The organism is Bacteroides acidifaciens (genome assembly GCF_903181435.1).
Taxonomy (GTDB): Bacteria; Bacteroidota; Bacteroidia; order Bacteroidales; family Bacteroidaceae; genus Bacteroides.
Genome location: NZ_CAEUHO010000001.1, coordinates 2479876 through 2595218 on the forward strand (window position 1 = coordinate 2479876; position 115343 = coordinate 2595218).

Below are 115343 nucleotides of genomic sequence, written 5' to 3' on the forward strand. Positions count from 1 at the left end.
TTCTCTGCATCAGGAATCAGCCTTCTCACCTGTTCGGGAGTGCCAGCCAATGCAACGGACACTCTTGGATTAGAAACTTCGCAATACTCTCTATCCTTGCGACGGCTCAAACTTACCAACTCATGATGAAATGCCTTTCGCAACACATCGGAATAATTGCCATAGTCCGACTTCAATGTTTGGCTTAACGTGTCGCCCTCCGACTCAAACAACAGTCCAACTCCGTCATTATCTCCCAGTATCTTCAAGAAAGAGCTTGCGCTGCTATTGGCAGGAATGACAAGCATACGCATGGGCGGCTCGGCTGGCATAGTCATTCCATTATCTTTCTTACCTTTGATATAAGCATTCATCGCTTCTTTATGTTCCTGTTCCAATCGCTTTGAGAGTTCATGTAAATTGCGATTAATGGGTACTACCAGTTCTCTGCATAGGGTTAATGCCCCTTTTCCCATACCTGCATCTGCCACAACGAACAGATAGAGATTCGGATAAACAATGCGCTCATCATACACACCACAAACATTATATAAGCATACCGACAAACACACAATCGCTCCAATCAGTATCGTATCACGGTCATCTACTGAAATGGAGTTATTGACAACCTCATTTAGAAAAGAAGGAAGATGCTCAAATACACATTCAGGAAATGCAGGAAGTTCTTCTTCTGATTTTATCCATTTGCCCGTTTTGCCATTTTGGATATTTGGCAAAATGGATAAATGCCCTTTGTTGGATGGAGCCAATGAGATTCCAGCTTGATTTGCCAAATGGAAGAAAGAACGGATAGTAATGCCTTGCCCTTTGGATTGCAGACAATGCGTATATTGTTTATCTGTTTCTTCCCTTTGATAGGTAGGGTAAAACCTGCTGATGCGATGATAATACTCCCGTCCGTTCTCTCCCAATCCATCAACAAGTGCAAAGCCCAATTCCACCCAATCTTTATAGTTGGGTGCTATATCAATGCCACGTTGTTCTATCTCCCGAACAACACTTTCTACATCGTCTTTTACCTTATTATATATAGGAGCAATATCAGGCGTATGTATTTGCTGTATTTCAGAAGGGACATTCTCCCAATCTTGGGCGGAAAATATTTTCTTCGACATCATCTTTGTATTTAGGGTTAATATATGCTTGTGGGTCGTGGGGTAAAAAGCATGAACGAGCCACATCACTGCCGGACATATCCACTGATGGCAAACCTGTTGCTTTGATACAGTTGGCGACAGCCTTGAAGTATCGGGAATGTTCCCAGCCCTTCAAGTCAACAGGTATTATCCACTTCAATCCACTACCAGATGGGCTGACAAATAACAGTTCCGTATTGAAATACTCATGATTGAGTAATTGCTGTTTTAGCTCCACGATATTCTCCACATGGTCGAAATCCAAACACATCAATCCTGAGTGCATAATCAGTTCCTTCTCATTCCGTTTGCGGAATAATCCCGAAAAAGTACAATAGTCGAAATGAGTGGCTTTGTATCTCTTGGATTCGGGAAAAGATCGCATCGAACGCAGAGACTCGGTTTGTGGTTGCGCATAATGCCCGATGACATAGCGATACACATCCACAATGCCTACCGCCCTTATCGGTTCGATATTTTGAATGGGCTTGCGAAAGAATGAAAAGCAATAATCTGTTTCCATCATCTGATAATCTTTTTAGATTCGACAAATCGTCTGGCTTCTTCCATTAAGTCATCTTGGGTCTTGTGCGATTTGTTTTTCAACCAATCGTCAATCTCCGATTGCAGGAAAGCCAAAGCCTTATTTATTTTATGTACGGGAATCTGTTTGGCTGATACCCATCCATAAACTGTTTGTTTGGCCGGATGTGATGGCAGATAAGCGCAAAGCTCGTCTATATCCATCCACTTAGGTGAGTTACTTGCCTGCTTATGTTGCAAGGCATTTACTTTGGATTGCAGTACTTCTACGGACTCAATCAAGTAGGACAATGCATTCGGCATTTCCTCCAATGAATTTACTTTATAAGCCATTTTCTTCGTATTAAAGTTGATGCCGCAAAAGTATAGGGATGTTTATGAGTGCTAAATAGGTGCTTGAAAGCCACCAATTAGCCACTTATTTGCCACCGATAGATTTAGTTTTCATTAACACAATGATTTGCTGAAAGAGATAATAAAATAGGGATAAACCACTATTAGGACTAATATTCTCTTCACAGAGAACGTCTATACAACAAAATCCCCCTCAAAAAGCCGATGCTTCATGAGGGGGATACGGTGGTAAGTGTGTCGTTGATACTATATAAGTCATTGGTGCTCAATGGTGGAAATCTCCACTATAAAATCAAATTCTCTATATACAGCGTATTGGCGGCTTTCTCTTTTTGTTCATTTACGATATGCGTATAAATCTGCGTAGTTTTGACGTTTGTATGTCCCATCAAAGACTTGATGGTGTATATGTCAACACCGTTTTCCAATAATAGCGAAGCGTAGCTATGCCGCCCGCAATGGAAGGTGATATGTTTCTTGATGCCAGATGCTTCTATCCAGACTTTCAGAGGACGAGAAATCCAAGAGGCATCAGTCAATCCTTCAAAAACGAGAGCTTCGTCATTGCTTGAGCGTTCACCGCATAATTGAAGGGCTTGTTGAATAACTGGCTTGTAATCGGGTCTTTTTGTCTTTTGCTGAATTACGACTGCTTGCCATGTGCCCTTACTTGTTTGCTGAATTTGTTTCCATTTCAAAGTTTGAATATCACTATGCCGCAATCCTGTAAGAATAGAGAACAAGAACGCACGTTTCAAAACATCATCCTTGCAAGGAGTATCAACCAGCATTTGCACTTCATTCATGGTAAGTGCAACACGGGGTTTCTCAATGTTTGTTATTCCCTTTACTTTTGCACTTATATCAACTGTAAGATATTCATCAATAAATGCCTGTTTCAGTCCGGCTTTGAGTATGGAGAAATAGGTTGATGCCGTATTTTGTGAGATAGTACCTTTTTTATTCCCTCCCATTGGAGCACGGAGAAGGAACATCTTTATATCTTCAAGCAGTTTAACTGAAATCGCCTTGAATGGAATTGGTTGCCCTTGCGAATACATTTTCAATAATTCGCCTACACGCCTCCAGTTGACTATAATCGAATCGGAACTATTGGGATGACGTGTGCTTATAATACCATTGAAATACTTGATAAAATCCTGTTCGCTCCGCTCATTCTGTGTAGCGATTTCATTTTCCTTATCAGTGTAAAGGATGGCACTATCGTATTCGTGTTGGCGTAACTTACGGACATTGTCAGCATAGATACAAGCCTCTTGGTCTATCGTTGAACGGCATTGGATAATCCCATTCAAATCACGCTTAGGCTTATAATTGAATGTTCCATCTGGCAAAATACGTGCAATGGACGATTTGTCCCAAACAGGCGTGGATATAGTCCGGTTAATGGATTCCACCACACGGCTTGCACGTTTAGAACCTCGCTTATAAACTGGGTATGATTCTATAATCAGATACCATTCTTCTTTATAATTCGACCTTCTGAGCTTGACGGTCACTTTGGTATGGGGTAATGCTTTCTTCATAACGACTTATATAATTTATCAATTTCAGATTTGGGAACATAAACATAATTACCGATTTGGCGTGTAGGAATAGAATGACGGCGTATGTGCTTAAAGACACTGCTGTCATTGATATGGAACTTTTTAGCAATCTCTCCGATAGTGTAACAGTCTTTGGGTTCAAAGGACAATGCATCCTTTTTTCTTTTTCTACTGCCATCCTTTGTTTTGAAGTGTTCATCCATATACTGCCGACTAAGGCGTGTCAGACGTTGCCCAAAATTGTATGATGGTATCAATCCCTGCCGTATCATACGATAAAGTACATCTTTACTAATGCCGTAAATCAGTACAGACTCTTTAACTGTCAGATACCCCTTACTGGATGGTATTCGCCTGACCAATGCTTGGCGTATTGCCTCTTTTTCTTTTGCGATTTGCCTTTTCTTGTATGCTCTCTTGGAACAGGTTGGACAACAATACTTTGACATCAATGTGGGAGGAGTAAAGATTTTACCGCACTCCTCACAACTTCTTTGAATGGTGTAATTTCCTCTTGGCATATTCTTCTCGTTTTAAATGGTTTATATCAATCTAAGTTGTACCTTATCGCCAAATAAGACGTGTCGCAAACATGTCGCAAATAAGAGATAAAAAAGCCCATAGAAACCGCATAGCAACCATGAACCCCATAAACGCAAAAAGCGTGCAACTCATTGAGCTGCACGCTTTTGCTTATTGTTTATTATCTGTTTCCTTATCGGAATCATTTGACTTCCTCAAAGTCAGCATCCTGAACATTATCTCCGTGCTTGCTAGTATCTTGCTGACCAGCACCACCGTTCATGTCAGGACCAGCCTGTGCGCCACCTTGCGCACCGCTCTGTGCATACATTTCAGCACTTGCAGCCTGGAAGGCAGTATTGATTTCTGCCATAGCAGTATCGATAGCAGCCAAATCCTGTGCCTTATGAGCATCTTTCAATTTCTGCAGAGCAGCTTCAATCGGAGCTTTCTTATCAGCAGGCAGTTTATCGCCTAATTCCTTCAACTGATTTTCAGTCTGGAAGATTACGCTGTCAGCCTGGTTCAGCTTATCAATCTTTTCACGTTCTTTCTTGTCCGCTTCAGCATTAGCTTCAGCCTCAGCTTTCATCTTTTCGATTTCTTCCTTGCTCAAACCGCTGGAAGCTTCGATGCGGATAGCCTGTTCTTTACCGGTAGCCTTATCTTTTGCAGATACTTTCAAGATACCGTTAGCGTCAATATCGAATGTAACCTCAATCTGAGGAACACCACGACGAGCCGGAGCAATACCTGTCAAGTTGAACTGACCGATTGATTTGTTCTGTGCAGCCATCGGACGTTCGCCCTGCAATACATGAATAGTAACTTCCGTCTGGTTGTCGGCAGCAGTAGAGAATGTTTCACTCTTACGAGCCGGAATCGTAGTGTTAGCGTCAATCAACTTAGTCATTACACCACCCAGTGTCTCGATACCCATTGACAACGGAGTAACATCCAACAATACTACACCTTTAATTTCGTCTGTCAAAACAGCACCCTGTACAGCAGCACCAATAGCTACCACTTCATCTGGATTCACACCTTTAGAAGGAGCTTTACCAAAGAAATCTTCTACTAATTTCTGTACAGCTGGGATACGTGAAGAACCACCTACAAGGATTACTTCATCAATATCAGCGTTGTTCAAGCCAGCGTCACTCATTGCTTTCTTACAAGGTTCAAGACAAGCCTGAATCAAACTATGAGCCAAAGATTCGAATTTAGCACGAGTCAAAGTCTTCACCAAGTGCTTGGGCACACCACCTACCGGCATGATATACGGCAAGTTGATTTCTGTACTTGTAGAAGATGAAAGCTCAATCTTAGCTTTTTCAGCAGCTTCTTTCAGACGTTGCAAAGCCATCGGATCCTGAGTCAAGTCAGCACCTTCATCGTTCTTGAATTCCTCTACCAACCAGTTGATGATTACTTGGTCGAAGTCATCACCACCAAGGTGAGTATCACCATTTGTAGAAAGAACTTCAAATACACCACCACCGAATTCAAGGATAGAGATATCGAATGTACCACCACCAAGGTCGAATACAGCAATCTTCATATCTTTGTGAGCCTTATCCAGACCGTAAGCAAGAGCTGCGGCTGTCGGTTCGTTTACAATACGTTTTACTTCCAGACCAGCAATCTGCCCGGCTTCTTTTGTAGCCTGGCGTTGAGAATCTGAGAAATAAGCAGGCACAGTAATGACAGCTTCTGTTACTTCCTGTCCGAGATAGTCTTCAGCAGTTTTCTTCATTTTCTGAAGAATCATTGCAGAGATTTCCTGCGGAGTATACAGACGTCCGTCGATGTCAACACGCGGAGTGTTATTATCACCTTTCACTACTTTATAAGGAACACGAGTCACTTCTTTTTGTACCTGATCCCAAGTTTCACCCATGAAACGTTTGATAGAGAAGATTGTACGTGTAGGGTTCGTAATAGCCTGACGTTTTGCAGGATCACCTATCTTACGTTCGCCACCATCCACAAAAGCAACTACTGAAGGAGTTGTACGTTTACCTTCGCTGTTTGCAATTACTACCGGTTCGTTACCTTCAAATACAGAAACACAAGAGTTTGTTGTTCCTAAGTCAATACCAATAATTTTTCCCATGATCGTTATTTTTTTATTTATTATTATTCAATGATTTCTTTTTGTCCGGTTGTTTCTCTACTCCTTATTATGAGTTTCGTCCCGAACGGACGCTTATTAAAAAGCAAACCGTGTGCCAAAAAGAAATTATACGAATGCATGACATAATATCTGCCAAAAAGACAGTTTTAATAAATAAACACTGCTGACATAGTCACACCCGGACTCAATTAGCAACTGTTTCTTTAAACAAATGCAGGCGGCTCTGGTTCAATCCTGGAAAAAAAATATGCCTATGTCGTCATGCGCGACATAGGCATACCTTATTATATATAAATACTTTTATTTATTTCCTATTTTTCCAAAACAAGAACCAATGCATTGTTTGCATCATACAAACCAATGCCACCACCGGCTAATACATCAAATGACTTCACTTCATTCATTGCTTTCAGAATCTTGCCTTCTGTTTCCATATCCGGACAAGCCATCATTGTGCTTGCCACACCCGGGAAAGAGATTGACTTAGCGTTGCTTGTATTGGTTTCAAAGCCACCATTTATCAAGTTGCATCCGGCATTACCGTGAATCGTCTTTTTCTTCACATCAAAAGCGATGAAAGGTTGCTTCTCCATACCGGAAGGAATTGCTTCACCATTCACTTCCTTTACTTTCCATTCTCCGTTCAATACCGACAATTTCACATCAGCCTCCTTTTTTTCCAAAGCTATAACCGGTCGATTCGACGCATTGCAAAGGTACAGTTTGTCTTTGCCGGCTTTTTTATATCCTTTCACCTGCGCAAGAGCACTCAATACATTTCTCTCAGTCGTCATATCCGGGCACATCATCCGGGTGCTGCCCATTGCACCAAGTTCAAGGCTTCCCGGCTTTGCGTTTACGTCGAAGCTACCCATCATACGGTTGCAACCGCTACTGCCCGACACGCGTCCCGTTGCGGTATCAAAAGCAATAAAGGGCAGGGTTCTGCTTTCGCCTGGAGTTACTTTCGAGCCATTGACTTCTATAATATTCCATTCACCATTGATAGATGACAATGGAGTTGCCTTCTCAACCGAACGGCATGATGACATTGCAAGTGCTGCACCGGCAATGCAAATTGAAACTAATACTTTATTCATATGTTATAACGTTTAAGTTAAATCGTGGGCAAAGATATCAAAAAGATTGGAAAATAACATCCAATGCAATATAAAATATATACATTTGCCATTGAATATACAACAAACGAACAATTTACATAGTTCACAAAAAGTAAATAAATATGAGAATCATCGCTCTCTTTCTGATTTTGTCCTGTTGTGGTACGCTCTATATCACGGCACAGTTTGCTCCATCCTCACAGGACATGTTTCTGCCTACTCTCTCCAAATACGACACAGAAAAGGGAGTGAACACTTGGTTCTATAATGGCAAAACGCTGGAATTTGAGAACGGCACCTTGCGGCGATACAAATAAAAAGGAGGATAGACGAATGATTATCTGAAAATAATCACGTATATTTGCTCCATAAACAATTCTAATATTCATAATTTTAATTCGCAATTTAAAGAAATGGGTAGAGTTCTTATTATTGGTGCAGGCGGTGTTGGCACTGTCGTTGCGCACAAAGTGGCACAAAATGCCGATGTATTTACAGATATCATGATTGCCAGCCGTACAAAAGAGAAATGCGACAAAATCGTCGAGGCAATAGGTAATCCCACGATAAAGACAGCTAAAGTCGACGCAGACAATGTGGAAGAACTGGTAGCCTTATTCAACGATTTCAAACCGGAAATGGTGATTAACGTCGCTCTTCCCTATCAGGACTTGACTATCATGGAAGCTTGCCTGAAAGCCGGAGTGAACTATCTGGACACCGCCAATTATGAGCCGAAAGATGAAGCTCACTTTGAATACAGTTGGCAATGGGCTTACCATGACCGTTTCAAAGAAGCCGGTCTGACAGCTATCCTCGGTTGCGGATTCGACCCGGGAGTCAGTGGTATCTATACAGCTTATGCAGCCAAGCATTATTTTGACGAAATCCAATACCTGGATATTGTAGACTGTAATGCAGGAAATCACCACAAGGCATTCGCAACCAACTTCAATCCCGAAATCAATATCCGCGAAATTACGCAGAACGGACGTTATTATGAGGACGGCAAGTGGGTAACCACCGGACCGTTGGAAATCCATAAAGACCTGACATATCCGAATATCGGACCGCGCGACTCCTATCTTCTTTATCACGAAGAACTGGAATCGTTGGTGAAAAACTTCCCAACTATCAAACGTGCACGCTTCTGGATGACTTTCGGACAGGAATATTTAACTCACTTACGTGTTATTCAGAATATCGGCATGGCGCGTATTGATGAAGTTGACTATAACGGAGTGAAAATTGTACCTCTGCAATTCTTGAAAGCCGTATTGCCTAATCCGCAGGATTTGGGTGAAAATTACGAAGGTGAAACATCAATCGGCTGCCGTATCCGTGGTCTGAAAGATGGGAAAGAACGTACTTACTATGTTTACAATAACTGTAGCCACCAAGAAGCATACAAGGAAACAGGTATGCAGGGAGTAAGCTACACCACCGGAGTTCCGGCAATGATCGGAGCCATGATGTTCTTCAAAGGAGAATGGAAACGTCCGGGGGTAAATAATGTGGAAGAATTCAATCCGGATCCGTTTATGGAGCAACTGAACAAGCAAGGTCTGCCTTGGCATGAAGTAATCGACCAGGATTTAGAATTGTAAGACATTCATTAAAAAGAAAGTTATGATTAACGTTGGAGATAAAGCACCGGAAGTTTTAGGCATCAATGAGAAAGGTGAAGAAATCCGTCTGAGTGCTTACAAAGGAAAAAAGATTGTGTTGTATTTCTATCCGAAAGACAGCACATCGGGTTGTACCGCACAAGCGTGCAATCTGCGCGATAACTATTCCGAACTGCGCAAGGCCGGTTACGAAGTAATCGGTGTCAGCGTAGACAATGAAAAGTCGCATCAGAAATTTATCGAGAAAAACAACCTTCCTTTCACCCTGATTGCCGATACAGACAAGAAGTTGGTAGAAGAGTTTGGGGTATGGGGAGAAAAGAAACTGTACGGACGTGCTTACATGGGTACTTTCCGCACTACTTTCCTGATTAATGAAGAGGGAATCGTAGAACGGATTATCACTCCCAAAGAAGTGAAAACCAAAGAACATGCCTCACAGATTTTAAACCAATAAATCCATTAATTATAGAATAAGGTATGGCAAAAAAAGACGAACTTAATTTTGAAACAGATAATAAAATGGCATCAAGCGAAAAACTAAAAGCCTTACAGGCTGCCATGGAAAAGATAGAAAAGAGCTTCGGTAAAGGTTCTATCATGAAAATGGGTGACGATAGTGTTGAACAGGTAGAAGTGATCCCGACAGGCTCTATTGCCTTGAACGTGGCACTCGGCGTAGGTGGTTACCCAAGAGGTAGAATAATCGAAATATATGGCCCGGAATCTTCCGGTAAAACGACATTGGCCATCCATGCCATTGCCGAAGCACAAAAGGCGGGCGGTATCGCCGCTTTCATTGATGCTGAACATGCTTTCGACCGTTTCTACGCTTCCAAACTTGGCGTAAACATTGACGATTTGTATATCTCCCAACCTGATAACGGCGAGCAGGCATTGGAAATCGCAGAACAACTGATTCGTTCTTCTGCTATCGACATCATCGTTATCGACTCTGTAGCCGCACTGACTCCTAAATCGGAAATCGAAGGCGACATGGGTGACAACAAAGTAGGTCTTCAAGCACGTTTGATGTCGCAGGCTCTTCGTAAGTTGACAGCTGCTGTCAGCAAGACACGTACTACTTGTATTTTCATCAACCAGTTGCGTGAGAAGATCGGTGTAATGTTCGGTAATCCTGAAACAACTACCGGTGGTAATGCACTGAAGTTCTACGCTTCCGTACGTTTGGATATCCGTGGTAGCCAACCGATCAAAGATGGTGAAGAGATTCTCGGTAAACTGACTAAGGTAAAAGTGGTGAAGAATAAAGTAGCGCCTCCTTTCCGCAGAGCAGAATTCGACATCATGTTTGGTGAAGGTATCTCCCATTCCGGAGAAATCATCGACTTGGGTGCCGACTTGGGAATCATCAAGAAGAGTGGTTCATGGTATAGCTACAATGACACTAAGTTAGGACAAGGACGCGATGCAGCAAAACAATGTATCGCTGACAACCCTGAACTTGCTGAGGAACTGGAAGGTCTGATTTTCGAAGCATTGAAGAAAAAAGAATAACAGTCCCTGTCTTTTTAAGACAGAACCATACTCATAAAGAAGTGGGAGAATATTCGTGTAATGCGATATTCTCCCACTTTTCTATATCTACTATTTGTATTTTCTCTTTATACAAAATAAATATAAGCCAACGTACTCAAGCTAATCACTATCCAAAGCAAGACTCCCTGCACCAATGGCTTAATCCCAACTGCCCTTAACACATCCATAGAAAGAGAAGCACCGATAAAGAACATAGTAATCGTCAAGGTCTTACGGGCTATCCCGTTGATTGCAGCCCCCAACTGTGGTACTCCGTCAAGCAAATAAGTATTTACTACCATTGCCAATACAAAGAAGAAGATAAACCAGGGAATACTGATTTTCTGTCCTTTGCTCTTAAAGATAAATGAAGTGGCAAAAGCCATAGGAATTATCCAAAGCGCACGGGTCAGCTTGATAGTGGTAGCCACTTTCAAGGCTTCTTCACCGTACGCAGCACCTGCACCGACAACCGAACTTGTATCATGAATGGCAATCGCTGCCCATGTTCCAAATTGATGTTCAGTCATATCCAATGCATGCCCAATCATCGGGAATATAAAGAGGGCGATTGCGTTCAGGATAAAGATAGTACCCAATGCAACAGACATTTCACTATCTTTCGCCCTCAGCACCGGTCCTACTGCCGCAATGGCACTCCCCCCGCAGATAGCAGTTCCCGAACTGATAAGATAAGAAGTATTACGGTCTATTTTGAACAACTTACGACCGATAAACCAACCAATCACCAACGTACCAATAACAGATATTACAGTAAACTCCATGCCTTCCTTACCGGAAGCCAAAGCCGAATGAAGATTCATTCCAAATCCCAGCCCGACAACTGAATATTGTAATAAATACTTGGAGGTTTTCTTATTAAATTTCGGATGTGCCTGTCCGCAGGTCAATGCAAAAATTAGTCCGAGAAATAAAGCAACCGGTGGAGTCACCCATGCCGACCATGCTTCCAATCCCGGAATATAATCTAAAAAGAGAAAAAAAGTCAAAGTAGAAAGTAACGCGACGTAAATTGTCTTGTTATTCGTCTGCAACGTTTTTGTAGCTGTTGAAATCATATAATTTTATCTTTAATTGTTTTCGGGGTGCAAAGGTACGGGAAACAATCAAGACACACTAATAGTTTCTAATTATGTATTATAACTTTTAGTTATAGATAATCTACTTCAGACTATTATCATACAGTTACAATATCCTTTCCGAAAGGAGACAACGCCAGTGAAGCCAGTTTAAAATGCTGTAAACCAAATGGAATTCCAATAATAGTTATACACAAAATCGCCCCAAAGACCAAATGTGACAAACAAATCCAAATGCCACCCACAAATATCCATATCACATTCATCAGTATATAAAGACAACCGCCGGAACGGCTTCCGCTTCTCACTTCCTTGCCGAAAGGCCACAAAGCAAGTCCTGCCAACTTTAGCGTTTGCATCCCAAAAGGAATGCCGATGATGGTAATCATCATCAATATGCTTGAAATAAGGTATTCTACTGCTGTAAAAATACCACCAAACAACAGCCATAATAAATTCATCAAACAGCCCATAACAGTAATATTTAATTATTTATCCAACATTCTTTTTGTCATCTCATCCGTTTTACCCTGATAATATAGGTCTATCACCTGCTGAAACAAATCATTCGGAGCAACTTCATTGAAAAGCGTCATGCACGAAAGTACCTTCATCGCATCCAACGAACCGAAAACTTCCTCGGCCGTCTTACTTTTCAATTGCAAAAAAGCAGATGTAACTTCACGCAGCCTTTCACCCAAAACCGGATGAGCCAGATATGCTTCAGCCTCTTCCTTGCCACTGATTCCATAATACTGTGAATTATAGCTCATTCCCAACCCTTTCAGTTGAGGAAATATATACCAAATCCAATGAGAATACTTTCGCCCGTTTTTTACTTCTGTGAGGGCACGTTCATAGTCGCCTTGCTGGGCATCAAGAAACCGTTGTAAGTTGTAATTTTCCATATCCGTCAAGTTCTTGTCTTTGATGATAGATAGCAAAGATAAAAAAGAAATATGAGAATCAAAGGCTTTTAAACAATATTCACTGCGGGCATACTTGGTATTGTAATACAGATTCTATATCACTATCAAAATGATGCACCCATACAACTTTTATAATAACCAATATTATATGGTACTTATTTGCTGCAAAACCTATAAAAACTATGGATTTATTGCACGAATGATAAATTTATTTGTACTTTTGTATAATCGTAACCACTGTTACGGTAATGAACATTACGATAACACTTATAGATATGAGATTTTTTATATGAATATGGGAAATTACTTACTAACAGTCATTGAGAAATTAACCGTAGTCCTCATAGCTAACATAATCGCTTCTCCTACCAATGCCACATTTGCTAACAAATAATGCCTATCTTCATTCCACACACATGTGCTACCTGCTATTTCGGCAGTTTTCAGAATTTTCTTTCGTGTGACGGAGTCTCCAAAATAAGTTGCACTTCCTACAGCAAAAGCAGTTCCAGACGGACTTAAGCCAAACAAAATAGGTCCAGCATCTATATCAAACTCCAATATAGGAGAATAGTTGTGATACTCCTTCAATCCGAATACCAGTGATTCTTTTATGAAATACTTTTTTAACAATTCATACTGAGACTCCGCAAATTTATCATTTATAAGTGCCAAATAATAACAATTAAGAGCCGAATAAGCCCCTTTGACATCCATATTCTCTATGATTCCTGTCAGTTCTGACAGACACGACACCAACAATCCGGTATTTTTATCAAGCCATTCCGTTTGAGCTTTATGAATCCACTGATTCACTATTGCTGAATATTTCCCATTATAATACTTCGAATATTCCGACAATGCCACTATCGCAACAAGCATATCCGGAACATATATGTATTCTCCCGGATATGTCGGACAATTCAAAATATCACTTGCTTTTATTCTACGACTCATCGTTTTACACAATGAATGATATAACTCGTCATATTTACCATCACCACCAATCTTTTTATAATTACCAATCATCCAAGCAAGATGACTCAAATAAGAAATATGACTATTATCACCATCTAAATTCTCCAAAGGGTCTTCTCCCCATCTTAACGTATCATACCATCTGATTTCAGGCGAAAGCACTATCGAAATAAGACTATCAATTTGTACAATGACTCCCTCTTTCGTTTCAGAATAAAGCAACGAGATATTAGAGAGTGATTTGGCTAACATAGAACATGAATACAAAGCCCACTCTCCTTGGAATTGATCGCCAATAGCCGTTGGCATTTCATTAATCAATGTTTGTGATTCTGTTACTATTTTTTACTAAATAGTTACATCTTTGAAGAATATCAGTTTTCTCCTTGTCAAAAGATTCTATATCGCTATCAAAATGACGCACCCATGCTACCTTTATAACAACAAATATTATAAACAAGATGCATATATAGATAAAACAACCCGTATTGCTAAATATACGTTTCTTCATCTCTCCGAATTACTAAAACCTTTAATCCTAATCCGTTCTTTCTCCTCTTTTTTGTCCTGGATGTCATTCAAAGCAGAAAAACGTCCTTTCACCTCTTGGTGAACTTCAAAAAAACTATTTAATATTGCAGTGAAAAGTTCCTCCTTATTCGGAGTATTTTTAGTAAAAATCAGTTGATATCTACTATGTACTCCCAACTTATTTTCATTTTCACTAATAGAATACAAAGTAACAGGCATTGCATTCATATTTGTCTGATTAATAGCCTCCTTCAAATTGTCCAACAAAGGATCATCCAAATCCAAAGTTCCCCACCAAGTATCATAAAATGTGATTGTTGTTTCCGCTTCAACTACCACACAAAACTCTTCCCCTTGATACTTAAAATACATGTTTCCGGTTTCTTTATCTATCTCCGGCTGACAACCTAAATTTTTTAATGTACTAATAGTAACTTTTCTTATTTCCATATAAGGATAACTTTTAAAGATTTTTTTTGCTAAATAACAAAACAATTCAACACCCCCAAAAAACAAAACTGCATACGCAAAACTAAATGACCATTCCCCTATACATCTCACTATCAAATAGCATACAACTACAAGAAGATAGCAACTATATTTCAATACAGAAAAATGTTTTTCCTGAACTTTATCCTCTCCCACTTTAAAATCAAATTAACATTTACAACCACTTATAAAAATATTTGTCCCAAAGACAAAGCTGCAAGACCACGCAAGAATCCTCTTTCATAAGAAAGAAGCATACCGTTCATATAAGGTAATCCCGCTTTAAAATCTTGCTCCATTTTAGTCAATTCGTCCATGTGTTGCATCAATGTTTCTTTTTGTGTTTCCAATAGTTTTACAACATCTACTAATCCAGCATTAGAACGAGAACTTATATGAAACTGAATAGTTCGTAAATTATCAGTATACCGGAGTCTCACTTGCCTAAATTTAACTTCCAAAGTACTCTTTATCATTTGCATATTCATACCCTTATAAGACATATCAGGATTCGACATTGCGTCTTCATAACCCTTTGTTTCATAGTCCTCCTTCAAGAATTTGTAAATCAAATCAATAGGCATTCCTGTTCCATAACGAATAATCAACGCATTACCATCGTCATTCGACGTTTTTTTTACAAGATTATCTGGCTGCATATCAACAGCTTGTTCTTGTTCATTCTGCAATACTTCAATTGTAGCAGATTCTTTATTTTTAAATAAATTCCAAAATCCCATTGTTTATTTCATTAATATAATTCAAACATAAGTAGATTGTTATTTCATTTTTCATCGTCTTTTCCTTCCAAAGGTTCTTTAAAACCACGATAAACCCAAACTGTTATTATATAAACAATCAATTCTATAAAAATAGTAAAAAAGAAAGTGTTAACCTTTTCGGGGTATTCATTAACTGTATATACTACAATAAGACAATTTATAACTACCAAAAGTCGATTAATACCTTTTGGAAAAGGGAACCAATAAATGCTATATTTAATCACTTCTTTGTTGATTTGTTTCTTCAAAATTTCATCTATTTTTTCCATATTATATCTATAAACTATACATCAACGTAATGAAATACTATTAAATTTCACATCGTTCCACACAAAATCTTCTATAACATTAATATCAGGTAAAAGATAATCTTCCTTATTGGGATACTTCGCTAAGATCTGTTCATCTGAGACAGATAATCGAGAACGAATTTTCTTGAAATATTTCACTTCGGAATATTCAATTCGGTCATCAGCTTCAATCGTATCAATAGCCAATCCTATAATATTAAGTTGTTCCTCTATAGATAACTCCACATTAGATAATTCGTTTAAGTATTCCTTTAGAAAAAGAGCACCATTTTTGTTTATCTCTGACACATAACTATTTAGCAATTCTTCCATGTTTAGTCCTTCAAACATAGATGTCTCTATAGCCTTTTTTTTCACCATATCAATTTCCTGCAATGCAATATTTCCATCACAAGACATACAACAGAAAATTGTTTTTAAATATAATCCTTGTTTAGTCATAATACATATTTTATTTAAACCCTATACGAGGTCGATTATTATTCAGTTGATTAGGTAACGAACCACTCATCCTTGTTCTAATATCTTCATAGCGTTTTAACTCAACGTCATTTAAAGAAGGCTGAGTATTAGCTATCGCAGTTTTCAATAGCTGCATTGTAATCTTACTATGTAACTTCAATGCAAATCGTGACGCATCGTTAACTATTAACTGTATGTCAGCAGATACATAGTTTTCTGTTAAACACGCTAGCTCTTTATAATCTATTCCAAAATCATAAGGTCGTTTTTCAAGACATAACTTGAAAAGTTCCATACGTGCAGTCATATCCGGTACACCAATATAATATTTCTTATCTAGTCTTCCTGCACGAAGGATAGCAGGATCTATCATATGTGGATAATTTGTCGCACCAATAACGAATACACCGCGTTCTCCTGTTCTATCCATCTGTGCCAACATTTCATTTACTGCACTACGAGACATCTCATGTACATCACTCTCACGATTAGGAACAATCTCGTTCATCTCATCAATAAAAATGATAGTCGGTGCTTTTTCTTCCGCTTCCTTGAACATTTTAGCAATATTTTCTTGTGTGGCATTTACATAACGGCTTTTAAGTGCAGCAGGTGTCACACACACGAAATTGAAACCTACTTCTTCTGCAAAATGCTTGGCAAAGAAAGTCTTTCCACATCCCGGAGGTCCATACAACAACATACCATTAGGAATAGTTACACCATACCGCTCATATTCTTCCGGATTGTGAAGGGGCTCGATAATTTCTTCTCTAAGCTGTTGTTTCAGTTCATCCATCCCTGCAATGGCGGCAAAACCTTGTCCTTTTTCCGACGAAATATTTCGTATCTGCTTCTCGGACTTCTGAATATCGGATGATAATATTTTTTTCTTTGTTGATTGTCGCTCAACAATTGTCTCTCCGCTAATAGCTTTTATAAAATCTTCAGCTGTTTGGAATCTGTCTTCCGCATCAAAGTTTAACGCCTTTGCTATACAGTTTAATAATTGGCAATCCAATTCAAACTTATTTATTTGCGGCAGTTCCAATTCTTTATCACGTTCAGCCAATATTGCTTCGACTTTATCCTCATTTCTTATTCTTGATACGTCCACGAACCAAGGTAGCTTACCATATAGCAGATGATACATCATTGCCCCGACAGAATACAAGTCTGATTGTACGGAACATACTCCAGAGAATCTTTCTGGTGCGAGATAGAACGGATTCATTTCGCCCAAGATGGGTTTTGTAGGTGTTTGATTCAAGAATCGTGCATATCCCAAATCTATAAGTTTCAAATCCTCCAAACTTCCAACGAGATTGAGAAATACATTCTGTATTGTCACTTCATTATGAATAATTGGAATAGACAAGGAATGCAGGAACGACAAGGCAGAAAGTACGGATGTTGCAATGTTTTTTATTTCATACACACTGATGTTATCGTCACGAATTATCCTCTGTAACAAGGTTTCTCCACTCACGAACTCAGTTACAAGCCACGCAAATTGTCTTCCTCCAATCATCAGATTACCTGAATCGATATATTGGCAAAGGTTATGATGTTGAAGTTTCTTAGCAATCTCTACTTCTGTCACTCGACCACTATCATCAACCTGATTACAATTGAGCCTTGAGTAGTTGATGAGTTTTAAAAAGCGAATCTTGCCATTTGCATCTTTCACACGGTAGGTTTCCGCATAAGAACCTTGCTTATGCGGAAACGCTACTGTGTAAGATGCGATTTTATCATTCTTGTTGAATAGCATATTGGCAGCAAATAAAATTATCGAAGCAATCCACCCGCACTAATAGCGTCCTCATCCGGCATTAGGTCAATGAGTCCGCAGGCAATCGGATGAAGTTTTTCTGCTGTGGGGTGGTTATTGATTTCCTCCAATCCACGGTTAACTAATTGACGGGCATGGGAAGCGTCTTTCCAACATATTGAACCAAAGCGTTCATGGCAATTGCGAATCAATCCCATACATTGATAAACCAATGTCAGATGGACAAAGAGACTATTGATTTGTTCCAACGTTTCACGTCCCATACGAACATCCTTATTGCGTATCACTTGGTCTGTCTGTGTACGCATTTGCTCCACAAGTTGTGTAGTTTTTTCATTACCGAGGTCAATCTGTGCCTTTTCAAGTCGTTCGAACTCTTCACGTAGTTCCGCTTCTAATCTTTGCCATTCGGTACTATCATCAAGGTCTTCAATCTTTCGGAGAAGTTCCTTTAGATTGGATTGCGTACGCATCGGGTCATTGCCGTTAGCAACTAATTCTTTAATCACATCAAGTTCTTTATATAGTGCTTCAACAAAAATGCCCGAAGAAGACAATGATTCTATACTGCGTTGAGCCGAACTCAGCTCTTTATTCACCCAAGCCACGACATCTTCTGGAGAATCTCGTTTGCTCAAGTCGAGTACTTTCTTGGCTGTAAAGTCAATCGACGGGAAATAAACTTCCATTTTCATCATCTCCGATGAATCCGCATGAAGTGTTATCTCTACATTTGAATTCTCAGGAATGAATTGTTCAATATCATCACCCGTCACCACAACGTTTGAAATCAAAGTATACAATGCCGCAGTCTTTCCTTCTGCATCTAGTCCTGAAACTTGATATACGGGAATAGACAATATGTCCGTTGAAACACCCGGTCGCAAAGCCTGGGTTATCTTTCTGTCAGGAACAATACCCACTGCAGGTAAAGGCTTGTTTTTCTCCAACCCTTTGGCAGGCAAAAATACACCGCGTTTCTTCACATCATTGTAAACAGCTATGCCTATGTTATAAGGAAGAGGAGCAGCACCGACTTTGATACCTTGTATAATGGTAAATTCGGATGGGAATATCTCAACAGCATTGCCCTGTTGGTTGTAAGCCTTTATCTTGAATGTGTTAGGCTTGCCTTCAAGCAAAAACGCCTCAATGACATTACCTTTTGTATCTACAGATGTCCGGTCGCTTCGCCATGCCCCATCTGCACGTTGAAACTCAACAGAAAGTTCTTTCGGACAATTCTTACCAGTTTTTTTTGTGTCTATGCTGACGCTAACCCATTCAGAAGTTTCAACAGATGTTGACTCATAACCGACTTGTAAAAACACTATTTCCGACGTTGCTTCTTCTTTTATTTTCTCCTCATTGATATTAGCATCAATAATAGAAGCATAAAGAGCTGCCCCACGAGCAACAGCTGTCATAGGATTGATACTAGTATCTACATTTGGTGTAACCTCTTCTTTCAACATGTCACGAATGATTGGCGAATATGTTGGACCACCGACAAGAATAAGTGATGATAAGTCTTTTCCAGTCAGTCCATTTCGCTCCAATAGGTTCTTGCAGATGTTGACGGCTTTTTGATACTGTTCTCCAATAGCATTTATCAGTTGGTCTTTGGTAATGGTTATTTCGAGGTCAATCTCCTCACCGTTGTCATCTTGACCGAGATTCAGATTTCGGTCGTACGTAGAATAATCTGCGCTATCGGTGAACGACAAGGCTATGCGCATTTCCTCGGCAGGCCCCTTCAAAGCATCCGTCAAGGCTTTCTTTTTCCATTCTGTCGTTTCATATGATGAAAGATCATAATCATGACAAAGACTTGGGATGAGAATCTTATTTACCACAGCTTCGTCAAGGTTCTTGCCTCCGAGATAGTTGTCACCTTCTGTGTCGAATACGGTAAGTATGCCGTCTTCAGCTTTCACCAAGGCCGCATCAAACGTACCACCACCAAAGTCGAACACAAGCCATTTTCCTTTTTTCTTTTCGCTTGACAGTCCGTATGCCATACAGGCTGCAATAGGTTCCTGTAACAATTCGCATTGCTGGAATCCTGCAATATGCGCAGCTCGCATGGTTGCATCCTTTTGAATTGCCGTGAACATGGCTGGCACGGTTATTACCACGGAATTGATGGTCTCATCATTGATAAGACTCTTCAACTCTTTCAAAACTTCTGCAGAAAGTTCCTCTGGAGAATAAGTTTCTTTGGGCATGTTTTCATTGGTATATTTCTTATCTGAACCCATTTCCCGTTTAAACTCTAAATAGCCACATTCTTTTGACGGCTCATTTTTGCTCAAAGCCATAATAGCGTCAGAATACACGGAATCTTTTGCTTTCATGCCAATACGCAAGGCTCGTTCGCCCTTCTTATTTTTTGAGAAATATACACAAGAGGGCAATGTGTCCATGAGGTTCTTAGTCTGCTTGATAACAGACTCACCGTTCTCCATTCTAGCAATAGCCGAGTTTGTAGTACCAAGGTCTATTCCATAATCTATTTTGATTCTTACCATAGTGATAGTGTTTTCAATTAAATATTTTGACTTACTACGATTTCTGCCGGTTGTATCATTTCCCCGTTATAGTTCACTTGCATCTTTATCATTCCTGTTATGATACGCTTACCTTCAGGCAAAGTGTCGTCAGGCACAAAACGGGTCTGGAATTGCATTCCATCATTGTACTCATGCCCAAGTAGGCTGATTATTTCATAGCCATTGGCACGCACATTGTTTATCATGCGGTCTTTAGCTTGTAGCAGTTGCTTATAGCCTCTTACAGACTTATCCATCTTTGAAAGATTTGTTTCTATTCTGGCTATTTCGTCAGCCAGTTTCACTACGAGTGAATGGTCGGGCATCCCAGTATTGCCACTTGCTATTGGTCTCTCTTGCAATTGCTGCTGTACAATCTCCAGCAATTGATTGTCTAGTTTGACCGATTCTTCTTGCATTTTATTTTGAGCATTTTGTAATACTTCTTGTACTTTACGGACGTCATCGATGGAGGATGTCCCACGTTTGATACGCTTAATCAGATAATAAGAAATAAGTGACACTGCAAATAAGATGGCAATGGTGATTATCCCACCCCAAAGAGTACGGTTCTTCACAATGGATTGAGTCGAGGATAATGTGTTGTTAGTCTCTTGTATTTTTCCGTTAATAGTAGTACGGTCTGCTGCTTGTGCTTTTTGCAGACTGTCACAAACAGTTTTTAAGCTGTCAATGCTTACACATAAGACCTCATTACGTTGTTCTAATACTTGAATGTCATGCTTGTTTTTAGTTGAAGTTGTTATTAGGAGTCGTAACTTCTTATCAAATTCCGCTTGCTTTGACTGAACGTTATTCAGGCTTCTTGCCATTACGGAAATCTCGTCCGTTCCCGTTTGTGCAATGGCTGTTATAAACGAACAACACACAACGAACACGTTAAATATCACTTTTTTCATAAATAACATATTTAATCTACAATTTTTCCATAAATAATTAATCCTATAACTGCCCCGAATACGGCACAGCCACCGCCCGCTACTACACCACCAATTGCTGCACTAGCAGCAACACACACAATACCTATAATGCAACCTGAATTATCAGAACTTTTTGTTGTCGCATTGCCTGTTTCACTCATTGTAGGAGATGATGTAGCTTGGGTAGTATATGAAGTCAACGTTGGACGTGGTGGTGAAGCTAATGGACGTGGTGGATGTGTAGAGGTGGATATACCCAATTGCTCACACATATTTTTAAGAATGGAACGGTTCTGATTATATCTATTTGTCTTGAAATCAGATTCCATATCAAACGCATCCATAATCTTTGTAGCTTCCCAGGCTGCCTTTAATGCAGATTTCACTTGGATATAAACTAATGAATCTATACGTGGACCAAATCCGGCATCCTGTTGTACTACGTTTACCTCTTCTATAATATTATGTAGAGCATTCCCTACAACTTGTGTTGATAACTTTAAATAAAAAGAGTTGTTTGCTCCTAGTTTTGCTTTTATAGATTGAAGGTGTGGTTTCGCTTTGTTTAGCAAAGTCACAGCATAACAAATTTTATCGGGCAATTGACAGAACTTCCGCAGTTCCTCTTTTATTGCCTTATCTTCAGCAAACACTTCTGCCGGAGGTAGATTGTCTATAATCTTTTGTAGTATATCCACGTTTTCCTTGCAACGATCTTTTGCCATTTTTCCAATGACAACGGACTGTGCATAAGATTGGAGTTTCATTGCTTTACGGGCAGCATCGGCGGCTTCCGAACCATTATAATAATCTATTCCGCATTGAAGAATTTCCAAGCCAAGTTTATCTGCAATCATTTGGTATTGCAAATCCGCTACAGAAAGTAAATCTTTTAATTGAGAAAGTTCTTCTTTTGCTACATTCATCAATTTAGCACCAGCATTATAACGAGCAGTAATACTTTTTCCATTTGAAGCCTTCGCTATATCAATTGCAGACTGTAATGTTTCGATTAAAGGTTTTATTGCCTGACCTCTTACATAATGTTTCCAATCGTTGTCCGCCAAATAAGGCAATAGTTTTTGCGCACCTATAGCAGAACAAAGTACATCCAGAAAATCGTATGCCAACTTTCCCGTATCTATCATTTGATAATCTCCTAAAACGATATGTACAAAATCAGTAGTATACGAAGAATAAAGTTTGTATGCGCAAGCAATAGCTAATGCGTAGTTGTCTGTTACCAACGCACAGACAATTCTATTTTGTAAAGATGAAACATTTTCTTTTTTTTCCCAAACAGATATTGCTCCATTTATATTTTCTACAATCAGGTGGTTTATGGCAACGTCATCTAAAGGAGTAACTTTTATGAACCAAAATTGCGCATACCTGAGTTGTTCGTTTGGTAAAGTCAGCTTCGCTTCTGCATCAGATACTTTCGCTGTAGTACGAGTCATCGTAGAAAATACACCTAATAAATCTAAAGGAAATGAAACTTCTTTCCCCACCTTCAAAAAAGCTTTTAGCCTATTATGGTTTGCCACTCGCTCTTTGATCGGTGAATTTGAATATATACCTAAAAGACGATAAGGATTGTTTTGTATTATATCCAACATTGTCGGCTAATCTGTCTATTTATGCCAGCCGACTCCATTGCTGTCATGGTTTATTCTTAAATTGTATATACATAAAAAAACGTGGAGCCAGTCCTGTTGCCCGTTCCACATTCTAAAGGCTCTCGCATTGCCCTGTTCGTCGAAACGAGCAACGCCGAAAGCCCCACGCCGATGTAAGTATATAATTCACCTTCTGCTTTTAACACCTAATCGGTACCAAAAACAATAAAGATGGCATATAATACACCCTTTGGGGCATTCACCATTGCTTTGTCTCTGACGAACAGTTTGAATTTGCGAGATTCTTAGAATGTCAAAACCAAAGCGTTCAGTAAACGCCTCTTATGTATATGTATACCCACCCTACCAACGCCAACCAGCGCATTCGGCGTGAGAAACATTGCAAAACTATGAAAATAAAATTAAATATCCTACTTTATATCAACATTTTCACTCAGCACCTCTACATTCAAACACCCTCCTTCGCCATCATATCAATTTCTTTCGTACTTTCTTCCGCAGCAACCTACCGACAACTTCACAAGAAGCAGTACTTCACCTCCAGTCTATTAACGAATAACTTCCATTTTATTAATTATAAACTTCCTTTTATCAAATAGAAAACTTATCTTTGTCTAATTATAAACTATAAATGCAAGCTTTGATTATAAAAACGCAAGCTTCATTTTTATAATTGCAAGCTTCATTTATAAAAACAGAACTTGCGATTATAGTTTATGATTAATCAAAAGGAACTTTTGGATTAGGAGAAAAGAAGTTTGCACTTAATGCAGAAGAAGTTTTCTCTTAATAGACAAGAACCAATCTATTAATACTTTAAACCAAAGAATGTATGGCACGTTACATCATGGAAGAGATGCCCGACCTCCAAAAAACAGGCAAAAGAATTACATATCCGAAGTTTGCGCGGATAGATAATGCAAGCATAAAAGAGTTAGCGCAACGGGTGAGCGATGTAAGTGGCTTCAGCGCCGGAGACATAGAAGGCGTACTGCTTCAGACGGCTATCGAAATGGCACACCTGATGGCAGAAGGGCGTTCGGTAAAGATAGACGGGATAGGTACATTCACTCCGTCGCTCACCTTAGGCAGAGGCAAGGAACGGGAAGATGCGGAAGAAGGTGGAAAACACCGCAACGCACAAAGTATTTTTATAGGAGGCGTCAATTTCCGGGTAGACAGGGAAATGGTAAGAAACATCAGCGAAAGATGCCGGTTGGAAAGAGCTCCTTGGAAAAAGCAAAAATCCTCGAATAAATTCACACCGGAACAACGACTGGCATTAGCCCTAAAGTATCTCGATAAACACCCTTTCCTGACCGTTCGGGAATATCAGAAACTAACCGGATTACTACAAACAGCAGCCACCAACGAACTGAGACAATGGGGACACCAACCCGATTCAGGAATAGAAATTGCCGGCAGAGGTGCCCATAGAGTATATATAAAGAAGAAAACAGCCGAAGAAGGTCTATAAAAAGAGAAATAACAGTATGAGAAATGATTCAAAAGGATATGAGAAATAACCTTTTAAAGTGCTGTCTCACCCCGAAAATGATGAGAAATACACTTTACCGAAATCATTTCTCATACAACAAGATACTGATTACAAGACAATTGTCTAAATTTATGAGAATATGAGAAATGTTTTTTTCTCTTATAGAGGTTGAAGCCCCCTGCTGCGATTACAGGTTCTTACTATGATGTCCCGCAAACCTCATAAAGACTTGGGATAATCCTCCCTCCTGCCCTTGCAATTGTACAAAATTAAACTCGCGCTGCATGGACATTCCTTTTATCTCAATCACACGCAGATTACCTGCGACAAGCTCCTTATGTACGGAACGGATTGAAACAATCCCCATACAATCAGCATGTTCGATGAAAAGTTTGATACTCTCTGTACTGCCAAGATACATCATAACATTTAAAGAAGACAGTTTCAGATTATGTTGCGACAAGGCACGTTCAAATACATCCAGCGTGCCGGAGCCTCTTTCACGCAAGACTAATGGAATATTCGGCAAATCTTCCGGAGTTATCTCGTCTTGAATATCCAGCCGGGTATGCGCACGCACCACTGCTACAAGTTCATCTTGCAAAAATGAGGTATATTTCAAGTTAGGCAGACGAAAGATACCTTCCACCAAACCTAAATCTATCCGATGTTCTTGCAAAGCAGTTTCCACTCCCCGGGAATTCCCATTAATCAAAGAAAGGTTGACTTGTGGAAATTTTGCAATGAAACTCCCCAATAAAGGAGGAAGGACATATTGGGCAATCGTAGTACTCGCACCCAGTTTCAATTCACCAATATACTCATTGTGCAGCAAATGCATTTCATATTCCAGTTGCTTATAATCGTCTAAAATCTTATCACTATGCTTCAGCAGCAATTCGCCGGCATCGGTCAACGAGATTTTACTTCCCTGGCGCTCGAATAAGCGAGCTTGATAATAAGTCTCCAATTCCTGGATATGCTTGGTAATAGCAGGTTGACTGACAAACAGTTCTTGCGAAGCCTTTGTAAAACTCAAGTTCTTCGCCACACTCTGAAATACTTTTAAACGAAAATCGGACATGAGGCTAAATTTCAAGTATTAGGTATTAGATAGTAAGTATCGGACAAAGACTATTAAAGTTCATCAGCTTTAATTCCCAATGCCTGCATAATAGGGAAAGCCAGCATATCCCATTTATATGCTAACGGAACATCCGGTTCGTCCATCCGGAACTGAATAACCTCCTTGCCTTTTATCTCTGTCAGTGCATCAGTAACCTTTTTTCCATACTCTTCATTGAATGAAACCACAATCATTCTTTTCACATCAGCCGAATCGGCTACGATGGACAGCAAATCCAGAAACAAGTCTTCTCTTGACACCATTCCTTCTGATGGAACACTTGCAAATGAATACTCGCCATAAGGGCTTTGAAAAGCAACACCATTCAGTTCCTTCTCCAAATCGGAAGGCTGGCAATGCACAAGCCGTCCCGACTCCTTATCGTAAACAAAAAGAAACTGCACTTCATTTTTCCCTTCCGTAATCCCTGCATCCAAGGTCAGATAGGTAGTCAGTATTGAAAGGTCTATTTCTTGTAAAGAACGCTGCAAAATTGCTTCAAAGTATCCTTTCATATCTGTAATTACAAAGTTCAGAAAAGCTGCATCAATCAGCACTACTGTTTCGGACAGTTTTATTTGAGGTTTATCGTTCATACCTTATTCTTTATATTATTACAGCCGATAAAGATACTACAATACTTTTATTTATCACCCTCATTTCGCAGCAAATTCGTCAGTCGTACATAAGAGAAAGAAGTCATTTTGTCCTTTAACTCCTTAATAATCATGCTATTTTGTCATATTTTTCTACTTGGCAAATCTTTTGCGCCCTTTTAGGTGTTATTAAGAACGTGAAATAAGAAAGGAGAACAACGATATGAACTTTAACAATTTTACTATCAAATCCCAAGAAGCGGTACAAGAAGCCGTAAACCTGGTAAAAAGCCGGGGGCAACAGGCTATCGAACCTGCCCATATCATGCAGGGAGTGATGAAAGTAGGCGAGAATGTCACCAACTTCCTCTTCCAAAAGCTTGGTATGAATGGACAACAAGTAGCTCTCGTTGTCGACAAACAAATTGATTCACTACCGAAAGTATCGGGCGGAGAGCCGTATCTGAGCCGCGAATCTAACGAAGTATTACAAAAAGCAACGCAGTATTCCAAAGAAATGGGTGACGAATTCGTTTCATTGGAACATATCATACTGGCATTGTTGACTGTAAAGAGCACCGTATCTACCATCCTAAAGGATGCAGGCATGACGGAAAAGGAGCTGCGCAATGCTATCAGTGAATTGAGGAAAGGAGAAAAAGTAACGTCACAATCGAGCGAAGACACCTACCAGTCACTGGAAAAGTATGCCATCAACCTCAACGAGGCTGCCCGTAGCGGCAAGCTGGATCCTGTAATCGGTCGTGATGAAGAAATACGCCGGGTACTTCAGATATTGAGTCGCCGTACAAAGAATAATCCGATTCTGATTGGTGAACCAGGTACAGGTAAGACAGCCATCGTAGAAGGTCTGGCACATCGTATCCTTCGTGGGGACGTACCCGAAAACCTGAAGAACAAACAAGTATATTCATTGGATATGGGTGCATTGGTGGCAGGTGCGAAGTATAAAGGTGAATTTGAGGAGCGTTTGAAATCCGTAGTCAATGAAGTAAAGAAATCAGAAGGTGATATTATTCTGTTCATTGATGAAATCCACACTCTGGTGGGAGCCGGAAAAGGTGAAGGTGCTATGGACGCAGCCAACATTCTAAAACCTGCTTTAGCCCGCGGAGAACTGCGTTCCATCGGTGCCACAACTCTCGACGAGTATCAAAAATACTTCGAGAAAGATAAAGCATTGGAGCGCCGTTTCCAAATCGTGCAAGTGGACGAACCGGATAATCTAAGTACAATCTCTATCCTTCGCGGATTAAAGGAGCGCTACGAAAATCACCACCATGTACGTATCAAAGACGATGCTATTATTGCTGCCGTGGAATTGAGCAGCCGTTATATCACCGACCGTTTCCTGCCGGACAAGGCTATTGACTTAATGGACGAAGCTGCAGCCAAACTGCGTATGGAAGTAGACTCCGTGCCGGAAGAACTAGATGAGATTTCCCGTAAAATCAAGCAGCTAGAAATTGAGCGCGAGGCTATCAAACGTGAAAATGACAAGCCGAAACTGGAAATCATCGGTAAGGAACTTGCTGAACTAAAAGAACAGGAAAAGTCTTTCAAAGCCAAATGGCAGAGTGAAAAGACGTTGATGGATAAGATTCAGCAGAATAAAGTAGAAATAGAGAACTTGAAGTTCGAGGCTGAAAAGGCTGAACGCGAAGGCGACTACGGCAAAGTGGCCGAAATCCGTTACGGTAAACTTCAGGCTTTGGACAAAGAAATAGAAGACACCCAGCAGAAACTTCGTGGAATGCAGGGCGACAAAGCCATGATAAAAGAGGAAGTAGATGCTGAAGATATCGCGGATGTCGTATCTCGTTGGACAGGTATTCCCGTTAGCAAGATGATGCAGAGCGAGAAAGACAAGTTACTGCACTTGGAAGAAGAACTGCATCAACGGGTTATCGGTCAGGATGAAGCGATTGAAGCAGTCGCGGATGCTGTACGCCGTAGCCGTGCCGGATTACAAGACCCAAAACGCCCGATCGGTTCGTTTATTTTCCTCGGAACTACCGGTGTGGGTAAGACGGAGTTGGCAAAGGCATTGGCTGAGTTCCTGTTTGATGACGAAACGATGATGACCCGTATTGATATGAGCGAGTATCAGGAGAAGCACAGCGTTTCACGTTTGGTCGGAGCGCCTCCGGGATATGTAGGATATGATGAAGGCGGTCAGTTGACAGAAGCAATCCGACGGAAACCTTACTCTGTTGTACTGTTTGACGAAATAGAGAAAGCCCATCCGGACGTTTTCAATATCTTGCTGCAGGTATTGGACGACGGACGATTGACTGATAATAAAGGAAGAGTGGTCAACTTCAAGAATACCATCATCATCATGACTTCCAATATGGGTAGTTCATATATACAAAGCCAGATGGAAAAACTGAATGGTTCCAATAAGGAAGAAGTTATCGAAGAAACGAAGAAGGAAGTGATGAATATGCTGAAAAAGACCATTCGTCCTGAATTCCTGAATCGTATTGATGAAACAATCATGTTCTTACCATTGACAGAAAAAGAAATCAGGCAGATCGTGCTCTTACAGATTAAGAGTGTACAGAAGATGCTTGCAGAGAATGGCGTAGAACTGGAAATGACTGAAACCGCCCTGAACTTCTTATCTCAGGTGGGGTATGATCCTGAATTCGGAGCGCGTCCGGTAAAAAGGGCTATCCAACGCTACTTACTGAATGACTTGTCTAAGAAACTGCTTGCCCAGGAAGTAGATCGAAGCAAAGCGATCATTGTTGATGCAGGCGGAGATGGACTGGTATTCCGAAATTAAACAGCAGCATGCAAAAATGAAAAAAGTCGGTAGGTCTGATAAAGACCTACCGACTTTTATATTTCTGTATATGCCACTCTCCGAACTTCAGGTTGACAGTTCGGATGACTCATCACTAAAACATAAGTACCCGGTTTGGAGAAGCGTTATGGCAAGTGAAGACGGCATTGGCTATTCTGCAGCTGCCTCTTCCTTCTCTTCTTTAACTTCTTCCGGTTTGAATTCTGTAATGCCATTAGAAATCAGAATATTATACCAAGAAACCAACTTCTTAATATCCGCTACATACACGCGTTCACGATCGAAGTTCGGCAATACTTCCGCCAAATATTCACGCAACTGTTCGGGTGTAGCTTTCTTGGGTTCAATAGAAGCTGCTGCCGATTGTTCTTTTTCCTTGATTGCTTCCAACACATCGTACAAAGGAACTTCTGCATCATCCGTGTACATTGCTATATCTGCCAATGAGATAATTTTTTCATTACCATAAGCGGGAAAACGTTTCTTCTCAGCATTGATTGATTCGACAATCAACATATTTTTTCCTTGCGAAATAAGTTTGTACAATCCCGGTTTACCGGAGATAGACAAGATAGTCTTCAACATAGTATATAACCTTTTGTTTATTAATTATTTTTTGCGGGGCAAAGGTAATGATTATTTTTAGATAGCAAAGAAATAAGCTCCAAAACCTGTGGAATTAACGGTGTTTCATCATCATTCACAATCACAAAATCAGCATGGCTTCTCTTAATCTCATCACTCATCTGAGCCTCGATACGCTTCATTACCAATTCCCTTGATGAGCCATCACGTTTTACAGCACGCTCCACTCTTACTTCCAACGGTGCATAGACCATGACCAGAAAATCGACTTCACCTCTAAATCCGGCTTCAATAAGAATGGCAGACTCCATGCCAACAAGTGGTTTGTTCTCCTGCTGCCGGATAGCCCATTGGCGGAAATCTTCTTTCACCTGCGGGTGAATGATTCCATTCACTTCTTTTATGTGCTCCGGATTCCCAAACATATAGGATGCCAGCAAAGGGCGATTCAATTCTCCATTTTGAAACACTTCATGCCCCACCAAGGAACAAAGCCCCCGACGAATCACTCCATCGGTATTCGTGATGCGTTTCGCTTCTGTATCCGAGATATAAACAGGGATTCCCATTATTTCCAGCAGTCTGGAAACTACACTTTTCCCACTGCCGATGCCACCGGTTATACCAATCTTAATCGCCATTTGAAGATACTTGTTCTATCAAAAAATCAACTTGTTCGGGTGCAATACGTATCTGGTTGATGCCGTTCGGGAAAGATTTCAGTTTGACCGTATATTTATCCGAACCTAATTTAAGCAATTCCTCATAAGAGACATTAATCACAAAATCGCTCGCCTTTATACTGCGAAAACGCTTCAACCCTACCTGAAAGGTAATCTGAACCTTTGAAGGAAAAGCACGTAACACTTTATCCGCCGGAAAATTAATCCCATACAAAGGCACTTCCACCGTTTTCTCCGTATAAATATCGACCGGGAAAGTAACCTCAACCGAAGCCGGGACAAACTTCACTCCTCTTTCCGAAGCCAAAGAAATCCGTCGGCGGGTGGTATCGGATATATTCTCCAGATTTATCTTCTGAGTATAAGCAGTGGTTATCGTATCCAAAATTCCTTCCGGGGCATAGACCAATACAGAATCCGGACTACAAATCGTATCCGAAACATAATATTGAAGTCCGGCAGTCACTTTTCCCTGAAGGCAGACAGGCACCAGCTTGGATTTCCCTTCGGAGTAAATATAATCCAACGTATCAGGCTTAATGGAAAGTATCTTGGAAGATACGTTCAACTGACTCAATATCTTTTTCTCAAAATCGGATGCGTAAATCTTCACATGATTATTTTTCCCTTTATAATCGGAAAAGCTCAAATTTACCGGAAAGAAACTTTTTCCCAGCATATAATTAAGAAGAACAGTACCTTTATCTTTCACTCTAACGCGAAGTTCGGAAGGGGGCTCCGAAGTCAGTACTACATCATTAGGAACGTCTTTAATACGTACCGGAATAGAAAATTCCGCTTCATAATCATTGTTCAATGTCTGAAGCAACCAAAACCCGCCGGCTATCAGGAAGAAAACTAAAAAAATTAAGAATTCCCTGCTCTTATCACTGAGCAGAAAATCCTTAATTCTCTTAGATAGTTTTAAATATGTATATCTTATTTTCCTACGATCAAACATAGGCATTTCTTTACCGACTATTTACTTAGATTGATTGCTAGCCGCTGAAGCGTCGGCAAAAATAGAATTCTTATCTATTTTAATCTTCACGTTAGAAGCAATCTCAAGTACGACATAGTCGTCAGTTATTTCCTTTATTGTCCCGTGGATACCACCGGCAGTAATCACGTTCTGATTTACCTGCAAAGATTTACGGAAATTAGCAATTTCTTTTTGCTTCTTATTTTGAGGACGGATCATAAAGAAATACATGATAACAAACATTGCTATCAGCATGATCCACATCATACTTCCGTTTGCGGCAGCACCGGCAGGAGCTTGTAATAATACAGTAAATACGTTCATAAATAATCTGTTTTAGTTTCTATTATATATACAAAGGTATCAGTTTTTATTCAACTTACCTTCTTTTTTCAATTGATTAACTATTCCATCCAATGTTCCGTTGATAAAGCTACCGCTCTTGGATGTACTATACAACTTCGCAATTTCAACATATTCATTTAACGAAACACTGACCGGAATGTTCGGGAAACTTAAAATTTCCGCCAATGCCGTCTGCATAATAATAACATCCATAAATGCAATACGGTCCAAATCCCAGTTTTTCGTATTCTCACTTACCAAGTGACGGTAATAATCAGAATTCAAAATAGTGCGGCGGAACAGACGACGCGCAAATTCCTGGTCTTCGTCATCCTTAAATTCAGGAAGCAATTCCTGATTCGCGCCCTTCTTCTCGTCAAAGCGCTTGATTGTCTTCAGGACGAATGTATCTACGATTTCCTTATCGTCATTCCAATACAAACTCTGGTCTTCCAATACCTGATCGAGAGAATCATTATTAAAGATGTATGTCTTATAGATTTTTCTCCATAATTCACGGTCTGCTTCATACGAATTGTCATCAGAAGCCATATAATCTTTATAAATATCGGTTCCCACAATTTTCTCGTAGAGTTCTTTCACGAAGTCCTGGTCGTTCACCCAAGTCTTCTTCTGATTGGCAATAAATTCCGCCAGTTGTTTATTAACTTCCAACTGGGCAATAAATTTATTGTCCACAAACTTTGTGTTGGGATATAACTCTTCTGCCGTGGGTGCCAGTTTGGCTTTTGCCGCATCAATGCGTTTTTGTGCATACTCTGTCAATGCTATCATCAGCATTAGCAAATAGTTGTAAAGGTCATACGCCTTTGAAAGACTAAAGAATAACTCTTTCTCCGCTGAGTCTAGATTTTTGCTGCCATTCTGATAATAGGCATACACTATCTGTATAATCTTAAGACGAATAAGAACTCTGTTGATCATAATTCAATTTAATACTGTTGTTATCGAACTGCAAAAGTAGATATTTTTAGCGAGTTTCCACAAATAAATCACATTTTTTAATGCAGTATTTCATTCTCTGCGCTTTTTCTTTTGACAGTTTAAAAAAAATATCCAATTTTGAGGCCGATTATAAACAGATCGTAAGATATGGAAGATTTAAAAAAGAAAATGAGCGCAGACATGAATGACAAGGAGATTGTATTCTCCAAGTCTATTAAAGCAGGTAAACGCATCTACTACCTCGACGTAAAAAAGAATCGTAAAGATGAGATGTTCCTGGCTATTACAGAGAGTAAGAAAGTGATAACGGGAGAAGGTGATGATTCTCAAGTCAGTTTCGAGAAGCACAAAATCTTCTTATATAGGGAAGACTTTCAGAAGTTTATGGCAGGACTTGAAGAAGCTGTCAACTTCATAGAACGCAGCGACATGAACGAGTATATCAGCCGTCTCACCACAGAAGCTGATGAAAATAGCGAACGGAAAGTTGCCGAAGAAGCACAAGAGGACAAATTAGAGAGCGAAATTAAGATTGACATCGACTTTTAAGAAAGTAAATCTTTGATTATTCAAAAAAAAGACGTACTTTTGCGCCGCTTTTTGCAACATCGTGTGATAATCCACATCGTGTGATGGTGAATTAAGCAAACTAACTTAATTTAGAGTAACACAATTTTTTAAAGAAATGAAATCAATTGAAGTAAAAGGAACTGCAAGAACTATTGCAGAACGCTCTTCAGAACAAGCAAGAGCTTTGAAAGAAATCCGTAAGAACGGTGGTGTACCTTGCGTACTGTATGGTGGTAATGAAGTTGTTCACTTCACTGTAACAAACGAAGGACTTCGCAACTTGGTTTATACTCCGCATATCTACGTAGTAGACCTGGATATCGATGGCAAGAAAGTAAACGCTATCTTGAAGGACATTCAGTTTCACCCGGTAAAAGATACTATCCTGCACGTTGACTTCTATCAGATCGATGAAGCTAAACCTATCGTAATGGAAGTTCCTGTACAGTTGGAAGGTCTTGCAGAAGGTGTTAAAGCCGGTGGTAAATTGGCATTGCAGATGCGTAAGATCAAAGTGAAAGCTTTGTACAATGTAATTCCTGAAAGACTGATAGTTAACGTTTCTCACCTGGGATTGGGTAAGACTGTTAAGGTTGGTGAACTGAGCTTCGAAGGTCTTGAACTGATCAGTGCTAAAGAAGCCGTTGTATGTGCAGTTAAGTTGACTCGTGCAGCAAGAGGTGCAGCAGCAGCCGCTGGCAAGTAATCTGAGATTATCCCTGTAAAAAGAGATACACTACAAACGCAGATTAATGCAGATTAAAGCAGATGTTCAGTCTGCATTAATTTGTATTAATCTGCGTTTCTCTTTCTATATTAATGAACTGTTTTACCGAAAAGCAATGATAAAATATTTAATTGTCGGACTGGGAAACATTGGTCCTGAATATCACGAAACCCGACACAATATCGGATTCATGACGATAGAGGCATTGGCTAGAACTAATAATGCGCCGCCTTTCATTGACGGGCGTTACGGATTCACCACCAGCTTCTCTGTCAAAGGACGACAGTTGATACTGCTTAAACCGTCGACTTTTATGAACTTGAGCGGATTGGCTGTCCGCTATTGGATGCAGAAAGAAAATATTCCATTGGAGAATGTATTGATTGTAGTGGATGACTTGGCTCTCCCCTTCGGCACGTTACGTCTGAAAGGCAAAGGAAGCGATGCCGGACACAATGGGCTAAAGAATATCGCTGCCACTTTGGGCACTCAGAATTATGCCCGTTTACGCTTTGGTATCGGAAACGATTTTCCACGCGGCGGACAGATTGATTATGTACTCGGACACTTCACGGATGAAGACTGGAAGACAATGGGCGAAAGGCTGGAAATGGCAGGAGATATTATCAAGAGCTTCTGTCTGGCCGGAATCGACATCACAATGAACCAATTCAATAAGAAATGAAAATAGTGGTTAATCATTAATCACTAGCCAATTTATCACTAACCAGCTAATCATAAAAAAATGGCCGAAGCAAGAATAGATAAATGGATGTGGGCTGTCCGCATTTTCAAAACTCGTACGATTGCGGCAGAAGCATGCAAAAAAGGACGTGTCACCATCAACGGTTCCTTAGTCAAAGCCGCCCGCATGGTGAAACCGGGTGACGTCATTCAAGTGAAAAAGCCACCCATCACCTATTCCTTCAAAGTACTGCAAGCGATAGAAAAGCGCATAGGTGCAAAGCTTGTACCGGAAATGATGGAGAATGTAACTACTCCCGACCAATACGAACTATTGGAAATGAGCAAAATCAGCGGATTCATAGACCGTGCACGCGGCACCGGACGACCTACCAAAAAAGACCGCAGGGAACTGGAAGAATTTACCACTCCAGAGTTTCTGGATGATTTTGACTTTGATTTCGATTTTGATAGCGAAGAATAGTAAATGGGAATTTAGGGACGTAGCACCCCAACAAGGTTTCCATTCGGCATGTTGTCGTTTCAGGCACACCCTGAAAGGGCGGAATTGTATATGATTATGCTCTTTCAAGAAATACCGAATGGAAACCTTGCTCCGGCGCTACGCCGGTAAATTATCATTTATAGATGTGCTTTTACAGCATCAATCAACTCCTGATATTCTTCATCCGTCAGGTAAACTTTTCCCGGATTCATCTGGAATACACCGCCATAATCAGGTCCATCCACATATTTAGGCGCTAAATGGAAGTGCAAATGAGACAGTTTATCTGAGTAAGCGCCATAATTTATCTTTTCCGGCTGGAAAGCCTTCTGCATGGCACGAGTAACGCGTGCTACGTCAGACATAAAAGCATTACGGTCTTCATCACTCAATTCATTCAAATCATTTACATGATCTTTATATGCCACAAGGCAACGTCCACGATATGTTTGTTCCTTAAACAGGAATACACGTGACACACTCAACTGCGCAATCTCAATCATCAGATTATGCAGCGTTTCATTATTTTGGCAATACAGACATTCTTTCGGATCGCTCTTCATGATATTATTATAATTTTAAGTTTTTATCGCCACAAAAATAAGGAATCCATTTTTATCCGGCTTGTACTTTTTCGTTTTTTTGATTGACTAATTGGTACACATCCTCTTTTTCTCCTACCGCCCATACCACATCACCTTCTTTGAGCGGTATATTTACGTCGGGAACCATCAATGACCCGTCTTCGCTTTCCACCCCGGCTATCATACAATGGTATTTATCCCGGATTCCCGATTCACGGAGCGTTTTGCCCAAGAAAACAGAATCACTATCAATGATAAACTGCTTCAAAGTCATTTCACTCTTTTCATATATCCCCCAATCTATCTTGGCTCCATTCTGCATAGCTTCATTGAATACACTCAGTTGTTCATCCGTTCCTATCACCTGAATCTTGTCCATCGGGAACAGGCGGACAGAACCACCCGGAATATTAATCCGCCTTTTACCCCGGAGAATGGAAGCGACATGGACGCCAAACTTCTTCCCCAAATTTAATTCCATCAATGTCTTTCCCGCCCAGTTGGATTCTCCCGGGATTTCCATATCCGCCAGATGCAGGTCATGCGACAACAAACGTCCGGCATATTCCGGTTTCTTCTCCCCCAAGTATTCCGCACGCACATCTCTGGAACGAAGGTTCTGAAAAAAACGGCGTTCAATCATTATGGATTGCTTTTTCAAACGGCGCGACCATACCATCAACAACACAACAAGGACAGCAACTCCGATAACCAATCCGATAGACGCTTTGAACAAACCGGAAATGACAAAGATAACGAAAAGCGCCGCTATCATAATACGTATAACGATTGTCGACACCAAAGGCGCCCGGTTAGTCCGGCTATCATGCCACAATGTCATAAATTCCACCGAATGGTTTTTCTTCACCATAATAGCCCGCAAGAAAGGAGCGATACAAAGAATGATAAATACCGCCCCCAGCAATGATGCCCCAAAATGCGGCAGATTCTCCTTAAAGAAAGGCACGACAAAACGGAAAGAAAGCGCGATAATCGATATACTGACAATAGAGTAAACCACCGTAATGCGTACCATCGCCAATATCAACTTCTTCCACAAATTCTCATGGTTGAGCGCAGTTTGCGATCCGGAAGAGTAGCGCATCAAGAGTTTCCGCCACGAAGCGGGAAGATGGGCGTCCACAAAGGAAGAAGCAGGTTCGGCAAGGCGAATCATATAAGGAGTAAGAAAAGTGGTTATGACGGAGACTGCCACCACTATCGGATACAAAAAGTCACTCGTCACATGCAAAGAGACTCCCAGAGATGCTATAATAAAGGCGAACTCACCAATCTGCGTCAAACTAAATCCGCATTGCATAGCCGTCTTCAACGGTTTGCCAGAGAGTATCACCCCAAAAGTTCCGAATATGGACTGCCCCAAAATGACAGCCATAGTAATGACAATAATAGGTACAGCATATTCCACAATCATTGCAGGATCCACCATCATGCCCACTGAAACGAAAAAGATTGCTCCGAAAAGGTCCTTTACAGGTTTCACCAACCGGTCTATAGATTCCGCTTCAATCGTTTCCGCCAGAATAGAACCCATGATAAATGCACCGAATGCAGCAGAAAATCCCGTATTGGCAGCCATTACCACCATACCGAAGCAAAGCGCCAAAGATACGATAAGCAACGTTTCCTCCCCCATCAGCTTGCGGCAACGTTTCAAGAATTCCGGAATCAGATAAATACCGACTACAAACCACAAAATAAGGAAGAATACCAGTTTGCCGATGCTCTCCAACATCTCCGTACCTTCAAAATTGTGGCTTACCGCCATAGTAGAAAGCATTACCATCAGCACAATAGCAAGAATATCCTCCAAAATCAAGATACTCAACACCAATCCGGTGAATTGCTTTTTTCTTAATCCAAGATCATCAAATGCCTTATAAATAATGGTAGTGGAAGACATCGCAATCATACCACCCAGAAACAAACTGTCCATCCGATGCCAGCCAAAGCCCATGCCAACGCCTATTCCCAACAAAATCATACAGAAGATAATAGTACAAGCAGCAATAATAGCAGAACCGCCCACTTTCACAATCTTCTTAAAACTAAATTCCAGTCCAAGAGCAAACAGCAAGAAAATAACACCTATATCCGCCCATGTCTTGATATTCGCAGCATCCATCACGGAAGGTGTATAAGGCATATGCGGGCTTGCCAGGAAACCGGCAACCACATATCCCAAGACTAGAGGTTGCTTCAACTTCTTAAACAACAAAGTCATAATACCCGCACATATCAATATCAGTGCAAGGTCAGCTATCAGGGTAGGTAATTGAGACATTATTTCATCGTATTTGCTGACAAAATTATAATAAATCTATGGTATAAACAACATATTAACGGATATGTTTTATGATAGCCCGCATAAAACCAATCAGCCCCGGATAAAGTCAATTTACCCGGGGCTTAATCAGACAAGACTGATTTAAACTCTTATTTTCTGAAAGGTGGTTTTACTACTACCGCTTTTAATTTACGTCCGCGCATATCGATACAGATTTCTGTACCCGTCTTACTATATTCAGGCTTCACATACCCCATACCGATGCCTATTTTACGTGTAGGCGACATAGTGCCAGAAGTAACTACCCCGATCTTCTCCCCCTCCGGACTAACAAGTTCGTAGCCATGACGAGGAATTCCGCGGTCAATCATTTCAAAACCGACCAACTTACGGGTAGTCCCCTCTGCTTTCTGCTTTTCAAGCATAGGACGGTTAATGAAATCCTTACCCTCTACAAACTTAGTAATCCATCCCAATCCGGCTTCTATCGGAGAAGTCGTATCATCCAGGTCATTGCCATACAGGCAGAATCCCATTTCCAACCGGAGCGTGTCACGGGCTCCCAAACCAATAGGCTTGATGCCAAACTCTTCACCCGCTTCGAAAACAGCCTTCCAAATAGCATCGGCAGCATCCGGATAGAAGTAAATCTCAAAACCTCCTGCACCGGTATAACCCGTATTGGAGATAATTACATTCTCTTCACCCGCAAACTTCCCTACCTTGAAGGTATAATACGGAATAGCGGACAAATCAATATCCGTCAATTTCTGCAAAGCAAGAATCGCTTTCGGCCCCTGTACGGCAAGCTGCCCGATATTATCCGAAGAGTTTTCCAACTCCGCACCTTCCGTATTATGAGAAACGCACCAGTTCCAGTCTTTCTCCATGTTGGCAGCGTTGACCACCAACATATATTTTTCCGGTTCAAAATGATATACCAGCAAGTCATCTACGATACCGCCTTCTTCATTAGGGAAACAGGTATATTGTATCTTGCCCGGAGTCAGTGCCGCCACATTATTGGAAGTCACTTTTTGAAGAAAAGCCAACGCATTCGGACCTTTCATCCAAAATTCTCCCATATGGGACACATCGAACACACCAACATTCTGACAAACCGTGAGATGTTCGTCAATGATACCGGAGTATTCAATAGGCATATTATAACCTGCAAATTCATGCATTTTAGCACCGAGTGCTATATGTTTCTCAGTAAACGGAGTGGTTTTCATATTCTTTTAAGTATTAAGTTTTAAGTATCAAGTAATAGTGATATAGAGCTTTAAAATCTTATTTGGAAGCAACCAGCTCGGCAATCTTCACAATGACTTTCATAGCCTTTTCCATGTTCTGAACAGGAACAAATTCATAACGTCCGTGGAAATTCAATCCACCGGCAAAGATATTCGGACAAGGCAGACCTTTGAAGGAAAGTTGCGCGCCGTCCGTACCCCCACGAATCGGTTTCACATTCGGCTTCACGCCCACAGCTTCCATTGCGGCAAAAGCAGTGTCGATGATATGCATCACCGGTTCTATCTTCTCACGCATATTATAATATTGGTCACGCAACTCAAGAGTCACCGTACCTGCACCATATTCCTCATTCATCCGGGCAACCAGACGTTCCATTTCCTTCTTGCGGTCTTCAAATCTAGCACGGTCATGGTCGCGGATAATATAAGAGACAGTACTTTGTTCCACTTCACCCTGAATACCTATCAGATGATAGAAACCCTCATATCCCGTAGTATGCTCCGGTCTTTCCTGCGCAGGCAGCAGGTTGATAAACTGATTGGCCAGATAGATAGAGTTAATCATCTTGTTCTTGGCATATCCCGGATGCACATTACGTCCTTTAAAAATAACCTTAGCGGCAGCAGCATTGAAGTTTTCAAACTCCAACTCTCCCACTTCACCGCCATCCATTGTATATCCCCACTCACAACCGAACTTCTCAACATCGAATTTATGAGCACCTTCGCCGATTTCCTCATCAGGATTGAAACCGATACGAATCTTTCCATGTTTGATTTCGGGATGCTCTTTCAGATAAACCACTGCCGATACGATTTCCGCAATACCAGCCTTGTCGTCAGCACCGAGCAGAGTCTTTCCGTTGGTTACAATCAAATCTTCCCCCTTATGCTCCAGCAATTCCGGGAATTGCGCAGGAGAAAGGACTATATCCTCTTCAGCACAAAGCACGATGTCCGAACCGTCATACTTTTCTACAATGCGCGGAGTCACGTCCTTGCCGCTCATATCGGGACTTGTATCCATATGGGCGATAAATCCGATAGTCGGCACTTCCTTATCTATATTGGCGGGAAGCGTAGCAAAAAGATAGCCATGCTCATCCAAAGTAATATCTTCCAATCCCAAAGACTCCAGTTCCGCTTTCAGATATTCGGCGAATATCATCTGTTTCGGAGTACTGGGAGTAAGCCCTGTCGATTCGTCAGATTGCGTATCGAAGCTCACATACTTTAAAAACCTGTCTACTAAAGTCATATTATTTAATTCTAAGTTACTAATTGCAATTTACAATTTGATAGTTTATAGTGCCGTAAAGGTAAAAAAAGAGCCGTGAATTACAAAGCAATTCACGGCTCTTTTTTATTGTATAATCTTTTTTTAAAAGTGGCTGCTACCGTCAAAGCAGTGCGTGCACACTTTACATTTAGGCAATCCGATAGCTTCAATCAGCGTTTCCAGCGTATTGAACTTCAAGGAAGACAATCCGAAACGCTCGGCAATGATGCTGACCATCTTCTCATATTCGGGCGAACCGGTAGTCGCATATTTTTCCAAATTCTTATTTTCGTCACCTTCCAGCTCCTTGATAATCCGGCGGGTAATCAATTCCAACGCATTCTTGGAAGCGGAGAATCCCACAAACGGACAAGCATAAATCAACGGCGGGCAAGCGATACGCATATGCACCTCTTTCGCTCCATAATCATATAGAATCTTCACATTGTCACGCAACTGCGTACCGCGGACGATAGAATCGTCACAGAACAACAGACGCTTGCCTTGAAGCATAGCACGGTTCGGAATCAACTTCATCTTAGCGACCAGCGAACGCATCTCCTGATTGCTGGGTGTAAAGCTACGAGGCCATGTCGGCGTATATTTCGAGATAGCGCGATGATAGGGCACCCCTTTTCCTTCGGCATATCCTAAAGCCATACCTACTCCCGAATCTGGGATACCACAGGCACAATCGACCTCGGATTTGTCCATCCGCCCCATTTTCAATCCGCTTGTAAAACGGACTTCCTCCACATTCTTACCTTCATAGCAAGAAGTCGGAAACCCATAGTACACCCACAGGAATGAACAAATCTGCATATCCTCATTCGGTTCGCGAAGCTGTTCGATATGGTCGTCATACATACGGACAATTTCACCCGGTCCTAAATATTTCTCAATTTCATAATCCAGATTCGGGAAACTGGACGATTCACTCGTGGCGGCATAAGCACCGTCTTTCCTGCCGATTACCACCGGAGTACGTCCCCATTGGTCGCGGGCGGCAATAATGCTTCCGTCTTCCGTCAGGATAAGCATGGAACAAGAACCTTTGATGTGCTTGAACACATTTTCGATACCCTCAACAAAGTTTCTACCTTGTATAAGAAGTAACGCGATAAGTTCCGTTTGATTGGTACTGCTCGAACTGAGTTCGGCGAAATGCATATTCTGACTGAGGAGTTCGTCTTCCAATTGTTGGATATTGACTACTTTTGCGACGGTGATAATGGCGAAGCGCCCGAGGTGAGAATTGATAATGATAGGTTGTGCGTCTGTGTCACTGATGATGCCGATGCCGGCGTTTCCTTTAAACTTGTCCAGTTCTCCTTCGAACTTGGTTCGGAAGTAGGTACTTTCCAAATTGTGAATGGAACGGATAAAACCTTTTTCCTTACTATATGTCGCGAGTCCACCCCGCTTCGTACCCAGATGTGAATTATAATCTGTGCCGTAGAATAAATCAGTCACGCAACTAGTTTTCGAGACTGTTCCGAAAAAACCTCCCATGTCGTTCTCTTTATTGATGATGTTTTAAAAAAGATGCGCAAAAGTACAAAAAAGAATCCGTCTGATAAAAAAAGAGCCCCGCAAAGTTTTAGATTTCTTTGCGGGACAACAACTAATATTTATTAAAAAGCGGAGAATCCGGGAACAATCTTTCTACCTGAATCTTATTTCCATTTCTTAGAAAGTTTTGCATCGAAGATACCCGGAGTATAATCCATCGGCCTGCCAATCAGGTTCGGGTAAGTGCGGTATCATCCGGTCGAGCGGACTGCTTCGTGCGCATTCACACAAATCTTATAATCGGCGGCTTTCTTCACTGCGTACAGATAAGGGTCGTTCATCCACTGACCGTAATGATGTTCGCTACGGGGAATGATATTGCTTATATAACCACTCTTCACAGGCTTAATCCAGGAAACATCCTCATAAACACAAGGCTCATTCAGATTCAACGTCAATTTGGACGCCAGAATATCACGGGCATCGTCACTGACAATCACCGTACGCCACGGTGAACGGCAAGGCGCCTGCATGTATCCTTTATCCCCCTTCGCGTTAGGAATCAGCCGTGATTCAAAAAACAGGTTCTTGTCGTCGAGATTCAAATGCACACAGGAGTAATCCACCAAAGCAGCTTCATGCAGTTAGTTAATAATCTCATGGCAAAGACAGACAGGAAATACGGCGGCTGTTTTTCTTTATAAAGAAAATGTAGATAGAAACAAGCTTTATCACGCATAAAACACTAATTATAAGCCTATTGAAGAAACAAGAATGAAGAAAAAACATAGTAACTTTACACAAGAAAATAGTATGACCGCGCTTATATATTACAGTTTCTCGTTATATTTGCAAGCGATTATTCATCGCTCTAAAGGTAACACAATTATTCAAGTTATGACACAACACCTTAAATTAATTATCTTATCCGTATTCACACTGTCCGCCTGCCATATCTCCGCCCAGTCCTTACGAAAGCTAATGGAACGTCCGTTCGGAGTCGTTGAATCGAAATGGGAGACAAATCCACAAGGAGGCAGAGAACTTAATTACTACAACGAAGACTATTGCGCCTATTACCTGTACCGCATGAACGACCGCTCCTACAATCTGACTCCCGGAAAAAATACAATATTTAAAATAGAAAAGAACGCATCGTTCGAGAATCCGTTTAAAAGCGCATCAAGTTACAGATACTATCGCGGCAAATTTCCCAAAGACTTCCAAATCGGCACCCCTTACGCCTTACCCGTGAAGGACGGACAAAAGACCGGCTGGCAGACCGACCCGCGCGAACCTGTAAAAACACTCAATTTCCGTATAAAAGAAGGTGATACCATTTATGCGACCCGCAGTGGTGTAGCCTGCACAACAGCCAATCCACGCCAACTGCTAATCTACCATTCCGACCAGACTTTCGCGGCCTATCTGGTGATGAGCGAGAATTTCATTCAACCGGGCGAGGAAGTACAAGTAGGACAAGCCATAGGAAAAGCAGGGCCTTTGAGAGTCTCCATCTCCTTCTTCTTTTTGGACGAGAATAAATTCAAAGGCGGAGAATCTTCGGGTTACCCTTACTCCCACTTCATACCCGTGTTCCGTACAACCCAAGGAGACGTTAAGCTCAAAGAGAAAACAATCTACCAGGCAGTCATTGACGATGAACTAATCACGCAAGATATGAGCAAACGCGACAAAAAGAAATATATGAAACATAAGAATCAGAAATAACAGTAACATCATTATGCGTGCACCTTTTCTTCTCTTTCCGCTTTTCATCTTTTGCGGTCTGCTCAATGCGCAGACTGTAAAAATAGAATATGCCGGCGACCCGCTTCCCGACAAAGACCGACGAAATATCGAGGAATTTATCAGTTATGAAGTCGATTTCTATACTCAATTCGGACTGCCCGATACACTTACCCTTCAACTGCATGTATTTGAGGATAGAAAAAAGGCAATGGAATATCTTGAAAGCGTAGACATACACCTGTCCCTGCCATTCAAAGCGAGCGGCATATATTCACCGAAGTTACAAAAAGCAATCATATTGGGACGGGAGAAAGGACAGGAAAGAAGCCTTGCTATTATTTACCACGAGCTCAGCCACCATTTTGTCCGGCAAATCCTCGGCAAATTCCCGCCTAGCTGGCTTAACGAAGGGTTGTCAGAGTACTTCGAACATTGTAAAGTAACGAAAAAGGGACTCCGCCACACATTTACTGAATATGAGCAAGGGAGAATCCGCACAATGTATATGCTGGGAGAAATCGATCTATCTGCTTTTATGAATAGCGGGCGCGGCAAGTTCATGAAGCGCCAGGCAACTGACGAGCAATATTCATATATTCTTGCACACGCACTTGTCACATTCTGGATAGAAAAAGTTCCCAGAGACACAATGAAAAAGCTCATCGTTTCCCTGCAAAACAAAAACGACTCGTCAACCGTTTCCGAACGAATAGACAGCGTCTATCCCGGTGGTTTCCAGAAGTTCGAAAAAGATTTTGAAGCTGCTTACAAATAATTCAAATGTTAAAATCAAATGAGTAAAGAAATTATCTATATCTTTATTGGCGGCGGAACCGGCAGTGCGTTACGCTATTGTGTCCAGTTGTTTATGCACGAACGGATTGTCCCCTATCATTTCCCATGGGCAACGTTCACCGTCAATCTTCTCGGCAGTTTTCTTATCGGTCTGTTTTATGCGCTTTCAGAACGTTTCCATCTTCCTTTCGAAGTCCGCCTGTTTCTGACTACGGGGTTATGTGGCGGATTCACCACCTTCTCCACTTTTTCCAGTGACGGCATAGGGTTGCTGAAAGGAGAATTTTACGGAACATTCATCCTATATACTTTATTAAGTATAGGTATAGGACTGGCTGCCGCACTGGCCGGCGGATATGTGGGAAAAGAAATCTAAATATCCGAATATAAAAATTATCTTTGCCGCATGATAAAAAGAAACTCTGCCAAACCCGTCCGCGTAGTTCCTCCCATGATGGAAGAACAGGAAACCAGTACAAGCACTTTAGAGGAATGGCTCGACAAGGAAGAAACAGTCTCACATCTCTTATTCTGTAAAGGAAGAGAGGAAGGCATCGACCAATCTTATAAGAGCCTCAAGAACTGTACTTTCCGGCATCAGACATTCAGTGAATGCAAGTTTCTTTCTTCCCAACTGACCGATGTGCGGTTTGAAAACTGCGATTTATCAAACATTTCTTTTGCCGAAAGCTCCCTCTACCGGGTAGAATTTATCTCTTGCAAGCTATTAGGAACCAATCTATCCGAGACAACCATGAACCACGTCCTGCTACACGACTGTAATGCAGGATACATCAACCTGGCTATGAGCAAGATGAACCAGGTACGTTTTGCGCACAGCCTGCTCCGTAACGGAAGTTTGAACGACTGCCGTTTCTCAGCAGTCGCTTTTGATAGCTGCGACTTGGTAGAAGCCGATTTCTCACATGCCCCGCTTCGCGGAATAGACTTGCGCACTTCCCGCATCAGCGGAATCACGCTTAATATCAGCGACCTGAAAGGGGCTGTCATCACCTCTTTGCAAGCGATGGATTTACTTCCGCTATTAGGCGTTGTTATCGAGGACTAAAATCCTGCAAATTTCAACCCGTCACACTCAAACAAAAAGCATCGTCCTGTTGTTATATAATATAAGGTTGGACTAACGACATATCGGGAATAGGAACGAATAGAATACCTATTTATAGTGATTTCCCACTCCCTGTCAAGTCCGTACTTTTGCAAAATCTTATTCAAAAAACAATAGAAACGATGAAAATTGAAAAAATTGTAGCTCGAGAAATTCTCGATTCAAGAGGTAACCCCACAGTAGAAGTTGACGTAGTATTGGAATCAGGCATTATGGGACGCGCATCAGTGCCGTCGGGTGCTTCCACAGGTGAACACGAAGCATTGGAGCTTCGCGATGGTGACAAACGACGCTATGGTGGAAAAGGTGTACAGAAAGCGGTTGACAATGTAAATAAAATCATTGCGCCGAAGTTGGTCGGAATGTCTTCACTCAATCAGAGAGGAATCGACTACGCTATGTTGGCATTGGATGGCACCAAGACTAAATCAAACTTGGGTGCTAACGCTATTCTCGGTGTATCTCTCGCCGTAGCCAAAGCTGCCGCCAACTATTTAGACCTTCCTTTATACCGCTATATCGGTGGAACAAATACATATGTAATGCCCGTGCCGATGATGAACATCATCAATGGCGGTTCACATAGCGATGCTCCTATTGCATTCCAGGAATTTATGATTCGCCCGGTAGGTGCTGCTTCTTTCAAAGAAGGTCTGCGTATGGGCGCCGAAGTATTCCATGCATTGAAGAAAGTATTGAAAAACCGTGGTCTTAGCACCGCCGTAGGTGACGAAGGTGGTTTCGCTCCCAACCTGGAAGGTACGGAAGACGCTCTGAATTCTATTCTCGCCGCTATCAAAGCAGCAGGATATGAACCGGGCAAAGACGTAATGATTGGTATGGACTGCGCTGCTTCCGAATTCTACCACGACGGCATTTACGATTACACTAAGTTTGAAGGTGAAAAAGGTAAGAAACGCACTTCCGATGAACAAATTGACTATCTGGAAGAATTAATCAATAAATTCCCTATCGACTCTATCGAAGACGGTATGAACGAAAACGACTGGGAAGGCTGGAAGAAACTGACCGAACGTATCGGCAACCGTTGCCAATTGGTAGGTGACGACCTGTTCGTGACAAACGTCGATTTCCTTGCAATGGGTATCGAAAAGGGTTGCGCCAACTCTATCCTGATTAAAGTAAACCAAATCGGTTCATTGACTGAAACATTGAACGCTATCGAGATGGCTCACCGTCACGGTTATACTACGGTTACTTCTCACCGTTCGGGTGAAACGGAAGACGCTACTATTGCCGACATCGCAGTAGCTACCAACAGTGGACAAATCAAAACCGGCTCTTTGAGCCGTTCTGACCGTATGGCTAAATACAATCAACTGCTTCGTATCGAAGAAGAATTGGGAGATTTGGCTGTGTATGGATATAAGAGAATTAAGTAAATAGATTCCTTTTATAAAGATGAGAGGGGGTGGATTCAATTGTAATCCATCCTCTCTTTTTTTGCAAAATTATTTCTCTACTTATTTGATAGATTTGAAAAAATAATAACTACATTTGTAACGTCTAACTTATTAACAACGGCAGGGGGGAACCTGCCTATCTTTTACGGCGGGCATTTTATGCTCGTACGTAAACTCCTATATGGCGGTTTCGCACCCCCATAGGGAGTGTTAATGGGGGCAGTCTGTAAAGTTGGGGATTTAACATTTAGTCTTATTCTATTTCATCTATAAAATATTACTTTTGCTCCATGCAAAAGAAACCAATAGATTATAAGGCTATATTGTCCATGTTCTTACCCAAAGGCATGCTTGACTATTTTGATTTTACCGACTACTCAGATATGGGTGAGTATTATATATTCTCTCTTGAAGAGAAAAATACTGTACCTGACGAGTATTCAAACCTCCCACTAGTTTCAAAAGGTTTCTATCCAGAGATAACAGTTACAGATTTTCCTGCCCGTGACCGCACTGTATATTTAAAAGTAAAACGTCGCAGATGGGAGGATAAGCAAACGGGTAAGACATACAGCAGGAGCTGGAAGTTGGTTGCAGACGGGACTAGGATAACAGCCGAGTTCGGTTCTTTTTTAAAAGAACTATATTGATAATAATGAAGTTAGTATAAAGTTCGTAGCCGACTTCTGCCATGTGAAGTCGAAGACACTTAACGATTACTACAAGGAACATTTAAGCGACTATCGTTCCTGGAATCAGCTCTCACACGCTGACGAGTACATGTATTTCAAAGACAATTTAGGTGAGAATATATCTATTGACGAAACAGCCTTCAGCAACGGAGAGTTATATACCATAGTCACCAACAAGGATGGCCATGGTAAACATGGTACGGTCATAGCCATGATAAAGGGAACAAAGACCGACGATGTATGCAGATATTTGATGAAGTTACCGGAAGGTAAACGTAGGATGGTCAAGAATGTTACACTTGATATGGCTGGAAGTATGAGACAGATAGTCAAGAGATGTTTTCCTTACGCCACGCAGATCATAGACCGTTTTCATGTACAAATGCAGATGCAGGAAGCACTGCAGGAGCTACGTGTACAATATCGCTGGCAGGCTATAGAGCAGGAAAACTCAGATATAAAAAAAGCGAGAGCAGAAAGGAGAAAATATATACCTCAATGTTTTGAGAACGGAGATACCATGAGACAACTGCTTGTCCGCAGCAGATATCTATTATTCAAAAGCCCTGATAAATGGACCAACTCTCAAAGAATAAGGGCTGAAATACTCTTCAAGCAGTTTGACGACATAAAACAATTATATTATTTAACTCTGCAGCTCGGACAGATATACTCACAGAACTATGATAAGAATGTGGCAAGGACAAAGCTTGCATTGTGGTTTAACAAGGTAGAGGAATGGAATTACCCTCAGTTCAATACTGTAATAGAAACTTTCAAGAATCACAATGATAGGATATTGAATTTCTTTGAGAACAGACTCACAAATGCAGCAGCTGAATCTTTCAATGCCAAACTTAAATCCTTTAGAAACACATTCAGAGGAGTAGATGATGTAAGGTTCTATCTTTATAGAGTAATGATGTTGTATGCATAATTGTTAAATCCCCAAGAATAATGACTGCCCCGAAATTTCCGCTGAGCCATTTTAACTAATTCCCCCAAATTTTCAAACTGAGCCCACATTTCGCTAATGTGCAAATATAAAAAAAGAAAAGCATCCAGGCAAATACCTGAATGCTTTTTCCTTCGTGAATTGGCTGTATATCCAATTTTGAGCCTCTTGTCGGATTCGAACCAACGACCCCGAGATTACAAATCACGTGCTCTGGCCAACTGAGCTAAAGAGGCGGGTGGGTAAGCTAACTATATCGCGCCGCTACAACCAACTACCTTTGCTGCGATCAAGCCCTGGAGGATTCGAAGGGAGCTGGCCGTATAGGACTTACCCGTTTTGCGGTTGCAAAGGTAGGTATTTTTATGAATCCTGCAATAGCTAAAGATAACTTTTTTCACACAAAAAGAGTAACACCCTACATTTCAAGCAATTAAAAATATAAAAAAAATCTCAGGCGACAACTTCCCTTGCTTTATTAACTTTAACAACCATATTCCCTCTATCAACCGATATTATTTGTACCTTTGTGCGCAATTTAGAAATGAAGATGACAGAAAACAGAAGCTATTTACAGAAATATGCCATGCACTTTGGCACGTACATGGGAATCTATTGGATATTGAAATTCATACTATTTCCATTGGGATTTCGTATTCCTTTCTTTTCTTTCCTATTTATAATCCTGACATTAGCCGTGCCGTTCATCGGTTACCACTATACCAAAATGTACCGGGACAAAATATGCGGCGGCAGCATCCAGTTCTCACATGCCGTTCTTTTCAGCATCTTTATGTACATGTTCGCGTCCTTGCTGGTAGCCGTGGCACACTATATCTATTTCCAGTTTATCGACCACGGATTTATCATCAATTCTTATACCCAACTGTGGGACGAATTGATGGCAAACACCCCCACCCTGATTGAAAGCAAAGAGATTATAAAAGAGACGATAGACAGTGTCCGTTCACTCAATTCCATAAATATCACCATGCAACTATTATCATGGGATGTATTCTGGGGAAGCCTCCTTGCCATCCCTACCGCGTTGATGGTGATGAAAAGAGCAAAACCTGAGAACAACGAACCTTCGCAATCGTAATTTGTAATTCGTAATTTAGTAATAAAAAGATGGATATATCAGTTGTAGTCCCATTATTCAATGAAGAAGAGTCACTACCCGAACTCTACGCTTGGATAGAACGGGTAATGCAAGCCAACGGATTCTCATTCGAAGTGATTTTCGTTAACGACGGAAGCACCGACCGCTCATGGGAAGTGATAGAAAAGCTCAAGACACAATCAGAACACGTAAAAGGAATCAAGTTCCGCCGCAACTACGGCAAATCACCCGCGCTCTACTGCGGATTTGCCGAAGCCCAGGGTGACGTGGTTATCACGATGGACGCAGACCTGCAGGACAGCCCGGACGAAATACCAGAACTTTACCGGATGATAACCCAAGACGGCTACGACCTCGTATCCGGCTGGAAGCAAAAAAGATATGACCCGCTATCAAAAACATTGCCTACGAAGTTGTTCAACGCCACCGCACGCAAAGTTTCGGGCATCAAAAACCTGCATGATTTTAACTGCGGACTGAAAGCATATCGCAAAGATGTAGTAAAACACATCGAAGTGTACGGTGAAATGCACCGCTATATCCCCTACTTGGCAAAGAATGCCGGATTCAAGAAAATCGGTGAAAAGGTGGTACATCACCAGGCACGCAAGTACGGCACTACCAAATTCGGGCTCAACCGCTTTGTCAACGGCTACCTGGACTTGCTCTCCCTTTGGTTCCTTTCCAAATTCGGAATCAAGCCGATGCATTTCTTCGGATTGCTGGGTTCTTTGATGTTTCTCGTCGGAATGATTTCTGTTATCATCGTAGGCGCCAGCAAACTATATGCCATGTCCAACGGTCTGCCTTACCGACTGGTGACCGACTCTCCCTATTTTTATTTGTCACTCACGGCAATGATTATAGGTACGCAACTGTTTCTTGCCGGATTCCTTGGCGAACTAATCTCGCGCAACGCACCGGAACGGAACAACTATCAGATAGAAAAGAAAATTTGATTCACATTCAACAATTGACTATGAAGAATTTAGTTCGTATCTTTCTCCTATTGATAATCGTCGGTGCCGCTGTGAGCATCCATAGTTCGTGCTCGGACGAGAACGATTGTTCGTTGGCAGGACGCCCGATGATGTATTGCACATTCAAGACCATAGACAAGAGCCTCGACCCGACCAAGGTGTTAAACGACACACTTGACTCACTGACAATCAAAGCATTGGGGACGGACTCAATCATTCTCAACAACGAGAAAAAAGTGCATAAGATAATGCTGCCGTTACGCTACACCAGTGATTCTACCGTGTTTATCCTCCAATACAATCCGGTAGACAATCCTGACGATGTAGATACCTTGTATATCGTACAGCAGAATACTCCCTATTTCCAGTCAATGGAATGTGGATATATGATGAAACAAAATATCATCAGTGCCAAGTTCGGAAACAGAACCAATAGTTCGGAGAAAATAGACTCTATCTATTTTAGAAATAAAGAAGCCAATAGTAATGAAATTGAGAATCTACAGATATTCTTTAAATATCGTGACCGCACACCGGATACGGCTGACTAGCCTTTTTCTACTCTTCTGTATCGGGCTTCCGTTGTTGGCACAACAGCAACGCCCGACCCATACTCCCAAAAGAGATCAGAAAAAGAATAAGGTTGCCGAAGTAGATACCATTCCTTTTTACAATGGTACATACATCGGTGTGGACTTATACGGCCCGGGAAGCAAACTTCTTGGTAGCGACTTCATGAGTTCCGAAATCAGCGTTGCAGTCAACCTTAAAAACAAATTCATCCCTACCCTAGAATTCGGTATGGGTGGAACAGACACCTGGAGCGAAACGGGTATCCACTACAAAAGCAAAGCTGCCCCATTCTTCCGAATCGGTGTGGACTACAACACCATGGCAAAGAAGAAAGAGAAGAATAGTTACTTGTATGCAGGTCTTCGTTACGCATTCAGTTCCTTCAAATATGATGTATCCACCATGCCCGCAGGCGACCCTATCTGGGGAGACGTTATAGGCAACCCCAGTCTGGAAGACGATTACTGGGGCGGAAGCGTTCCTTTCAGCCATTTGGGAATGAAAGGTTCGGTGCAGTGGTTGGAAATCGTTTTAGGTGTCAAAGTGCGTATTTACAAAAACTTCAACATGGGTTGGTCGGTACGCATGAAATACAAGACAAGTGCCTCTACCGGAGAGTACGGCGACCCGTGGTATGTGCCCGGCTACGGAAAGTTTAAATCGAACAATATGGGAATCACCTATTCCCTCATTTATAAATTGCCTCTTTAGAATACAATGACAGGACTAGAGATTTGGTTGCTTGCAATAGGTTTGGCGATGGATTGTTTCGCCGTTTCGATTGCAAGCGGCATTATTCTGAAACGTACCCAATGGAAACCCATGCTGGTCATGGCATTTGCGTTCGGGCTTTTTCAAGCAGTCATGCCTTTTATCGGATGGATGTTTGCCAAAAATTTCAGCCATTTCATAGAAAGTATAGACCATTGGATTGCCTTTGCAATTCTTGCTTTCCTTGGCGGCAGGATGATTTGGGAATCTTTCAAAGAAGAAGAATGCTGTCAGTTATTCAATCCGGCAAGCCTGAAAGTGGTATTCACCATGGCAATAGCAACAAGCATTGACGCACTGGCTGTGGGCATTTCGTTTGCCTTTCTAGGAGTGCAGAGCTATAATGAAATCCTGTCCCCTATCCTAATCATAGGATTTGTTTCATTCGTCCTGTCACTAATCGGACTTATCTTCGGTATTCAATGCGGTTGCGGACTGGCACGGAAATTAAAGGCGGAATTATGGGGCGGTATCATTCTGGTCATTATCGGAATCAAAATATTAATCGAACATCTGTTTTTCCAATAAAAAGAGTTTTCTCATCAAACAAAAGAGCGTATGAAAACAAAAAAAAGTTTCCTTTGGCTGGCTTTCCTGATTCTGGCAACCATCTGGATATTGGCCAGACGCAACCAGCAAGCTAACTACAACAGTATCAAAGGTCTGGTATTCGGAACTGTATATAAAATCACCTACGAGCACGAAGGCGACTTAAAACCGGAAATCGAAGCCGAACTGCAACGTTTTGACAATTCTCTATCGCCATTTAACGATAGTTCTGTCATTAGCCGTGTAAACCGTAACGAAGAATTGGTTACCGACAGCTTCTTTCAAAATTGCTTCAACCGTTCGATGGAAATATCACGCGAGACAAAAGGCGCTTTCGACATCACGGTAGCCCCTCTTGCCAATGCTTGGGGATTCGGTTTCAAGAAAGGAGCTTTCCCGGATTCATTAATGATAGACAGTTTGCTACAAATCACCGGATATGAAAAGGTGAAATTGGAGAACGGTGAAGTTATCAAGCAAGATCCGCGTATCATGTTGAGTTGTAGCGCAGTAGCCAAAGGGTATTCGGTAGACGTAGTAGCACGTCTGCTCGACCGGAAAGGTATAAAAAACTATATGGTAGACATTGGCGGTGAGGTAGTAGTGAAAGGCAAAAACCCTTCCAATAGCTTATGGCGCATTGGAATCAATAAACCCGTCGACGACTCACTGGCCGTAAACCAAGACCTGCAAACAATACTCGAAATTTCAGACTTAGGTTTGGCAACTTCCGGCAACTATCGTAACTATTACTATAAAGACGGCAAGAAATATGCCCATACCATCGACCCGAGAACGGGCTATCCGGTACAGCATAGCATCTTATCTTCTACCGTAATCGCCAAAGACTGCATGACTGCCGATGCCCTGGCTACCGCCTTCATGGTGATGGGACTGGAAAAAGCGGAGACTTTTTGCAAAGCGAACCCGGAGATTGATGCTTACTTTATCTATAGCGGAGAAAACGGAGAATTCAAGACCTACTATACGGAAGGAATGAAAAAGTACATAGCGAAATAAAGTCCGTTTCTTCTTTTTCATTCTCTTCACATGAGGATAAGCCTCAAGCTATCAACGCTTTCGTGTGATTACTTAAAGATTAAGACCTCTTTCACATCCTTCACAACCGGTATCATCGTAGAAATGCCTGCTTATCGTGAAGGATGTGCCGCATCTCTTGACACCCCATAATAACCGGGAGCAGGCACATACATCGGTTGAGTACGCAGGCCGATATTCACTAATTTTCCTTCTCCACGCAGACGAAGCAAATGCGTCTTTGCCGTAGTACGAGCCAAGCCGCAAATCTCCTGAAAATCACGACGGGTCATCATCTGATGTCCGGCAAAATATTCTTTCAACAGCATATCAATCTCCACTTCCGAAACCTTTTCCGAATGACGGACGTACTTGGACTGACTGGCACGGACGCCAACAAAATGTCCTTTCAGATTAGTGTCAGGACGGAAACGGACTGTTTTAAAAGTCACTTTATTGGTTTTGTGCGGAGTACTTCGGGTCACTTTTCCCGTGGCCGCCAAAGTGGGGAAAAAATAACCGATTCCCTCGATATGCACTTCTTTTCCCTCACGCAACGATTCGCCGAGAATCTTCGACAAGTTGTCGAGCACATTCTTCACATCCCCCACAGTCAACGAACTGTAATCATGAATCTTGTAACAAAGTGTTTCCGTATCCACCTTACCATTCATAAAGATACGCGGATGCAACGCTGCCTCTTCTTCCGAAGATGCATTAGGATTTTCATACCAATCAAATACAATAGCCATTACTTCTTTTCAATTAAAATGTGTAACTTCATCATAGGACGACTGTAATCGGCTATTCGGACAACTGGAATCGGCTGTTCAGTCAACTATAGTCAGCCGACCGGACAACTCCAGTCGGCTTTCCTCAAATAAGCACTAAAGATACGACAAAGTAACGACATATCAGCATAAGAAAGCATGTTTTTCATTTCAGCAGAAAATAAACATTTTCTTTGTTAAATGCTTGCAAACCCCATATTCCATGTTATACCTTAGCAGCATCAACCGGTCGAAAAAACAACATTTATTCATTTAACAAAGAAGAAAAATATGAAGACATTAGAATATAACTCAAAACGTTTGGCGAAAAGAATACGGGTATTGATGAAAGAATCGTCAAACGCCACCGTTTCATCGAACACCTCAAAGAACGAACTGCCTATGCAGGATATGCATGAGTAGGAAATACCTATACAAGAAGTACATAAACACTCCGTCTTTCTGACGCAACAAGTGATTGACTTTTTGAAAATTCGGTATGACTTCCGCTACAATCTGCTTACCGAAGAAACCGAATTCCGGCCATCTGGTCAACGAGACATCTCTTTCTGTCGTATAGACAAGCGGGAACTGAACACTTTCTGTCTGGAAGCTCACAAAGAGGGCATCAACTGTTGGGATAAAGACCTTCAAAGATATAAATAGAACATGCACAAATCTATGCCCAACTGAAAGAGGAACTGCTTGCAGGCGCCCGTCACTGGTTCAGTAAAGAGGAAGAATATGCCTTGCAGCGTCATAACGTTGCATATTATCATGTCAATCCCATAGAAGACATTGTGCGCAGCACATACGCGCCCGCCGCGTTGGATGAACCGGACTGCCTGTCACTCTCCGCTGCTATCATCCATAAGGAATTGAGAAAGAGGTTTCCGGCCGTATTGCGTAGCTGCACTCCTATCCAACTGGCACAAATCCTGACCGCAGCAGGTATCAGCCGGCAGCATACGAGGTTGGGGAATGTGTATCTGGTGAAGAGGGTGAAGGGTGGTGAAGAATAAAAATAGTGCCGTTCATTCATAGGAAGTAACTGTGAATGAACGGATAAACTTTAGGTGAAGAGAGTGAAGAACGGTTTATAAAAATAAAGTACATTAGTCAAGAACAAAAAGTTTAAGAGTCACTTCGGCAGTATGTGCAAAATTTGCACACACTGCCGAATACAGGAAAAGTTAAAACATTCTGTTTTATTTCATAAACACAAAATACACCGCCGCAATCAAACAAACGAACGCCGCCAAATGATTCCAATGCAACGCTTCACCCTTGAAAAATACAGTTGTGAACACCGTAAAGATGACAAGAGTTATCACTTCCTGAATCACTTTCAACTGCATCAATGAAAACGGGCCGCCGTTACCGATAAATCCGATGCGGTTCGCCGGTATCTGACATGAATACTCGAAGAAAGCAATCGCCCAACTGAAAGCAATCACACCTATCAACGGAAGAGCTGCGAACCAGCTATATTCCTGTTTCATTTTCAGATGTCCGTACCAGGCAAATGTCATAAAGACATTAGACACGATGAGCAACAAAATTGTATATATTCCTTTCATAACAATCTATTCAAATTTATCTATTCAATCTATTTTATCCGGTAATAATTCTTCCTGTACATTCGTCATGCTTCCCCAAAGGCTGTATCGGGCTTCCGGGTTCATCGCTTCCAGTTGCCGCAAAACACCTTTCATATCGCTCCGGCTGGATTGCGATTCGTAAGGACAGTTTTTCACTTGCTTCCGATAGCCATGCAAAGCCGCCAATTCTATCAAATCCGATTCGTGAACCATGCACATCGGACGGATGATCGTCATATCAAACTTCTTCATCACCAACCGGGGCGGCATGGTACTGAACGCCCCCTGATAAGTGATATTCATCAGCAAGGTTTCCAGAATATCATCCATATGATGCCCCAAAGCAATTTTATTGCACCCCTGTTCCTTGGCAACCGTAAACAAGGCTTTCCGGCGATTCCACGAACAAAGGAAACAAGGAGACTTGCGCGTATCTGTAGAAGGGTCGAACGAGGTTTCGTATTGGAGAAAAGGCACTCCGTACGCCTCGCAATGTGCTTTCAGATACTCATTATCACTTTGATAAGGAATATTCTTCATCACTACATGGACGGCAACGACAGAAAAACGAGGTTTGTAGATACGTGCGCGTTTGCCCAACAGTTCTACAAGCGCCAACGAATCTTTCCCGCCCGACAGTCCGATGAGAATTTTATCCCCTTCTTCTATCAGTCTATATTGCACCACTCCTTTGTTGAACCGCTTATCAATGCGGCGAATGGTTTTCTCTTCTTCCGTAAATTGTGCCATATCTTCAAAAATCGGCTGCAAAAGTAAGCGAAAAGAATGATTTAAAGAAGAATTAACATAATAGAATCTCTAAAAAAGGGTTTATTTCTAATAAATTTGTACTTTTGAACAATTGAAAAATTGACAGATGCCCGGAAGTAACAGTACTTTCAAACAATCCGTCACTCTTAAACGATAAATAACGATGAAAGGGAAATATATTCTATTTTTATTTTGCAGTCTCTTCCTTGGTGAGGTTTCTGCGCAAACACTCGAACAGGCACGCACCTTGTTTACAAAAGGTGATTACGAAAAGGCCAAGCCTGTATTCAAAAAGTATGTAAAATCCCAACCTTCCAACGGAAATTATAATTATTGGTACGGCGTATGTTGCCTGAAAACCGGAGAAGCCGAGGAAGCGGTAAAACCGCTCGAAATGGCAGTGAAGAAACGCGTAGCCAGCGGTCAGCTCTACTTGGGGCAGGCTTATAATGAAACTTATCGCTTTGAAGAAGCGGTAGAATGTTTTGAAGAATATATCGCCGACTTGAAGAAGCGCAAAAGACCGACAGAAGAAGCCGAAGGGTTGTTGGAAAAGAGCAAAGCAGACCTTCGTATGCTGAAAGGTGTGGAAGATGTTTGCATTATCGACAGTTTCGTTGTGGATAAAGCTACTTTTCTGAATGCTTATAAAATCAGCGAAGAATCAGGCAAGCTGTTCACGTTCAACGAATTCTTCCAGACAGAAGGTACGAATGAAGGGACTGTCTACGAAACCGAAATCGGAAATAAAATCTATTACAGCGAGAAGGGAGAGAGAGGTAATTTGGACATATTCTCAAAGAATAAGCTGCTGAACGAATGGAGCAACGGGCGTCCGCTTCCAGGCAGCATCAACGCTTCCGGTAATGCCAATTATCCGTATGTTATGTCGGACGGCATTACTATTTATTATGCAAGTGACGGTGAAGGGTTGGGCGGATATGACATTTTCGTCACCCGCTACAACACGAACAGCGACACCTATCTCGTACCGGAGAATGTAGGTATGCCGTTCAATTCTCCATACAATGATTATATGTATGTCATCGACGAATATAATAATTTGGGTTGGTTTGCTTCCGACCGCTTCCAACTGGAAGGGAAAGTCTGCATCTATGTATTCATCCCGAATAATTCAAAACAGACTTATAACTACGAGGCGATGGATCAGAAACAAATCATCCGTCTGGCACAAATCCATTCATTGAAAGAGACTTGGAAAGACAAACAGACAGTCACCGAAGCCCTGCAACGTTTGGAAACCGCTATCAGCCACAAACCAAAAGAACGTCGTGTTGTCGACTTTGAATTTGTCATTGACGATAACACAACTTATTATCTGATGAATGACTTTAAATCCGCCAAAGCCAAACAGCTTTTCCAACGCTACCGGCAAATGGAAAAAGACTATCAGCAACAGGAGGAAAAGTTGAAGAGCCTGCGCCAGCAATATTCCACAAGCAACAAACAGGGAAAGGACAGAATGGCTCCCGCCATCCTCGACCTTGAGAAACGGGTGTTGCAAATGTCGGACGAACTGGACGCACTTGAAATCAATGTACGTAACGCAGAAAAAACTAAATAAATTAATAACACCGAACTATGGATATACTCATTATCACCGTTCTCATTATTGCCGCAGTCATATTGTTTCTGGTAGAACTGTTTGTCATCCCGGGCATCAGCCTGGCCGGAATTTCTGCATTGGTCTGCATTCTTTATGCCAACTACTATGCGTTTGCCAATATAGGAATGGCAGGAGGGTTTGTCACCTTGGGTATATCGGCTGCCGCATGCATAGGGTCGCTAGTCTGGTTCATGCGGTCGAAAATGCTGGATAAGCTGGCATTGAAAAAAGACATCGACTCGAAAGTAGACCGCAGCGCAGAAGAAAGTGTAAAAGTAGGCGATACAGGCATCAGCACTACCCGCCTCGCACAAATCGGTTACGCAGAAATCAACGGCAAGATTGTGGAAGTCAAGTCAATAGACGGATTCCTCAATGAAAAGACGCCGATTATTGTAAGCCGCATCACCGAGGGCACAATCATGGTTGAGAAACACTAAGAATAATATTCACTTAATACAATTATCAATGGACCAATCTCTTTATTTACCTATCTTCTTGATAGCGGGAGGTATTATTTTCTTAATACTGTTCTTCCATTACGTGCCGTTCTTCCTCTGGTTGTCGGCCAAAGTATCGGGTGTCAACATCTCGTTGATACAACTGTTCCTAATGCGTATCCGTAACGTTCCGCCGTATATCATCGTGCCGGGAATGATTGAAGCTCATAAAGCCGGATTAAAAAACATCACACGTGACGAACTGGAAGCCCATTACCTGGCGGGAGGGCATGTGGAAAAGGTAGTTCATGCCTTAGTGTCCGCTTCAAAAGCAAATATCGAATTATCATTCCAGATGGCAACAGCCATCGACCTTGCCGGACGTGATGTATTTGAAGCTGTGCAAATGTCCGTGAACCCGAAAGTTATCGACACTCCGCCGGTGACGGCCGTAGCGAAAGACGGTATTCAGTTGATAGCCAAGGCGCGTGTGACGGTACGTGCCAGCATCAAGCAATTGGTGGGTGGAGCAGGTGAAGATACAATCCTTGCCCGTGTAGGCGAAGGTATCGTTTCGTCCATCGGTTCTTCCGAAAACCACAAGTCAGTACTCGAGAATCCGGATTCTATCTCCAAACTCGTACTTCGCAAAGGGTTGGACGCCGGAACTGCTTTCGAAATTCTGTCTATTGACATCGCGGACATCGACATAGGTAAGAATATCGGTGCCGCGTTGCAGATTGACCAGGCTAATGCGGACAAGAATATCGCTCAGGCGAAAGCTGAGGAACGCCGTGCAATGGCTGTCGCTTCCGAACAGGAAATGAAAGCGAAAGCGCAAGAAGCCCGCGCGAAAGTTATCGAAGCGGAAGCGGAAGTTCCCAGAGCAATGGCAGAGGCATTCCGCAGCGGCAATCTGGGTATCATGGATTACTACCGGATGAAGAATATCGAAGCTGATACTTCAATGCGTGAAACTATTGCCAAACCGGTAACCGGCAATACCGGCAACCAGCCATTGAGCAAATAAATTACTATAAACACCGGAACCCGGTTTCATTTCAGTTCCAAGATGTATCCTACCGCCCTCTGCGGAAAAAGAAAGATACCTCTTCTGAACTTAAATCCGGTTCCGGCGTTTCTATTTTATAGATACAATCATATTGTAAAACTAAAACCTTTCAATAGCATGAAAAAGTACTTTCCATCCTCTGAATTGATTATCAACGAAGACGGTTCGGTATTCCATCTTCACGTAAAGCCTGAATGGTTGGCGGACAAAGTTATTCTGGTAGGCGACCCCGGACGTGTGGCACTCGTAGCTTCTCATTTCGAAAACAAAGAATGCGAAGTGGAAAGCCGCGAATTCAAAACTATCACGGGCACGTATAAAGGGAAACGGATTACCGTGGTTTCTACGGGAATCGGATGCGATAATATCGACATTGTGATGAATGAACTGGACGCTCTCGCCAACATCGACTTTAACACACGGGAAGAAAAGGAACAATTCCGCCAGTTGGAATTAGTGCGCATCGGCACGTGTGGCGGCTTGCAGCCTAATACTCCGGTGGGTACATTCGTCTGCTCGCAGAAGTCTATCGGCTTCGACGGGTTATTGAATTTTTATGCCGGACGCAACGCGGTATGTGACTTGCCGTTTGAACGCGCTTTCCTCAATCATATGGGTTGGTCGGGAAATATGTGTGCTCCCGCTCCTTATGTAATTGATGCCAGCGAGGAACTGATCGACCGGATTGCCAAAGATGACATGGTACGCGGCGTGACAATTGCCGCCGGTGGATTCTTCGGGCCTCAGGGACGTGAGCTTCGTGTGCCGTTGGCAGACCCGAAACAGAATGACAAGATTGAAGCATTCGAATACAAAGGTTTCAAGATTACTAACTTCGAGATGGAGAGTTCGGCTTTGGCAGGACTTAGCCAGTTGATGGGACATAAGGCGATGACTGTCTGTATGGTGATTGCCAACCGACTGATTAAAGAAGCCAATACCGGATACAAGAATACAATCGACACGCTGATTAAGACTGTTCTTGACAGAATCTAAAATAACAAGAGAGGGTATGTCAAGATGCCCCGATTACAACAATATTACTCCTGTTGTAGTTATGCTGAAGTGCACCCCAAAAGTTGGACACCAAACTTTAGGAGTGCACTTCAAAGATTGCAGGAGTGAAATTTACTCTTTCCATTAATACCCAATCGTGAATCTTTCCCGATGATGTTTCGGATTCTCCAGTTCATCAATCATTGCAGCCGCATAATCTTCTACGGAGATATGACTGTTTCCTACTATATCCACAATCATATCATCTTTGCCAAGTCGATAACGCCCGGTACGCACGCCCGCCCTCATATCTGCTGCCGGAGAGAAAAATACCCAGTCTATCTCTTTTTCTTTCTTCAGAAAGTCCAGATAAAACTCTCCTAATGCTTTCACTCCCGGCAAAAGGTTTTCAGGTACTTCGCCGGAATCCATCAGCCGCAATCCCGGAGCAATGAATAAGGAACCGGCACCGCCAACCATCAGGAAACGATCAACCCCTGCCTTCTTCACTCCGTCAATAATAGTCAGATAAACTTTTATAGTCTCATCATATATGTTAGGATTATTCCATCCTGGATTGAACGCACTGATTACGGCATCCGCCCCTCTACAAACTTCCGCCACTTCGTCGAGCGAAGATACATCTGCCTTCACCACTTTCAGATTCTCGTTTTCTATCTTTATCTTTTCAGGATGACGAACCACAGCGGTCACTTCGAAGTCACGGATCAAAGCCTCATTCAGTATGGCCGAACCTACAAAACCACTCGCGCCTATAAGGACAACCTTCTTTACTTTCTTCATATTCCAACATTTTTTAGGGTGTTATTATCACTTTAATAACACAACAACAGCCGGAATGTTGTTTTCCTTTTGGACATTTAATCAACCAATATAAGATTCTATCCTTCCTTTCATTCTATTTTTTACTCAGAAACAACTATCTTTGCACCATCCAAAAAGAAATACAATGAACCAAGATACTATCTGTGCTATTGCTACCGCTCAGGGCGGTGCTATCGGAAGCATCCGTGTTTCCGGACCGGAAGCTATTTCCATCACCAGCCTCATCTTCAAACCGGCAAAAGCCGAGAAACGGCTCTGTGAGCAGAAACCATATACTTTGACTTTCGGCCGTATTTACGACGGAGAGGAGATTATCGACGAAGTACTTGTCAGCCTTTTCCGTGCTCCTCATTCATATACGGGAGAAGATAGTACGGAAATCACTTGCCATGGTTCTTCTTATATTCTCCAGCAAGTGATGCAACTGCTTATCAAGAATGGTTGCCGCATGGCTCAACCGGGAGAATACACGCAGCGTGCATTCCTCAATGGCAAGATGGATTTAAGTCAGGCAGAAGCAGTGGCGGACTTGATTGCGTCTTCATCTGCTGCTACTCACCGACTGGCAATGAGCCAAATGCGTGGTGGCTTCAGCAAGGAACTGACTGACTTACGCAACAAGTTATTGAACTTCACCTCTATGATTGAGCTGGAACTGGATTTCAGCGAGGAGGATGTTGAATTTGCCGACCGTTCGGCATTGCGAAAATTAGCTGATGAGATAGAACTGGTTATCTCCCGTCTGGTTCATTCGTTCAGTGTGGGCAACGCTATCAAAAACGGTGTCCCCGTAGCTATCATCGGTGAGACAAATGCAGGAAAATCTACTTTGTTGAATGTTCTATTGAATGAAGAGAAAGCGATCGTCAGCGATATTCACGGAACAACTCGTGATGTGATTGAAGATACGATTAATATCGGTGGAATTACTTTCCGATTCATTGACACTGCCGGCATCCGGGAAACGAACGACACGATTGAAAGCCTGGGTATTGAACGCACATTCCAAAAGCTGGATCAAGCGGAAATCGTTCTTTGGATGGTGGATTCTGTGAATGTTGCATCGCAGATTGAACTGTTGTCAGAAAAGATAGTTCCACGTTGCGAAGGAAAACATTTAATCGTTGTATTCAACAAGGCTGATTTAATTGAAGAAAATCAAAAAGAAGATTTATCCGCTTTATTGAAGGATTTTCCCAAAGAATCTACAGAGCATATTTTTATTTCAGCAAAACAGAGAAAGAATACTAGTGAATTACAAAAAACGCTTATTGATGCGGCACATCTACCTACGGTTACGCAGAATGATATAATCGTAACAAATGTAAGACATTACGAAGCTTTAAGCAAGGCTTTGGATGCTATCCATAGAGTGCAAAATGGACTGGATATGCATATTTCAGGTGATTTTCTTTCACAAGATATACGCGAGTGCATTTTCTTTATTTCGGATATTGCGGGGGAGGTTACGAATGATATGGTGCTTCAGAATATCTTTCAGCATTTTTGCATCGGAAAATGATGACTTGTAAACAGTCGTAATTAACTATAACTATTCAGTACAAAGTCACTGTATATCAGCGACTTTTCCATTTTAGCACTTTCCAATCCGCATTTGGAAGTAACGGTTTTTATCCATATTTTTCCTACATATTTCTACCGCGACGGAAATTCACGGTTAGCCCGAATGTCACAGTAATGCATTAGTTGCCGTGTGTTGACAGTGGTTTACATGTGTTGACAATACAATTTGCTATCTTCCGTAGTTGGGCAATAGACAGCTGCGATTTATTTGAACACCATCTTGAGACTGTATTAACTTCCCCATTTGTTTCTATTAGTTTTCTGTTTTTCAACTAATACAACCTTAATCCTATTCATCACTATTTGTTGATTATTCGACATCTGTATTCAAATTATACTCGTTAAACTGCAAACAAAATGCATCTAATTTTCCATATAGCCACGCACATAAGCAATATAAACATCATTTAAAGGAATAACTACTGTTGGCATAATGTTATGCATAAGAACATCTGTGCCGTTTTATCTATTCTATCAATGAATTTCACCTTTCAAAAAATTATGCTACACAGACATTATGTTCGTGCAGCACAATCCCCCAAAAAATCGCTTCTTATCGTCCAATTACATATAAATCAAACTTATACCTTTTGCCACTTGGGAATTTGATACACAAGAATAGTTATTCCCACTTACACCGTTCATCCAGGACTCCGGCAAACATATCCATCTCCCTCTTGGAAATCACTAACCGTACCGCTAGTTCTCTCCACCCTTTCACTGCTTCAATCACTTCTGAAATAATCTTTTCTGCTGCTCTGCGGTCAAGCATATAATCTTCGCAAGCATCAAACAAGATACTCAACTCCGCTTTATTGGAAGTTGATGAAACAAGCAGGCTTTGATACTCATTCAGAGTGGGATTCATATCGTATGCAGGAGATAGTGTCCAACCTTTTGCAGTCAAAAGAAAACCATGATTGCGGAAATGGTCATCGCTATTGCCGATGCAGATATTGAAAGTTACACGGCGATAGAGTTCCTGCAGATTGTCTTCTACATTCGTACAGTTCTGAACTATGAAATCGACTATATCTAGATAACCGTGTCCTGTAGTTGCGCTGTCACCGTCATTGAGTCCCAACAAGGTCATGGCTGAAGCAAAATGAATCCGTTTTCCCTCTCGAGTTCTGTCAAAGCGTTGTGAAAGCAAGGTATGATATTTCTCTCCAGTGGCCATCACTTTTGTTTTTGCGGAATTTATACCAGCTTTCACGGCAAGAAGATGGCTAAAATGCTCCCAAAGTCCGGCATCATAATCATCATTACGCGAAGAGAACTTGGCTATATAAAGCGTTTTGTCCATGTCTACCACACTGGCTTTAGGTCTTGCTCCACCCAATGAAGAACCCGGCTGAACGAGTTGGGCGACCCATTTCCTGTCAGGAAGAAGATTATCCTCTTCGCTTTTCTCAATTTCTGCACTGGCTGCAATCAACTCTCTAATATCCGTCAGAGGTGGTATTTTCAAAGACTCACTTACATTTATAAAACTTCCGTCTTTTGACTCTTTAAAGCGGAAAGCACCCATTCGGGAAAAGTCATCGATACCGGTCAAAAAATCGAAAGAAGATAGCCTTCGTACCAATCGCTTCTCTTCCATTGCTGCAATCTGCTCACGCCGTAACAACAGCATTCGTCCCCATCTATCCGGCAAAGCATCAGAGAAACATCCAAATATATCTTTCTCCGGTTGCGTATATTGCTGCCCCGGATAATTATTCAGGTCGTCACTCAAAAACAAATCGGCATGCTTTTTCAACCATTCATCGCTGAACGTAAAGCAATAGCTGTCCGAACCACGAAGTGATTCATAACCCAGCTCACCAATGAGTTCTACTTCCTTGAGCCAGTCAAAATCGGCATATACATATAGTGTCTTCATCATTTATTCCTTTTTTGAGGCTCGTCTCCTTGTCTTCAAATTCAAATCCTGCAAAGCTTTTCCCAATTTATCTTCTTTGGCCAACCACAGAATATCATCGTCAAGCTGTAAAGCATATAACACACGCAAATATATTCCGATTGCCACAGTCGGTACACCTTTCTCTATTCGGGATACGGTCAACGGAGAACAGGTAGCACGTTCTGCCACCTGAGCCACACTTAGATTCCTGCGCAAGCGAGCCAATTTTATCTGCTCTCCCACTACTGACATCTTTTGTTCCAATTTTCGGGGTAACTTAGTCCCCATTGTATTCTTTGCCATTATTTTATCTATTTAAGTTGCAAAGCGACTGCGTAAATGACTTTGCTATATTTAAACTATCATATAATATGCAAATATATCACTTTTTATCTATTTAATGATGTATTACATGCGAAAAACACAAAATTAAAAGAGATGGAATTTAAACAATGCTTTAAGTTCTATGCAAATACTGATTTCTACTACCCAATATTATTGGCAATGAAGCTGAAAGTTTTAAAGAAGCCGACTTTTACCTTTGTCAATGATTATGATTAAGGTAAGAGCCAGCGTCTTCAATTCAAGCGTCAAGCGATGGAATTCACCAACTCTTCATCCTGCCATTCCGCAAGAGAAACAATTGCATTGTATTGCTCCAAAGTCAAAGCCGATTCACCATCGTCCGAGCATTCGTATTCCCACGGCAGTTCATAAACAGTACCTTCCTCCTGATAACCCATATAGTTATGGTATGAATTGGGAATCAGCCGCACATAATCTTCTTCACACAAAATCTTCAGGAGTTTCTCGGCATCACGAATCAGCAATGGCACTCCTGCCTTATATAGAGCTATGGCAACCTCAATGGTCAGCCCAACATTGGTCGAATAGCTATTAGAGACAACTATCATCCAACTCTGCTGCGACACCTTCGATGCAATGACATTCAGGCGCGAAAGTCCCAACTCGCTATAATGGTCTGTTGCAAACCGTATAAAATCCTCTGGGCTGTCAATGTTGTATAATCTATCTACATCTACGAACTTTACTCGCGTGTAGTAGGCTATATCTTGCAGCTTTTCCGGAACATTCGGCTGTTCTTTGTAGATATGATTTACAACACCTCGTTTCCGGTAGTATGCTTCATACACCTCGTTAGCGATGCGGTAATACATACAATATTGCCGGATGGTCATAGTCTTCAGATGAGGTCTGGAATGTTCCTTCACTGAATCCTCCAAAGCCTTTACAGCAGTCTCCCGATCTTCCACCTCAATTTTGAACTTCGGTGCTATCCGATTGAGTTCCTTTCGTGCAATCCGCCCAGTCCGTTGCTGGTACGGCAGATTGTGCGCCACATAGTCGTTGAACCCATCGGGATTTGCAACAATAACATCAACCAGCCTTTGCAAATAGTCGAAGAGTCGGGCAAGGGAATCACAATACCATGCGTTATCTGATTCTCCGTCGCCACAAGAGGAGCGATTCGTAATCACGAAATGCGTATGTTTTCGGTCTGTAACGCAAATCGACCGGAACTCTTCGTATCTATAAGAGACAACATGAAACCACTGCGTTTCCGTTGGATTGAATGCGAGCCAGTCCGCAAGGAATGCTTCTTCGCTTTGATAACCTAGAATCCCTTTATACCTTTTCGGGTACAAAGTTGTCACAAATATTCGATATTATATCAACATGGGTATAATTTATAGGGATTTTGAGCTGCAAATATTAAGGCTAAAACAAGCACAATATAAAGGTTCTACACTTTTTCAAGCGAATAAATCAGATTCATTACACTTTTTCTAACGAATCACACCCATCATGCAACACTTTTCCAAACGAATCCGGGGAAAATTTCAGCTGATTCCGACAACTTTTTTCGGGAAAAGTGCGGAAAACAAGGTGATTTTGCTTTGGAAAAATGTGCAACTTTACTTTATCTCCGTATTCATATATACATGCATTAAAGTAAACCTTACGGAGGAAAGGAAAGAAAAGGCTTCGCCAAGGCCAGCACTAAACTAAATCTGGCGACTTTCTCTTTTGACTGCAAAAGAATACGAAACCCTACTAACAAGCCTGACAAAATTTCATATATGAACTTTTATTCATATTTTTGTCCTCCAAAGAAATAAAATTATGGAAACAGTAGAAGCATATAATAGAACCATTAGTTTACTAGATAAGTACACAAAATTTATCAGGTCTATTAATACCGAAGTTATTGAAAGCAATCTTACATTAGATAAATTAATAGAACTAAAATCAATACTGTCCGATATTAATAACATAATGACATTAATATCGACTCGTTCTATTGCAACAAAGTTATCAGATATATTATCATTTAAAAATGAAGATAGAGAACAGATATTTAATGATATTGATAAACAAAAGCCAAACACAAATGGATTCGACATAAGAATTGACTTTCCTGTAAAAATATTAGTAGAAATCAAATGCAATTCTCTAATCCACAACAATAAATTTGGTGCTGCACAAATCAATGCAATTCTTGAAGATGCTAGAAAATTACGATTAGAGTCATCTCGACATATAAAAGCAAGTAAAAGTATTCAAGACACAAAAGGTTATATTAAAATAATTGCTATTGTCAATTTTGGCAATAGGTCTGACGAAGATTTAACGTCTCAACTATTAAGAGAAACCAAGTGCAAAGAATCGACTAATTCAGCAAGAAAAGAACGAATGAAAGTGAAAAAGTTTTTAAGGCCATTATATTCACTCGAACAAATACATGAAATAACAGATTTAGACAACATTTATCTAACAGTTTTATCAATAAATGATCTAAAAAATGAGTTAGAGCGAATACGACGTGAATACAGTTTATCACTCAAATAAAAGCACATCATACCTTTACTTTATCCCCGTATCCATAATACGTGCATTAAAGTAAAGCTAACAGAGGGAGAAAAAGAGATGGTTTCGCCAAGACTGAGCCGAACCAAAACTACATACTTTCTCTTTTGTCTGCAAAAGAATCAGAAATCCAAACCCAAAAGTAAAGCAAACCCCACTCCTTATCAAGCCACAAAATCCAACCCGAAAAATCCATGAATCCATCTCTGATTTTGCAACCCGAATCGGCGAAATAATCACCAATATGCCTTATCTTTGCGGAACGGAGGTTGCGGGGCAAAAGAGAGCGATTTTCCCCTGTCTCCTTCTGTTTTGAGACAAGCAACGAAGAAAAGTGTTAAATCTTCGATTTTCGGAGAAAAACAAGTAAATTTTCGAGGCTTCCATCTTTTAAGTCACAAAATATTGATAGTCATTCAGCATAATATGCTGCATCAACAAGTAGAGTTCTGACATCAATCGTACTTTTACTTATCAATATATGACTACAAATACAACTCCTGAAATATAGAATTATAATAAAATAATATGTGGAAACAAGTAGAATTTGAATTACAGTCACGCAGACGTGGCTTTCATCTTATAACCGGAGAGATATTACGTAATCTGCCACCATTACCCAAAGTCGGATTACTGCATTTATTTATCAAACATACTTCTGCCGGATTGAGCATTAATGAAAATGCCGACCCTGATGTTCGCGTCGATATGGAAAGCATTTTCAACCATTTGGTGAAAGAACGTGAACCATATTATCAACATACTCTAGAGGGAGATGACGACATGCCAGCTCATGCAAAAAGTTCAATTATAGGCACATCGATTACAATCCCCATCACAAATGGAAAGCTGAATCTCGGAACTTGGCAAGGCATCTACCTCTGTGAATTCCGGGATCATGGTGGCAATCGACGAGTCGTGGCAACTATCAGCGGAGAATAGCTACTTGATGGATTGTGGAACACGAAGTTGCCAGAAAGCAACAGCCGCCGCTGCAGCCACATTAAGCGAATCAACACCATGTGCCATAGGGATACGGACTACGTAATCAGCCTCAGCAATCGTATCGTGCGAAAGTCCGTCCCCTTCGTTGCCCATTATAATAGCCAATTTTGATTCATCCGCTAAGACAGGATTATCAATGGAAATAGAGTTATCCGTAAGCGCCATAGCAGCCGTGCGAAAGCCCAATTTCCCCAAGTCACTGAGAGAACCGTCCATCCAAGTCCAGGGCAAAAAGAATACCGAGCCCATAGATACCCTGACTGCACGGCGGTTTAACGGGTCACAAGAGGTGTACGTCAGTAATACGGCATCAATGCCAAGAGCGGCTGCCGAACGGAAAATAGCACCGATGTTGGTTGCGTCAACCACATTGTCAATAACCACAATGCGCCGGGCATCCCGGCATACCTCTTCCATATTACGTGGCGCAGGACGACGCATGGCACAGAGAACGCCCCGTGTCAGGACATAGCCGGTCAGTGTAGCAAGCAATTCTCTGCTGCCTGTATAAACAGGTACGTTAGCGCAACGCTCGATGATTTCGGCAGCGTCACCGATAATATGTTTACGCTCACACAAAATAGCCAAAGGTTCATAACCGGAATCCAAAGCTCTTTTAATAACCTTCGGACTTTCCACAATAAAAATACCCTTGTCGGGTTCGGTGCGGTTACGTAGCTGAGTTTCAGTCAGAGTACTGAACACTTCAACTCCGGGATGAGATAAGGATGATATTTCGATAACAGGCATATTATTGCTTATAACTTTCAATTAGACATACAATCGCTTCATTCATCATAACGGTTCATTAGTAAATGGCTACCTTAATGACTCCGTCCAACTTATTTTCAAATATACGGTAGGCTTCCTCAATCTCGTTCAACGGAAATCTATGTGTAATAAGAGAAGTAGTATCTATTCTGCCCTCCTCAATCAGATTAAGAATCTCGGCACAATCACAGCCGTCCACTCCGCCAGTTTTGAAAATCAAGTTCTTACCATACATATCAGGCAAAGGAAGTAGCTGAGGCGCGCCATAGAGAGCTACTATAGTCACAATGGCATTGGGACGGGCACATTCCCACGCCAAGCGGAAAGTATCTTCGCTACCAGCCACCTCTAATACAACATCAGCACCACCATGTTCACTGTTTTGAATCACAAAATCCTTGCAGTTTTCAGGTTCCACGACCAATATATCAGGATAATGTTCACGCACAAACCGGATTCTTTCAGGTGACTTTTCGCAGATTATGATACGCCGCGGTTTCTTCAACATCACACACAATAAAGTACAGATTCCGGTAGGACCGGCGCCAATAATAAGCACAGTATCATCCTTGGCAATCTCCGAGATACGGGTTGCCCAAAAACCTGTCGCAAGCACATCTCCCACAAACAAAGCCTGTTCGTCACTGACTGTATCAGGAATACGGCTCAGTCCCTGGTCAGCATAAGGAACCCTGACATATTCTGCCTGACCACCGTCAATGCGGCATCCCAAAGCCCAACCGCCATTTGGATCGGTACAGTTGTTGACATATCCCCGCTTACAAAAGAAACACTCTCCACAGAAAGTTTCGACATTCACAGTTACCCTATCTCCGGGCTTGACTGAGGTCACATCACCCCCTATCTCTTCTACGACACCCACCATCTCATGCCCGACTGTCGTTCCAGGTACAGCACGCGGCACACTGCCATGTTTGATATGAAGGTCACTAGTACAAATACTGCCAAGAGTCACTCGCACGATTGCATCCCGTGAATCTATTATTCCCGGTTTCGGCTTCTCCTGTAATTCAAATTTCCCGTGTTCAACGTATGTGTATGTAAGCATAATATCTTCTTTATTAATTAACAGTTCTATTCCCTTGCAAAGATAATGATTTCATCAGTAAAACATAGACCTTATATCATGTTCGGCTATATGAAACGAAATCTCACCCTACCCGGCAGCAATAAACAGCCTGATAAAGTAGTTTTGCATTTTTTCCATTTCTATTTTGGGTATTCAAGAAATTACTCTTATTTTTATCTGCGAAATAACCGATAAATAATAAGAACATCAGCACAAGTTAATCCTCCCGTTCATAAGCCTATGATAGACACTTCCGAAAATCTCATTATCATAAAAGGTCAAATCAAGACTGCCGAAATAGAGAGTTGCCAGAATAATAATGGCAATTATAGCATCATATTCCGAAATTCTTCCAGCGTCTATTCATACAAAGAAGAAAATGTTATCTGGTTGACTCATCCTGACAAACCGGATCCTGCCAATTATCAAATAGCCACTCAAAGAAGAATCTTATCAAACATCGAGACACTATCCATTTTTAAGAGCGATTCGGAAAGTTACTGGCATATTCGTTTCCAAAATGGGAAAGAGTATGATTATAAAGGAAAAGATTTACAAATCACAAGATCATGCCTGGCAGAAACTTCTTCGAAAGACATATTCGGATATTTGAAAAAAGTAGCAGAGGTGAATGAACTGAAAGCTGATGACGGAACGAAACTACTGGCCAAACAATATGAAAAGATTAATTTCATAGCGGATAACAGGGCTATTGCCGTATATTTGAATCCTCAAAAGTATAAATTGCAGACTCAAAGCACACCGACTCTGATTTTCCCTTTCGGTTGTAATGCCAGCCAACAAAAGGCAGTCCAGACAGCTTTTGAGAACCAAATAAGCGTTGTACAAGGTCCGCCGGGAACTGGAAAGACACAAACTATCCTGAATATTATCGCCAATATTCTGGTGCGTGGCAAAACAGTTCAGGTTGTATCTAATAATAACTCCGCCATTGTAAATGTGCTTGAGAAGTTATCCAAATACGATATGGGATTTATCGTTGCATTGCTCGGCAGCACAGCCAACAAAGAGAAATTCATAGAGACTCAGGAAGAAGAGAAACAATATCCGGAGAATTTCGAATCGTGGCATGATGCAGAAACCGAACAGCCCCTATTTCTCGATAAGATACATCATCAAACGGAAGAACTCAAAAGCATATTTTCCAAACAGGAACGCCTTGCCATGGCAAGACAGGAAATACAAGCCCTGAAAATAGAATGGCAGCATTATCTACAAGAATTCGGCACTAAGGAATCTACAACAAAACTACGTAGAAACTCCAATTCTGCCGCTCTTCTGAACTTATGGAACGAATGTCAGCAATTTGCGGAAAAAGAGCAGACATCAAATCTCCGGGGAATAACAGCTTTTATACAACGGTTGAAATGGCTGTTCTTCAGATTCAAGAGCAAAACGATTTGCAAAATCCCCGACAAGAATTTCTATAAGCGGGAGATGAGCTCGATTATCGCTGACTTCCAAATCTTATTCTACCAGACAAAACACTCAGAACTGGAAGTTGAGATAGATACATTAGAAAAGGAACTAGCCAACAAAGATGCATCGGAAATGGCTAAGCAAATGGCTGATGCATCGATGAAGTATCTAAAAAACAAGTTATTCCGTACTTATGGCAATAATCATGACAAACCGGTCTTTACTTTAGAAGACCTGAAAGATAATTGGCGGGAAGTACAGAAAGAGTATCCGATTATACTAAGCACTACATTTTCATCAGTAAGTAGCCTGCATCGGGATACCGTATATGATTATCTGATTATGGATGAAGCTTCACAGGTTTCGGTAGAAACAGGAGCTTTGGCATTGTCATGCGCTAAAAACGCAATCATTGTCGGCGACACCATGCAGCTCCCCAATGTAGTCACGGAAGAAGATAAGGAAAAGTTGGACTTTATCGCTAACGCATGTCTGATTAAGGCTGAATATGATTGTGCCCGTATGAGTTTCCTGCAATCTGTCTGCAAAGTGATTCCGAATGTACCGCAGACTTTATTACGGGAGCATTATCGGTGCCACCCTAAAATCATCAACTTCTGCAATCAGAAATTTTATGGCGGAAACCTTGTTATCATGACATGTGATAAAGGAGAAAAGGACGTAATCCGTGCCATAAGAACCGCCAAAGGCAACCATTCCCGCAGCCATCTGAATCAACGGGAAATAGATGTTATCAAAGAAGAAGTGTTACCTGCCCTATCCTATGATACGGATGAGATAGGTGTCATTGCCCCATATAACAAGCAAGTAAATGCCGTTAAATCCGTACTTGAAGAAAGTATTGATGTAGCAACAGTCCATAAGTTTCAGGGAAGGGAGAAGGATGCTATCATTATGACTACAGTCGATGACACCATCACCGCCTTTTCCGATGATCCGAATCTGCTGAATGTCGCTGTTTCCCGAGCCAAACAGCAGTTCTATCTGGTCGTATCAGGAAACGAACAGCCCAAAGATTGTAATATCAGCGACCTGATTGCCTACATCGAATACAATAACGGTACAGTCATCGCCAGTAAGATTCATTCCATATTCGATTATCTATACGAACAATATACGGATGCCCGAATCGCCTATTTAAAGAAACATAAGAAAATATCCGAATATGATTCCGAGAATCTTACCTTTGCCTTGATAGAAGACATTCTACAAGAGAACATCCATATGTGCCATTTGAATATCATTTGCCATTTACCTCTTTATATGTTGATTCAAGACTATTCTCTGCTAAATGCTGAAGAGAGCAAATATGCTGCAAATATTAATACCCATATCGACTTCCTGATTTATAATCGTGTGAGCAAACAACCGATATTGGCTATTGAGACGGATGGTTATATGTATCATAAATCTGGGACAAGGCAGGCGGAACGTGATGTTAAGAAGGATCATATATTGGAGTTGTATGGTATTCCGTTGGTGAGATTGTCTACTATTGGTAGTAACGAGAAGAAAGTTGTTGTAGATAAGTTAAGTGAAGTATTACATTTACAATAATGAATCATTAAAATATTGAATTAGCAATTCAATATTACAAATAAATGTTTTACGACACAAATTAGTAGAAAAGCAAGATATTAAAACCTTTTTTCTTTTTCTGTACTAAAAAAATTGTAACTTTGAACCCTTTTATCCTTAATCTATTAGATTATGGACTAAAAATGCGACAATATATGGTTACTCAAAGTGAACAAGTATTAGAAAACGGATTAATAAAAACCTTACAGGAAATGAATTATGAATACATTTCTATTAAGGAAGAAGAAAATCTGTATGCTAATTTTAAAAAGCAACTTGAAAAGCACAATAAAAAAGAACTCGCCCTACATAAAAGAGAACATTTTACAGATAAAGAGTTTGATAAGATTTGTATTTATCTAGAAGGCGGAACACGCTTTGAGAAAGCCAAAAAACTCCGTGACCTATATCCTCTCGAGACAGAAGACGGGGAACGTATTTGGGTCGAATTCTTAAATAAGAGCAAGTGGTGTCAAAATGAATTCCAAGTATCCAATCAAATAACGATAGAAGGGAGAAAAAAATGTCGTTATGATGTAACTATCTTAATTAATGGATTACCACTAGTACAGATAGAACTAAAGAAACGAGGAGTTGAATTAAAAGAAGCATATAACCAAATTCAACGTTATCATAAAACTTCATTTCATGGACTATTTGATTATGTACAATTATTTATCATTTCCAATGGCGTAAACACACGTTATTTTGCCAATAATCCTAATGGTGGTTATAAGTTTACTTTCAATTGGACAGATGCCGAAAATATACCGTTCAATGATTTAAGTAAATTTGCTTATTTCTTTTTCGATCAATGCAATCTAGGGAAAATGATAAGCAAATACATTGTATTACATGAGGGCGACAAATGCCTGATGGTACTTCGTCCTTATCAATTTTATGCAGTAGAGCGTATATTAGAACGAGTACAAAATTCTAATAAAAATGGCTACATATGGCATACTACAGGTGCAGGGAAAACATTAACATCATTCAAGGCTGCCCAATTAGTTTCAGAACTTGATGGCATTGATAAAGTCATGTTTGTTGTCGATCGACATGACTTGGACACACAGACCCAATCAGAATACGAAGCATTTGAACCGGGTGCTGTTGATGGAACAGACAACACCTATGAACTTATCAAACGGTTAAGTGGAAATTCTAAAATAATAATTACTACTATTCAGAAATTAAATTGTGCCATTACAAAAGACTATTATAACAAACATCTTCAAGAAGTACGCCACCAAAAAGTAGTGATGATTTTCGACGAATGTCATCGTAGCCATTTTGGTGACTGCCATAAAAATATTGTTAAGTTTTTCAGTAATCTTCAAATTTTCGGATTCACAGGTACTCCTATATTTGTAGAAAACGCCAAACAAGATCATACTACAAAAGAAATATTTAGTGACTGCCTTCATCGCTATCTCATCAAAGATGCTATTGCTGATGAAAACGTACTCGGGTTTCTAGTTGAATACTATAAAGGAAAGGATGAAACTGGCATCGATTATATGAATGAAGCCCGCATGAAAGAAATTGCTAAATTCATTCTTACGAATTTCAATAAATCAACAGTAAATGGAGAATTCAACGCACTGTTCGCAATCCAGTCTGTTCCTATGCTATTGCAATATTACAAAATATTCAAAGAACTCAATCCTAAAATAAAGATTGGAGCAGTGTTTACTTACGCCGCTAACAGTAGTCAAGATGACGGACAAACAGGAATGAACCAAGGTTATGCCAACGAAAAAGTCACAGCAGATGAACTACAAGCTATTATGAATGACTACAACAATACGTTCGGTACATCTTTTACAACTGATAATTTTAGCGCCTATTATGATGATATAAACCTACGCATGAAGAAAAAAAAGAAAGATATGGAACCTTTGGATTTACTTCTTGTCGTGGGCATGTTTCTCACTGGTTTTGATGCTAAAAAATTGAACACCCTATACGTTGACAAAAACCTGGAATATCATGGATTACTACAAGCCTTTAGCCGGACTAACCGCATATTGAATGAAAAGAAACGTTTCGGGAAAATCGTATGCTTCCGTGATTTAAAAAGTAACGTAGACGCTGCAATAAGATTATTTAGCAATAATAATCCAGCAGATACTATTCTACGTGAACCTTTTCCTGTAGTAAAAGAAAAGTTCAATGAGCTATCTTTGAAGTTTAAAGAAAAATATCCAGATGTACAAAGTATCGACAGGTTACAAAGCGAATATGAAAAAAGAGATTTTGTATTAGCTTTCCGTGAAATTATAAAAAAACGAGCAGAGATGCAAATCTATGAAGATTTTGAGCCTGATGATAAAGAACTCATTCTATCAGAACAAGAATTCATGGATTTTCGAAGCAAATATTTGGATATTACCACTGGTGTAATCAATCCCAATCCCGATGATAAGAAAAATACAGGAGACACAGATGTGCCTCCCTATGGAGAAGATAAAAGAACTCTAGACGATATTGACTTCTGCTTAGAGCTGCTTCACAGCGATGTAATAAATGTAGCTTATATTCTAACGCTTATCAATGACTTGGATCCTTCAAGTAATGATTATCAAGAAAGACGCCAGCAGATATTAGATACTATGATAAAAGATGCTGTCATGCGTAATAAAGCAAAACTTATAGATGGATTTATCCGTCAGAATATAGATAATGATAAAGATGGATTTAGCAAATCCAAAGCAGATGGTTCAATTGATCTGGAAAGCAGACTTGCGAACTATGTCAGCCAACAACGCAATAATGCTATTCAAGACTTGGCGGCGGAAGAAGATATTGACAAAGAAGCTCTCATCAAATTTTTGAATGAATACGATTTCTTACAAAAAGAAAAAACTGAAATACTTCAGGAAGCCGTCAAAAAGAAAAAAATAGGATTAAAAGAGCGTCGAACACTCCTAAAAAGGGTAATGGGCAAACTACATTCAATAATAGAATTGTTTAACTGGGAATAAAATTATATTAAACATATGAGCGAAGAACTACAACAAAAATTGCGCAGTCAATTATGGACTGTAGCCAATACATTAAGAGGAAACATGTCTGCCAGTGATTTTATGTATTTCACATTAGGCTTTATTTTCTACAAATATCTATCCGAAAAAATAGAACTTTACGCCAATGAAATATTGGAAGAAGATCATATAACTTTCAAAGAAGTATGGAATGGCAAAGACGAAGAATTAAAACAGGATGTAAAAGAAGAATGTATTCAGAATCTTGGTTATTTTATAGAACCAGAGTATCTTTACTCCACCATTATAGAGTTAATCAGTAAGAAAGAGAATATCTTACCGTCCTTAGAACGTTCCCTCAAGAAAATAGAAGATTCTACTATTGGACAAGATAGTGAAGATGATTTTGGCGGTTTATTTTCTGATCTAGATTTAGCTTCACCTAAATTAGGCAAAACTGCTGACGACAAGAACAAGTTAATTAGCGATGTATTGATCGCCTTAAATGGTATTGACTTTGGATTGCAAGAAGCCGGAGATATAGATATTTTAGGAGATGCTTATGAATACATGATAAGTCAATTCGCTGCCGGAGCAGGAAAGAAAGCAGGAGAGTTCTATACCCCGCAAGAGGTCAGTCAAATCTTAGCTGAGATTGTAATAACTGGTAAAGTGCGATTAAAAGATGTATTCGATCCGACCTGTGGTAGTGGTTCTCTACTTCTTCGTACCGCTAAAAGTGGTAAAGCCGATTCTATCTTCGGACAAGAAAAGAATCCTACAACATTCAATCTATGCAGAATGAACATGCTTCTCCATGGTGTTAAATATAATGACTTTGACATCCAAAATGGGGACACATTAGAAGCAGATGCTTTTGGAGACAGACAATTTGATGCTGTAGTTGCCAATCCACCTTTTTCCGCAGATTGGACCGCGGCAGATAAATTTAACAACGACGACCGTTTTAGTAAAGCCGGAGTACTAGCTCCAAAATCTAAAGCAGATTACGCCTTTATCCTCCACATGATTTATCACCTTAATGATGGTGGAACAATGGCTTGCGTAGCACCGCATGGAGTATTATTCCGTGGAGCTTCCGAAGGAAAAATCCGTCAATTTCTAATTGAAAAGAAAAACTATATTGATGCTATTATTGGATTACCTGCTAATATTTTCTATGGTACTAGTATTCCTACTTGTATCCTAGTAATAAAAAAATGTCGAAAAGAAGATGATAACATCCTTTTTATAGATGCCAGTAAAGAGTTTGAAAAAGTAAAAACACAGAATAAATTACGCCCTGACCATATCAAAAAAATAATCGATACATATCGCGAAAGAAAAGAGATAGAGAAATATAGTCATTGTGCAACTTTACAGGAAATAAAAGAGAATGATTATAATTTAAATATTCCCCGTTATGTAGATACTTTTGAAGAGGAAGAAGAAATAGATATTCATGCTGTTATGACAGAAATTAAAGAGTTAGAAGCCAAACGAGCAGAATTAGATAAACAAATTGATGTTTATTTAAAAGAGCTCGGTTTGATTTAATTTTGACACTCACAAATCCTTAATGTTATTTTCTACAAAAAAGAAATGATTATGGCAAATAATAGCAATAAAAATAAATGTAATGTTCCAAATTTGAGATTTCCGGAGTTTTGTGGGGAGTGGGAGACAAAATCAATAAACGATTTAGCAGATGTTATAGGCGGTGGTACACCCGACACAACAGTAAAATCATATTGGGATGGAGAAATACAATGGTTTACGCCTTCTGAAATAGGTAAAAATAAATTCGTTGATGCAAGTTTGCGTACCATAACAGAAGACGGACTAAACAATTCCAGTGCAAAGCTTTTGCCTCCCAATACGATACTTTTAAGTTCTCGTGCCACAATTGGAGAATGTTCATTATCTCTCAGAGAATGTGCTACAAACCAAGGTTTTCAATCTCTTGTATCTAAAAAATGCAATATAGATTTTCTCTACTATCTAATACAAACAAAAAAGAAAGATTTAATAAGGAAGTCTTGCGGCTCAACCTTTTTAGAGATTTCTGCAAATGAAGTTCGTAAAATTCAAGTATCTGTTCCATCTGATGTTGAGCAACAAAAGATTGCTGAGTTATTATCGTTGATAGATAAACGCATCGCCACCCAAAACAAAATTATTGACAAGTTGCAGTCCCTAATCACGGGAATTGCACAGAAGATAGTTCGCAGCAACAAGCCCAATGTTCACTTATCAGAATGCTTGGAATGTAAATCTTCAACCCTGCAAGAAAGTGATGTTTGTGAGCAAAGTACATATCCTGTGTATGGTGCAAATGGCATCGTTGGTTACCTCGATAATTATAATACAGAGGGTGAAGCCGTTTATATTATCAAAGATGGTTCTGGTGTAGGAACAGTTTCTTATGTTACAGGCAAATGCTCTGCAACAGGGACTTTAAATACTTTACAAGCAAAAGAAGGCTATTCACTCCAATACCTTTACTATCTGCTAAAAGTGTTTAATTTTGAGCCTTATAAGACTGGTATGGCTATACCTCACATCTACTTCAAGGACTATGGTAAAGCCAAGGTATTTTGCCCATCATATACAGAACAACTCCAATATGCTCGGTTATTGTCTGCAATAGAAAGCAAACTATCAATAGAAAAGAACATTCTAACAAGCCTAAGTTTGCAGAAGCAATATTTGCTTCGCCAGATGTTTATATGAACATTTGGCGAAGCAGATACTTCTTCTGTTTCTGATATTTTTGTAATATGTCTTGCTGGTATTTCAACTTGTCGTTCAAAGAACGTAACATCTTTGAAATCAGCAGTGACTCATTTGTATTTATAGGCAAAAGGACACTATTTTCTAAGAACCGTTGATTTGTAATGTTGATTGTGTTCTTTGCTCCTTTCTGAATCAGCGGATGCAAATAGTTATGTGTATTTATTTCACTCATAAAATATTCATGAAGATATACTCCAACAGCAAGACTTTTGGGTTTATAAACACCGTACAATGGTGAAACAGCAACATTCTCAAGATTAAGACTTTGCTTTACTATGCCATAAGGGAATGAGCCTGTGGGACTTTTGGTGTAAACCAAATCACCATAATGCACCACATTATATTTTGATGTGTCTTTAGCAGCAAATGAACGCCCAAGGTAATCAAGTTGATTTACAATACCTTGACTAACAGAAACAGAAAAAACTTGATATAAGTTAGTGTTGCGCTCATTCCTTTCAGAAAGAACATCACCAAGAGTCATTTTCTTCCAAGCACCTCTGTCTACTCCTTGTTTTTGCAGTTCAACCATAATTCCCGTGATTAAGGACTATTAATATGCAATTTTTTTAGCTTATCCTCAGATATGAGCAATACTTGACAAGCAGGTTCTCTAATGGAAGGTCGCCTTTTTCAAATCGCTCTGCATCAAGTGGCAAAATTCTTTCGCACACTTGTAACTTGCCTTTATAGAGGGCTTTGATGTATTGATTTCCATTTTGTTGCTCAATGCTGATTTCAGAAAAAAAGACAGTGATGTTTTCTGGGTCATATATAATGGAATAGCTCGGTCGTTTGGCTCCGGGAATATCTTCTCGAAGAATCTCTTTATCTACAAGATCTTGAATATCCCGTATGGCTGTGTCTTTGGAACATTTAGCCAATGATGCCCAAGTTTTGGAAGTTATCTTTGCTTCATAGCCATCAAGGAACAGGTTCAACATATCGGTCTGTCTTTGGCTAAGCGGTACAGAAGAAGCCTTTTGCCAAAAGAAACTTTTGTTCAAGATGGTACTGACGATATTTTCCGCTTCGTCAAGTGCAACCGACAACGTACTGGCATACCAGCATATCCATTCTGTAATGTCACCATCGCTGTGTTGAGCCTTTTCTAAAATATCGTAATAGTGGTTTTTATCTTTATTTATTTGCGAGGAGATATTGTAAAATCTGAACTCACTCTTATCAGCACGAGCCAACAACATATCAGAAAGTATGCGTGCTAAGCGTCCGTTACCATCTTCAAATGGATGAATACTGACAAACCAGAAATGTGCAATGGCTGACCGTATAACTGAATTTATATTTTCCTGACTGTTGAACCAATCAAGAAAATGTGCCATTTCTTCGTCCACGCGTTCCGGTGAGGGAGCAATATAATGTATTTTCTCACGACCGAACATCCCGGAAACTATATGTTCCTCGTTTGTACGATATTGTCCAACTTCAATTTGCGAACCCTCGCTGAAACCTGTCGGGAAGAATGCTGTTTGCCATGCACAAATTTTCTCTTTCGTCAATAACTGATCATAATGATTTACTGCATCAAGCATGACTGCCACAACAGAATCTATGTAGTGCGATGGTGCTGTCTGTTTGACATTTTCTATACCCAATTTTCGAGCAATGGATGAACGTACTTCATCTACATTCAATCGTATTCCTTCTATTTCTGACGAATAAACTACATCATATGTCAGATTCTCCGCCATCGCTTTCAATTTGCTATCAAAGCCAAGCGAAGCAAGCCTGCCATACAACAAACCCTGTTTACGGTTCACTTCTTCAAGAAGTGCCGTTAGTTCAGTCGCATTCCAACGGAATGTAGTCCAATTGTCTCTTTCGTGTATATACATATCTAGAACATATCTGATGCGTCATTAAGCAATAAACAACGTCGCAATATTTGCGACAAATATACTCGATTATTGTCGTATCACCAAGAGAAGCTATATAATGTTGCAAAAAATGCGATGATTTTTCCAGAAAAAACGTCTGATTAGCTTGACTTTTATCTGTATTTTCCAAATCAAATTAGGGATTGCGCATCTACAATGTCTGCGATTAGAAAAAGGGTATTCACTTCATTGAAAAATGAACATACGGAAAGTTGCGAGATTAATCAACTGTTAGCTTATGAACAGCCTACTGCATATATCGTTGCCAATAATGAATACTCTGCAGATACGACTTTAACTCCAGTTTTAACTGCTAATAAAGGCTTTGTTTTGGGATATACGGACGAGGACTCTGGTATATATCAAAAGGGTGAGTGTATAATCTTTGATGATTTTACAATGGATGCAAAGTATGTGTCATTCCCTTTCAAGGTAAAATCTTCAGCAATAAAGATACTTACAGCAAAACAGAATGTAAATCTTCGGTTTATGTTTGAATATCTATCGCATTTAGGACTTAAATCCGAAGAACACAAAAGACATTATATTTCAGAAATAGTATCACTTGTTATTGAACTACCCTCAAAAGAAAAGCAAAACAGAATTGCCAATCTAATGACTTCATTGGATAATAAATTGGCTCTTGAAGAAAAAGCAAAGGCAAGATATGAGGATAAAAAACGATACTTGCTCTCGCAAATGTTTATATAAACATCTGTGAGAGCAAATACTGCTTCTGTTTTGAATACTCTGTGAGTAAACTATTATGTGTAGCTAATAGTTCATGTAATCTTCTGAAAACAATGGATATTCTTTTTTGTTCTTCTAACTTAGGCAAACGGATTTGGATATTTCCCATTGTATTATTCATTAGTTTGGGATTAGCTAAGCTTACCGAAACATATTTCTTTGTTGCTTCAGCTAAAACCAAAGAAACAAAATGAGTATCAAAGCCTTTTTTAAGTTTTAATAAGCCACAAACATTTGTGCAATTAAATTTTCCATTACGATAAAATACTGTTCCTGCATTTGCACCATCAGTTGTCCAACTGATGTATTCACCCTCAAACATATAATCATCAAGATAGCCCATAATACCCTCGTTTGATGTTTGAGAAGAATATACAGGATATGTAGGATTCTTTTGTTGACTAATTTCAACAGAGCTAATAACCCTACCACGTCCTATTATGGCTATATCTTTAATCCTAAATTGTTCCCAAGAATCAGAGTGGAGCATTTTTAAACTAATCGCAGACTTTGACTTCTTCAAATCCTCAATAATTTTGTTTTGGGTGGCGATGCGCTCATCTATCAAAGATAATAATGTCGCTATTTTTTCTTGTTCATTCTGTGTTGGTGTATAAATTGGCATATCAAAGAAAACATCATCTTTGATACTTACACGGTCATATCTTACTCCTGTGTCACCATGGGAGTAAACATAAGGATGCCATACAGAACTTTTGAATCGGTAGAACAAAAAACTTGGTGAAATGTTGAAAACAGAGAAACAAAGATACAATGGGGAAATAATGCCAGGTTTCTCTCCATTGTAAATATTGACCGGTCCATAAGGTGCAGCCGTTGACTTTCTCGGATTATAGACAAAATCACCCTGCTCGATAATATAATAGCTATCTGTATTATCAGCATTTGCAATATCTCTATCAAAATAATCATTTTGAGGGATAATTCCTAAGTTTGCAGAATTACATAATACATTTTTGATAAAATTACCTTTATTCTTCTTCGTAATTTTAGAAGAGAACTTTGATAAATTGTTTTTCTCCCACTCCCCGCTAAACTCCGGAAATCTCAAATTTGGAACATTATAATAATTATATCCTCAATTCCCGTAGCTTTACCCCGTTTTGTTTAACTAAAATATAAAAAGTATGACTCAAAAGAAAACTATCAAAGAAATTTCCGTACTTTGGAAAGAAGACAAAAAGCAATATGTGAAACAATCAACATTTGCTGCGTACGTATTAATTCTTGAAAACCACATTAATCCGACATTTGGAGAGATGTATGAGTTAGAAGAAAGAAAAGTTCAAGAATTTACTCTTCAAAAGCTCAATAATGGATTAAGTAAAAAATCCATTAAAGATATTCTTATTGTACTGAAAATGATATTGAAATTTGGGGTAAAACATGGATTTCTAGATTATAAAGAATGGGAAATTAGGTTCCCAACAGAAGAAGAAAAGCAACATTTAGAAGTACTCAGTATCTCACATCAAAAACGAATCATGAGTTTTATCCAAGAACATTTCACATTCAAAAATTTAGGTATTTATATCTGTCTAAGTACCGGACTACGCATTGGAGAAGTATGCGCTTTAAAATGGGATGACATAAACATTGAATTAGGTATTATTTCTATAAAAAGAACCATTGAACGCATCTATATCATTGATGGAGAAAAAAGACATACGGAACTTATTATTAATACTCCAAAAACCAAAAACTCCATTCGTGAAATCCCAATTACAAAAGAATTAATCAGAATTTTAAAACCATTAAAAAAGATAGTGAATGGTAATTATTATATTCTAACTAATGAAGAAAAGCCGACAGAACCAAGAACGTATCGCAATTACTACAAAAGGCTTATGAAAGATTTGAATATCCCTGAATTAAAATTTCATGGACTCAGACATAGCTTTGCTACACGCTGTATAGAAAGCAATTGTGATTATAAAACTGTAAGTGTTATTTTAGGACATTCCAACATTAGTACGACTCTCGACCTTTATGTTCATCCTAATATGGAACAAAAGAAAAAGTGTATAGATAGAATGTTTAAAGGATTAAAATAATCCATATAAGGGAAAAAGAGAACGACTTTTTCCCTTTATATCTTTTCTTTCAATATATTTGTACTCAAGCTATTTAAATTAAAAATTTCACCCTAAAACAAATTACTATGGCAATTATTAAAATTGGAGAGCTATCAAAACTTAGAGGATTAGATACAAATAAAAGAAACAGGAAATAGATAACATAAAAGCAAATCATCTCCACCTTGGAAAACTGATAGGAAATTATTGAGATACTTTCTCAAAACTTATACTGACACAGAGAAATAAATATAGCTCAACAAAAACTCCTATTACATACAAATAATATTTGTCCAAACGCTTCTCATTCCCAAAATAAAGCCCTACTTTTGTGAAGAATATTTTCCCGTATATAAACGTATTAACCAAATATTTCACAAATAAAAGAATCCCTACAAAATGAAAGAAGAATCCGACAGCCCGTCTGTCCCCTACAAATTCGCCCGTTGTTACAACGACCGATGCCCGCAAGCCGCAAAATGCTTGCGCTACATAGCTGCACAAAATGAAACAACCGATTACCTTTATATCTCCATCGTTAATCCGGCACGTTATCCTGCGGATGGAAACCAATGCGAATGTTTCAAGACTGCCGTCAAAGTTCATGTGGCATGGGGGCTAAAACGGTTGCTCGACAGAATCCCTTATGAAGATGCGGTCAGTATCAGAATACAATTGATAGGACACTATGGGAAAACAGGATATTACAGGTTTTATCGTGGAGAACGGGGACTTATGCCTAAAGACCAAGCCTACATCAAACAATTGTTCCGCAATAAAGGAATCAAAGAAGAACCAACTTACCAACGCTACACAGAAGAGTATATTTGGTAAATTGCTGTCATCTGTCACAGATTAGGAGTTAATACATTCGTAATGAACCGATAAGGCTGTGACAGCAAGAGGTGACAGCAAGGTGACGGCATTTTTTGCCGTCACCGGCTCATGAGTCTTACCACATGATAGAGTGTACCGCTACGCGTATGTTTGGAAGGGATTTCCTGCTTTTTCAGTATTCTCCCGAAAGAATTAACCCTTTTGACAGACATCGGGATGGAACTGCCTTTTTGGATTTCTTCCATAATCTCGGCAGGAGACAACCACTCCCCTTCTTCCGACTGCGCGGCACGGAAATAACGGAAGAAAAGTTGCTCTTCCGGCGGAACTTGTTCAAATTCACGGTTGTTTTCCACCATAATCTTCTCTTCCTCCCGGTCGAACCAGTAACGCTCGCCATGTTCCAATTCATACATGGCTTGCGCATAAAGCTGCTCATAGTCTATCGGACGGTTGGTGTCAATCACTCCGGTCACTTCGATGCAAATAAAACGACGGCTACCGGAAGGGTCGGTCAACAAGTCTTTTTGGTTACTCGTAGCTATAAACGAGGCGTAACGACGCATTTCGAGCACGGCACTCCCATGGGGTTTCCTCACATTCAGTACAGGCTTTTGCAAAATATGTTTCAGGAAGCCTTGTTGCGTCGAACTCACCTGATCAAATTCATCTATGTTGATGAGCGCAAAACGATTAAGATAAAGTTCGGCATCTTTCTTTCGGGAGAAATCAATGCTGTCGGTATAGTAGGCACGCTCGGAAGGGGGCATTATGCTCCGGCAAAAGGTAGATTTGCGCGTTCCTTGCGGACCGACCAATAAGGGCGATACACTGTTGGCATACTTTTTATCGCTTCCTTTCCAATGAGAAACCATATTGAGGAACCAACGGTGGAATAAATCCGTCCAATACGGATTCTTACAGGGAACGGTGGCTGCCAACGCGCGGATACGGTCTTTGCCGTCCCACCCGGGAAGCCGGTAGAGAAAATCTTCCAACGGATTGAATACGGGCACGCGATTGGAGTAGACATAACGGCTGATATCCCTGTCCCACAACGGAATGCCTTCCATTTGCGCATCCAAGGCAATGCTGTTCAGCGCACGTTTGTCAAGAGGATTGAAACGGAAACGGAAAGAAAGCCTTTCACGATATTCCACCTCGCCGATTTGGGTGTTATGGCGGAATTCATAGCGGCGTTTCATGAATTCTTCGGTCCGCAAGGCGAGTTGCTGCTCTTTGGTCAGACTGATATGCTTGCCGAAACCTTTGCATTCGGTATATATATTGCCAATCATTTGTCGGATAAGCGCTTCCTGTTTGTGCATATAGAAATGGAAAACGGTACGTTTCACGACTTCTTCCTGGGGAAGTCCCGAAGCAAAACAGTTTTTAGCCAGTTGTACGACTAAAGGATGCCATGTGTCTTCGCGCAATTCGAGTCCCGCTTCCCTAAGATCGATGTATGCTTTGCGCAAGGCAGCCTCGAAAAGCATCAGGAAAGCCATTTCAGCATCATATCCCGGCATGGCACGGATCAATGGAGATTTTTCCGACTGAACCGCTTCGCGGAAAGTGGTTTCTTCGGGCATGGATGACGGTTGGGAGAGATAAAACTGAACCGAATCCGGACGATAGATAATGTCCGGGTCGTAGGATAAGCGTGAATATTGTTCCAAAGTCGGTTCTTTTGGAAGGATATCGAACGGGATTTGGGGCTGATAACACTTCACAGCCAACCGATAGGCGTGGGCATGGAACAGTTCCGCCTCTTCCTGTGTTTTGGGAAGGGAGTTGTCCGGTCGGGTGAAGGTAGTCCATATTTTCACCGTTTTGCCACTTGAACCTACGAAAACACAACGAGTTTGCGGTTGCTCGCAGGCTTTTCGTTTCACTAAAGCGATTTCGGACTTATTGGATAAAGGACCGACAGTCAGTTCCACCATACCATTGTAGGTTTTCATCTGCTTCTGACCGTTTACTTTTCGGAATTCGGCGGCGGGAACTATTTGGGGGAGTTTATCGGCAAACATACACCGTTTATCGGAAAGGGTATATCGCAGATGCTCTCTGAAGGTAGAAACAGGACGGGATTTTATTTCCGTCTTTATCTTATTCACCAGTATATCAAGATCCATTACGCTGAGCGCTATCGTATCTTCGTTCTTACGAAATTGAGTGATTTTCATTAATTTGATAATAAGTATGTTTGTCAGCGTCTTTATGATCGTTGAGATTGCTAAGTTAGTCATAATATCCGAGACCGGCAAGGATGACAAGTTATTAATTACAGGTCAACTAATTTTCTCCTGCATGAAATTTTAGTTCCAATTTATAGAAACAATAGTTCCAACGAATAGGAACTATTGTTTCTATAAATTGGAACCAAAGTTTCAAGTAATCGAAACTACAGTTTCAAGCATACGAAACTAAAGTTTCAAACAATACAGAAACTACAGTTTCGCCACTTTTCACTATTGATTTCAAGACAGGACACCATTCAGAGATATAGAGACAGCCGATTGAACGTTCTATCTTTCCGGTATTCTTTGTTTCTTATGTGACAGCATTATTGCCGTCACACTGCTGTCACCTTGTGCTGTCACACCATTAAGTGCTTATAATCTGTAAATTAGAACACAATTTGTGACAGATGACAGATATTTTTCATTTTTTTATTTTATAGAGAGGTGAATTCCTGGTTCAAACTAATTCGGCGAGTCAGCTATTGAGACATGAGAGCATCGTTTCCACACAAGCCTATGCCTTGATGAACATGGAGAAATTTCTCCGCTTTCTTCTTTTTTTGGGAAAACACTGATAAGTATTAATAAATAAACCCGCATATTCCATTTATCTATAAAGAATAGAGAATAAGGTATTTTCTCCTTTCTGTTTTAATAGGATATCCAATACTTGATTGATGTCGGAAGAATGGGAAAACATACAGATGAAATGATACAGAGTTTACAATATTTATATAACCTTACCAGATTCCCCTCCGTCCCATATTCTGCTCGGCATAGTCATTCAGCAAAGAAGCATACATAGCAATCAACTGTTCCGAATGAGTATCCTTCAAATAATGAGCGTACCGCATCAATGCTTCCAACCTATCATATTCAGCGGATGACAACAAGGTGAACAAACGCTCATTATCCTGTTCTTTCACATAAATATCAACCTGCACATTTCCACCGAAAGAGAAATAGTTGCTAAATTCCGTTTCCTGCATGCCAGAGGAACAAAGTTCTCAAAATTATCCAGTGTAATCATATGACTAATTTAATTCTTTAGATATCCTTCTTGTTCATACGCTTTCCCATATTTATGAATCATTGCCACCAATGGGCTTAGACGTTCGTCAGAAACCAACATGGCCCGATAGCGCAAATACTGATTATCATAAAGCTGCCGGTTTCCGTCCTTGAGGCGTTTCTTCACATCCGCAGGAATGAAAAACTCCGCACGATTGCCCAATTTAGCATAAAATTCATTCAGAAAGATGAAGATTCCTGCCAAATCGATATCTCCGAAATGGATATAACGATTGGGAATCATCTTTAGCCAGTTACACAAATCCTTCGATTGCGGGTAACGGGACACGAAAAGGACTTTCATTCCTTCAAACAAATACTTTTGGGCACGGATATGCTGGAAATTCTCTCCATTCTCTATACCCACCACTACAACATCTTCAGGAATACGGAAATCTTCGTAATCCTGCATGAAGATGGAAGTGCCTTGCAAGGGAGAAAGCACACATGGTTCGCCATGAAAAGTAGCTTCTATAGGCGTATAACAATTGAGGAGAAAACCTTTGAACGTACGGGTATATCTCAGTTTAGAGTCCCCCGCCTTCGCCACTTGCTCCGAACGTGAAACTTCATCCGGACAGTTCTTCATCTCAATCCAATCTTCCAGCTCCATGCCGGAAGTATAATTCTGAGCAAGATAAATACGACAACCTTCCGGGTCAATCATACGAAAACTACGCATACTCCCTCGGGGAACAATAGTGATGATTCCCTCATCCATTAATCTATTCGCTATCAGTCCAGCAAACTTTGTGTAAGGTACGAGCTCGCCGCCCAGCATTTTCAGGACCTGCCTCGCCATTGCTAATGTAAATAAACTACCACTCATTTTTCTACCTTATTATAGGTCAATAATGGGACAACCTGTGTGTTTGCCCGCCCGTCCTTACTCAGCAAATAGGTATAACGATAATCTTCCACATTGTAAGTAGTGGGAGAACTGTTTACCAACAAGATATTCCGGCAATTGGCAAAATCCAGAATACCTTTCACATTGTTGGGATGTAGCTTGCCTATTTCATCCATCATGCAATGGATTTTAAAGTCACCGAACTTACGCGACGCCTTTTCTTTGAATACATTAATCAGCATGATATTGACCATTGCTTTCACCAGAATGTCCGTACCGTCGGAACCTACATTGGCTATCTTCTCCACCCATCCCGTATCGTTATCATTCTCTTTCACACGGAACTCCAGTTTAAATGTATCGGCAAGCGCCAACCGTCTGCGTCCCGGCTCGTCAAGCAGGAATTTCATAAACGACAGCAAATGCCGGACAGCCGTCGCATTGACATCTTCACGGGAATCCTGCGAGAACAAGTCAACCTTTCCTATATTATATTGGTTCTCATCACAGAACCGCTTAATCTCCAGCAATAACTGCATCAGTTTATCGCTGCTCTGAAGCGGGCGAAGTGCTATTTCCTTTATTACTCCGGCAAAATTCCGTTTGACAAAATCGTCGTTGATATCCTTTATTGTTCTGTGTATCTCGCTTTCATTACGGGTCAGTCCTCCCACTTCCTGCGAAATCCGGCGGATTATATCCGTATACCGTTCACTGATATGTTTCTGATAGTCGGAAATCTTATCATTATCCACAAACTCGCACAAATTGGAAGCGAAATCATAGTAATCCTGTTCTCCAACCAGTTCCGTACGGAAATGAAACGTGTTTTTTGACGAGAAGTTTCCATTGAACTGCGTCACCGCTTTCTTGAATTCTTCTGTTTTTCTGATAGTGGATACGATGAGAGACTTCAATTCTTCCACAATAACATCGCAACTTTTCCGGGTAGGCTTCTCTCCTATTTCCGTCACAGAAGGCGGACAGAAAGTTTCATCTTTCCGAAACATATCCACTTTATTCAACCCGTCCTCCAATAAATGCAATTCCTTGCTAATTCGGTCGAGGTGCTCGTCCACCCCTTTTTTCTGAACTTGCAACTTTTCCTTTTTCAGATCGAAACGTTCGTTCAATGCAACCAACTTCGCATCCAATTCCTTCTTCCGGCTTCGCGTAGCAGGTTCTTTATCAAACAGTTCCTCTTTGTCTTTTTCATAATAAAGAACTTGCGAACGGGATTTGCCAATATAATCCAATTCTTTATTTATTTCGGCAAGCCTGTCATCATACTTGCGGATAGTGACCGTATCAGCACCCTTTCCATTCAATTCATTCTCCTGCGCCTGCTTCAATTCCTTTTTCCGCTCCTCAGTTTGCTGTTTCATCCGCTCTATCTCTTGCCGAACACCGGCACTGAATTCTTCCAGTTCCTTTCGAAGCTCAGTCCGACTATCATTATACACTTTCCGGCAGGCTTTCAGCAGTTTTTCCCGTTCCGCCAAATGCTTCTCCTTCTCGCCTTCCGCCACATAAAGACGATGACCGATATCATTCAGTTGCGCCTGTAATTCTTCGACACAACCTCTTTTCCATTCCTCCTCTTTCGTCTTCCACGAGGCGTAATCAGCCTGCAAATTCTTCAATTTTGCAGGAATCTGCATTCGCTCGGCTTCCATCAGATGTTGTTCTTCCAAAATACTATGTATTTGTTTCGAATACTTCTTCTCCAAAGAAGAAACAGCTTCCGCCTCTTCTTCCGTCAGTCGGGTGAGACGGTCGATACAGAGTTGCCGGGCTGCTTGTTGCCTGTCGCGCTCCTGCTTCATTTCCTCGGGAGTGCGGACAGAACGCTCGATGGCTGTCAGATTGAGTGAAACGCCGAACAAAGTAGCTTCCTTATTCACTAATTGAGGTTGCAGTTCATTGTTGTACAGCACCAGTTCCTCATCCGCCACCTTGCCTATCGTCTCCTGCCAATCCGGTTTATTCTTCTCCAACCATTCGCACAACGAACCTTTTCGTTTCTCAATCAAGGCATCCAATGTTTGCAACTGTTCTTCAATCGCGCTCCGCTCTTTACGAACGGTCTCCATCTTTGCCTGAAATTCCCATTTCAATTCTTTCACTTTCCATTCACACTCCTGTCTCAACTGCTTTATTTCTCCTTGCTGCTGACGGATGCCAAGTTCCAGTTCCTTATCCTTTTTGCGCAGTTCGTTGATACCGTCTTCACAATCGGACATTTCTTTTTGATGGGGATGCTCGTATTTCACCTTTTGAAGTTTCAGGTTACACTGTGCCTGTTCATCGCGCAACTGCCGGATACGATTATCCACTGTCTGCACTTTCTCTTCTTGCGTTGCTCTTACTTTTTCTTCTTCCACACGGAGCTGTTGCATCAACTCCTCCTGCTTGCCGGCAATCTCCGCATTCCGAACATTTATCCGTGCTTGCTGGCTATTCTCAAAAGTATGGAAATCTGTTTCCAGTTTCTCAAACAGCAACCGGTACTTACTCAATACATCCTCATAAGCCCTTGTCAGTTCCGATTTCATATTCCGGACTTGTTCTAGTTCCTGAACCAATAATTCTTCGCAAGATACCCGTTTGATGATTTCTTCAATCTGCATCTGCTCGTAATGCAGACGTTTCTCACGTATCTTTTTGAGCAAATCGTTTATTATACCTATATCCCTAATCAAGCCATCACGCTCATTGGTGTACTTTTGTTGCAGTTCACCCATAAGCCGCAGCAACCGTTCACGTTCCGTCTCCGCTTTAGTCTGTTCTTCCTTCACTAACGGAATCTCATGTAAAGCCTGTTTCTCCGCAAAGTTAAGCTCCGCACGCCCTTCACCAATCTGCTTTTGGGTATAAATCAAGTCACGATAGGCGTTCATTACTTTCTCCGCCATCTTCCGGACAGGCACTTCTCCATTCTTGTTCTTTGTAAACCAAAGCATCACGTCCCTGTATTCCTGCTCGAATTCCTTTATCTGGCTACGATAGAAATCCAAATCAACAGAGATATCCTCATCACTCATCGAACGGATAATGGTATCTTTTATAAAATCGGCATCCAGTTTGGAATTTAAAAAGACGTTCTGTATCGTACGGGGAATATTCTGATATTTTGCACTTTCCACAATGGCAAACTTGCGGTAGGGTATCATTTCATGCTTGCGGTTATTACCGAAGATGATGTCCCGATACATCTCATAGCTAGTCACTTGTGCAGTAATCTGAATCTTCGCGCCGATGTGTTCGCGGATACGTCCCCATTCGGAATGTACCACATTATGCTCGTCAATAAACCAGTCCTGTTGGAATGGCGCATCAATAAAACGGAAAAACACCCGTCCCTGGGATTTGGCAGCTACCACACAATACGCCCCATTCTCCCGCATCACCTCATAGATAATGTAAGAATTGGCGTATGGAAAGTAAAAAGCATCGAAGCTTTTCTTCTCCTTCGGAATGCCTAGTCTTAGTTTGTCAGCATTATAAAAGAATAGGATGGCACGGAGCAGCGTACTCTTACCGACACCTTGCGTACCTATAAAATGTACGTTCCCATCCAACTTCACTTCCGCATACGGAATATGGGCACTGTTCAGAAAAATAATCTTATTCAGGTATCTCATCTTGCACCTCCTCTGAAATTGTGATACAATCAACCAAGTCCTCCATATAATGGAAAGCCGACAATACTTTATACGTCCCATCGAGTTCGTTTTCTTTCTCTATCAGTCCTATACTCTCCAGTTCTTTCAGCAGTTTGCCGACAACTTCATCATATTTCTTCTTATCCGAGAACAGTTTGGTTGCCTTTTCTTTCAGTTCGATATCGCATCCTATCTGAATCTCAATATCAGCAGCACGAAACAGAAAACCCGGGCCGAATGCCGAATGATAGGTTTTCAGGAAACTCAGGTAATCAATCCACTTCTGAATTGCTTCCAGTTTACGTTCCAAATCGACTTTCGATTCCTTGCGAGTAAAGTAGTAATAACCGTCACCACCTTCCAGATAAAAACCGATACCTTTATAGTAATCATAATAATCGGGCAAATCCTCCTCAATGGCATCATACAAGCGTTTCACTTGGGTAGAGACACTATTGGAAGAAATGAATCCCCCTTTGCTAAGTATATTAAATATTTCTTCAGTGTATTTCATGGTCATCTGTTTTTAGCATTCAGCATACATCATTTGGCATATATTAAAGGGTATTCCACTTCATCGGAGATTTCATAAGTATCCGTAAAGCGAAGTTCGTCGGCATACTGTGATGCCAGTTGGCAGAAAAAAATTAATTTCTCTCCACGTGTCACCTCTTTCCGGTAGCGATAGTTCATCACAAAAGAGAACAGATGGGTGCTGGACGCCATAAATGAATTATGCACCTCCTGCAAGTTTACGGTATCTATCATTTGCGACTGCCCATCCAAGTATCCTTCTGGAATGGCATCTGCCAATTGTTTCATTCCTTTCGGAGTATTTTTCTGCCGCGCGACAAGTTTCTTCAATATCTGAAAAGCCTCATCGGAAGTCCGTAGATTATCAATGGAAAGCTTGATGCGATAACCGACCTGCGGCTCCATCCAAACGGGATTTTTTTGTGCAGCAACAGAACGGATACTTGTATGTTCTTCCAACAAGAACTGGTCTTTCAGGTACTTCAGTTTCTTTACTTTCTCAAGGATACGGTTCTGATAATCTATCAGATTCAGATAATGGATGATTTGCTTCTGGATTTCAATCAGGTTATGGTACGAGTCATTTAACTGAAGTTTTACGTCACTTACTACATTCCGCATCTGTACATCCATCGCCACCCGGAAGAAAACAGGCTGTCCGTAGTCTATCAATTCCTCACTTTTACGGATCAGCAGGGCAATATTATTTCGTTTCTCATCAAGCCGGACGAGTTTGGTTTTCTTTATCTTATAATTCGGTTCGTTCTTATAAGTATTATCCATGTTCCTTTTCAAGTCCATCACATTGCGAACTGTAGTCAGAGCGATGTTTTTCAGACAGCGTTTCACTTCACGCTGGTAGTTGTATTTACGTTGCTCGTTATTCTCTTTCAGATAATAGTCAATATTTTCATTCAGTCGCGTCAGGTAATCCTGTACGAAAGAGACATTGATTTCTTCATTCACTTCGAGCACATCTTCAAAGAATTTCAGATAAATATCCTCCATTTCTAGAAAATCACCAGTGTCCCGGATGACTCCATAGTCTATCAGATAGCGGATACGCTCTTCCTTGTATTCCGTCATTTCAAGCGCATAATCGTAACGGAACGAAAGAGATTTCCGTTTGGCAAACATTTCTTTCAGAAGTTCTTTCTCCCGGTCGAGACTCTTGACCAGTTCTTCTATGGAACGAAAAGTGCTCATATTAGTTTTATCTTTTAATAACGATTACTTGTATAGATTTCCGTTACTATAAATTGTAAAGTAACAAGATTCCACAAATATAACGGAAAAAGCATATGAAACCTAATTTCTTTGTTTACAATTTTGTTATAACAGAATTTAGGATATCATCCTCACTTTTTCAAATTACTATTCATACCTTTGTGACTTCGATAGAGAATTAGTAACCTATAAAAAAAGAAGATTGATTATGCGCTCATTCATTGTGTTTCTTTGCTTAATCCCCGTTCTGTTGTTCTCCTGCCAAAGTGTCCCTCTTGAGACGCTATTGAAAGAGGCTATCAAAGATAAGAAAGCTGAAATTGGCATTGCCGTCATCATAGATGGAAAAGATACGGTAACTGTTAATAATAAAACTCATTATCCTTTGATGAGTGTCTTTAAGTTTCATCAGGCCTTGGCACTGGCTGATTATATGGGAAAACACAATCAGTCATTGGATACTCTGTTGACGATAGAGAAATCTGATTTAAAGCCGGATACGTATAGTCCCCTACGGGATAAGTATCCGCAAGGGGGAATTGAAATGAGCATTGCCGACCTGCTAAGATACACACTTCAGCAGAGCGACAACAATGCCTGCGATATACTTTTTGATTATCAGGGAGGACCTGATGCAGTAGATAAATACATCCATTCGTTAGGTATTCAAGATTGTGCCATCGTCGGTACGGAGACTGCCATGCACGAAGATTTGGATTTGTGTTATCAAAACTGGAGTACTCCGTTGGCTGCTGCCGAATTACTGGAGATTTTCCGGCGGGAGCCGTTGTTTGCCAAAGAATATAAGGATTTTATCTGGCAGACAATGGTAGAGTGCCAGACCGGACAAGACCGTCTGGTCGCCCCTTTATTGGATAAAGGAGTGATAGTGGGGCATAAAACGGGGACGGGAGATTTGAATGCCAAAGGGCAACAGATTGGTTGCAACGATATCGGTTTTGTTCTTTTGCCTGACGGACGCGCTTACAGCATAGCTGTCTTCATAAAAGATTCTGAAGAGAGTTTTGCGGACAACAGTAAGATTATCGCTGATATTTCACGTATCGTTTATGAATATGTGATGCAGTCAGCTAAATAAAGAGGGAATAATAGTTAACAGCCATAACGATAAAAAGAAAATCAGATTTAAAATGAAACTACATCATATCGCTATCTGGACTTTTCAGTTGGAAGAATTGAAAGAGTTCTATGTCCGCTTTCTGGGTGGGAAAAGCAATGAGAAATATGTGAATCCTAAGAAAGGGTTCGAGTCTTACTTCATATCTTTCGGTGAAGGACCTTCTTTGGAACTAATGAGCCGCCCCGATGTACAGAATACGGCGGTGGAAGAAAACAGAATCGGTCTGACGCATCTCGCTTTCACGTTTCCCAGCCAAGCGGAAGTACTTCGTTTCACGGAAGAGATGCGTTCCGAAGGTTACACCATTGCAGGTGAGCCGCGTACTTCGGGAGACGGTTATTTTGAAAGTGTAGTCCTTGACCCGGACGGGAACCGTATAGAATGTGTATATAAGAAAGAAGATGGAGAAGAAAACTGAAACAGGGGAAACTGTGACGCCCCGTAGCCTTGAGACGGTAAGGCTGCTACTCCGCCCTTTCCAAGAAGAGGATGCGGAAGCTTTCTTTGCCTGTTGCCAAAACCCGAACTTGGGTAATAATGCAGGATGGGCGCCACATAAGACGATAGAGGAGTCGCGGGAGATTCTTCAGAATGTGTTTATCGGCCAGGAGAATATTTGGGCGATGACACTGAAAGATACGCGGCAACTTATAGGTTCCATCGGAATCGTCCCCGACCCGAAGCGGGAAAATCCGCAGGTGCGTATGCTGGGATACTGGCTTGACGAAGCGTATTGGGGCAAAGGATATATGACGGAAGCGGTGCAGGCTGTACTCAATTACGGGTTCTACGAACTGCAACTCAGCCTCATCACTGCCAATTGTTACCCGCACAACAAGCGGTCGCAGCAGGTGCTCGAACGGAACGGTTTTATCTATGAGGGCGTGCTGCATCAGGCGGAACTGACATACAACGGGAATATATTCGACCATTTGTGTTACTATCTTCCTAATATATGCCGGGCTACCCCGCAGGATTACGAGGAGATTCTGGAAGTCTGGGAAGCATCGGTACGCCACACGCATCATTTCCTCACGGAAGAACATATCCAATTTTACAAGCCGCTGGTACGTAATCACTATTTACCGGCGGTAGAACTATACATTATCCGGAATGCCGGTAGAAAGATTGTGGCTTTTATGGGACTGAGCGACGAACTCATCGAGATGTTATTCGTAAATCCCGATGAGCAGGGAAAAGGATATGGCAAGCGGTTACTGGAATATGCTACCCAGAAAAAACAGATGGACAAAGTAGACGTAAACGAACAGAATGAAAAAGCACTCAGTTTTTACCTTCATATGGGATTCCAAATCACCGGAAGGGACGAAACGGACGGTATGGGTAAACCTTATCCGATTCTGCATTTACAGTTGAAAGAAGCGAATATCCAAGAAAGTGAAAGTTAACCAAAAAGAAAACCACATGAACCTGCGTGCAAAATTATCCGAGCGTGTGCATATCGAAGATATCAGAGAGATACTTCACTTCATACAAGATAACGGACAGCTCAGAGAAGAAGTTTATCAATTTATCTTTGACGAGGACGAGATTGTCTCTTATCAGGCATTATGGGTTTGTACGCATTTCTCAAAGGAAGATGTGGAATACACTAAAGGCGATGAAAGCTAAGAAGTAGAACATATCAAAAACAAGAGAAGCTGTCTCCCGTCAAAGAAACAGCTTCTTTATTTATGTTATTCGTGAACTAAATCAATTGAAATAGTACAAGAATACGGCGATTCCTTCGAGTGCCTTCTTCGGTTGGTCCTTGATTTCGATGGCAAACTTGATTTCAGCTTTTGCCACACCACGGAGATTGGTCAATGAATGAAGCGTAGTCACCAGGCGGATGCTCTGTCCTGCCAACACAGCCTGACCGAATTTCATCTTATCCATGCCGTAGTTAATCATCATCTTCAGGTTGTTCACCTGGATTATCTGGTTCCACATATACGGCAGCATGGATAATGTCAGATAACCGTGAGCTATTGTGCTATGATAAGGGCTGTCCACTTTGGCACGTTCCGTATCTACGTGAATCCATTGGTGGTCCAGTGTCGCATCTGCAAAAAGATTGATACGTTCCTGAGAGAGTTCCACATAATCAGAAACGCCTATTTGTTTACCTACCAGTTTTTCAAATTCTTCGTACGAATTGATAATTACTTTTTCCATAGTCTTATCGCTTTATGGGGGTTATTAATCTATTAATTGACGGCAAAATTAGGAAAAATAAACTGATATGCCATCTATTTTTACGATAAAAGCAGCAACAAAAGAAGTCGGGTATCACTCATAAACCGACGGCTTGTTTCACAGCTTCGGCCAGTATACTGTAACCTTTGCCATTCAGATGCAGGTCGTCGATGGTTAAATCCGGATTCAGCCTGCCGTCCAGCAACAGGCGGTCGAATACATCGAGGTAGATAATATCCGTTGCTTGCAGTTTCTCGTGTATTTTCTGATTGAGCATACGGATGAATTTGTTTACTACCGTACTGTAATCATCGTAATCATTTCGTGGAAAGATACAGAACAGATACGTCTTCAGTGAGGGAACGGCAAGAACCGCCTTCACGTAACGTTCCACATAATCGTCCACATTCTCTTCGTTCAGTCCGTAAATGTCGTTCGTGCCGAATTGTATAATTACCCGACAGTCGGAAGTATCCGCCGAGAAGGATTCTACATAAGCCAGCCCCTCACCGGGAGCACCGTAGTTCAGGCATTTCCATTGGGGGAAATAAATATTCAACGCCCAAAATGCCATATGACTGTTGCCTACGAAAGCAAATTTTGGTATTTCTTCTATCCTATCCATTTTATACTCGCTCAAACATTCGCTTTATTTCATTCAAACTCCAAAACAAATATAGAACAAAATTCGCGGATTTACCTTACTTTTGCACCAATAATCACATTCAAATATAAACCGATGATACATTTTTTCAAAAAGCCCGTTTCACACATTGCGCTACCGGCGAAATTCACTTATCCTTTCCATTATACGCCCCATCCGTTGTGCGTATTGGCGGCAGAGGAAGTGAAAGAGTATATCGCAAGCCGAAAGGAATGGCAGGAAGAATTAGCTCTTGGAAAGATGTTCGGGGTTTTGGTTGTGGTGCAGGAAACGGAAGGAACTACGGATAAAGCCAAAGAAGAAGGTACGGACGAAGAAAGCAGGATAGGTTATTTAGCCGCCTTTTCCGGCAATTTGGCAGGAAAGAACCTGCATAGTTATTTCGTTCCTCCTGTTTATGACCTGCTGCAACCGCAAGGATTTTTCAAGATTGAGGAAGAACAGATTTCTGCTATCAATATCCGCATCAATGAGTTAGAGAGTAGTACCTCCTATCTTGAGGCGAAAGAAAAACGAGAGATAGAAACCGAACAAGCACAGGCGGAGTTGAATCAAGCCAAGGCGGAACTAAAAGCCGCGAAGGAGGTCAGAGAGATTCGACGCCAGTCTCCAAACGGGATTTCCGAAGAAGAACAAGCTATTTTGATTCGGGAAAGCCAATATCAGAAAGCTGAATATAAGCGAAAGGAGAAGTATTGGAAAAAGCGGTTGGAAGAGAGAGAAGCGGAAGTTAATCGTTTCAAGGATGAAATAGAAAGGTTGAAAGCAGAACGGAAAGAACGTTCGGCGGCTTTGCAGCAAAAGCTGTTCGGAGAGTTTCGGATGTTGAATGCGAGAGGAGAAGTGAAAGACTTATGTACTATTTTTGAGCAGACTGTACGGAAAGTACCGCCCGGCGGTGCAGGTGAGTGCGCGTTGCCCAAGTTGCTGCAATATGCGTATCTTCATCAACTAAAGCCGTTGGCTATGGCTGAGTTTTGGTGGGGGGATTCTCCGAAAAATGAAATCAGGCATCATGGTTATTACTACCCTTCCTGTAAGGGGAAATGTGAGCCGATTCTACAACATATGCTTCAGGGGTTGGAAGTAGACGAGAATCCGTTATTGGATAATGTTCATAAAGATACGAGACTGGAAATCGTGTTTGAGGATGAGTGGTTATTGGTAATCAATAAACCGGCGGGAATGTTATCCGTTCCGGGAAAGACAGAGGATATGGATTCCGTTTATCACCGTTTGAAGAAAAAGTATCCCGATGCGACAGGGCCTATGATTGTACACCGGCTCGATATGGCGACTTCGGGATTATTGCTTGTCGCCAAGACAAAAGAAGCGCACCGGCATTTGCAGGCACAGTTCGAGAACAGGAGCATAAAAAAACGATATATCGCTTTACTGGACGGGGTTATAGCAGAGACCGAAAAGACAGGAATAATCTCACTTCCTCTCTGTTTGAACCCGCTCGACCGTCCCCGCCAGATAGTAAGTGAAGAATACGGGAAAGAGGCTGTTACTGAATATCAGATAATCGCAAAATCAGAGAAATATACCCGCATCGCCTTCTATCCGCTGACCGGACGCACCCATCAGTTACGTGTACATGCCGCCCATCCGAAAGGGTTGGACTACCCCATTCTTGGAGACGAACTTTATGGCAAGAAAGCGGACAGGCTCTATCTTCATGCCGAGTACATAGAATTCCGCCATCCTGTCTACGGAGACATCATCTGCATACAGAAAGAACCGGATTTTTAAGTTTCCGCCCTCTTTCAAACATCGCACTGGGCAAAAGAGAATCTATTACCTTATCTTTTCACCAGTCTTTTAGGAGAGCCATGCCATGAACAGCCTAAACAATAGACTTCTGTCAAATCGAACCCCTCCATGGAATCTGCCGGATTCTTGGGTACAATTTCTCCATCTTCCATCACATAGACCAACAACCTTTCATTCCGGTCGTTCTTTACATATAGGGCAGCAATCTTACATTGCGGACATAATAACTTTCTCATGCCGCAAAGATACAAAACAGAATTGGATAAATTCTCTGTAATCTTCCTTATCTTTGTACAGTTCAAAAAGAGAAGATGAAAAAACAACGTATCACACACGAGAAGAGAACCGTAGAACTGATGATTCGGCTCTACTGCCGCAAAAAGGAGAAGAATACCGCCCTTTGCCCTGATTGCGAAGAGTTGCTCCGCTATGCACACGCGCGTCTCGACCATTGCCCGTTTGGGGAGAAGAAGAGTTCGTGCAAGAAGTGCACGGTACATTGCTACAAACCGGCAATGCGTGAACGGATGCGGCAGGTAATGCGCTTCTCCGGCCCGCGAATGTTGCTGTATGCACCCTGGGAAGCTATCCGGCATTTGCTGGATTTATAGGAAAACAACGTTAATCTAAACATATATATTTCTAATGAAACGAGCCATTATTATAGGAGCCACCTCCGGCATCGGGCAAGAAGTTGCAAAATGCCTGTTACTGGAAGGCTGGCAGATTGGAATAGCAGGCAGACGACAATCCGCCCTCGAAACCCTGCAACGGGTTGCACCCGACCAAATCGAAATCCAGGCATTGGACGTAACCCTGGAAGATGCGGCGGAGAAACTGAACGTACTGATAGAAAAAACAGGCGGCATGGACTTGTTCCTTCTTAGTTCCGGCATCGGTTTCCAAAACATGAAGCTGGATATGGAAATGGAGCTGAACACAGCACGTACCAATGTAGAGGGATTTACCCGCATGGTGGATACCGCTTTTGCATATTTCAAGAAAAATGGTGGCGGACATCTGGCGGTCATCAGTTCCATTGCAGGAACGAAAGGTCTTGGCGTCGCTCCTGCCTACTCGGCAACCAAACGTTTTCAGAATACATATATTGATGCCCTTGAACAACTTGCACATCTCCAGAAGTTGAAAATTCATTTCACCGATATTCGTCCCGGATTTGTAGCCACCGATTTATTGAACGACGGGAAGCATTATCCGATGCTGATGAAAGCGGAAAAGGTGGGATGGCATATTACCTGTGCCCTGAAACATAAAAGGCGGGTAGTAGTTATCGACTGGCGTTATCGGATTCTTGTCTTCTTTTGGAAAATGATTCCCCGTTGGTTGTGGAAACGCCTGCCTGTAAAGACGAATGGATAACAGAGCGAACCGCTAAAAATTCCGGGTGACGTTCTAACCACCTCACGGCGTATGAGCAGGTGGCTTTCGGTTTCATTCCGTTAGCCAACGCATAGTCATAAGCGGCTTTCACCAATGCAGCAGCTACTCCGCGACCTTCTATCGGACGGGGAACAATCGTGTGAATGATGTCGAAAGAATCACCTAAAAGGCGATATTGTACAAAGGCGGTGCGACCGTCTACTTCTGTCTTGAACAGTTTCTGTTCGGGCTGATGAATAATTTCGTAATCCATAATCTTGTTTTTTTAGAATTGCTCGATCCATTGCAATCGGTTTGTATCGTAACCACGGCGTTCGGCAGCGGTGACGAGTTTTTTCTTTATCTCTTCCGGCAGTTGCGGTGTCCGGCTCAGTATCCAGAGATACTTGTCGGTACTGCTGCCTACAAGTGCATAGTTATAATTCTCTCCATCCAGTTCCAGTACATAGTAGTCTGAATAGAAGTTGAGAAAGAAAGAAACTTTCAGTTTACCCGGCTGCGAGGAGTCAGGTATCTTGGCATGACCGTTGGCGGTCTTGCAAATATCATAGGGGAAGTTGCGCTTGCATCCCCGATTCTCTACACGAATAGTGCCATCGGGACGGAGTGTGTAGGTGGCGGTCACATCGACAAGTCCACGTTCAAAGCGGTTCTCGTAGCGGGCTATTTCATACCAAAGCCCCATATAGCGGTTCAAGTCGAGGATTCGGACGGTACTGTGGTCTGTTCCTTTGAAAAGCCGTTCTACGCTGGGGACAGTGAAATGGAATCCCGCTTCCCGAAGGCGCGTAGGACGCACCCGCTGACCGGACGTGAGGAAAGAAGCGGCTTCCCCATAGAGTATTCGAAAGACTGTTTGAGGAACGACGACTGTTGCCCACGCGTGGTAGGCTTTCGCCATTTCACGGGCGAAAGTATATTGGGAGATTTGTTGCGGAGCAACCAGGTTATATACACCGCGTGTCTCCTCATGACTGATAAAAAATTCCATGGCACGGCAAAGGTCGCGCATATCTATCCACGGGAAAGACTGGGTACCGGGACCGATGGCAGCGGCAATCTTCGTTGCCTGCAAGGGACGGAGCATCTGTTGCATCGCCCCACCGTCCGGTGAAAGCACGACCCCGAAACGGGTGATGACGAGCCGCGTATGTTCGGGACAGCGTCTGGCTTCTTTTTCCCATGCATAACAAAGGTCGGACAGGAAGCCGTCTCCACGGGTACGGATATATTCGTCCACTTCCGCCAACGCAGGATAATACCCTACGGCTGAAGCGGAAATCATCAGCTTCGGTTTCGTCCGCACGGCATTCAGCGCACGGATTATGCGGTGCGTGACGATGACACGACTGTCAAAAAGTTCTTGCTTGTGCTCCGGTGTCCAACGCTTGTTAATCGGCGCACCCGCCAGATTGATAATGACATCGCAATGTGCCAACGTCTGAATCAAATGTCCGGACATACCTTCGCGAAACATCGACCTTCCCAAAGGAATGATGCGATGTCCGCCCTTTTCGGTCAGATAGTTGGAGAGATGTTTACCTATATATCCGGTAGCTCCGGTCATTGCTATATTCATCTTGATTCTATTGTGTATTTAACTATACTAGAAAAACGTATAAAATGCAAGAAAAGTTCTTTGAAAAAAGCAAAATGAGATTATCTTTGCAATCGGTGTAGTGCCGGAGCAAGGTTTCCTTGCAGCATAATTGCCTTAGGCATGGATTGCTTCAGGTATGAATTATGCTAAAAGGCTGCCTATTTTAAATTAAATAAAGAATTAAAATGGAGAAACAAACTAAAATCAACTATATCCTAACTCTTATATCAATGTTCTGCATTGGTGCCACTATCCCTACTCTGATAGGTAGCAGCCATGTCAATGAACAACATTCGGCCAAGTCGGAAGTGCCCTACTGCGTCACCTCTCCCACCGTGCCCACCCAAGTCACTTTCGACGGAACCACCATCGACCTTCGCCGCTATGACCGCCGCGAACGGATGGACCGCGAAATGATGGCATTCACCTATATGCACTCTACAACCATGCTTCTGATAAAGCGTGCCAACCGCTACTTCCCTATCGTGGAACCGATATTGAAAGCGAACGGTATTCCTGATGATTTTAAATATCTGATGGTGATTGAAAGTAACCTGAACAACATCGCCCGCTCTCCTGCCGGAGCAGCCGGACTGTGGCAGTTCATGCCCGCCACCGGACGGGAATTCGGACTGGAAGTGAATGATAACGTGGACGAACGTTACAACATCGAAAAAGCAACCGTTGCCGCCTGCAAGTATTTCAAACAGGCGTATGACAAATATGGCGACTGGATGGCAGTGTCCGCTGCATATAATGCCGGACAGGCTCGCATCTCTTCCCAACTCGACAGGCAACTGGCAAGCCATGCCATGGACTTATGGCTGGTGGAAGAAACGTCACGCTATATGTTCCGTTTGCTCGCTGCCAAAGAGATATTAAGCAACCCGCAACGTTATGGATTCCTGCTGAAAAGAGAACATCTCTACCCGGCTATTCCGTACAAGAAAGTGACTGTCAGCACTCCCATCGACAGCCTGAGCGATTTTGCCAAACAACAAGGTATCACTTATGCGCAACTCCGTGACGCTAACCCGTGGCTGCGCGACACTTCGCTGAAAAACAAAACCGGTAAAAACTATGTTCTCCATATCCCCACACAGGAAGGAATGTATTATGACCCGCAAAAGACTGTTGCCTACAACAAGAATTGGGTGATTGACTAACACCATTTTTTCTTTATTATGAAACTGAAAGAAAGAATCCAACGTTTTCTGCATGACGAGAAACTGAAACGAAAGTTATACGTCATCATTTTCGAATCGGATACCCCCACAGGGAAATTGTTCGATGTGATTCTTATCGGCTGTATCCTGGTCAGCGTGCTACTCGTCATTATCGAAAGCCTGAAACTTCCTTCATACCTGACGACTCCGTTTGTCGTGCTGGAATATCTTTTCACCGCTTTCTTCACGTTCGAGTATCTGACGAGAATTTATTGCTCGCCCCATCCCCGGAAATACGTTCTTAGTTTTTTCGGCATCGTTGACCTGTTGGCTACCCTGCCACTCTATATCGGGCTACTCTTCCCGGGTGCACGCTACCTGCTTATCATACGCGCTTTCCGGCTGATACGGGTGTTTCGTGTATTCAAGTTGTTCAACTTTCTAAACGAAGGCGAACGGCTGCTCACGGCCCTGCGCGAGAGCAGCAAAAAGATTGCGGTATTTTTTCTGTTTGTTGTGATTTTGGTTACTTCTATCGGCACGTTGATGTATATGATTGAAGGCACGCATCCCGGGTCACAGTTCAACAATATTCCGAACAGCATTTACTGGGCAATTGTCACCATGACTACTGTAGGTTACGGAGACATCACTCCTGTCACCGGTTTGGGGAAGTTCCTTTCTGCCTGTGTGATGCTTATCGGTTACACCATTATCGCCGTGCCGACAGGTATCGTATCGGCTTCGATGATGAAAGATTATAAACGAAGAAAGGACAAGGAATGTCCCAATTGCCACCGTTCCGGTCATGAAGACAATGCGGAATTTTGCAAATATTGCGGAAGCAGTCTGAACTCCCCCGAAACAAAAGACGAAGCGAAAGACGACATATAACTCAAAAATCAAAATGAAAAACAATCTTTACCCCCTATATTACAATATTTACCCTCTATATTTATGAATAAATATCTTAAAATCGCAGTAGCTCTATTAGCAGCTTTACCAGCATTTACAGTCGCACAAGTGCGCACTGAACAGACCTTTGAAAAGGGATGGAAATTTACCCGCGAAGACAACAAGAATTTCAGTCAGAAAGAGTATAATGATGCCAAATGGCAATCTGTTACCGTCCCGCACGACTGGGCTATCTATGGTCCTTTCAGTATCGACAATGACAAACAGAAAGTGGCTATCACCCAAGATGGTCAGAAGGAAGCAATGGAACACGCAGGACGTACAGGCGGACTCCCTTTTGTCGGAGTGGGCTGGTATCGCCTGAATTTTGAGGCTCCTGGATTCTCTTCCGGCAAGAAAGCAACCCTTATCCTTGACGGTGCCATGAGTCACGCCCGTGTGTATATCAACGGACAAGAAGCGGGTTACTGGCCTTATGGCTATAACTCATTCTGCATCGACGCCACCCCTTACCTGAAAGCGAACGGGCAAAATACATTAGCCGTCCGTCTGGAAAACGAAAACGAATCTTCACGCTGGTATCCGGGAGCAGGGCTTTACCGGAATGTTCATCTGGTGATTAACGAGGACGCCCATATCCCGACATGGGGAACGCAACTGACTACTCCTGTCGTGAAAAAGGAATTCGCCAAAGTAAACTTAAAGACCAGTCTTGAGTTTCCTTCCGGCAAGTCATTTACCGATTACCGTATCGTGACCGAACTGAAAGCTCCCAACGGAAAAGTAGTAGCCACCAATGAGAAAAAGGGGACTAAGTATGACGGAAAAGTCTTTGAACAGAATTTCGTGGTGGATGCTCCTTTGCTTTGGTCGCCCGACTCACCTTCACTCTATTCTGCCGTATCCAAGGTTTATGAAGGAAATACGCTGAAAGACGAATATACTACACCCTTCGGTATCCGTTCTATCGAAATCATCCCGAACAAAGGATTTTATCTGAATGGAGAACGTACTGTGTTCAAGGGTGTATGCAATCATCATGATTTAGGTCCTTTGGGTGGCATTGCCAATGAAGCCGGTATCCGTCGGCAGATACGTATATTGAAAGATATGGGTTGCAACGCCATCCGTACTTCTCACAATATGCCTGCACCGGAATTGATTCGTGCTTGTGACGAGATGGGCATGATGGTAATGGCAGAATCATTTGATGAATGGAAAGGTGCTAAATTGCAGAATGGTTATCACAAGGTTTTCGATGAATGGGTGGAGAAGGATTTAATAAATCTGCTTCATCAGTTCCGCAACAGTCCCAGTGTGGTGATGTGGTGTATCGGTAATGAAGTTCCCGACCAGTGGAACGGTGACCGTGGTCCTAAACTCTCCCGCTTCCTGCAAGACATCTGCCATCGTGAAGACCCTACACGTCCCGTCACTCAAGGGATGGACGCTCCCGATGCCGTAGTTAATAACAATATGGCTGCCGTGATGGACGTAGCCGGATTTAATTATCGTCCGCACAAATATCAAGAGAATTACAAGAAAATCCCGCAACAGATTATCCTAGGTAGCGAGACTGCTTCAACGCTCAGTTCACGTGGTGTGTACAAACTGCCTGTTGCCCGCCGTTCGATGCATAAATATCCCGACCACCAGGCCTCTTCTTATGATGTGGAACACTGCGGATGGTCTAATCTGCCCGAAGATGATTTCATTCAGCATGAAGACTTGCCGTATTGTATCGGAGAATTCGTATGGACCGGATTCGACTATCTGGGTGAGCCGACGCCTTATTATACGGATTGGCCAAGCCATTCTTCCTTATTCGGAATCATCGACCTTGCCGGATTGCCGAAAGACCGTTATTATCTCTATCGCAGTCATTGGAACAAGAAAAAAGAAACGCTCCATATCCTGCCTCATTGGAATTGGGAAGGACACGAAGGGGAAGTAGTACCTGTATTTGTCTATACCAACTATCCGTCTGCCGAACTGTTCATCAACGGCAAGAGCCAGGGCAAACGCACGAAAGACCTCTCTGTAACAATTGACAACAGTGCCGATTCCGTTTCTATGGCCAACCTTAAACGCCAGCAGCGTTATCGCCTGATGTGGATGGACACGAAGTACGAACCGGGTACAGTGAAAGTGGTGGCTTATGACAAAGACGGCAAGGCTGTCGCTGAAAAGGAGATTCATACTGCCGGAAAGCCTCATCATATCGAACTGACACCGGACCGCGCGCAAATTAAAGCTGACGGAAAAGACTTGTCATTTGTAACAGTCAGAGTAATGGATAAAGATGGGAATCTCTGCCCGCTAGCAGACAATGTTATCAACTTCAAAGTGAAAGGTGCAGGAACATACCGTGCAGGAGCCAACGGGAATCCTGCTTCACTCGAATCGTTCCAGACACCGAAAATGAAGGTCTTTAACGGTATGATGACTGCCATCGTTTCTTCTTCCGACAAACCGGGAAAGATTATACTGGAAGCTTCTGGAAAAGGGTTAACGAAAGGTGTGTTGGAGATTGAAAGTAAATAGGAAGTAATGCTCTTATAAAACAAAAAATGGGGTGAAAATCGTAAATACGATCATCACCCCATTTTTTTGTCATTTTCGTTGAAACAAGCGCTCAAACAAAATTATGAACACGTATCCCACTGCATAGCAAACTATATCCGCCCAATCGAACGTAGAGCCCAGAACAACTCTGGCTACACGATTCGTTATGCCTAAAATCTCCACTAATTGGAAATACTGCATCACTTCCACAAAACAAGCAAATAGAAATACATAGAACGGCATTCGTGGAATACCTGTCGGCAGAAATATTCTCACAAAACTATATACCAGCACAACGACCAATACATCTCCGATGTAAGGACGAACAAAATTATCACGTACATACAATGCTATCAGCACTTCTATGCAAAAGATAACCAAAAAGCTGATTATATAAAATATTCTTTTCTTCATTATTCACTCAATCACAGGGTTCGATATTCATTTGAGTGTGCAAATATACGATAAAATAGAACGGATACATTCAAATATTACTAAACTTGAAGAGGATTACAATCTTTTCTTATTGGAGAAGCCATAATTAGGAAAGGTTGCCTTATGGTGATTTTCACCGCTGCTTCTCAGTCAAATACTTCCAGTAACGCACAGGCATATCCTGTCTGTGTTTTCTCGGATTAATGCGTTCTTTTATACAAATCGCCTTGAAATAGGTTTTCCAAAGTTGTTGGAAGAGTTTTTCGTCTTTATCCATGAGGCTTTCATCCAGCATCCCCGTTATCAGGTGGGATTCCCGACTGTCATCATCAAAAGAAATCGTAGTCACTTCCTGTAAGTTGTAATAAAAGCCATAGCGACGTTTCATATCATAGATAATCCACTTTTGGTCGGCAAAGCGGTCTTTAAAGTGATGGACGGTAAGCGGCAACGCATTAAATTGCGGTTCGAAAGCAGCGAAGAATGTGCCGTCCGCAGCCTTCTGAAAACGGACAAACTGCATTAAATGTACACGTTCGCCATCCACCTTTTTCCAGATTTGTGCCAGTTGAAGTACATCCGGGTCGGCAAAATTGGTTTCAATGGAACGAGGAGAATCAATCGCCTTGCGGATATATCGAAAAATAAGCATTCCCACTTCCGGCAGTTCCGACAACCAACTTTGAGTGAGACAACCCAGTGCCGAAGATGAAACCTTTTTCTGCAGACCGCGCCATACACGGGCGGCTTTCTCCTCATCAGTAACCACCGTATGCAATTCATCATAAAACAAAGGCAAAGCATCCCCTTCCGACAAGAGTTCGTCGGGAAAAGTCTTGCGGAAATAAGCGTCGAAGACAGCTGTCAGCAGACCATCAAAAGTTTTATCGTAGATATAGATATTCATTCTCCAAAGTCAAGTACCAACTGGCGTTCGTCCACTTTCTTTTTAGATTTCGGCAACAATAAAGTACGTACCCGTTGCGGGGAAAGCTCGTTCACTGTCTGCATTTGAAGAGGAAGTTCCTTGCAAGTAATGAAGTATTGCGCTTTTTTCATCACTACTCCTATCTTTTTCAATTCATAAAAGCCCAGTCGGGAGAAGCGCCGGGAAGCGACAATCAGCTTCGCCGATTTTACACCGATGCCCGGCACACGGAGAAGCATTTCGTAATCCGCTTTATTGATGTCGACCGGGAAATGTTCGGGATGGCGCAATGCCCAAGAGAGTTTCGGGTCTATTTCGAGGTCAAGGTCCGGGTAAGAGTCGTCTACTATTTCATCTACTTTGAATTGATAGAAACGTAACAGCCAGTCAGCCTGATAAAGCCGGTTTTCGCGTACTAAAGGTGGTTGTTTCAAGGCCGGAAGGCGCTTGTCGTAGGTATTTACGGAGACATAGCCGGAATAGTAGACACGCTTCATCGTGGGACGGTTGTAGAGTGCTGACGAAAGGAAAAGAATGTCCTTATCCGATTCGGATGTGGCACCGACGATAACCTGCGTACTCTGTCCGGCAGGTGCGAAGCGCGGAGCGTGACGGAACTTCTGCCGTTCTTCCTTGCTCTCCAATACGCCTTGCTGGATATATTTCATCGGGGCAAAGACGCTTTTATGGTCTTTTTCCGGCGCAAGCAGTTTCAGGTTCTCTTCTTTGGGAATTTCTACGTTGACGCTGAGACGGTCGGCATACAGTCCGGCCTCATTCACCAGTTCGCGGCTGGCGCCAGGGATGCTCTTCAGATGGATGTATCCGTTGAAGCAATGTACCTGCCGCAGGTCTTTGGCAACACGCACAAGGCGCTCCATCGTATAGTCGGGGTTGCGGACTACGCCGGAACTGAGAAACAGACCTTCTATATAGTTACGACGATAAAACTCCATCGTCAATTCCACCAATTCAGATACCGAAAAGGTGGCGCGCGGAAGGTCGTTGCTACGTCTGTTGATGCAGTAGGCGCAATCGTAGATACAGTAATTGGTAAGCATGATTTTCAGCAGTGATATGCACCGCCCGTCCTCGGCAAAACTATGGCATATCCCCCATCCCCCCACAGTATTGCCCAGCATCCCCGATTTATTGGAGCGCACTGTGCCACTGGAAGAACAGGAAACATCGTACTTTGCAGATTCCGCAAGTATCTTCAGTTTAGCCAAGACATTTTCGTTCATAAATTCCCAATCTGATTATTTCCGCAAATATACGATTAAATTTGATTTAGGTATCCACTTTCAAATCTTCCATTAAAAAAGATATTGCCAGTACAGAAAGAGGGTCTGTCGCTTATTGCAACAGACCCTCTCCTTTTTCCTGTATCTTAGTAGTCTTCTGACTATTACTGTTTAGCAGCTTCCAAAGATGCTTTACGGAATTCTTTCATTGCTTTTTCGATTTCCAAAGAAGCTTTACGAGCACGAGTTCCTGCTGCTTTGTTACCGTTTTCAATCTGAGCGTTAGCATCTTTAGAGAAGTCAGCATAAAGAGCTGCTACTTTTTCTACCAATTCTTTCATAATCCTTTTATTTTTTCGTTAATAATGTGCCGCAAAAATACACTGTTTCCCGAAATAAACGCATAAAAACAATATTTTTTTTGAAATATTCTTCGAAAATTATGCAAAAAAAAAGCTTTTCACCTTGTTTTATCTACCTTTGCAGCCATGAAACTGCTTACAGATACCGATTATATACATGCACTGATTGCTGAGGGTGAGCATCAACAACAGGATTTTAAGTTCGAAATTTCCGACGCACGCAAAATAGCCAAGACTCTCTCCGCTTTTGCCAATACCGACGGGGGACGATTACTTATCGGCGTAAAAGACAACGGAAAAATAGCAGGAGTACGCTCCGAAGAAGAGAGATATATGATTGAAGCCGCCGCGCAACTTTACTGTGTGCCAGAAGTGGAATACACACTAAAAACATATATAGTAGAAGGACGACAGGTTTTAGTGGCTACCATCGAAGAAACTCCGCACAAACCGGTGTATGCCAAAGATGAAACGGGCAAACCTCTCGCCTATCTCCGCATCAAAGACGAGAATATACTGGCAACTCCCATACATCTCCGTGTATGGCAACAAAGCGACAGCCCGCGGGGAGAACTTATCCGATACACTGAACGGGAACAGCTTTTACTGGAACAACTGGAACAGGGAGCATTACTCTCACTCAACCGCTATTGCCGTCAGACAGGAGTTTCACGCCGCGCTGCTGAACATCTGCTTGCCAAATTTGTTCGTTATGATATTGTAGAACCTGTATTCGAAAATCACAAATTCTACTTCCGGATAAAGAACGAATAATCACATATAATAAAAAGAGACAATGCCGGACATCGAAAAGGACTTGGAATGTTGGTGAAACCCGCTGTTTTTTTGTACCTTTGCGGGCAGATTGCCAATGGATAGTTATGCGACATAGCTTCCACGCACTCCAATAGTAAATTGTAAATAATAAAATTGTAAATATAACAATGGGCTTATTTGGTTTATTCAAGAAGAAATCCGATGAAACGAAAGTCGGCAATGTAGAAGATTTCATATCTCTGACCCGGGTTTATTTCCAGTCAGTTATCGCCACCAATCTTGGTATCACAAATATCCGCTTCTTGCCGGATGTAGCTAATTTTAAACGTTTGTTTAAAGTGCCTACACAGAATGGCAAATTGGGACTGGCGGAGAAATCAGCTTCACGCAAGATGCTGATGCAGGATTACGGGCTGAACGAGAGTTTCTTCAAAGAAATTGACGCTTCGGTGAAACGTAATTGCCGCACACAGAATGATATCCAGTCTTATTTGTTCATGTACCAGGGATTTTCCAATGACTTGATGATGTTGATGGGAAACTTGATGCAGTGGAAGTTCCGTATGCCGTCTATTTTCAAGAAGGCTCTTTATGGAATGACGCAGAAGACGGTTCATGATGTATGCACGAAGACGGTATGGAAGGCAGATGACGTGCACAAAACAGCTGCGGCTGTTCGTCAGTATAAGGAGCGTTTGGGATACTCGGAACAGTGGATGACGGATTATGTGTATAATATCGTCCTACTGGCTAAAAAAGAGCAGAAACGCAAGGATGACGACACAGAAACGAAAAAATAAGTGGTCGCAAGTGTTAGAAAATCGTAAAGATTGACACGATAGAAAAAGCAGGGGTTTTGAACCTCTGCTTTTTTTGTTGTCTTTATAGGCTCTATGAAAACTGACATACCATCTTTATTATTAATCAACAAAAAGAAATGGATTGCTTATGAAACAAAAGAAAATAGAATCATTATTTTTGCAAGAAATTAAATAACGCATAAAAATGGAAATCGAAAAACATCCGTTAGCACCGTTTCTCCCAGCGAAAGCACAACTACTTATGCTGGGAAGTTTTCCACCGCAGAAGAAACGCTGGTCGATGGACTTCTACTACCCGAACCTGAACAATGACATGTGGCGGATTTTCGGTGTTTTATTCTTCAATAACAAAGAGCACTTTCTAAATTCGACACGAAAAGCGTTCGTTCGCGAACGGATTATAGACTTTTTGAACGAAAAAGGGATTGCACTGTTCGATACGGCTTCTTCTATTCGCAGATTGCAGGATAATGCTTCGGACAAGTTTCTGGAAGTGGTGGAAGCCACCGACGTAGCAGCATTACTTCGTCAGCTTCCCGAATGTAAGGCAATCGTCACCACGGGGCAAAAAGCTACAGATACGCTCCGGCAGCAGTTCGATGTGGAAGAACCGAAAGTGGGCGATTACGCAGAATTCGTTTTTGAAGGACGGGCTATGAGGTTATACCGTATGCCTTCTTCCTCGCGGGCCTACCCGCTGGCATTGGATAAGAAAGCGGCGGCTTATCGGATAATGTATCAAGATTTACAGATACTTTCATAAAAAAATAAGTATATAATAATCATTTAATAATAATTGCGTATGACACCTTTATTTTTGCAATACCCGGCATGCAGTACCTGTCAGAAAGCCAAGAAGTGGTTAACAGAAAATAACATTGAGTTTACAAACCGATTAATTGTAGAAGAAAATCCTACGGTTGAAGAGCTAAAAACATGGATTCCACGCAGCGGTCTGCCTATAAAGAAATTCTTCAACACTAGCGGATTAGTTTATAAAGAGTTGAAACTGAGCGAGAAGCTACCAGGTATGAGTGAAGAAGAACAAATAGCGCTGCTGGCAACAAACGGTAAATTGGTGAAACGCCCATTAGTAGTGGCAGACAGCTTTGTCCTGGTCGGCTTTAAGCCCGATGAGTGGGAAAAATTAAAATAATTCAAAACTTATTTACCCGATTATTTGGAGATTCAAAAGTTTGTACTACCTTTGCAGCCACAAATACGGGAGTAGCTCAGTTGGTAGAGCACCGGTCTCCAAAACCGGGTGTCGGGAGTTCGAGCCTCTCCTCCCGTGCGAAAAAAAAGCCGCAGGTAATCGTTGATTTTCTGTGGCTTTTTTTTTCTATAAAAATCAAGTCTATCCAATTTATTCACATAAGGAGGACTCAGGTCTCAGTCTGAAAATTTGGGGGATTTGATTCAGGGCAATCACATCCTTAAAAAAAGATTCATTCCGGTGCGGGGATGAATCAAAGCAGTACTGAAGTAAGCCGAACCATGTACTTGACTTACTCAAGTCTCCTATATCATTTCATTGAATGTAGTACTTGTTGCAGCCAAGTCTCCTACTTGTTACAACTAAATCTCCTACCAAATATAAAAAGTAAAAACCGCCTTCAGCTTTCAGTTCTTCAAAAAATCCCCTTTTCATCGGTGTTTTTGGCTGAAGTCACCCCTGAATGCAAAAGTGTATAACTTAACCACGTGCCACCCACTTTTACCCGGGTGATGAATCTATATACCCCGCGTGGTGGGCATATAGATCCAGTACGGTGAGTATATATACCTACCACGATGAATATATAGCTCTACTGTCAAGTCTGAAAAAGCTGAATGCGCTGAAAGCACTCCCCCCTGGCTACAACCTATTCTCGCAGGGGGTGTTTTTTTCCGCCTTCAGCCGCTATCCCCTTTTACCAAAGCGTTTGCGAATAAAACTGAAACGGCTGAAACCGGATGATAGCATAAAAAATCAGTAAGAGAGTTTTTAGCTAGTTTGGATACAGATAATTGGAGATTTGGTGCATTTCCGCACGGGAATGAATCATTTTTTAGGGATATGGCTGTGTCCTGAACCAAATCCCCCAAGAATTACAACTGAGCC

106 protein-coding genes, 2 tRNA genes and 7 pseudogenes (1 of these 115 running past the window's edge) are annotated in these 115343 nt (G+C 41.5%); 54 read left to right on the plus strand and 61 right to left on the minus strand.

Going from position 1 to position 115343, the window contains the following annotated elements; all coding sequences use genetic code 11:
• From CLIN57ABFB40_RS10430 to CLIN57ABFB40_RS10460, 7 genes are all read right to left on the minus strand, one after another.
• Positions 1–1115, minus strand: the 5' portion of a protein-coding gene (locus CLIN57ABFB40_RS10430; RefSeq protein ID WP_175630370.1) for a DUF3987 domain-containing protein. 691 nt of this gene lie to the left of the window's left edge; only the first 1115 of its 1806 coding nucleotides appear in the window; the start codon lies at positions 1113–1115; its stop codon lies off the left edge, out of view.
• Positions 1066–1662, minus strand: coding sequence for a BT4734/BF3469 family protein (locus tag CLIN57ABFB40_RS10435; RefSeq protein WP_175629991.1), 597 nt, complete (start codon positions 1660–1662; stop codon positions 1066–1068). Before CLIN57ABFB40_RS10435 ends, CLIN57ABFB40_RS10430 begins: the two co-directional genes overlap by 50 nt.
• Complete coding sequence (gene mads1, locus CLIN57ABFB40_RS10440) at positions 1659–2012, minus strand: methylation-associated defense system helix-turn-helix domain-containing protein MAD1 (RefSeq protein WP_117596180.1); 354 nt, start codon at positions 2010–2012, stop codon at positions 1659–1661. Before mads1 ends, CLIN57ABFB40_RS10435 begins: the two co-directional genes overlap by 4 nt.
• Positions 2013–2317: 305 nt before the next feature.
• Positions 2318–3580 carry a site-specific integrase gene (locus CLIN57ABFB40_RS10445; protein ID WP_175629992.1) on the minus strand — a complete coding sequence of 421 codons (1263 nt, stop codon included), beginning with the start codon at positions 3578–3580 and terminating at the stop codon, positions 2318–2320.
• Positions 3577–4122: a helix-turn-helix domain-containing protein gene (locus CLIN57ABFB40_RS10450; protein ID WP_057255697.1), complete on the minus strand. Its 546-nt coding sequence runs from the start codon at positions 4120–4122 to the stop codon at positions 3577–3579. The genes CLIN57ABFB40_RS10445 and CLIN57ABFB40_RS10450 overlap by 4 nt, the downstream gene beginning before the upstream one ends.
• Before the next feature lie 203 nt (positions 4123–4325).
• Complete coding sequence (dnaK, locus tag CLIN57ABFB40_RS10455) at positions 4326–6239, minus strand: molecular chaperone DnaK (RefSeq protein WP_175629993.1); 1914 nt, start codon at positions 6237–6239, stop codon at positions 4326–4328.
• A gap of 332 nt (positions 6240–6571) precedes the next feature.
• Positions 6572–7360 carry an META domain-containing protein gene (locus CLIN57ABFB40_RS10460; protein ID WP_175629994.1) on the minus strand — a complete coding sequence of 263 codons (789 nt, stop codon included), beginning with the start codon at positions 7358–7360 and terminating at the stop codon, positions 6572–6574.
• A 143-nt stretch (positions 7361–7503) separates the two neighbouring features.
• Here CLIN57ABFB40_RS10460 and CLIN57ABFB40_RS10465 point away from each other — a divergent pair, with 143 nt between their 5' ends.
• The 4 genes from CLIN57ABFB40_RS10465 to recA all read left to right on the plus strand — a co-directional run bounded on the left by CLIN57ABFB40_RS10465 (position 7504) and on the right by recA (position 10527).
• Positions 7504–7698, plus strand: coding sequence for a hypothetical protein (locus tag CLIN57ABFB40_RS10465; RefSeq protein WP_175629995.1), 195 nt, complete (start codon positions 7504–7506; stop codon positions 7696–7698).
• 96 nt (positions 7699–7794) lie between these two features.
• On the plus strand, positions 7795–8988 hold the full coding sequence (locus tag CLIN57ABFB40_RS10470) for a saccharopine dehydrogenase family protein (RefSeq protein WP_065538117.1): 1194 nt from the start codon (positions 7795–7797) through the stop codon (positions 8986–8988).
• Between the two features lie 22 nt (positions 8989–9010).
• Positions 9011–9466, plus strand: a complete 456-nt coding sequence (gene bcp / locus CLIN57ABFB40_RS10475; protein WP_004312515.1) for a thioredoxin-dependent thiol peroxidase — start codon at positions 9011–9013, stop codon at positions 9464–9466.
• A 23-nt stretch (positions 9467–9489) separates the two neighbouring features.
• On the plus strand, positions 9490–10527 hold the full coding sequence (gene recA, locus CLIN57ABFB40_RS10480) for a recombinase RecA (protein ID WP_175629996.1): 1038 nt from the start codon (positions 9490–9492) through the stop codon (positions 10525–10527).
• Positions 10528–10634: 107 nt separating this feature from the next.
• Here recA and CLIN57ABFB40_RS10485 read toward each other — a convergent pair whose 3' ends face one another.
• The 12 genes from CLIN57ABFB40_RS10485 to CLIN57ABFB40_RS10540 form a co-directional block, all read right to left on the minus strand.
• On the minus strand, positions 10635–11627 hold the full coding sequence (locus CLIN57ABFB40_RS10485) for a YeiH family protein (protein WP_175629997.1): 993 nt from the start codon (positions 11625–11627) through the stop codon (positions 10635–10637).
• Positions 11628–11746: 119 nt separating this feature from the next.
• The gene (locus CLIN57ABFB40_RS10490) at positions 11747–12121 is read right to left on the minus strand and encodes a YccF domain-containing protein (protein WP_175629998.1); all 375 of its coding nucleotides are present in this window, start codon (positions 12119–12121) and stop codon (positions 11747–11749) included.
• Positions 12122–12136: 15 nt separating this feature from the next.
• Entirely contained in the window at positions 12137–12556 is a 420-nt protein-coding gene (locus CLIN57ABFB40_RS10495; RefSeq protein ID WP_175629999.1) for a DUF1810 domain-containing protein, read from the minus strand.
• 324 nt (positions 12557–12880) lie between these two features.
• A complete protein-coding gene (locus CLIN57ABFB40_RS10500) occupies positions 12881–13864 on the minus strand; it encodes a hypothetical protein (protein WP_175630000.1) in 984 nt (327 codons plus the stop codon).
• 198 nt (positions 13865–14062) lie between these two features.
• Positions 14063–14536 carry a hypothetical protein gene (locus CLIN57ABFB40_RS10505; RefSeq protein WP_175630001.1) on the minus strand — a complete coding sequence of 158 codons (474 nt, stop codon included), beginning with the start codon at positions 14534–14536 and terminating at the stop codon, positions 14063–14065.
• A 224-nt stretch (positions 14537–14760) separates the two neighbouring features.
• Positions 14761–15315 carry a hypothetical protein gene (locus CLIN57ABFB40_RS10510; protein WP_175630002.1) on the minus strand — a complete coding sequence of 185 codons (555 nt, stop codon included), beginning with the start codon at positions 15313–15315 and terminating at the stop codon, positions 14761–14763.
• A 44-nt stretch (positions 15316–15359) separates the two neighbouring features.
• Complete coding sequence (locus CLIN57ABFB40_RS10515) at positions 15360–15626, minus strand: hypothetical protein (protein ID WP_175630003.1); 267 nt, start codon at positions 15624–15626, stop codon at positions 15360–15362.
• A 21-nt stretch (positions 15627–15647) separates the two neighbouring features.
• Entirely contained in the window at positions 15648–16109 is a 462-nt protein-coding gene (locus tag CLIN57ABFB40_RS10520) for a TerB family tellurite resistance protein (RefSeq protein ID WP_175630004.1), read from the minus strand.
• A gap of 10 nt (positions 16110–16119) precedes the next feature.
• Positions 16120–17904 (minus strand): AAA family ATPase, encoded by a 1785-nt coding sequence (locus CLIN57ABFB40_RS10525; RefSeq protein WP_175630005.1) that lies wholly within the window; start codon positions 17902–17904, stop codon positions 16120–16122.
• Positions 17905–17921: 17 nt separating this feature from the next.
• Positions 17922–20456: an Hsp70 family protein gene (locus CLIN57ABFB40_RS10530; protein ID WP_175630006.1), complete on the minus strand. Its 2535-nt coding sequence runs from the start codon at positions 20454–20456 to the stop codon at positions 17922–17924.
• 17 nt (positions 20457–20473) lie between these two features.
• Positions 20474–21397, minus strand: coding sequence for a hypothetical protein (locus tag CLIN57ABFB40_RS10535; RefSeq protein ID WP_175630007.1), 924 nt, complete (start codon positions 21395–21397; stop codon positions 20474–20476).
• An 11-nt stretch (positions 21398–21408) separates the two neighbouring features.
• Positions 21409–23037 carry a hypothetical protein gene (locus CLIN57ABFB40_RS10540; protein WP_175630008.1) on the minus strand — a complete coding sequence of 543 codons (1629 nt, stop codon included), beginning with the start codon at positions 23035–23037 and terminating at the stop codon, positions 21409–21411.
• An 853-nt stretch (positions 23038–23890) separates the two neighbouring features.
• Between CLIN57ABFB40_RS10540 and CLIN57ABFB40_RS10545 the strand changes: the two genes are divergently transcribed.
• The gene (locus CLIN57ABFB40_RS10545; RefSeq protein WP_175630009.1) at positions 23891–24535 is read left to right on the plus strand and encodes an HU family DNA-binding protein; all 645 of its coding nucleotides are present in this window, start codon (positions 23891–23893) and stop codon (positions 24533–24535) included.
• Positions 24536–24743: 208 nt separating this feature from the next.
• Here the strand turns inward: CLIN57ABFB40_RS10545 and CLIN57ABFB40_RS10550 are convergent, their stop codons facing one another.
• Complete coding sequence (locus CLIN57ABFB40_RS10550; protein ID WP_175630010.1) at positions 24744–25640, minus strand: LysR family transcriptional regulator; 897 nt, start codon at positions 25638–25640, stop codon at positions 24744–24746.
• Between the two features lie 53 nt (positions 25641–25693).
• A complete protein-coding gene (locus tag CLIN57ABFB40_RS10555; protein ID WP_175630011.1) occupies positions 25694–26278 on the minus strand; it encodes a DUF6621 family protein in 585 nt (194 codons plus the stop codon).
• A 223-nt stretch (positions 26279–26501) separates the two neighbouring features.
• Here CLIN57ABFB40_RS10555 and clpB point away from each other — a divergent pair, with 223 nt between their 5' ends.
• The gene (gene clpB / locus CLIN57ABFB40_RS10560) at positions 26502–29090 is read left to right on the plus strand and encodes an ATP-dependent chaperone ClpB (protein ID WP_175630012.1); all 2589 of its coding nucleotides are present in this window, start codon (positions 26502–26504) and stop codon (positions 29088–29090) included.
• A 171-nt stretch (positions 29091–29261) separates the two neighbouring features.
• Here the strand turns inward: clpB and CLIN57ABFB40_RS10565 are convergent, their stop codons facing one another.
• From CLIN57ABFB40_RS10565 to nusB, 5 genes are read right to left on the minus strand one after another with little or no spacing between them, the layout of a single operon-like run.
• Positions 29262–29696, minus strand: coding sequence for a DUF5606 domain-containing protein (locus CLIN57ABFB40_RS10565; RefSeq protein ID WP_175630013.1), 435 nt, complete (start codon positions 29694–29696; stop codon positions 29262–29264).
• Between the two features lie 20 nt (positions 29697–29716).
• Positions 29717–30337, minus strand: coding sequence for a dephospho-CoA kinase (gene coaE / locus CLIN57ABFB40_RS10570; RefSeq protein ID WP_175630014.1), 621 nt, complete (start codon positions 30335–30337; stop codon positions 29717–29719).
• On the minus strand, positions 30327–31340 hold the full coding sequence (locus CLIN57ABFB40_RS10575; protein ID WP_175630015.1) for a CdaR family protein: 1014 nt from the start codon (positions 31338–31340) through the stop codon (positions 30327–30329). Before CLIN57ABFB40_RS10575 ends, coaE begins: the two co-directional genes overlap by 11 nt.
• Positions 31341–31361: 21 nt before the next feature.
• Positions 31362–31685: a preprotein translocase subunit YajC gene (gene yajC, locus CLIN57ABFB40_RS10580; RefSeq protein ID WP_175630016.1), complete on the minus strand. Its 324-nt coding sequence runs from the start codon at positions 31683–31685 to the stop codon at positions 31362–31364.
• A gap of 39 nt (positions 31686–31724) precedes the next feature.
• Positions 31725–32651: a transcription antitermination factor NusB gene (gene nusB, locus CLIN57ABFB40_RS10585; protein WP_175630017.1), complete on the minus strand. Its 927-nt coding sequence runs from the start codon at positions 32649–32651 to the stop codon at positions 31725–31727.
• 168 nt (positions 32652–32819) lie between these two features.
• Between nusB and CLIN57ABFB40_RS10590 the strand changes: the two genes are divergently transcribed.
• The 4 genes from CLIN57ABFB40_RS10590 (at position 32820) to CLIN57ABFB40_RS10605 (ending at position 35137) form a co-directional block, all read left to right on the plus strand.
• Complete coding sequence (locus CLIN57ABFB40_RS10590) at positions 32820–33221, plus strand: PUR family DNA/RNA-binding protein (RefSeq protein WP_175630018.1); 402 nt, start codon at positions 32820–32822, stop codon at positions 33219–33221.
• 136 nt (positions 33222–33357) lie between these two features.
• Positions 33358–33948 carry a 50S ribosomal protein L25/general stress protein Ctc gene (locus CLIN57ABFB40_RS10595; RefSeq protein WP_175630019.1) on the plus strand — a complete coding sequence of 197 codons (591 nt, stop codon included), beginning with the start codon at positions 33358–33360 and terminating at the stop codon, positions 33946–33948.
• Positions 33949–34087: 139 nt separating this feature from the next.
• A complete protein-coding gene (gene pth / locus CLIN57ABFB40_RS10600) occupies positions 34088–34654 on the plus strand; it encodes an aminoacyl-tRNA hydrolase (protein ID WP_175630371.1) in 567 nt (188 codons plus the stop codon).
• Positions 34655–34714: 60 nt separating this feature from the next.
• Positions 34715–35137, plus strand: a complete 423-nt coding sequence (locus CLIN57ABFB40_RS10605) for an RNA-binding S4 domain-containing protein (protein ID WP_175630020.1) — start codon at positions 34715–34717, stop codon at positions 35135–35137.
• Positions 35138–35295: 158 nt separating this feature from the next.
• Here the strand turns inward: CLIN57ABFB40_RS10605 and CLIN57ABFB40_RS10610 are convergent, their stop codons facing one another.
• From CLIN57ABFB40_RS10610 to CLIN57ABFB40_RS10635, 6 genes and pseudogenes are all read right to left on the minus strand, one after another.
• On the minus strand, positions 35296–35721 hold the full coding sequence (locus tag CLIN57ABFB40_RS10610; RefSeq protein WP_175630021.1) for an HIT family protein: 426 nt from the start codon (positions 35719–35721) through the stop codon (positions 35296–35298).
• Positions 35722–35773: 52 nt separating this feature from the next.
• Positions 35774–38047 carry a cation:proton antiporter gene (locus CLIN57ABFB40_RS10615; protein WP_175630022.1) on the minus strand — a complete coding sequence of 758 codons (2274 nt, stop codon included), beginning with the start codon at positions 38045–38047 and terminating at the stop codon, positions 35774–35776.
• 152 nt (positions 38048–38199) lie between these two features.
• On the minus strand, positions 38200–39285 hold the full coding sequence (gene gcvT / locus CLIN57ABFB40_RS10620) for a glycine cleavage system aminomethyltransferase GcvT (RefSeq protein WP_175630023.1): 1086 nt from the start codon (positions 39283–39285) through the stop codon (positions 38200–38202).
• Between the two features lie 58 nt (positions 39286–39343).
• On the minus strand, positions 39344–40567 hold the full coding sequence (gene pepT / locus CLIN57ABFB40_RS10625; RefSeq protein ID WP_175630024.1) for a peptidase T: 1224 nt from the start codon (positions 40565–40567) through the stop codon (positions 39344–39346).
• A gap of 123 nt (positions 40568–40690) precedes the next feature.
• Complete coding sequence (locus CLIN57ABFB40_RS10630; RefSeq protein WP_175630025.1) at positions 40691–42100, minus strand: amidophosphoribosyltransferase; 1410 nt, start codon at positions 42098–42100, stop codon at positions 40691–40693.
• A gap of 179 nt (positions 42101–42279) precedes the next feature.
• A pseudogene (locus tag CLIN57ABFB40_RS10635) lies at positions 42280–42744 on the minus strand (glycoside hydrolase family 97 N-terminal domain-containing protein); the annotation flags it as partial.
• Positions 42745–42997: 253 nt separating this feature from the next.
• Here CLIN57ABFB40_RS10635 and CLIN57ABFB40_RS10640 point away from each other — a divergent pair.
• The 7 genes from CLIN57ABFB40_RS10640 to CLIN57ABFB40_RS10670 all read left to right on the plus strand — a co-directional run bounded on the left by CLIN57ABFB40_RS10640 (position 42998) and on the right by CLIN57ABFB40_RS10670 (position 48829).
• Positions 42998–43831 carry a M23 family metallopeptidase gene (locus tag CLIN57ABFB40_RS10640; RefSeq protein ID WP_175630026.1) on the plus strand — a complete coding sequence of 278 codons (834 nt, stop codon included), beginning with the start codon at positions 42998–43000 and terminating at the stop codon, positions 43829–43831.
• A 13-nt stretch (positions 43832–43844) separates the two neighbouring features.
• Complete coding sequence (locus tag CLIN57ABFB40_RS10645) at positions 43845–44627, plus strand: hypothetical protein (protein WP_175630027.1); 783 nt, start codon at positions 43845–43847, stop codon at positions 44625–44627.
• Positions 44628–44645: 18 nt separating this feature from the next.
• Positions 44646–45023, plus strand: coding sequence for a fluoride efflux transporter CrcB (crcB, locus tag CLIN57ABFB40_RS10650; RefSeq protein WP_175630028.1), 378 nt, complete (start codon positions 44646–44648; stop codon positions 45021–45023).
• Between the two features lie 30 nt (positions 45024–45053).
• Positions 45054–45716: a pentapeptide repeat-containing protein gene (locus CLIN57ABFB40_RS10655; RefSeq protein ID WP_175630029.1), complete on the plus strand. Its 663-nt coding sequence runs from the start codon at positions 45054–45056 to the stop codon at positions 45714–45716.
• A 182-nt stretch (positions 45717–45898) separates the two neighbouring features.
• Positions 45899–47179: a phosphopyruvate hydratase gene (gene eno, locus CLIN57ABFB40_RS10660; protein ID WP_175630030.1), complete on the plus strand. Its 1281-nt coding sequence runs from the start codon at positions 45899–45901 to the stop codon at positions 47177–47179.
• Between the two features lie 311 nt (positions 47180–47490).
• Positions 47491–47850, plus strand: coding sequence for a transposase (locus CLIN57ABFB40_RS10665; protein ID WP_175630031.1), 360 nt, complete (start codon positions 47491–47493; stop codon positions 47848–47850).
• Positions 47851–47893: 43 nt separating this feature from the next.
• Positions 47894–48829, plus strand: coding sequence for a transposase (locus CLIN57ABFB40_RS10670; RefSeq protein WP_175630032.1), 936 nt, complete (start codon positions 47894–47896; stop codon positions 48827–48829).
• A 180-nt stretch (positions 48830–49009) separates the two neighbouring features.
• Here the strand turns inward: CLIN57ABFB40_RS10670 and CLIN57ABFB40_RS10675 are convergent.
• Positions 49010–49083 (minus strand) — tRNA-Thr (locus CLIN57ABFB40_RS10675).
• Positions 49084–49391: 308 nt separating this feature from the next.
• On the opposite strand from CLIN57ABFB40_RS10675, the gene CLIN57ABFB40_RS10680 reads away from it, so the two are divergent.
• From CLIN57ABFB40_RS10680 to CLIN57ABFB40_RS10705, 6 genes are read left to right on the plus strand one after another with little or no spacing between them, the layout of a single operon-like run.
• Complete coding sequence (locus tag CLIN57ABFB40_RS10680; RefSeq protein WP_175630033.1) at positions 49392–49949, plus strand: DUF4199 domain-containing protein; 558 nt, start codon at positions 49392–49394, stop codon at positions 49947–49949.
• 29 nt (positions 49950–49978) lie between these two features.
• On the plus strand, positions 49979–50929 hold the full coding sequence (locus CLIN57ABFB40_RS10685; protein ID WP_175630034.1) for a glycosyltransferase family 2 protein: 951 nt from the start codon (positions 49979–49981) through the stop codon (positions 50927–50929).
• A 20-nt stretch (positions 50930–50949) separates the two neighbouring features.
• Complete coding sequence (locus tag CLIN57ABFB40_RS10690) at positions 50950–51501, plus strand: DUF6452 family protein (RefSeq protein ID WP_175630035.1); 552 nt, start codon at positions 50950–50952, stop codon at positions 51499–51501.
• The gene (locus CLIN57ABFB40_RS10695; RefSeq protein ID WP_175630036.1) at positions 51437–52234 is read left to right on the plus strand and encodes a DUF6048 family protein; all 798 of its coding nucleotides are present in this window, start codon (positions 51437–51439) and stop codon (positions 52232–52234) included. The genes CLIN57ABFB40_RS10690 and CLIN57ABFB40_RS10695 overlap by 65 nt, the downstream gene beginning before the upstream one ends.
• 6 nt (positions 52235–52240) lie before the next feature.
• Positions 52241–52822, plus strand: coding sequence for a manganese efflux pump MntP family protein (locus CLIN57ABFB40_RS10700; RefSeq protein WP_175630037.1), 582 nt, complete (start codon positions 52241–52243; stop codon positions 52820–52822).
• Positions 52823–52852: 30 nt separating this feature from the next.
• Positions 52853–53863, plus strand: coding sequence for an FAD:protein FMN transferase (locus tag CLIN57ABFB40_RS10705; RefSeq protein WP_175630038.1), 1011 nt, complete (start codon positions 52853–52855; stop codon positions 53861–53863).
• A gap of 131 nt (positions 53864–53994) precedes the next feature.
• Here the strand turns inward: CLIN57ABFB40_RS10705 and CLIN57ABFB40_RS10710 are convergent, their stop codons facing one another.
• Positions 53995–54633, minus strand: coding sequence for an HU family DNA-binding protein (locus tag CLIN57ABFB40_RS10710; RefSeq protein WP_175630039.1), 639 nt, complete (start codon positions 54631–54633; stop codon positions 53995–53997).
• 309 nt (positions 54634–54942) lie between these two features.
• On the opposite strand from CLIN57ABFB40_RS10710, the gene CLIN57ABFB40_RS20445 reads away from it, so the two are divergent.
• The 3 genes and pseudogenes from CLIN57ABFB40_RS20445 to CLIN57ABFB40_RS20275 all read left to right on the plus strand — a co-directional run bounded on the left by CLIN57ABFB40_RS20445 (position 54943) and on the right by CLIN57ABFB40_RS20275 (position 55673).
• Entirely contained in the window at positions 54943–55074 is a 132-nt protein-coding gene (locus tag CLIN57ABFB40_RS20445) for a hypothetical protein (RefSeq protein ID WP_262886948.1), read from the plus strand.
• 60 nt (positions 55075–55134) lie between these two features.
• Positions 55135–55311 (plus strand): annotated as a pseudogene (locus tag CLIN57ABFB40_RS20270) (helicase); the annotation flags it as partial.
• Between the two features lie 89 nt (positions 55312–55400).
• Positions 55401–55673 (plus strand): DUF3874 domain-containing protein, encoded by a 273-nt coding sequence (locus CLIN57ABFB40_RS20275; protein ID WP_254871738.1) that lies wholly within the window; start codon positions 55401–55403, stop codon positions 55671–55673.
• Positions 55674–55859: 186 nt separating this feature from the next.
• On the opposite strand, the gene CLIN57ABFB40_RS10720 is transcribed toward CLIN57ABFB40_RS20275, so the two are convergent.
• Together CLIN57ABFB40_RS10720 and CLIN57ABFB40_RS10725 are read right to left on the minus strand one after the other, a co-directional pair.
• A complete protein-coding gene (locus CLIN57ABFB40_RS10720) occupies positions 55860–56231 on the minus strand; it encodes a DMT family protein (protein ID WP_121766208.1) in 372 nt (123 codons plus the stop codon).
• Between the two features lie 24 nt (positions 56232–56255).
• On the minus strand, positions 56256–57002 hold the full coding sequence (locus CLIN57ABFB40_RS10725; RefSeq protein WP_175630040.1) for an ATP-binding protein: 747 nt from the start codon (positions 57000–57002) through the stop codon (positions 56256–56258).
• A gap of 184 nt (positions 57003–57186) precedes the next feature.
• Here CLIN57ABFB40_RS10725 and CLIN57ABFB40_RS10730 point away from each other — a divergent pair, with 184 nt between their 5' ends.
• From CLIN57ABFB40_RS10730 to CLIN57ABFB40_RS10745, 4 genes are all read left to right on the plus strand, one after another.
• Positions 57187–58608, plus strand: a complete 1422-nt coding sequence (locus tag CLIN57ABFB40_RS10730; RefSeq protein WP_175630041.1) for a tetratricopeptide repeat protein — start codon at positions 57187–57189, stop codon at positions 58606–58608.
• Between the two features lie 17 nt (positions 58609–58625).
• On the plus strand, positions 58626–59090 hold the full coding sequence (locus CLIN57ABFB40_RS10735) for an NfeD family protein (RefSeq protein ID WP_175630042.1): 465 nt from the start codon (positions 58626–58628) through the stop codon (positions 59088–59090).
• 28 nt (positions 59091–59118) lie between these two features.
• Positions 59119–60120: a flotillin-like protein FloA gene (gene floA / locus CLIN57ABFB40_RS10740; RefSeq protein WP_175630043.1), complete on the plus strand. Its 1002-nt coding sequence runs from the start codon at positions 59119–59121 to the stop codon at positions 60118–60120.
• 159 nt (positions 60121–60279) lie between these two features.
• The gene (locus CLIN57ABFB40_RS10745; protein ID WP_175630044.1) at positions 60280–61158 is read left to right on the plus strand and encodes a nucleoside phosphorylase; all 879 of its coding nucleotides are present in this window, start codon (positions 60280–60282) and stop codon (positions 61156–61158) included.
• Between the two features lie 144 nt (positions 61159–61302).
• Here CLIN57ABFB40_RS10745 and CLIN57ABFB40_RS10750 read toward each other — a convergent pair whose 3' ends face one another.
• The gene (locus tag CLIN57ABFB40_RS10750; protein ID WP_175630045.1) at positions 61303–61962 is read right to left on the minus strand and encodes an NAD(P)-dependent oxidoreductase; all 660 of its coding nucleotides are present in this window, start codon (positions 61960–61962) and stop codon (positions 61303–61305) included.
• A 166-nt stretch (positions 61963–62128) separates the two neighbouring features.
• Between CLIN57ABFB40_RS10750 and mnmE the strand changes: the two genes are divergently transcribed.
• The gene (gene mnmE / locus CLIN57ABFB40_RS10755; protein WP_175630046.1) at positions 62129–63526 is read left to right on the plus strand and encodes a tRNA uridine-5-carboxymethylaminomethyl(34) synthesis GTPase MnmE; all 1398 of its coding nucleotides are present in this window, start codon (positions 62129–62131) and stop codon (positions 63524–63526) included.
• Between the two features lie 181 nt (positions 63527–63707).
• On the opposite strand, the pseudogene CLIN57ABFB40_RS20280 reads toward mnmE, so the two are convergent.
• From CLIN57ABFB40_RS20280 to CLIN57ABFB40_RS10770, 4 genes and pseudogenes are all read right to left on the minus strand, one after another.
• Positions 63708–63909 (minus strand): annotated as a pseudogene (locus CLIN57ABFB40_RS20280) (transcriptional regulator).
• Between the two features lie 301 nt (positions 63910–64210).
• Positions 64211–65473: a type II toxin-antitoxin system HipA family toxin gene (locus CLIN57ABFB40_RS10760; RefSeq protein ID WP_175630372.1), complete on the minus strand. Its 1263-nt coding sequence runs from the start codon at positions 65471–65473 to the stop codon at positions 64211–64213.
• Between the two features lie 3 nt (positions 65474–65476).
• On the minus strand, positions 65477–65797 hold the full coding sequence (locus CLIN57ABFB40_RS10765) for a helix-turn-helix domain-containing protein (RefSeq protein ID WP_175630047.1): 321 nt from the start codon (positions 65795–65797) through the stop codon (positions 65477–65479).
• Positions 65798–66084: 287 nt separating this feature from the next.
• Positions 66085–67170: a hypothetical protein gene (locus tag CLIN57ABFB40_RS10770; RefSeq protein ID WP_254871739.1), complete on the minus strand. Its 1086-nt coding sequence runs from the start codon at positions 67168–67170 to the stop codon at positions 66085–66087.
• Positions 67171–67639: 469 nt separating this feature from the next.
• On the opposite strand from CLIN57ABFB40_RS10770, the gene CLIN57ABFB40_RS10775 reads away from it, so the two are divergent.
• Both CLIN57ABFB40_RS10775 and CLIN57ABFB40_RS10780 read left to right on the plus strand, forming a co-directional pair.
• The gene (locus tag CLIN57ABFB40_RS10775) at positions 67640–68365 is read left to right on the plus strand and encodes a hypothetical protein (protein WP_175630048.1); all 726 of its coding nucleotides are present in this window, start codon (positions 67640–67642) and stop codon (positions 68363–68365) included.
• 546 nt (positions 68366–68911) lie between these two features.
• Positions 68912–69325, plus strand: coding sequence for a secondary thiamine-phosphate synthase enzyme YjbQ (locus CLIN57ABFB40_RS10780; RefSeq protein WP_175630049.1), 414 nt, complete (start codon positions 68912–68914; stop codon positions 69323–69325).
• Here CLIN57ABFB40_RS10780 and CLIN57ABFB40_RS10785 read toward each other — a convergent pair whose 3' ends face one another.
• Complete coding sequence (locus CLIN57ABFB40_RS10785) at positions 69326–70138, minus strand: TrmH family RNA methyltransferase (protein WP_175630050.1); 813 nt, start codon at positions 70136–70138, stop codon at positions 69326–69328.
• A gap of 58 nt (positions 70139–70196) precedes the next feature.
• The gene (locus CLIN57ABFB40_RS10790) at positions 70197–71228 is read right to left on the minus strand and encodes an alcohol dehydrogenase (RefSeq protein ID WP_175630051.1); all 1032 of its coding nucleotides are present in this window, start codon (positions 71226–71228) and stop codon (positions 70197–70199) included.
• 261 nt (positions 71229–71489) lie between these two features.
• On the opposite strand from CLIN57ABFB40_RS10790, the gene CLIN57ABFB40_RS10795 reads away from it, so the two are divergent.
• The 4 genes from CLIN57ABFB40_RS10795 (at position 71490) to CLIN57ABFB40_RS10810 (ending at position 80008) form a co-directional block, all read left to right on the plus strand.
• The gene (locus CLIN57ABFB40_RS10795; protein WP_175630052.1) at positions 71490–74267 is read left to right on the plus strand and encodes an AAA domain-containing protein; all 2778 of its coding nucleotides are present in this window, start codon (positions 71490–71492) and stop codon (positions 74265–74267) included.
• A 176-nt stretch (positions 74268–74443) separates the two neighbouring features.
• Complete coding sequence (locus tag CLIN57ABFB40_RS10800; RefSeq protein ID WP_175630053.1) at positions 74444–77275, plus strand: type I restriction endonuclease subunit R; 2832 nt, start codon at positions 74444–74446, stop codon at positions 77273–77275.
• A gap of 15 nt (positions 77276–77290) precedes the next feature.
• A complete protein-coding gene (locus CLIN57ABFB40_RS10805) occupies positions 77291–78832 on the plus strand; it encodes a type I restriction-modification system subunit M (RefSeq protein WP_175630054.1) in 1542 nt (513 codons plus the stop codon).
• Positions 78833–78883: 51 nt separating this feature from the next.
• Positions 78884–80008 (plus strand): restriction endonuclease subunit S, encoded by a 1125-nt coding sequence (locus CLIN57ABFB40_RS10810; protein WP_175630055.1) that lies wholly within the window; start codon positions 78884–78886, stop codon positions 80006–80008.
• On the opposite strand, the gene CLIN57ABFB40_RS10815 is transcribed toward CLIN57ABFB40_RS10810, so the two are convergent.
• Entirely contained in the window at positions 80001–80603 is a 603-nt protein-coding gene (locus CLIN57ABFB40_RS10815; RefSeq protein WP_175630056.1) for a restriction endonuclease subunit S, read from the minus strand. The genes CLIN57ABFB40_RS10810 and CLIN57ABFB40_RS10815 overlap by 8 nt on opposite strands.
• A 37-nt stretch (positions 80604–80640) precedes the next feature.
• Positions 80641–81927, minus strand: coding sequence for a Fic family protein (locus CLIN57ABFB40_RS10820; RefSeq protein WP_175630057.1), 1287 nt, complete (start codon positions 81925–81927; stop codon positions 80641–80643).
• Between the two features lie 231 nt (positions 81928–82158).
• Here CLIN57ABFB40_RS10820 and CLIN57ABFB40_RS10825 point away from each other — a divergent pair, with 231 nt between their 5' ends.
• A complete protein-coding gene (locus CLIN57ABFB40_RS10825; protein ID WP_254871740.1) occupies positions 82159–82680 on the plus strand; it encodes a restriction endonuclease subunit S in 522 nt (173 codons plus the stop codon).
• Here the strand turns inward: CLIN57ABFB40_RS10825 and CLIN57ABFB40_RS10830 are convergent.
• Positions 82673–83791 (minus strand): restriction endonuclease subunit S, encoded by a 1119-nt coding sequence (locus CLIN57ABFB40_RS10830; protein WP_175630059.1) that lies wholly within the window; start codon positions 83789–83791, stop codon positions 82673–82675. The two genes, CLIN57ABFB40_RS10825 and CLIN57ABFB40_RS10830, sit on opposite strands and share 8 nt — an antisense overlap.
• Before the next feature lie 76 nt (positions 83792–83867).
• Between CLIN57ABFB40_RS10830 and CLIN57ABFB40_RS10835 the strand changes: the two genes are divergently transcribed.
• A complete protein-coding gene (locus tag CLIN57ABFB40_RS10835; RefSeq protein WP_162222857.1) occupies positions 83868–84794 on the plus strand; it encodes a tyrosine-type recombinase/integrase in 927 nt (308 codons plus the stop codon).
• A gap of 420 nt (positions 84795–85214) precedes the next feature.
• Positions 85215–85649 (plus strand): DUF6078 family protein, encoded by a 435-nt coding sequence (locus tag CLIN57ABFB40_RS10840; RefSeq protein WP_175630060.1) that lies wholly within the window; start codon positions 85215–85217, stop codon positions 85647–85649.
• Between the two features lie 101 nt (positions 85650–85750).
• Here the strand turns inward: CLIN57ABFB40_RS10840 and CLIN57ABFB40_RS10845 are convergent, their stop codons facing one another.
• The 6 genes and pseudogenes from CLIN57ABFB40_RS10845 to CLIN57ABFB40_RS10870 all read right to left on the minus strand — a co-directional run bounded on the left by CLIN57ABFB40_RS10845 (position 85751) and on the right by CLIN57ABFB40_RS10870 (position 95224).
• Entirely contained in the window at positions 85751–87841 is a 2091-nt protein-coding gene (locus tag CLIN57ABFB40_RS10845) for a BT4734/BF3469 family protein (protein ID WP_175630061.1), read from the minus strand.
• Between the two features lie 809 nt (positions 87842–88650).
• Positions 88651–88887 (minus strand): annotated as a pseudogene (locus tag CLIN57ABFB40_RS10850) (hypothetical protein); the annotation flags it as partial.
• Positions 88888–88937: 50 nt separating this feature from the next.
• On the minus strand, positions 88938–89798 hold the full coding sequence (locus CLIN57ABFB40_RS10855; RefSeq protein ID WP_175630062.1) for a hypothetical protein: 861 nt from the start codon (positions 89796–89798) through the stop codon (positions 88938–88940).
• Positions 89795–93463 carry an ATP-binding protein gene (locus CLIN57ABFB40_RS10860; RefSeq protein ID WP_175630063.1) on the minus strand — a complete coding sequence of 1223 codons (3669 nt, stop codon included), beginning with the start codon at positions 93461–93463 and terminating at the stop codon, positions 89795–89797. Before CLIN57ABFB40_RS10860 ends, CLIN57ABFB40_RS10855 begins: the two co-directional genes overlap by 4 nt.
• Complete coding sequence (locus tag CLIN57ABFB40_RS10865) at positions 93447–93998, minus strand: condensin complex protein MksE (RefSeq protein ID WP_004308256.1); 552 nt, start codon at positions 93996–93998, stop codon at positions 93447–93449. The genes CLIN57ABFB40_RS10860 and CLIN57ABFB40_RS10865 overlap by 17 nt, the downstream gene beginning before the upstream one ends.
• 29 nt (positions 93999–94027) lie before the next feature.
• Entirely contained in the window at positions 94028–95224 is a 1197-nt protein-coding gene (locus tag CLIN57ABFB40_RS10870; protein ID WP_065538050.1) for a hypothetical protein, read from the minus strand.
• Between the two features lie 229 nt (positions 95225–95453).
• Between CLIN57ABFB40_RS10870 and bla the strand changes: the two genes are divergently transcribed.
• The 3 genes and pseudogenes from bla to CLIN57ABFB40_RS10890 form a co-directional block, all read left to right on the plus strand.
• On the plus strand, positions 95454–96344 hold the full coding sequence (bla, locus tag CLIN57ABFB40_RS10875; protein ID WP_175630064.1) for a class A beta-lactamase, subclass A2: 891 nt from the start codon (positions 95454–95456) through the stop codon (positions 96342–96344).
• A gap of 52 nt (positions 96345–96396) precedes the next feature.
• A pseudogene (locus CLIN57ABFB40_RS10885) lies at positions 96397–97795 on the plus strand (GNAT family N-acetyltransferase).
• Between the two features lie 16 nt (positions 97796–97811).
• A pseudogene (locus CLIN57ABFB40_RS10890) lies at positions 97812–97997 on the plus strand (hypothetical protein); the annotation flags it as partial.
• Positions 97998–98099: 102 nt separating this feature from the next.
• Here the strand turns inward: CLIN57ABFB40_RS10890 and CLIN57ABFB40_RS10895 are convergent.
• Both CLIN57ABFB40_RS10895 and CLIN57ABFB40_RS10900 read right to left on the minus strand, forming a co-directional pair.
• The gene (locus CLIN57ABFB40_RS10895; protein ID WP_175630067.1) at positions 98100–98564 is read right to left on the minus strand and encodes a MaoC family dehydratase; all 465 of its coding nucleotides are present in this window, start codon (positions 98562–98564) and stop codon (positions 98100–98102) included.
• A gap of 118 nt (positions 98565–98682) precedes the next feature.
• Complete coding sequence (locus tag CLIN57ABFB40_RS10900; protein WP_175630068.1) at positions 98683–99210, minus strand: SGNH/GDSL hydrolase family protein; 528 nt, start codon at positions 99208–99210, stop codon at positions 98683–98685.
• Positions 99211–99324: 114 nt separating this feature from the next.
• On the opposite strand from CLIN57ABFB40_RS10900, the gene CLIN57ABFB40_RS10905 reads away from it, so the two are divergent.
• Positions 99325–101004, plus strand: a complete 1680-nt coding sequence (locus CLIN57ABFB40_RS10905) for an RluA family pseudouridine synthase (RefSeq protein ID WP_175630069.1) — start codon at positions 99325–99327, stop codon at positions 101002–101004.
• Positions 101005–101054: 50 nt separating this feature from the next.
• On the opposite strand, the gene CLIN57ABFB40_RS10910 is transcribed toward CLIN57ABFB40_RS10905, so the two are convergent.
• Entirely contained in the window at positions 101055–101261 is a 207-nt protein-coding gene (locus CLIN57ABFB40_RS10910) for a hypothetical protein (RefSeq protein ID WP_024987137.1), read from the minus strand.
• A gap of 75 nt (positions 101262–101336) precedes the next feature.
• On the opposite strand from CLIN57ABFB40_RS10910, the gene CLIN57ABFB40_RS10915 reads away from it, so the two are divergent.
• Both CLIN57ABFB40_RS10915 and CLIN57ABFB40_RS10920 read left to right on the plus strand, forming a co-directional pair.
• Positions 101337–101636, plus strand: coding sequence for a nitrous oxide-stimulated promoter family protein (locus CLIN57ABFB40_RS10915; RefSeq protein WP_175630070.1), 300 nt, complete (start codon positions 101337–101339; stop codon positions 101634–101636).
• A gap of 34 nt (positions 101637–101670) precedes the next feature.
• Positions 101671–102405, plus strand: a complete 735-nt coding sequence (locus CLIN57ABFB40_RS10920; RefSeq protein ID WP_175630071.1) for an SDR family NAD(P)-dependent oxidoreductase — start codon at positions 101671–101673, stop codon at positions 102403–102405.
• A 19-nt stretch (positions 102406–102424) separates the two neighbouring features.
• On the opposite strand, the pseudogene CLIN57ABFB40_RS10925 reads toward CLIN57ABFB40_RS10920, so the two are convergent.
• Positions 102425–102679, minus strand: a pseudogene (locus tag CLIN57ABFB40_RS10925) (GNAT family N-acetyltransferase); the annotation flags it as partial.
• A 12-nt stretch (positions 102680–102691) separates the two neighbouring features.
• A complete protein-coding gene (locus CLIN57ABFB40_RS10930) occupies positions 102692–104005 on the minus strand; it encodes a TIGR01777 family oxidoreductase (protein ID WP_175630072.1) in 1314 nt (437 codons plus the stop codon).
• A gap of 206 nt (positions 104006–104211) precedes the next feature.
• Here CLIN57ABFB40_RS10930 and CLIN57ABFB40_RS10935 point away from each other — a divergent pair, with 206 nt between their 5' ends.
• The 3 genes from CLIN57ABFB40_RS10935 (at position 104212) to galB (ending at position 108651) form a co-directional block, all read left to right on the plus strand.
• Positions 104212–105192 (plus strand): lytic transglycosylase domain-containing protein, encoded by a 981-nt coding sequence (locus CLIN57ABFB40_RS10935; RefSeq protein WP_175630073.1) that lies wholly within the window; start codon positions 104212–104214, stop codon positions 105190–105192.
• A gap of 18 nt (positions 105193–105210) precedes the next feature.
• The gene (locus CLIN57ABFB40_RS10940) at positions 105211–106086 is read left to right on the plus strand and encodes an ion transporter (RefSeq protein WP_175630074.1); all 876 of its coding nucleotides are present in this window, start codon (positions 105211–105213) and stop codon (positions 106084–106086) included.
• Positions 106087–106149: 63 nt separating this feature from the next.
• Complete coding sequence (gene galB, locus CLIN57ABFB40_RS10945) at positions 106150–108651, plus strand: beta-galactosidase GalB (protein WP_175630075.1); 2502 nt, start codon at positions 106150–106152, stop codon at positions 108649–108651.
• 69 nt (positions 108652–108720) lie between these two features.
• Here the strand turns inward: galB and CLIN57ABFB40_RS10950 are convergent, their stop codons facing one another.
• The 4 genes from CLIN57ABFB40_RS10950 to CLIN57ABFB40_RS10965 form a co-directional block, all read right to left on the minus strand.
• Positions 108721–109086, minus strand: coding sequence for a DUF2809 domain-containing protein (locus CLIN57ABFB40_RS10950; RefSeq protein ID WP_175630076.1), 366 nt, complete (start codon positions 109084–109086; stop codon positions 108721–108723).
• Between the two features lie 154 nt (positions 109087–109240).
• Complete coding sequence (locus tag CLIN57ABFB40_RS10955; RefSeq protein ID WP_175630077.1) at positions 109241–110014, minus strand: TIGR03915 family putative DNA repair protein; 774 nt, start codon at positions 110012–110014, stop codon at positions 109241–109243.
• Positions 110011–111279: a putative DNA modification/repair radical SAM protein gene (locus CLIN57ABFB40_RS10960; protein ID WP_175630078.1), complete on the minus strand. Its 1269-nt coding sequence runs from the start codon at positions 111277–111279 to the stop codon at positions 110011–110013. Before CLIN57ABFB40_RS10960 ends, CLIN57ABFB40_RS10955 begins: the two co-directional genes overlap by 4 nt.
• 164 nt (positions 111280–111443) lie before the next feature.
• On the minus strand, positions 111444–111620 hold the full coding sequence (locus CLIN57ABFB40_RS10965) for a histone H1 (RefSeq protein ID WP_024988745.1): 177 nt from the start codon (positions 111618–111620) through the stop codon (positions 111444–111446).
• Positions 111621–111767: 147 nt separating this feature from the next.
• Here CLIN57ABFB40_RS10965 and CLIN57ABFB40_RS10970 point away from each other — a divergent pair, with 147 nt between their 5' ends.
• The 5 genes from CLIN57ABFB40_RS10970 to CLIN57ABFB40_RS10990 all read left to right on the plus strand — a co-directional run bounded on the left by CLIN57ABFB40_RS10970 (position 111768) and on the right by CLIN57ABFB40_RS10990 (position 114533).
• A complete protein-coding gene (locus CLIN57ABFB40_RS10970) occupies positions 111768–112415 on the plus strand; it encodes a helix-turn-helix domain-containing protein (RefSeq protein WP_175630079.1) in 648 nt (215 codons plus the stop codon).
• A gap of 170 nt (positions 112416–112585) precedes the next feature.
• The gene (locus CLIN57ABFB40_RS10975; RefSeq protein ID WP_136014065.1) at positions 112586–113218 is read left to right on the plus strand and encodes a hypothetical protein; all 633 of its coding nucleotides are present in this window, start codon (positions 112586–112588) and stop codon (positions 113216–113218) included.
• Between the two features lie 205 nt (positions 113219–113423).
• Positions 113424–114002 carry a uracil-DNA glycosylase family protein gene (locus CLIN57ABFB40_RS10980; protein ID WP_175630080.1) on the plus strand — a complete coding sequence of 193 codons (579 nt, stop codon included), beginning with the start codon at positions 113424–113426 and terminating at the stop codon, positions 114000–114002.
• Between the two features lie 39 nt (positions 114003–114041).
• Positions 114042–114395, plus strand: a complete 354-nt coding sequence (locus CLIN57ABFB40_RS10985) for an arsenate reductase family protein (protein WP_175630081.1) — start codon at positions 114042–114044, stop codon at positions 114393–114395.
• 65 nt (positions 114396–114460) lie between these two features.
• Positions 114461–114533: transfer RNA gene (locus CLIN57ABFB40_RS10990), tRNA-Trp, on the plus strand.
• The last annotated feature ends 810 nt before the right edge of the window (positions 114534–115343 follow it).

What these genes read in the sequence shown, in the direction of transcription:
- CLIN57ABFB40_RS10435 (WP_175629991.1), bottom strand. Translation starts at nt 1,662, where the DNA reads ATGATGGAAACAGATTATTGCTTTTCATTCTTTCGCAAGCCCATTCAA.
- mads1 (WP_117596180.1), bottom strand. Translation starts at nt 2,012, where the DNA reads ATGGCTTATAAAGTAAATTCATTGGAGGAAATGCCGAATGCATTGTCC.
- CLIN57ABFB40_RS10445 (WP_175629992.1), bottom strand. Translation starts at nt 3,580, where the DNA reads ATGAAGAAAGCATTACCCCATACCAAAGTGACCGTCAAGCTCAGAAGG.
- CLIN57ABFB40_RS10450 (WP_057255697.1), bottom strand. Translation starts at nt 4,122, where the DNA reads ATGCCAAGAGGAAATTACACCATTCAAAGAAGTTGTGAGGAGTGCGGT.
- dnaK (WP_175629993.1), bottom strand. Translation starts at nt 6,239, where the DNA reads ATGGGAAAAATTATTGGTATTGACTTAGGAACAACAAACTCTTGTGTT.
- CLIN57ABFB40_RS10460 (WP_175629994.1), bottom strand. Translation starts at nt 7,360, where the DNA reads ATGAATAAAGTATTAGTTTCAATTTGCATTGCCGGTGCAGCACTTGCA.
- CLIN57ABFB40_RS10465 (WP_175629995.1), top strand. Translation starts at nt 7,504, where the DNA reads ATGAGAATCATCGCTCTCTTTCTGATTTTGTCCTGTTGTGGTACGCTC.
- CLIN57ABFB40_RS10470 (WP_065538117.1), top strand. Translation starts at nt 7,795, where the DNA reads ATGGGTAGAGTTCTTATTATTGGTGCAGGCGGTGTTGGCACTGTCGTT.
- bcp (WP_004312515.1), top strand. Translation starts at nt 9,011, where the DNA reads ATGATTAACGTTGGAGATAAAGCACCGGAAGTTTTAGGCATCAATGAG.
- recA (WP_175629996.1), top strand. Translation starts at nt 9,490, where the DNA reads ATGGCAAAAAAAGACGAACTTAATTTTGAAACAGATAATAAAATGGCA.
- CLIN57ABFB40_RS10485 (WP_175629997.1), bottom strand. Translation starts at nt 11,627, where the DNA reads ATGATTTCAACAGCTACAAAAACGTTGCAGACGAATAACAAGACAATT.
- CLIN57ABFB40_RS10490 (WP_175629998.1), bottom strand. Translation starts at nt 12,121, where the DNA reads ATGGGCTGTTTGATGAATTTATTATGGCTGTTGTTTGGTGGTATTTTT.
- CLIN57ABFB40_RS10495 (WP_175629999.1), bottom strand. Translation starts at nt 12,556, where the DNA reads ATGGAAAATTACAACTTACAACGGTTTCTTGATGCCCAGCAAGGCGAC.
- CLIN57ABFB40_RS10500 (WP_175630000.1), bottom strand. Translation starts at nt 13,864, where the DNA reads ATGCCAACGGCTATTGGCGATCAATTCCAAGGAGAGTGGGCTTTGTAT.
- CLIN57ABFB40_RS10505 (WP_175630001.1), bottom strand. Translation starts at nt 14,536, where the DNA reads ATGGAAATAAGAAAAGTTACTATTAGTACATTAAAAAATTTAGGTTGT.
- CLIN57ABFB40_RS10510 (WP_175630002.1), bottom strand. Translation starts at nt 15,315, where the DNA reads ATGGGATTTTGGAATTTATTTAAAAATAAAGAATCTGCTACAATTGAA.
- CLIN57ABFB40_RS10515 (WP_175630003.1), bottom strand. Translation starts at nt 15,626, where the DNA reads ATGGAAAAAATAGATGAAATTTTGAAGAAACAAATCAACAAAGAAGTG.
- CLIN57ABFB40_RS10520 (WP_175630004.1), bottom strand. Translation starts at nt 16,109, where the DNA reads ATGACTAAACAAGGATTATATTTAAAAACAATTTTCTGTTGTATGTCT.
- CLIN57ABFB40_RS10525 (WP_175630005.1), bottom strand. Translation starts at nt 17,904, where the DNA reads ATGCTATTCAACAAGAATGATAAAATCGCATCTTACACAGTAGCGTTT.
- CLIN57ABFB40_RS10530 (WP_175630006.1), bottom strand. Translation starts at nt 20,456, where the DNA reads ATGGTAAGAATCAAAATAGATTATGGAATAGACCTTGGTACTACAAAC.
- CLIN57ABFB40_RS10535 (WP_175630007.1), bottom strand. Translation starts at nt 21,397, where the DNA reads ATGAAAAAAGTGATATTTAACGTGTTCGTTGTGTGTTGTTCGTTTATA.
- CLIN57ABFB40_RS10540 (WP_175630008.1), bottom strand. Translation starts at nt 23,037, where the DNA reads ATGTTGGATATAATACAAAACAATCCTTATCGTCTTTTAGGTATATAT.
- CLIN57ABFB40_RS10545 (WP_175630009.1), top strand. Translation starts at nt 23,891, where the DNA reads ATGGCACGTTACATCATGGAAGAGATGCCCGACCTCCAAAAAACAGGC.
- CLIN57ABFB40_RS10550 (WP_175630010.1), bottom strand. Translation starts at nt 25,640, where the DNA reads ATGTCCGATTTTCGTTTAAAAGTATTTCAGAGTGTGGCGAAGAACTTG.
- CLIN57ABFB40_RS10555 (WP_175630011.1), bottom strand. Translation starts at nt 26,278, where the DNA reads ATGAACGATAAACCTCAAATAAAACTGTCCGAAACAGTAGTGCTGATT.
- clpB (WP_175630012.1), top strand. Translation starts at nt 26,502, where the DNA reads ATGAACTTTAACAATTTTACTATCAAATCCCAAGAAGCGGTACAAGAA.
- CLIN57ABFB40_RS10565 (WP_175630013.1), bottom strand. Translation starts at nt 29,696, where the DNA reads ATGTTGAAGACTATCTTGTCTATCTCCGGTAAACCGGGATTGTACAAA.
- coaE (WP_175630014.1), bottom strand. Translation starts at nt 30,337, where the DNA reads ATGGCGATTAAGATTGGTATAACCGGTGGCATCGGCAGTGGGAAAAGT.
- CLIN57ABFB40_RS10575 (WP_175630015.1), bottom strand. Translation starts at nt 31,340, where the DNA reads ATGTTTGATCGTAGGAAAATAAGATATACATATTTAAAACTATCTAAG.
- yajC (WP_175630016.1), bottom strand. Translation starts at nt 31,685, where the DNA reads ATGAACGTATTTACTGTATTATTACAAGCTCCTGCCGGTGCTGCCGCA.
- nusB (WP_175630017.1), bottom strand. Translation starts at nt 32,651, where the DNA reads ATGATCAACAGAGTTCTTATTCGTCTTAAGATTATACAGATAGTGTAT.
- CLIN57ABFB40_RS10590 (WP_175630018.1), top strand. Translation starts at nt 32,820, where the DNA reads ATGGAAGATTTAAAAAAGAAAATGAGCGCAGACATGAATGACAAGGAG.
- CLIN57ABFB40_RS10595 (WP_175630019.1), top strand. Translation starts at nt 33,358, where the DNA reads ATGAAATCAATTGAAGTAAAAGGAACTGCAAGAACTATTGCAGAACGC.
- CLIN57ABFB40_RS10605 (WP_175630020.1), top strand. Translation starts at nt 34,715, where the DNA reads ATGGCCGAAGCAAGAATAGATAAATGGATGTGGGCTGTCCGCATTTTC.
- CLIN57ABFB40_RS10610 (WP_175630021.1), bottom strand. Translation starts at nt 35,721, where the DNA reads ATGAAGAGCGATCCGAAAGAATGTCTGTATTGCCAAAATAATGAAACG.
- CLIN57ABFB40_RS10615 (WP_175630022.1), bottom strand. Translation starts at nt 38,047, where the DNA reads ATGTCTCAATTACCTACCCTGATAGCTGACCTTGCACTGATATTGATA.
- gcvT (WP_175630023.1), bottom strand. Translation starts at nt 39,285, where the DNA reads ATGAAAACCACTCCGTTTACTGAGAAACATATAGCACTCGGTGCTAAA.
- pepT (WP_175630024.1), bottom strand. Translation starts at nt 40,567, where the DNA reads ATGACTTTAGTAGACAGGTTTTTAAAGTATGTGAGCTTCGATACGCAA.
- CLIN57ABFB40_RS10630 (WP_175630025.1), bottom strand. Translation starts at nt 42,100, where the DNA reads ATGGGAGGTTTTTTCGGAACAGTCTCGAAAACTAGTTGCGTGACTGAT.
- CLIN57ABFB40_RS10640 (WP_175630026.1), top strand. Translation starts at nt 42,998, where the DNA reads ATGACACAACACCTTAAATTAATTATCTTATCCGTATTCACACTGTCC.
- CLIN57ABFB40_RS10645 (WP_175630027.1), top strand. Translation starts at nt 43,845, where the DNA reads ATGCGTGCACCTTTTCTTCTCTTTCCGCTTTTCATCTTTTGCGGTCTG.
- crcB (WP_175630028.1), top strand. Translation starts at nt 44,646, where the DNA reads ATGAGTAAAGAAATTATCTATATCTTTATTGGCGGCGGAACCGGCAGT.
- CLIN57ABFB40_RS10655 (WP_175630029.1), top strand. Translation starts at nt 45,054, where the DNA reads ATGATAAAAAGAAACTCTGCCAAACCCGTCCGCGTAGTTCCTCCCATG.
- eno (WP_175630030.1), top strand. Translation starts at nt 45,899, where the DNA reads ATGAAAATTGAAAAAATTGTAGCTCGAGAAATTCTCGATTCAAGAGGT.
- CLIN57ABFB40_RS10665 (WP_175630031.1), top strand. Translation starts at nt 47,491, where the DNA reads ATGCAAAAGAAACCAATAGATTATAAGGCTATATTGTCCATGTTCTTA.
- CLIN57ABFB40_RS10680 (WP_175630033.1), top strand. Translation starts at nt 49,392, where the DNA reads ATGAAGATGACAGAAAACAGAAGCTATTTACAGAAATATGCCATGCAC.
- CLIN57ABFB40_RS10685 (WP_175630034.1), top strand. Translation starts at nt 49,979, where the DNA reads ATGGATATATCAGTTGTAGTCCCATTATTCAATGAAGAAGAGTCACTA.
- CLIN57ABFB40_RS10690 (WP_175630035.1), top strand. Translation starts at nt 50,950, where the DNA reads ATGAAGAATTTAGTTCGTATCTTTCTCCTATTGATAATCGTCGGTGCC.
- CLIN57ABFB40_RS10695 (WP_175630036.1), top strand. Translation starts at nt 51,437, where the DNA reads ATGAAATTGAGAATCTACAGATATTCTTTAAATATCGTGACCGCACAC.
- CLIN57ABFB40_RS10700 (WP_175630037.1), top strand. Translation starts at nt 52,241, where the DNA reads ATGACAGGACTAGAGATTTGGTTGCTTGCAATAGGTTTGGCGATGGAT.
- CLIN57ABFB40_RS10705 (WP_175630038.1), top strand. Translation starts at nt 52,853, where the DNA reads ATGAAAACAAAAAAAAGTTTCCTTTGGCTGGCTTTCCTGATTCTGGCA.
- CLIN57ABFB40_RS10710 (WP_175630039.1), bottom strand. Translation starts at nt 54,633, where the DNA reads ATGGCTATTGTATTTGATTGGTATGAAAATCCTAATGCATCTTCGGAA.
- CLIN57ABFB40_RS20445 (WP_262886948.1), top strand. Translation starts at nt 54,943, where the DNA reads ATGAAGACATTAGAATATAACTCAAAACGTTTGGCGAAAAGAATACGG.
- CLIN57ABFB40_RS10720 (WP_121766208.1), bottom strand. Translation starts at nt 56,231, where the DNA reads ATGAAAGGAATATATACAATTTTGTTGCTCATCGTGTCTAATGTCTTT.
- CLIN57ABFB40_RS10725 (WP_175630040.1), bottom strand. Translation starts at nt 57,002, where the DNA reads ATGGCACAATTTACGGAAGAAGAGAAAACCATTCGCCGCATTGATAAG.
- CLIN57ABFB40_RS10730 (WP_175630041.1), top strand. Translation starts at nt 57,187, where the DNA reads ATGAAAGGGAAATATATTCTATTTTTATTTTGCAGTCTCTTCCTTGGT.
- CLIN57ABFB40_RS10735 (WP_175630042.1), top strand. Translation starts at nt 58,626, where the DNA reads ATGGATATACTCATTATCACCGTTCTCATTATTGCCGCAGTCATATTG.
- floA (WP_175630043.1), top strand. Translation starts at nt 59,119, where the DNA reads ATGGACCAATCTCTTTATTTACCTATCTTCTTGATAGCGGGAGGTATT.
- CLIN57ABFB40_RS10745 (WP_175630044.1), top strand. Translation starts at nt 60,280, where the DNA reads ATGAAAAAGTACTTTCCATCCTCTGAATTGATTATCAACGAAGACGGT.
- CLIN57ABFB40_RS10750 (WP_175630045.1), bottom strand. Translation starts at nt 61,962, where the DNA reads ATGAAGAAAGTAAAGAAGGTTGTCCTTATAGGCGCGAGTGGTTTTGTA.
- mnmE (WP_175630046.1), top strand. Translation starts at nt 62,129, where the DNA reads ATGAACCAAGATACTATCTGTGCTATTGCTACCGCTCAGGGCGGTGCT.
- CLIN57ABFB40_RS10760 (WP_175630372.1), bottom strand. Translation starts at nt 65,473, where the DNA reads ATGAAGACACTATATGTATATGCCGATTTTGACTGGCTCAAGGAAGTA.
- CLIN57ABFB40_RS10765 (WP_175630047.1), bottom strand. Translation starts at nt 65,797, where the DNA reads ATGGCAAAGAATACAATGGGGACTAAGTTACCCCGAAAATTGGAACAA.
- CLIN57ABFB40_RS10775 (WP_175630048.1), top strand. Translation starts at nt 67,640, where the DNA reads ATGGAAACAGTAGAAGCATATAATAGAACCATTAGTTTACTAGATAAG.
- CLIN57ABFB40_RS10780 (WP_175630049.1), top strand. Translation starts at nt 68,912, where the DNA reads ATGTGGAAACAAGTAGAATTTGAATTACAGTCACGCAGACGTGGCTTT.
- CLIN57ABFB40_RS10785 (WP_175630050.1), bottom strand. Translation starts at nt 70,138, where the DNA reads ATGCCTGTTATCGAAATATCATCCTTATCTCATCCCGGAGTTGAAGTG.
- CLIN57ABFB40_RS10790 (WP_175630051.1), bottom strand. Translation starts at nt 71,228, where the DNA reads ATGCTTACATACACATACGTTGAACACGGGAAATTTGAATTACAGGAG.
- CLIN57ABFB40_RS10795 (WP_175630052.1), top strand. Translation starts at nt 71,490, where the DNA reads ATGATAGACACTTCCGAAAATCTCATTATCATAAAAGGTCAAATCAAG.
- CLIN57ABFB40_RS10800 (WP_175630053.1), top strand. Translation starts at nt 74,444, where the DNA reads ATGGTTACTCAAAGTGAACAAGTATTAGAAAACGGATTAATAAAAACC.
- CLIN57ABFB40_RS10805 (WP_175630054.1), top strand. Translation starts at nt 77,291, where the DNA reads ATGAGCGAAGAACTACAACAAAAATTGCGCAGTCAATTATGGACTGTA.
- CLIN57ABFB40_RS10810 (WP_175630055.1), top strand. Translation starts at nt 78,884, where the DNA reads ATGGCAAATAATAGCAATAAAAATAAATGTAATGTTCCAAATTTGAGA.
- CLIN57ABFB40_RS10815 (WP_175630056.1), bottom strand. Translation starts at nt 80,603, where the DNA reads ATGGTTGAACTGCAAAAACAAGGAGTAGACAGAGGTGCTTGGAAGAAA.
- CLIN57ABFB40_RS10820 (WP_175630057.1), bottom strand. Translation starts at nt 81,927, where the DNA reads ATGTATATACACGAAAGAGACAATTGGACTACATTCCGTTGGAATGCG.
- CLIN57ABFB40_RS10835 (WP_162222857.1), top strand. Translation starts at nt 83,868, where the DNA reads ATGACTCAAAAGAAAACTATCAAAGAAATTTCCGTACTTTGGAAAGAA.
- CLIN57ABFB40_RS10840 (WP_175630060.1), top strand. Translation starts at nt 85,215, where the DNA reads ATGAAAGAAGAATCCGACAGCCCGTCTGTCCCCTACAAATTCGCCCGT.
- CLIN57ABFB40_RS10845 (WP_175630061.1), bottom strand. Translation starts at nt 87,841, where the DNA reads ATGAAAATCACTCAATTTCGTAAGAACGAAGATACGATAGCGCTCAGC.
- CLIN57ABFB40_RS10855 (WP_175630062.1), bottom strand. Translation starts at nt 89,798, where the DNA reads ATGAGTGGTAGTTTATTTACATTAGCAATGGCGAGGCAGGTCCTGAAA.
- CLIN57ABFB40_RS10860 (WP_175630063.1), bottom strand. Translation starts at nt 93,463, where the DNA reads ATGAGATACCTGAATAAGATTATTTTTCTGAACAGTGCCCATATTCCG.
- CLIN57ABFB40_RS10865 (WP_004308256.1), bottom strand. Translation starts at nt 93,998, where the DNA reads ATGAAATACACTGAAGAAATATTTAATATACTTAGCAAAGGGGGATTC.
- CLIN57ABFB40_RS10870 (WP_065538050.1), bottom strand. Translation starts at nt 95,224, where the DNA reads ATGAGCACTTTTCGTTCCATAGAAGAACTGGTCAAGAGTCTCGACCGG.
- bla (WP_175630064.1), top strand. Translation starts at nt 95,454, where the DNA reads ATGCGCTCATTCATTGTGTTTCTTTGCTTAATCCCCGTTCTGTTGTTC.
- CLIN57ABFB40_RS10895 (WP_175630067.1), bottom strand. Translation starts at nt 98,564, where the DNA reads ATGGAAAAAGTAATTATCAATTCGTACGAAGAATTTGAAAAACTGGTA.
- CLIN57ABFB40_RS10900 (WP_175630068.1), bottom strand. Translation starts at nt 99,210, where the DNA reads ATGGATAGGATAGAAGAAATACCAAAATTTGCTTTCGTAGGCAACAGT.
- CLIN57ABFB40_RS10905 (WP_175630069.1), top strand. Translation starts at nt 99,325, where the DNA reads ATGATACATTTTTTCAAAAAGCCCGTTTCACACATTGCGCTACCGGCG.
- CLIN57ABFB40_RS10910 (WP_024987137.1), bottom strand. Translation starts at nt 101,261, where the DNA reads ATGAGAAAGTTATTATGTCCGCAATGTAAGATTGCTGCCCTATATGTA.
- CLIN57ABFB40_RS10915 (WP_175630070.1), top strand. Translation starts at nt 101,337, where the DNA reads ATGAAAAAACAACGTATCACACACGAGAAGAGAACCGTAGAACTGATG.
- CLIN57ABFB40_RS10920 (WP_175630071.1), top strand. Translation starts at nt 101,671, where the DNA reads ATGAAACGAGCCATTATTATAGGAGCCACCTCCGGCATCGGGCAAGAA.
- CLIN57ABFB40_RS10930 (WP_175630072.1), bottom strand. Translation starts at nt 104,005, where the DNA reads ATGAATATAGCAATGACCGGAGCTACCGGATATATAGGTAAACATCTC.
- CLIN57ABFB40_RS10935 (WP_175630073.1), top strand. Translation starts at nt 104,212, where the DNA reads ATGGAGAAACAAACTAAAATCAACTATATCCTAACTCTTATATCAATG.
- CLIN57ABFB40_RS10940 (WP_175630074.1), top strand. Translation starts at nt 105,211, where the DNA reads ATGAAACTGAAAGAAAGAATCCAACGTTTTCTGCATGACGAGAAACTG.
- galB (WP_175630075.1), top strand. Translation starts at nt 106,150, where the DNA reads ATGAATAAATATCTTAAAATCGCAGTAGCTCTATTAGCAGCTTTACCA.
- CLIN57ABFB40_RS10950 (WP_175630076.1), bottom strand. Translation starts at nt 109,086, where the DNA reads ATGAAGAAAAGAATATTTTATATAATCAGCTTTTTGGTTATCTTTTGC.
- CLIN57ABFB40_RS10955 (WP_175630077.1), bottom strand. Translation starts at nt 110,014, where the DNA reads ATGAATATCTATATCTACGATAAAACTTTTGATGGTCTGCTGACAGCT.
- CLIN57ABFB40_RS10960 (WP_175630078.1), bottom strand. Translation starts at nt 111,279, where the DNA reads ATGAACGAAAATGTCTTGGCTAAACTGAAGATACTTGCGGAATCTGCA.
- CLIN57ABFB40_RS10965 (WP_024988745.1), bottom strand. Translation starts at nt 111,620, where the DNA reads ATGAAAGAATTGGTAGAAAAAGTAGCAGCTCTTTATGCTGACTTCTCT.
- CLIN57ABFB40_RS10970 (WP_175630079.1), top strand. Translation starts at nt 111,768, where the DNA reads ATGAAACTGCTTACAGATACCGATTATATACATGCACTGATTGCTGAG.
- CLIN57ABFB40_RS10975 (WP_136014065.1), top strand. Translation starts at nt 112,586, where the DNA reads ATGGGCTTATTTGGTTTATTCAAGAAGAAATCCGATGAAACGAAAGTC.
- CLIN57ABFB40_RS10980 (WP_175630080.1), top strand. Translation starts at nt 113,424, where the DNA reads ATGGAAATCGAAAAACATCCGTTAGCACCGTTTCTCCCAGCGAAAGCA.
- CLIN57ABFB40_RS10985 (WP_175630081.1), top strand. Translation starts at nt 114,042, where the DNA reads ATGACACCTTTATTTTTGCAATACCCGGCATGCAGTACCTGTCAGAAA.